Below are 113,687 nucleotides of genomic sequence, written 5' to 3'. Positions count from 1 at the left end.
CAATTTCCCGGGCGACCCGCCCGGACCGCCCGATCCGGATTGAAGTTTATCAGCCCCGACGTCAAAAGGCGCTGGCGTCGCGGCCAGCGCCTCCAATGATAGGCGTCAAGCCTCTGTTCAGGCGTTGGCGGCCTGCTTGTGCTGCACCGGGTGGCTCTTCTTGAGCAGGTCCGACACCAGGAAGGCGAGTTCGATCGCCTGGTCGGCATTGAGGCGCGGATCGCAATGGGTATGGTAGCGGTCCTGTAGGTCCTCCGCCGTGATGGCGCGGGCGCCGCCCGTGCATTCGGTCACGTTCTTGCCGGTCATCTCCACATGGATGCCGCCCGGATGCGTGCCCTCGGCGCGGTGCACCTCGAAAAAGGTCTGCACTTCCTTGAGGATGCGGTCGAACGGCCGCGTCTTGTAGCCTGCCGCCTCGATCGTGTTGCCGTGCATCGGGTCGGACGACCACACGACGTTGCGGCCTTCCTTCTTCACAGCTCGCACCAGCTTCGGCAGGTGCTCGGCGAGCTTGTCGGAGCCGAAGCGCGCGATCAGCGTCAGCCGGCCGGGCTCGTTCTCGGGATTGAGCAGGTCGATGAGTTCCAACAATCCATCCGGCGTCAGCGACGGACCGCATTTCAGGCCGAGCGGATTTTTGATGCCGCGGCAATATTCGATATGCGCATGGTCCGGCTGGCGGGTGCGGTCGCCGATCCAGATCATATGGCCGGAGGTTGCGTACCAGTCGCCGGAGGTCGAATCGACGCGTGTCAGCGCTTCCTCATAGCCAAGCAGCAGCGCCTCATGGCTGGTGTAGAAATCGGTCTCGCGCAACGCGAAGTTGGTTTCGGACGTGATGCCCACCGCGCGCATGAAATCCATCGTCTCGGTGATGCGGTTGGCGAGCGATTCGTATTTTTCTCCCTGCGGGCTGTCGGCGACGAAGCCCAGCATCCAGCGATGCACGTTCTCAAGGCTGGCATAGCCGCCCTGCGCGAAGGCGCGCAGAAGGTTGAGCGTCGCGGCGGACTGGCGATACGCCATCTCCTGGCGTGCCGGATCCGGAATGCGCGAGGAGGCATCGAATTCGATGCCGTTGATGATGTCGCCGCGGTAGCTCGGCAGCGTCACGCCGGCCTTGGTCTCGTTGTCGGACGAGCGCGGCTTGGCGAACTGGCCGGCGACGCGGCCAACCTTCACCACCGGCTGCGCGCCGGCGAAGGTGAGCACCACCGACATCTGCAGGAAGACGCGGAAGAAGTCGCGGATGTTGTCGGCGCCATGCTCGGCAAAGCTCTCGGCGCAGTCACCGCCCTGGAGCAGGAAGGCTTCGCCGGCGGCGACCGCCGCCAGCTGCTTCTTCAGCTTGCGCGCCTCGCCGGCAAAGACCAGCGGCGGATAGGTCGCAAGCCGCGCTTCCGTGGCTTGCAAAGCGCCAAGGTCCGGGTAGGCCGGGACCTGCTTGATCGGCTTTGCTCTCCATGAATTCGGCGACCATTTCGTCATCGCTGCACCCAACGCCCTTTCGGAGCAACCCCAGGAAAAATGTGAAATTTCCGTCCGGAATTGCGTCAAACAAACCGGCGAGCGTGCTTGCCCGCCCTTCCAGCCTCGATACGAGGTCGCGGCTCCTTACACGAAGCCGATTACCTATTCTAGCCGCGTTTTTCAGTGGTGGCGAATGCGTCGAGCTGCTCGGCTTGCCAATGCGGACGTCGTTAAGCGGCGTTGTCGACCAATCTTGCCAATTGGGTCATGACAACAGCCGAACCGGCGAGCCGCTTCTCCGCGTTCGGCCAATCGCGGATGAAGACTACGCTGTGGTCGGCCCTGATCTTGGCCTGCGAGCCCTGCTCGCCGATGAATTTGACCAGCCCGACCGGATTGGGGAACTCGCGCTTGCGGAAATGGATCACGACGCCCTTCGGGCCGGCATCGAGCTTCTCGACATTGGCCTTGCGGCAGAGCGCCTTGATGAAGACGATCTTCAACAGATGCGTCACCTCTTCCGGCAGTGGCCCGAAGCGGTCGATCAGCTCGGCGCCGAAGCCGTCGATCTCCTCGGTGGTTTCGAGGTCGCCGAGGCGACGGTAGAGGGCCATCCTGAGCTGCAGGTCCGGCACGTAGCTTTCCGGGATCATCACGGCGGTGCCGACCGCGATCTGCGGCGACCAGCCGCCGTCCTGCACTTCGCCGGTGTCCTTCACCTCGGCCACCGCCTCCTCGAGCATCTGCTGGTAAAGCTCGAAACCGACCTCCTTGATATGCCCCGACTGCTCTTCACCAAGCAGATTGCCCGCGCCGCGTATGTCGAGGTCGTGGCTGGCGAGCTGGAAACCGGCGCCGAGCGTGTCGAGCGACTGCAGCACCTTCAGCCGGCGCTCGGCCGTGTCGGTCAGCTTGCGGCTCGCCGGCAGCGTGAACAGCGCGTAGGCACGCACCTTGGAACGGCCGACGCGGCCGCGCAGCTGGTAGAGCTGCGCTAGGCCGAACATGTCGGCGCGATGGACGATCAGCGTGTTGGCGGTCGGGATGTCGAGGCCGGATTCGACGATGGTCGTCGACAGGAGCACGTCGTACTGGCCGTCGTAGAAGGCGTTCATGATGTCGTCGAGCTCGCCCGGCGGCATCTGGCCGTGGGCGACCGCAACCTTCAATTCCGGCACGGATTCCTTTAGGAAATCATGGATTTCGGCCAGATCGCTGATACGCGGCACGACATAGAAAGAATGGCCGCCGCGATAGCGCTCGCGCAGCAGCGTCTCGCGGATGACCAGCGGATCGAAGGGCGAGATGAAGGTGCGCACCGCCATGCGGTCGACGGGCGGCGTCGCGATGAGCGACAGCTCGCGCACGCCGGTCAGCGCCAATTGTAGCGTACGCGGGATAGGCGTCGCCGACAGCGTGAGCACATGCACGTCGTTCTTGAGCTCCTTCAGCCGCTCCTTGTGCTTGACGCCGAAATGCTGCTCCTCGTCGATGATCAAAAGCCCGAGATTCTTGAACGAGATCGAGCTGCCGAGCAGCGCATGCGTACCGACGACGATGTCGACCGTGCCCTCGGCGATCCCCTTCTTGGTTTCGGCCAGTTCCTTGGAGCCGACCAGGCGCGAGGCCTGCGCTATGCGGATCGGCAGGCCTGAGAAGCGCTGCGAGAAGGTCTTGAAATGCTGGCGCGACAGCAAGGTCGTCGGCACGACGACCGCCACCTGGAACCCTTCCATGGCCGCGATGAAGGCGGCGCGCAGCGCCACTTCCGTCTTGCCGAAGCCGACATCGCCGCAGACCAGCCGGTCCATCGGCTTGCCGGCGCCGAGATCGTCCATGACCGCGTCGATCGCCGTCTGCTGATCGTCGGTTTCCTCATAGGGGAAGCGCGCAGCGAACTCGCCATAGAGCCCCTCGGCCGGGATCAGGGCAGGTGCGGCGCGCATCTGACGCTCGGCGGCGATGCGGATCAGCTGCCCGGCCATGTCGAGCAGGCGCTTCTTCAGCCTTGCCTTGCGCGCCTGCCAGGCGCCGCCGCCCAGCTTGTCGAGCGGCGCCTCAGCCGAATCCGAGCCATAGCGCGAAAGGAGCTCAATGTTTTCCACCGGCAGGAAGAGCCGGTCATCGCCCGCATAGTGGATCTCCAGGCAGTCATGCGGCGCGCCGACGGCCTCGATGGTGCGCAGCCCGACGAAGCGGCCGATGCCATGGTCGGCATGGACGACGATGTCGCCTGCCGACAGCGACGTCGCTTCGGCAATGAAATCGGAGGCCTTTTTCTTGCGCTTGGAACGCCGAATGAGCCTGTCGCCGAGGATGTCCTGCTCGGCGACGACGACCAGATCGTCGGTCTCGAAGCCGGATTCGAGCGGCAGCACGGCGAGGCCTGCCTGCCCCGGCTCCAGCTTTTCGACCTCGGCAAGCGTCGCGACGGGTTCCAGATTACTTAGATGGTGCTCCGCGAGAATTTGCCCGAGCCGGTCGAGCGAGCCTTCAGTCCAGCCGGCGACGACGACGCGGCGACGCGCCGCGCGCTCGTCGGCAATGTGTTTTACGACGACGTCGAAGACATTGATGTTCGGGTCGGCACGTTCCTCCGCGAAACTGCGGCCCTGCCGCGAGCCGCCATGGAAGACCTTCTTGCCTCCGACATCCGGCGCGTCAAAGACGGTGAAATCGATGTCCTCGCGCGGACCGAGCGACGCCTTGAGATTGTCCGGCGAGAGATACAGAAGATCCGGCGCCACCGGTTTGTAAGGCACGGCATCCTTGAGCGCGCTGTCGGCCTGCTTCCGCCGCGCCTCGTAATGGTCGAGGATCAGCGTGTGCCGCTCGGCCAGCGCCTCATGCGCCAGATGGTCGAATACCACAGGCGCGTCCGGCAGATAGTCGAACACCGTTTCCAGCCGCTCGTAGAAGAAGGGCAGCCAGTGCTCCATACCGGCGAAACGGCGGCCTTCGCTGACCGCCGCATAGAGCGCGTCGTCGCGCGAGGGCGCGCCAAAGGCTTCGATGTAAGAGCGGCGGAAGCGGCTGATCGTCTCCGGCGTCAGCGCCACCTCGCTCATCGCTTGCAGCGACATCGACTTGCGCTGCCCGGTGGTGCGCTGGGTCGCCACGTCGAAGACGCGGATCGATTCCAGCGTGTCGCCGAAGAAGTCGAGCCTGAGCGCCTCGCTCCAGCCGGGGGCAAAGAGGTCGAGGATGCCGCCGCGCACCGCGAATTCGCCGAGGCCGCGCACGGTCGGCACGCGCTCGAAACCGGAGATCTCCAGCCGCGCGATGAGCGCGTTCATATCGATCTGGTTGCCGGGCCTGGCATGGAACGTCTGCGCTTCGATCAATTCGGCCGGCGGAATGCGCTGCAGCAACGCATTGGCGGTGGTGAGGATGACGGCGCGATGTGGCTTCTTGGCCAGCGCGATCATGGCCGAAAGCGCATCGAGCCGCCGCGCCGCGGCATCGGCGCCGGGCGACACGCGATCGTAAGGCAGGCAGTCCCATGCCGGCAGTTCCAGCACCGGCAGGCCGGGCGCGGCAAAGGCGAGCGCCTCGATGATCGCCGGCAGCCGCTGGCCGTCGCGGGCGACGAACAGCACCGGCTTGTCGGGCGCGATCTCCTGCGCCGTCTGCACCAGGGCGAAGGCTTCGTAGCCGTCGGCGACGCCGTCGACGATGAACTGGCCGGCGCGGCCCTTGGGCAGGCCGATTGTAGGGATAAGGCTCATGGATTGGCGTTTTTCAAAATGTCATGGTCCGGCGCGACGCCAGGATCTTTTGCAGCACCGCGCAATCGATATCGGGCGGAACCGGGCGCTCGCCGGTGACCATCGGGAAAAATTCGGTGTCGGGAATTTCGAGAAGTCTCTCATATTGGTCGATTTCATCGGCCGTCAAGACGCCGATCTCGGCATCGGCGAAGGAGCCCAGGATCAGGTCCATCTCGCGCATGCCGCGGTGCCAGGAGCGGAACAGGAGCTTGCGGCGGCGAGCGTCCAGCCCCTCGCTTGATCGCTGTGTTCCGGTCATCTCGCCGCATCCCTGTCCAAAGCGGCGCATATAGCGTGGATAGAGAGCGGTGTCAGCCTTTGCGCTGCCCTCGTCGCGACATAAGCTGACACGATGCGTCCCACCATCCTCGATCCTCTGTTCGTCCCGATCACCTCGCTTGCCGGCGTCGGCCCGAAAGTCGGTTTGCTGATCGAGCGCGTGGTGCCGGCCGATCTCGGCGATCGCGCCGCGCGCGCGGCCGACCTTTTGTTCGTGCTGCCCAACACCGTGATCGACCGCCGCAACCGGCCCGGCATCGCGCTGTCGGCCGAAAGCCAGATCGTCACGCTCGAAGTGCGGGTCGACCGCCACCAGCCGCCGCCCCGCGGCAACAGGTCGGTGCCTTACCGGGTCTACGCCCATGACGATACCGGTGAGGTCGCGCTGACCTTCTTCCATGCTCATGCCGCCTATCTGCAGAAGATGCTTCCCGAAGGCGAGCGTGTGGTGATCTCGGGTCGCATGGAGTGGTTCAACGGCCGCCCGACCATGGTCCATCCCGACCATATCGCGCCGATCGACGAGGCCGAGGGGTTGCCGCTGGTCGAGCCGGTTTATCCGCTGACCGCCGGCCTCTCGGCCAAGGTGCTGCGCCGCGCCATAGGCCAGGCACTTGGCCGCCTGCCGGAACTGCCGGAGTGGCAGGACGACGCCTTTATGCGCCGCCACACCTTCCCGGCCTTCGGCGACGCGCTCGCCCGCATCCATTATCCGAAGGACCCGATCGACGTTGCCGTCGAAGGCTCGGCCTGGCGCCGTCTCGCCTATGACGAATTGCTGGCCGGGCAGGTTTCGCTGGCGCTGGTGCGGGCGAGAATTCGCCGCCTCTCTGGCCGGCCGCTTACCGGCGATGGTCGCATCGTCGAGAAATTGCGCGCCGCCCTGCCCTACAAGCTCACGCCAAGCCAGGAATTCGCGCTTGGCGAGATCAACGCCGATCTCGCCGATCCCGAACGCATGCTGCGCCTGCTGCAAGGCGACGTCGGTTCCGGCAAGACCGTGGTGGCGCTGCTCGCCATGGCTCGCGCGGTCGAGGCCGGCGGCCAGGCAGCGCTGATGGCGCCGACCGAAATCCTGGCGCGCCAGCATCTGGCGACGATCGCGCCGCTGGCGGAAAAGGTCGGCCTGCGCCTTGCCATCCTGACCGGGCGTGAGAAGGGCCGCGAACGCACGGAGACGCTTGCAGGTCTTGCCGGCGGCGCGATCGACATCGTCGTCGGCACCCATGCCCTGTTCCAGGAAAGCGTGACGTTTCACGACCTGGTGCTGGCCGTCGTCGACGAGCAGCACCGCTTCGGCGTCCACCAGCGCCTGGCCATCACCGCCAAGGGCGACGCGCCGGACATGCTGGTGATGACGGCCACGCCTATCCCGCGCACGCTGGTGCTGACCGCCTTTGGCGACATGGACGTCTCGAAGCTCACCGAAAAGCCGGCCGGCCGGCAGCCGATCCGCACCGTCACCTTGCCGATGGAACGGCTGGATGAGTTGGTCGGACGCATGCTCGATGCCGTCGCCGATGGCCAAAAAATCTACTGGATCTGCCCGCTGGTCGAGGAATCGGAAGAGATCAAGCTGATGTCGGCGGAGGACCGTTTCGCTTCGCTGAAACCGCTCTTCGGCGATCGGATCGGGCTCGTGCACGGCCGCATGAAGGGTGCGGAAAAAGACGAGGCGATGCGCGCCTTCAAGCAGAGCGAAACCCGCATCCTCATCGCCACCACCGTCATCGAGGTCGGCGTCGACGTGCCCGATGCCACGATCATGGTCATCGAGCATGCCGAACGCTTCGGCCTTGCCCAGTTGCACCAGTTGCGCGGCCGGGTCGGGCGCGGTGACAAGCCGTCATCCTGCGTCCTGCTCTACAAGGAGCCGCTCGGCGAGACGGCAAAGCGCCGGCTTTCGGTGATGCGCGAGACCGAGGATGGCTTCCGCATCGCCGAGGAGGACCTGAAGCTGCGCGGCGAAGGCGAGTTGCTGGGCACCCGCCAGTCCGGCACGCCAGGCTTTCAGGTGGCGCGCCTCGGGTTCCATGCCGATCTGCTCGAAGCTGCGCGGGACGACGCACGGCTGATCCTGTCGCGCGACCCGGAATTGCAATCCGAACGCGGCGAGGCGCTGCGGCTGCTGCTTTACCTGTTCGGCCGCGACGAGGCAGTGCGGCTGCTGCGCGCCGGCTGAGCGGCGCCGATCGCCGGGTTGGCGAGGCCGCCTTCGACGGTCTCGCCATTCAGCGTCACCAGCTTGGCCTTGACCTCCGGCGCCACCATGCCAGCAGAAACGATCAGCTTGGCGCCGTCCTCGATCGACATGTCGAGCGGCACGATCTCGGATTTATGCACATACATCAGGAAGCCGGTGGTCGGGTTGGGCGTGCAGGGCATGAAGACCGCGATCAGCGGATCGCCTTCCTGGTCGAGCTTCTGGTTGATCTCCGTTTCCTTGTCATTGGCGACGAAGACCAGCGACCAGACGCCTTTGCGCGGATATTCCACCAGGCCGACCTGGCGGAACATGTCACCCTTGTTCGACAGCACCGTCTCGAAAATCTGCTTCAGCGAGCCATAGATGCCGCGCACCAGCGGCATCCGGCCAAGCAGCCGCTCGCCGAAATTGACGATGGCGCGGCCGACGATGTTCGCCGTCAGGAAACCGATCAGCGTGATCAGCACCAGCGCCACGATCAGCCCGAAGCCCGGAACCGGGAATGGCAGATAGCTGTCGGGATTGTAGCGGGCGGGGATGTAAGGCTTCACCCAGGAATCGACCCAGCCGATCAGCGACCAGGCGATATAGACCGTGATCGCCAGCGGCGCGCAGACGACGAAGCCGGTCAGGAAATAGTTCCTTAGGCGGGTCATGCCAGAGGTCTTCAGGGCGTCGGACATGAGTTCACCGCGGCGCAGGTTGCAACGCTAAGATTAGTGAACCGCGAGCCGGTTTGGAACTGCGAAGTTTTTAAGGGTGCCCTCCATCAACCGGCTTTCAGCATTCCAAATGGAAGCTGCTCCGTTCGCGATTGGCCGCAACACCCCTCCCTCGTCATCCACGGGCGGAGCGGGAGCGAAGCGGACGCGCAGACCCGAGGATCCATTCCGTGACGCCGGCCAAAAAATGCCACCCGTCAGAATAGTCCCCTACCATCAATCCGTTATCGTTCACGCATGACGGGCTATATCTATATGACAGCAAGCAAGAAGCGCGGCACCATCTACACTGGTGTCACGAACGATCTTGCCCGTCGGATGCCGGAGCACAGGTCCGGCGAAGGCTCGCGCTTTACGGGGCGCTACGGCGTGCAGCGTCTGGTCTGGTACGAGGAATATTTCGACATCCGCGATGCCATCCAGCGCGAAAAATCGCTGAAACGCTGGCCGCGCCAATGGAAGATCGAACTGATCGAAAAAGCCAATCCCCAGTGGTTCGAGCTGTTCCGCGGTATCGGGTGGTAACGCCACGGAATGGATCCTCGGGTCTGCGCAGGAGCTTCGCTCCTGCTCCGCCCGTGGATGACGAACGAAACGGGGCGGCAGCACACCCGCGCCTACTCCACTGTCACCGACTTCGCCAGATTGCGCGGCTGGTCGACGTCGGTGCCCATGAAAACGGCGGTGAAATAGGCCAGCATCTGGATCGGCAGCGCATAGATGATCGGCGAGATGATCTCCGGCACCTCGGGCAGGATGATCGTCTCCATCGTCTTGATGCCGGCCTGCGCCGCGCCCTTTTTGTCGGTGATCAGGATGATCTTGCCGCCGCGCGCCGCCACTTCCTGCATGTTCGAGACGGTCTTTTCGAAGATGCGGTCATGCGGCGCAATCACGATCACCGGCATGTTCTCGTCGATCAGCGCGATCGGCCCGTGCTTGAGCTCGCCGCCGGCATAGCCTTCGGCGTGGATGTAGGAAATTTCCTTGAGCTTCAGCGCGCCTTCCATGGCCAGAGGAAAATTGGTGTCGCGGCCGAGATAGAGGACGTCCTTGTAGCGCGAGAGCTCGCGCGAGATGCGCTCGATCTGCTCGTCGAGCTTCAGCACCTGGGTGGCGTAGCGCGGCGCTTCGGAAAGCTCGCGCACCAGCTGCTTTTCCTGATCGGGCGAGATCGTGCCGCGCGCCACGCCCGCGCGGACCGCGAGCGCAGCCAAGACGGATAGCTGGCAGGTGAAAGCTTTGGTCGAGGCAACGCCGATCTCCGGCCCTGCAAGCGTCGGCAGCACGACGTCGGATTCGCGCGCCATGGTCGATTCGCGCACATTGACGACAGCACCGATCTTCATGCCGGCCTTGCGGCAATAGCGCAGCGAGGCCAGCGTATCGGCGGTCTCGCCCGACTGCGAGATGAAGAAGGCCGCATCATTGGCCGAAAGCGGCATCTCGCGGTAGCGGAACTCGGAGGCGACATCGATATCGACCGGCAATCGCGCATAGCGCTCGAACCAGTATTTCGAGATCAGCCCGGCGAGATAAGCGGTGCCGCAGGCCGAGAGCGCCAGCCGGCCGATCTTGGCGAAATCGAAGGGCAGGTCGAGCGGCTTCGACTTGCCGGAAACGAAATCCACGTAATTCGCCAGCGTGTGCGAGATCACCTCCGGCTGCTCGTGGATTTCCTTTTCCATGAAATGGCGGCGATTGCCCTTGTCGACCATGAAGCTGGTCGACAGCGACTGCTGCCGCTTGCGGTCGACTTTGTTGCCGTCGATGTCATAGATGGTGACGCCGTTGCGGCGCACTTCCGCCCAGTCGCCGTCTTCCAGATAGGTGACCGCATTGGTGAAAGGCGCCAGCGCGATGGCATCGGAGCCCAAAAACATCTCGCCTTCGCCATGGCCGACTGCCAGAGGCGGGCCGTTTCGGGCGCCGACGATCAGGTCCTCGTCACCCGTGAACATGATCGCCAGCGCGAAGGCGCCCGAGAGGCGCCTCAGCGCCGCATGCGCGGCTTCCACCGGCCTCAGCCCCCTGGCGAGTTCGCGCGCCACCAGATGCGCGACGACCTCCGTGTCGGTTTGCGAAGAGAAGGAGTAGCCGTCGCGGGTGAGCTCGTCGCGCAATTCGGCGAAATTCTCGATGATGCCGTTGTGGACGATGGCGACGCCCTTGGAAAAATGCGGGTGCGCGTTGGTCTCGTTGGGCACGCCATGCGTCGCCCAGCGCGTGTGGCCGATGCCGATCGTGCCGTCGAGCGGCTCGTCCTTCAGCCGGCGCTCGAGATTGATCAGCTTGCCTTCGGCGCGGCGGCGGCCGAGCTCGCCCCTCTCGATGGTGGCGACGCCGGCCGAGTCATAGCCGCGATATTCAAGGCGCTTCAGCGCGTCGACGATGAGCGGCGCGACCTGCTCTCGGCCCACGATTCCAACGATACCGCACATGGCGCTTGACCCCGATTCCCAGCAAAAAACCCAGCGTTATCTATGGACCGCCGGGCCGTGGCGAAAGTCACTTTGCGTTTCGTTCCGTGTCAACCGGAACCCTGTTCGAAGACCACCATGGCAGAGGGCCATTGCGATCCAGTTACCGCAATTGCTCGGTTTTTCGGCCGCTTCAGCGCCGAAGCGTGCACGCGCATTGCCGTTCGTCTCCGCTGTAAGGTGCTGCTGCGGTGGCGAGTATCATTTGCCGCGGCGGTGCGTCATCCTCCAAATGACGATCCATGCTGGATCGCGCAAGGCGGCCTTGAGACGCTATCCGCGCTGCCGCTGTTCTTCCTGATCCTCAGTCCCTGCTCGCTATTCCGCCGCAGCCTTCTTCCGCGCCGCGGCGGCCGAAGCGAGGCGCTCGCGCAACTCCTTGCCCTTGCCGGGAATCGTCTTCTGGCGGGCGCGGCCGAAGGCCAGCGCATCGTCGGGCACGCTTTCGGTGATCACGCTGCCGGAAGCGATGTACCCGCCCTTGCCGATCGAGACCGGCGCCACCAGCGAGGAATTCGAGCCGACAAAGGCGCCCTCGCCGATATCGGTGAAGAATTTCGAGTAGCCGTCATAATTGCAGGTGATGGTGCCGGCGCCGATATTGGCCGCGGCACCCACGCGTGCATCGCCGATGTAGGTCAGATGGTTGACCTTGGCGCCCTCTTCGATCGTGGCCTGCTTGACCTCGCAGAAATTGCCGACCTTTGCCTTGTTTCGAAGATCCGCGCCCGGCCGCAGCCGGGCGAACGGCCCGACATCGCAATTTGAGGCGATCGTTGCGCCCTCGATATGGCTGAAAGCATGGATCTTGGCGCCCGACGCGATCTTGACGCCCGGCCCGAACCAGACATTCGGCTCGACGATCGTGTCAGTGCCGATTTCGGTATCGTGCGAGAAATAGACGGTTTCGGGCGCGATCAGGGTAACTCCGGACAGCATCGCCTCGCGCCGGCGGCGCGCCTGCCAGATCGCTTCCGCCTCGGCGAGCTCGGCCCGGTTGTTGATGCCGAGCGCGCTTTCGAAACTCGCTTCCGTCGCCACTACGTCGAGACCTTCCGCGCCGGCGATCTCGACGACGTCGGTGAGGTAGAATTCGCCCTTGGCGTTCTTGTTGCCGACCTTGTCGAGCAGCCGCAACGCATGCTTGCCCGTCACCGCCATCATGCCGGCATTGCAGAAGCCGATCTTCTTCTCCTCGTCGGAGCAGTCTTTCTCCTCGCGGATGGCGATGAGATGACCGGCCTTTTCGATCAACCGGCCGTAGCCGGCCGGGCTTGGCGGACGGAAGCCGATGACCGCGACGGCGGCACCCTCCGCCAGCTTCTGCCGCGCTGCGGCCAGCGCCTGCGCATCGATCAGCGGCGTGTCGCCGAACATCACGAGAATATCGTCATAACCCTTTGATATCGCCTCACGCGCGGCAAGGACCGCATGCGCGGTGCCGAGCCGCTTCTCCTGCACGAAAGTCTCCGCCTTCGGCGCGAATTTCTGCACCGCCTTGCGCATCTCGTCTGCGCCGTGGCCGATCACCAGCGCCACGCCGGTCGCGCCGGCAGCCTCAGCGGCTTTCACGACGTGAGCCATCATCGGCAGGCCGGCAATGGCATGCAGCACCTTGGGCATCGCGCTTTTCATGCGCGTGCCTTCGCCGGCGGCGAGGATGACAGACAGGCAGGATCTCTGGCTCATGGATGGGCAACCATATGAAAAAGGTTTGAATCAACGCATGTTAACAGCGCAGGCCATGCTGCACCAATGCGGTTAAATTCCGGTGAGATGCTGGAGCAACTGACTTTTAATCAGCACGTCCACAGTTCGATGCTGCGCGCAACGAAGATTATCCCAGCCGCCCAAGCACCGGAAAATTCTCCAGCAGCCAGTAGGACGCGCTCTGCACGCCGCCGGTGAGGAAAAACACGCCGGCGACGACCAGAAGCGCGCCGATCGCCTTCTCGACGCGGCCGAGATGGACGCGGAATTTGCCGAGGAAGCGCATGAAGGCGCCGGAAAACAGCGCCGCGATCAGGAACGGGATGCCGAGGCCGAGCGAATAGGCGGCAAGCAGAAGCGCGCCTTCGCCCACGGTCTCGCGCCCGCCGGCCAAAGTCAGGATCGGCCCAAGCACCGGGCCGATGCAGGGCGTCCAGCCGAAAGCGAAGGCCAGCCCCATCACATAGGCCGCGATCATGCTCGCCGGCTTGCCCTGCGATTGGAAGCGCGCCTCGCGCGACAGAAGCGGAATGCGCAGGATGCCAAGGAAGTTCAGGCCCATGATGATGATCAGCACGCCCGCCGCCATCGCCAGCGGTTCCTGCCAGACGCGCAGCAGCCGCCCGATGGTCGAGGCGCCGGCGCCGAGCGCCACGAACACGGTGGAAAAGCCGAGCACGAAGGCCAAAGACGCATAAAGCAGCGCGCCGCGCGCGCCTTCCTTCGCCGTGACACTCTGATTGCCGCGGAAATCCTCAACCGAAACGCCGGCCATGTAGCAGAGATAGGGCGGCACCAGCGGCAGCACGCAAGGCGACAGGAACGAGATCGCCCCTGCCCCGACCGCGCTGACATAGCCGATGTCCAATACCATCCAATGAGTCCCGATTGTGCTGGCGTCGATATAGCGATGCGGGCACGCCCCTGCCAATCACCATTGTGTGGCACGTCGCGCTTCGCCGCAGGAAGAAACAGGCATCCCGACGCGTTGACCGAACAAGCGCGCGACTGCCGCGCGCTTGTTTTCAGGGAGACTATCGTGAAAGCAATCGCACTCGGGTTTGCCGCGCTACTGCTGGGCACCGCCGCATCCCAGGCCGCGGAAGCCTGGAAGGAAGCCGAAGCGGGCGGCACCAAGATCTATACCGACGCCAAGGGCATGACGCTCTATACCTTCGACAAGGACGAGAAGGGCAAGTCCAATTGCTATGACAAATGCGCCACCAACTGGCCGCCGCTGAAGGCCGAGGCCAGCGCCAAGGCGGACGACGAATGGACGATCGTCGAGCGCAAAGACGGCACCAAGATGTGGGCCTATGACGGCAAGCCGGTATATACCTTCGTCAAGGACAAGAAAGCCGGCGACATGACCGGCGAAGGCGCCGCCGGCGCCTGGCACGTGGTCAAGGCCGACTGAGGCAACGCTGTTGAATGCTCCGGCTGCCGGCTCCCTTGATCCGGCAGCCGGTCGTCTTTACCGGTCGTCCGCCCGGTTCGCGGCGTGCATCCTCCATCCCAAAAAATGTGATCTTTGCCATACACTCTAAGAGTGTATCGTCCGCGGCCGCTTCCCAAATTGGCCGCTTCCCCTTGACCGATTGCAAAAGCACGGCCATGTGAGCGACGAAAAGAGTGGGATTTCGTCGTGCGTCGCGGAGTTCTTCCGCCACCTCACAGCTGATTAAGAGACCTCATGGACGTCGTCGTCGTCGAATCGCCGGCCAAGGCGAAGACAATCAACAAATATCTGGGCAAGAACTATAAGGTTCTGGCCTCGTTCGGCCATGTCCGCGATCTGCCGGCCAAGGACGGCTCGGTGCGGCCCGACGAAGACTTCGCCATGTCCTGGTCGGTCGACACCGCGTCCGGCAAGCGCCTCGCCGACATCGCCAAGGCGGTCAAGGATGCCGATGGGCTGATCCTCGCCACCGACCCGGATCGCGAGGGCGAAGCGATTTCCTGGCATGTGCTGGAAGTCCTGAAGCAGAAGCGCGCGCTGAAGGACAAGCCGGTCAGCCGGGTCGTCTTCAACGCCATCACCAAGGCCTCGGTGCTCGATGCCATGGCCAATCCGCGCCAGATCGACGCGCCGCTGGTCGACGCCTATCTCGCCCGCCGTGCGCTCGACTATCTCGTCGGCTTCACGCTCTCGCCGGTGCTGTGGCGCAAGCTGCCGGGCGCCCGCTCCGCCGGCCGCGTCCAGTCCGTGGCGCTGCGCCTGGTCTGCGACCGCGAATCCGAGATCGAGCGCTTCATCCGCGAGGAATACTGGCAGATCGCAGCCATCCTCGGCACCCCGCGCAACGACAGTTTCGAGGCGCGGCTGACCGCCTTTGCCGGCAAGAAGCTGCAAAAGCTCGACATCGCCAACAAGGCTCAGGCCGACGACATCAAGGCGATGCTCGAAGGCGCGACCTTCAAGGCATTGTCGGTCGAAGCCAAGCCGACAAAACGCAATCCCGGCCCGCCCTTCACCACCTCGACGCTGCAGCAGGCCGCCTCGTCAGGTCTCGGTTTCTCGGCCAACCGCACCATGCAGGTGGCGCAAAAGCTCTATGAAGGCATGGATGTCGGCGGCGAGACTGCCGGCCTCATCACCTATATGCGAACCGACGGCGTGCAGATGGCGCCGGAAGCGATCGAGGCCGCCCGCAACGCCATCGTCAGCGAGTTCGGCGCCAAATACCTGCCGGAGAAGCCGCGTTTCTACACCACCAAGGCCAAGAACGCCCAGGAAGCCCACGAGGCGATCCGGCCGACCGATTTCAAGCGCACGCCGGCTTCCGTTCGGCAATATCTCGATGCCGACCAGGCCCGGCTCTACGAGCTGATCTGGAAGCGCGCCATTGCCAGCCAGATGCAGCCGGCCGAGATCGAACGCACCACGGTCGAGATCGAGGCCGTCAACGGCGCCCGCACCGCGGAGCTGCGCGCGATCGGCTCGGTCGTCCGCTTCGACGGCTTCATTGCCGCCTATACCGACCAGAAGGACGAGGATGCCGAGGACGAGGAGAGCCGCCGCCTGCCCGAGATCCGCTCCGGCGAGCAGCTTGCCCGTCAGGCGATCAACGCGACCCAGCACACCACCGAGCCGCCGCCGCGCTACTCCGAGGCGTCGCTGATCAAGAAGCTGGAAGAGCTGGGCATCGGCCGTCCCTCGACCTACACCGCGATCCTGAAGACGCTCGAGGACCGCGACTACGTCACCATAGACCGCCGCAAGCTGGTGCCGCAGGCCAAGGGCCGGCTGCTCTCGGCCTTTCTCGAAAGCTTCTTCGAGCGCTATGTCGAGTACGACTTCACGGCCTCGCTTGAGGAGAAGCTCGACGAGATTTCCGACGGCAAGCTCGCTTGGAAAGACGTCCTGCGCGACTTCTGGAAGGATTTCTCCGGCGCCGTCGACGACATCAAGGAACTGCGCGTCGCCGACGTGCTCGATGCGCTCAACGAAGAGCTCGCGCCCCTGGTCTTCCCGGAGCGCGAGGACGGTTCCAACCCGCGCATCTGCCCGAAATGCGGCACCGGCAATCTCTCGCTGAAGCTCGGCAAGTTCGGCGCATTTGTCGGCTGCTCGAACTATCCTGAATGCTCCTACACCCGCCAGCTCGGCGACGCCGCCAATCCCAATGGCGAGAACGGCAATGGCGAGGACGGCGTCAAGCTGCTAGGCAAGGACCCTTACACGGCCGAGGAAATCACGCTGAGGAGCGGCCGTTTCGGGCCCTATATTCAGCGCGGCGAAGGCAAGGAGGCCAAGCGGTCGAGCCTACCCAAGGGCTGGACGCCCGAGTCGATCGACCACGAGAAGGCGCTGGCGCTGCTGGCCCTGCCGCGCGATGTGGGAAAACATCCCGAAACCGGCAAGATGATCTCGGCCGGCCTCGGGCGATATGGCCCGTTCGTGCTGCATGACGGCACCTACGCCAATCTGGAGAGCATCGAGGACGTGTTCTCGATCGGCCTGAACCGCGCCGTCTCGGTGATCGCCGAGAAGCAGCAGAAGGGCAAGGGCGGCCGCAACGGCGCCACGCCGGCGGCCCTGAAAGAGCTTGGCGACCATCCCGATGGCGGGGGCAAGATCGTCGTGCGCGACGGCAAATATGGTCCCTATGTCAATTACGGCAAGGTCAATGCGACGCTGCCCAAGGGCAAGGACCCGCAATCGGTGACGATGGAAGAGGCGCTTGGCCTTATCGCCGAAAAGGAAGCCAAGGGCGGAGGCGGCAAAAAGCCCTTCCACAGGGCGGCGAAGAAGGGGTAGCAGGACGTGGCGCGCAGGATCTCCGCAAGAAGCCACGGCGATCCGCGCCACGCCGACACGAGGGCCAAGGTGGTCAAGGACGATTACCGGCCCTCGCGCGACGAGATCCTGCGCTACATCGCCGAAAATCCGGACCGCTCCGGCAAGCGCGAGATCGCCAAGGCCTTCGCCCTGCGCGGCGGGGATCGTGTCTGGCTGAAAGAGATGTTGCGCGACCTGCAAGACGAAGGCCTGCTGACCAAGGAGCGCAAGCGCCTCAGCCGCGCGGGCGCCGTGCCTCACGTCGCCGTGCTCGATATTTTCGGCCGCGACGATGACGGCGTGCTTTTGGCCAATCCGAGCGAATATACCGGCGCCGGTTCTCCGCCCGTCATTGCCATCCGCATTTCGCGCAGCGCCAGCGGCCCCGTGCCGGGCATCGGCGACCGCGTGCTCGCAAAAACCTTCCCGACCGACGATCCGTCAGGCCCAGCCTATACCGGGCGGGTGATGAAGATCTTCGAGAAGCGCAGCGATGCGGTGCTCGGCGTCTTCCGCGTATTGAAGGACGGCACGTTCCGCATCGAGCCGGTCGAGCGGCGCCAGCCGGAGTTGATCGTTGACAAGGAATTCCAGAACGGCGCCAGGAACGGCGACCTCGTCGAGGTCGAGCCGGCGCGCGCATCCCGTTACGGACTGCCCAGGGCAAAAGTGCTGGCGGTGCTGGGATCCTTGAGCAGCGAAAAGGCGGTCTCGATGATCGCCATCCATGCCCACGACATTCCGCATATCTTTCCGGCGGACGTGATTGCCGAGGCCGAAGCGGTGAAACCGGCGACGCTCGATCACCGCGAGGATTGGCGCGACCTGCCGCTGGTGACTATCGATCCGGCCGATGCCAAGGACCATGACGACGCGGTCTTCGCCACGCCCGACACGGACGAGAAGAATCCCGGCGGCGTTGTGATCACCGTGGCGATCGCTGATGTCGCAGCCTATGTCCGCTACGGCACGCCGCTCGACCGCGAAGCCTTGAGGCGCGGCAATTCGGTCTATTTCCCGGACCGGGTCGTGCCGATGCTACCCGAACGCATCTCCAACGACCTCTGCTCGCTGCGCGAGGGCGAGGATCGTCCGGCCATCGCCGTGCGCATGACCTTCTCCTCGGAAGGCCGCAAGCTCAAGCACTCCTTCCACCGCGTCATGATGAAGTCGGCCGCCAAGCTCGCCTATCCGCAGGCGCAGGCCGCGATCGACGGCGTGGCCGACGACAAGACGCGGCCGATCCTCAACGGCGTCCTGAAGCCGCTCTGGGACGCCTATGCTGTGCTGAAGCGCGGCCGCGACTCCCGCCAGCCGCTGGAGCTCGACCTGCCGGAGCGCAAGATCCTGCTGAAGCCCGACGGCACGGTCGACCGCGTCATCGTGCCGGAGCGCCTCGACGCGCATAAGCTCATCGAGGAGTTCATGATCCAGGCCAATGTCGCGGCGGCCGAGACCTTGGAGGGCAAGAAAGAGCCCCTCGTCTACCGCATCCATGACGCGCCTTCGCTCGCCAAGCAGGAATCGCTGCGCGAATTCCTGCAAACGCTCAGCCTGTCGCTGGCACGCGGCGCGCAGATGCGGCCCAGCCAGTTCAACGGCATTCTGGAGCGGGTGCGCGGTGCCGACAATGAGGCGCTGGTCAACGAAGTGGTGCTGCGCTCGCAGAGCCAGGCGGAGTATTCGCCGAAGAACATTGGCCATTTCGGCCTCAACCTCAGGCGTTACGCGCATTTCACCTCGCCGATCCGCCGCTATGCCGATCTGATCGTGCACCGCGGGTTGATCGCGGCACTTGGTCTCGGTCCCGGCGGCCTGACGCAGCAGGAGGCGGACCGGCTGGAGGAGGTCGCCGCGCTGATCTCGGCCACGGAACGGCGCGCCATGGCCGCCGAGCGCGATACGGTCGACCGGCTGATCGCCGCCTATCTCGCCGAGCGCGTCAACGACACCTTCGACGCGCGCATTTCCGGCGTCACCAAGGCGGGACTCTTTGTCCAATTGCCGCAGTATGGCGCCGACGGCTTTATTCCGGTGTCAACTCTGGGCGGCGACTACTATATCTACGACGAAACCGCCCGATCGCTGTACGGGGAACGCACCGGCAAGGGCTATCAGCTTGCCGATCGTGTCGAGGTTCGGCTGGTCGAGGTCGCGCCGATGGCCGGCGCGATGCGTTTCGAGATGCTGACCGACCCGAAGCCCTTGCCCGGCTCTAAGCGGTCGTTCCACAAAGCCAAGGGCCGCGCCCGCGCGTCGCAATCGCGCGTCGGTCCGCGCGGCAGGAGACGGTAATGCCAGGTAACTTCCAAGTGGAAGAACAGGTTTTCGGCGGCGAGCATCATTCAGGCCGCATCGCGCGTCCGCTATGGACGGCGATGAAGCGCGGCTTGTTCGGTCGCTGCCCGCATTGCGGCAAGGGAAAGCTGTTCCGCGCCTTCGTGAAGCCCGCAGACAAATGCGAAGTCTGCGGCGAGGAACTGCACCACCATCGCGCGGACGACCTGCCTGCCTATCTGGTCATCGTCATTGTCGGCCACATCGTGGTCGGCTCCTTCATGGCAGTGGAGGCGACCACCACGCTGTCGACCTGGCAGCACGCGCTGATCTGGGTGCCGCTGACCATTGTTCTTGCCGTCGCGCTGCTGCAGCCGGTCAAGGGCGCCGTCATCGGCCTGCAATGGGCATTTTATATGCACGGCTTCGGCGACGAGAAGGACGAATTCGAGAGCCATTCATAAGCCAGGTCGCACCATCGTCCACCCTGGTTCAAAAGCCGCGACGCGCAACCCACTTTCACATCGAGGTAGTTTCCGCTAGGTCGGGCGCATGGAAGGAATGACCAAGGCGGATGTCGACAAGCTCGATAAAGGCCTGGCCGTGCGGAGCGGCCGGGCGCTGCGTCCGCGTGATGCCGCGACCCTCATTCTGCTCGATCGCCGGGACAAGGACGTCCTGGTGCTGATGGGCCGGCGCCATGCCGGGCATGCCTTCATGCCCGGGAAATTCGTCTTTCCCGGCGGCCGCACCGATCCTGCGGACAGCCGCATTCCTGTCGGCGCGCCTCTGCGCGGCGAAGAAGAGAAAAAGCTGGTCGCCGGCCCCGGCCAAGCCAGCGCGGCGCGGGCCCGCGCAATCGCCCTGTCGGCGATTCGCGAGACCTATGAGGAAGCCGGCCTGCTGATCGGCCGCAAGGGCGCCTTCTCGACCGCGAAGCGCGACTGGCAGGGTTTCGCCGAACATGGCGTTATCCCGTCGCTGGACGTGCTCCGCTTCATCGCCCGCGCCATCACCCCGCCCAATCGCGTGCGCCGTTTCGACACGCGTTTCTTCAGCGCCTGGCGCCACGACGTTGCGGTGGAACTGCCCGGCGGCGGCCCGACCAACGAGCTGGAGGAACTCGTCTGGCTGCCGCTTGCCGACGCCCGCAAGGCCGACATCCCCGACATTACCGGCATGATCCTGGAAGAACTGGAAAGTCGGCTTGCCGGCGATCCCTTGCTGCGGCCGGGGGGTGCCGTGCCGTTCTTCCGGCTCGTCCGCAACCGCTTTGTCCGCGAAGTCCTTTAGAAGCAGAGCATTTTGATCCCATGACGGTCGATACCCAACAACAGGGCGACGAACGCGTACACTGGCTGCCGATGGTCGCGGCGATCTCCTCGATCAGCGTCGTCGGCATCGCCATCGGCCTCGGCATGCCGCTGCTCAGCGTCATTCTGGAAAGCCGCGGCCATTCGGCTTCGATGATCGGCCTCAACACCGCCGTCGCCGGCCTCGCCTCGATCGCCGGCGCGCCTTTGGCCACGCCGCTTGCCATGCGGCTCGGCGTCGCCTGGACGATGCTTTTGATGATCGCCATCGGCGCGCTCGCCTTTGTCGGTTTCCATTTCGCGCCGGATTTCTGGATGTGGTTCCCGCTCCGCGTCGCCCTGCACATCTCCCTGACGGTGCTGTTCATCCTGTCGGAATTCTGGATCAGCACCTCCGCCCCGCCGAACCGGCGGGGCCTTGTGCTTGGTATCTACGCCACCGTTTTGTCACTCGGCTTTGCCGCCGGACCCTGGCTGTTCGCCCATCTCGGCAGTTCGGGCTTCCTGCCATTCGGCGTTACCATAGCGCTGGTGACGCTTGCCGCCATTCCGGTGCTCGCGGCCCGCAACGAGAGCCCGAGCATCGTCGCCGACAGCGAGACCAGCCACTTCCTGCGCTACATTTGGCTGGTGCCGACGGCGACCTTCGCCGTGCTTGTCTTCGGCGCGGTCGAGACCGGCGGTTTCTCGCTGTTCCCCGTCTATGGCAGCCGGATCGGCTATTCCGAGGCCGACGCAGCGCTCCTGCTGACCATGATCGGGCTTGGCAACGTGCTCCTGCAGATCCCGATCGGCATGATCAGCGACCGCGTCTCGGACCGCCGCTACCTGCTTCTGGCCTGCGCCATCGTCGGCCTTGTCGGCACCGTCTTCATGCCGTTCTTCGCGCAGAACTGGCATCTGATGGCGGCCCTTCTGTTCGTCTGGGGCGGCGTCGTCGCCGCCATGTACACGATCGGCCTTGCCCATCTCGGCTCCCAGCTTTCCGGCCATGAGCTGGCATCGGCCAATGCCGCCTTCGTGCTTTGCTATGGTGTCGGCATGGTGCTGGGTCCGCAGGCGATCGGCATCGGCATGGATGCCTTCGGCCCATCCGGCTTCGGCTGGTCGCTGGCTTTCTTCTTCGCCGCCTACATGGCTCTGATCCTGGTCAGGCTGGTGCGCAAGATTCTGTAGGCAAATGCGGCTGAAGCGGCGGGCATCCTGACATCACCGTGTCAGCAGCACCCCTGCTATACCTGTCTCGAACGCGAGGTAGGAGAATTGCGATGGTCGACAGCGGCTTTGAAACCAAATCCCTCAGGATGGAACTGCTTCTGCTCGTCACATTCCAGGCGCCGGCCGCCGATGTCGAGCGCATCATGGAGGCCGTGGTGGCGATCACGCCGCTGCGCATGGGCAAGTATGACGCCAACGCCTATCAGTCGGCGCAAGGCATCGAGCGCTACCGGTCGCTCGAAGGCGCCGCCGCCGGCGCCGAGACCGAACTTCGCCGACGGCCCGGCACCGTCGAAGTGTCGTTCGAGATCGCCGACGACCAGGCGCTCGCCGCCCGTGTCGTCGAGGCGATATTCCAGGCCCATTCCTACCAGGAGCCTGTCATCCGCATCCAACCGCTTCTCGCCAGCCGCTCCAAGGGTCTTGACGATCGCGCCAATCCGAACCGCTGGTGGAACACCACGGGCGACTGGAAAAAGGCGGGGCAGGTGATCGGAGAGCACGCTTGAAGCGGTGACATCGGCCATGCCGAAATGAGGTAAGGAAGGGCCCGGGCTTGACTTTCCGAGCGCGTTCTTTATGTGTCGCGCCAAGTTTCCCGCGTCCGGGTGTTTTCCCCGTGCTTCAGCGGCCAAAACTCCAGGAACATTAACGGACGAAAATCATGGCCAAAGCCGCAAACATCAAGATCAAGCTTCTGTCGACCGCCGACACCGGGTTCTTCTATGTCACCAGCAAGAACAGCCGCACCAAGACGGACAAGCTCTCGTTCCGCAAGTACGATCCGGTCGCCAAGAAGCACGTCGAGTTCAAGGAAACCAAGATCAAGTGATCTGGTTATCCTGAGAAATCAAAACGCCGCCCTCTGGGCGGCGTTTTTGTTTTTGGGTAAATTCCGGGGAAAGTCTGACGCGGCTTTTCGACGAGAGGAAAGACCGGACGATCGAGGAGCCACGCGGCTCTCTGCGTAAGATTCCTGTGGCCGTTTTTGGAAAAGGGGGCCGGTCGGCGTTTGGCAGCGGTACGAGGAGGCCACTATGTGCCAGCGCCGGCCGGCCGACCCCACGGACCCAGGAGATGCGGCGGACCTGAGCATCATGGGGTATTTTGGATCGAGCCGGCTAGTCTACCCTCGTGCCGGCCTCGTCGTCTGTCTATACGTCGCAGATTTGCGCAAGACCTTATAAAAATCAACCATTTCTTAACCACCGTTAGCGAATCGCTTGGGTTAAGGTAAATTTGTAACCATGTTGGGTCGGCCGGGTATCAGCATCTTTCCCGAAGTATCTCTCCCGAAAGCGGGAACCGGTTTCGGGACAAAGACAGGAGCAGAGTTAAAACGCAAAGCGCATGAAGCGAATCCTGAAGATCGCGACGCGCTTCAGGCAGCCTTGGCGACGACCCGGTTGCGGCCGCCGCTTTTGGCTTCATAGAGCGCAAGGTCGGCGCGCTTCATCAGCGCCGCGACGCTGTCGGTTCCTTTCAGCAGCGAGGACACGCCGACGCTGACCGTGACCTCGATCGTCTTGCCGTCATTGCCGACCGCAAACGGCGCCTGCGCGATCTCGGCGCGGATACGCTCGGCCACCTTCTCGGCGACCGCGCCATCGGTATCCGGCATCACCACGACGAACTCCTCGCCGCCGAACCGGCAGGCGAGATCGATGCCGCGCACATTCTTGCGAAGCCGCCTAGCGAATTCGCGCAGCACATCGTCGCCGCCGTCATGGCCATAAGTGTCGTTGATCGACTTGAAGCGATCGAGATCGGTGATCATCACCGACAGCGGCCGCCGCCGCGCCACGGCGCGATCGAACAGCGTCTGCAGATGGCTGTCCAGGTAGCGCCGGTTATGCAGCCCGGTCAGCCCGTCGATTACAGCCATCTCGATGGTTTGGGCGACACTGGCGCGCAATTGGTCGTTATAGCGTTTGCGCCGCACCTGTGTGCGCAGGCGTGCCGTCAGCTCGTGCTGGTCGATCGGCCGGATCAGGTAGTCATTGATGCCGAGCTCCAGGCCGCGCAGGACGCGGCCCTCTTCGCCTTCGTCGGCGAGCAGCATGATCGGCAGGAAGCGGGTGCGGTCGAGCGAGCGCAGCTGCGAGCATAGCCTCAGCGCATCGAAGTCGGAGAAGGTGGTCGAGATCAGCACGCATTCATAAGCCGTCTCGGCTGCCTGGAAGAATCCCGCGTTCGGATCGGTTGCAACGTCGAGATCGGCGCTGTTGCGCAACATCTTCTGTATGCGTTCGACGGAAGTTTTGCGCTCGTCGATGAGGAGCACCTTCGGCTTGGCGTCTTCGGTCGCGAAATCGCGGCTCAGAAGCTCTTCGATGCCGATGTTGCGCGTGGTCGAGGCGCGCAGCCTGAGCTCGTCGGTCAGCGATTTCAGCCTGACGAGGCTCTTCACGCGCGTCATCAGTTGCAGGTCGTTGACCGGCTTGGTCAGAAAATCGTCGGCACCCGCCTCGAGGCCGCGCACCCTGTCCGAAACCTGGTCGAGCGCGGTGATCATGACGACGGGGATATGCGAGGTCGCCGGATCGCTCTTCAGGCGCCTGCAGACCTCGAACCCGTCCATATCCGGCATCATCACGTCAAGCAGCACGACATCGACCTTGCCGTTCTCGCAGGTTTCGATCGCATCCAGGCCGTTATTGGCGGTCAGCACCTCGAAATATTCGGCAAGCAGCCGAACCTCCAGCAGCCGCACATTGGCGGGGATATCGTCGACGACGAGGATCCGCGCGGTCATCTCAAAACTCCGGTTCTGCTGGTCTCGGGCATCAGGCGTCGCCCAGATAGGATTTGATCGTCTCGATGAAGCGCGGGACCGAGATCGGCTTGGAGATATAGGCCTCGCAGCCACCCTGGCGGATGCGCTCCTCATCGCCCTTCATGGCGAAAGCGGTGACGGCGATGACCGGAATCGAATGCAACTCGTCGTCTTCCTTCAGCCATTTCGTCACTTCCAGGCCGGAGACCTCGGGCAGCTGGATGTCCATGAGGATGAGGTCCGGCCGGTGCTGGCGCGCCAGATCCAGCGCTTCCAGCCCGTTGCGTGTGCGAACCGTATCGTAACCGCTGGCTTCGATGAGGTCCCGAAAGAGCTTCATGTTAAGCTCATTGTCCTCGACGATCATAACCTTCTTAGCCATCAGTTTCCCGTCCCGACCGCCCTCGAAGCCGAAAGCCGTCGCAATGCGTCCCCTTCGGACCGCACCCAACCCTTTTCCACTCTAGCCCAATATGATTGACGAAACGGAAACCGCAGGTTGGAAAGCTGCACCAATTCCACCTTCGGACGTTGTACGCGAGAGAGCGGAGGCTTGCCGCAAGCGACGCTTGCCGTTACTGCGGAAGGAGACTCGAAAAAATCCACAATTCCAAAGGTAGTGATGGCGAACGCAGCGTCAATGCGCGAGGAAGCGGAAACCATTGCCGTCAAGGCACTGGGCTTCGTCGCTGCCGATCCGGAGCTTCTACCCCGCTTCCTGGCGATCACCGGCATCGAGGCGAACTCGATCCGCAGGGCTGCCGCGGAGCCCGGCTTCCTGGCCGGCGTCCTGCAATTCATCCTTGCCCATGAGCCGACGCTGCTGCGCTTCGCCGAGGAGACCGGCACGCCGCCGGCCGCCGTTGGCAAGGCTTTGCGCGCCCTTCCGCTCGGCAACGACGATCACGAGCGCTCGACATGAGCGACGATCCCGAGACGGCGCGGCAGATTGAAGAGCTTGCCGCCGACGATCGCCCGCTGCTGGTGCTCGATGTCGATGACGTCGTGCTCGAATTCGTCCGGCCCTTCCCGCATTTCTTGAAAACGCGCGGCTTCGGACTGACGCTGGCATCCTTCCGCCTTACCGGCAACATCGCCGAAACGGCGACCGGGCGCCTGATCGAACAGCCGGAAGTGACGGCGCTGCTTGGCGAATTCTTCGACGCCCAGGCGGATTGGCAAAGCGTCACCGACGGCGCGGCGGATGCGCTGGCGATGCTCGGCCGAAGCGCCGAGATCGTCATGCTGACCGCCATGCCGCACAAGCACCGCGCCGTGCGCCGCGCGCATCTCGATGCGCTGGGACTCAACTACCCGCTGCTGACGACGGAGATGGCCAAGGGACCGGCCATTGCCAAACTGCGCGGCCTTAAAAGTCGGCCGGTCGCCTTCGTCGACGACCAGCCTTCCAATCTGGTCTCGGCGCGCAATTCCGTCACGGACGCGCACCTCTTCCATTTGATGGCCGACAATTCGCTGCGCGCCTTCCTGCCGCCGACGCCGGAAGACATCGTCTCAGTCGAGGACTGGCGCGATGCGGCGCCAAAGATCGCGAGCGCTCTCAGGCTTTAGTGCGAGCGATCAGGGCTGCAGCTTCGCCCCTGCCCCGCCATTGTCGCCGCCGTCCGAACCGTCGCCTCCGGTGGAATCATCCGTTCCGTTCGCGTCGTCATCGCCTGAATTGTCATCCTGGCCGGAGCTGTCGTCCTGGGCGGCATCCGGCCCCTTCAGCATCGCGCCGTTGACCGTGACGGATCCGTCGGCCTTGGTGTTGATCACCCACTCCAGGCGACCGTCCGGCAGCGTCTTGCCGAAGCCTTTGACGGCCAGGGCAAACGGGAAGGCCTGCGCCATTTGCTCATCGCTCTTGGCGCCTTCCTTCAGGGCGTCGACGATCTTGTCATAGCCGGCGATGTCGACGGTGACGCTCGCATCGGGTTTTTCGCCGGGAAACGTCATCTCGCCTTCCATCGCGAGCTCGACGTCGCCATTCTTCACCGTGCTGTGTCCGATGACGACCTTCGGATTCTTGGCCTTGAAATCGGCGACCAGAGCCTTGCCGAATTCATCCGAGAGCGGCGGATTCTTATTGAGATCAAAGGCTTCGATCGCCTTTTTCGCCATCGTATCAAGATCGATATTGGCGCCGCCGAAGTTCAGGTCGATGTCCGTGGGCAACAGCGGCACCGTCCATTCAGGCAGGGTCTGATGCGGGATTGTCAGACCGGAAGCCTTGATCGTGTAATCAACCTTGCCGTTCTGGGAGACGCCGTCCATGCCGAATGCGGTGCTGAACTGCGTGGCCCCGAATTTGCCGACAGGGCTCTCCACCTCGAAATTCTTGAAGCCGTAATTGCCGTCGATCCTTTCCCAGATGGGCAGCGCGGCCAGCATGAGCGATTTGAGCTCGGCCTGATTCGCCTTGAGCTTTGCTTCGTCCTCATTGGCCACGGCAAAGGCAAGCAGGTCGAGCAGCGGCTTCGTCCGCACGCCTTTGCCGTTCGCATCAACTGTCAGTTCCGGCGTTTTCAGCGTGACCGGGAAGTTCAATCCCTTTTCAGGATCATCGACTTTGATCATCTCGACAAAGTCCGAGACTTTTTGCGTGGCGGTGAAGTCGACGCCGCCATTGGCGGACTTGGTCGCGGTAACGGTGGCGGTGCCGGCGCCGGTCGAGACGTCTGCCTGCTGCTTGGCTTCTCGCGACGTCATGGTCATCCCGGCCAATGAGCTGGTCGCGCTGGTGAAGGCCGCAAGGGCCGGATCGTAGACGCTGGTCAACTTGCCGTCCTTGATCGCTAACTCCATGCTCTGACGGCCCTCCGGCCCGTCGAATTCGAAGGACGCGCCCTGCGAGAAATTCGACGAGACATCCCATGATCCGTCGCTGCGCGGCTTCACCATCAGCGCGTATGGCGCCATGTCGAATTTCAGGAGCTTCTGCTCCGGCAGCGCGTTGACGAGCGCTTTGATGTCGAGAGCGATCTTGTAGGCGTCGCCCTCGACCGAAACCTTGAGCACGCCCTTGTCGAAGGCCTGCTTGCCGAAATAGCGCGCCAGATTGTCGGACAGATCTTTGGCGCCTTGGCTGTCCACGGTCTGCGCAAAGGCGGGCGCGCTGAGCGCAAGGGCAAAGGCAAGTGGCAAAATACGCTTCACGTTGGTTCTCCGTGGTCCCGGAAGAATGATTATGCTTCTGGTAGGCAAGAAGCGTTACAGCCGCAAGACGCCGACTGTAGGCCAAAAGCGCATCCGGCTAAAGCACCAAGCGCATCAGCGGCCGGCCGGGCTTGCGCTCCACGAGCCTTTCGAAGCCGGCCTTCTCGAACACCCGCGACGAGCCGACGAAAAGCCCGATCGAACGCGAATCGCGCGACAGGTCGATCGGGCAGGCTTCCAGCAGCTTTGCGCCGTTCTCGCGGGCGAAGGCGATGCCGCCCTCGACGAGGCGATGCGTGATGCCTCGTCCCCTCGCCTTGACGCGGACGAAGAAGCAGGAGATCGCCCAGACAGTCGGCTCGTCGGCATCTGCCGGATCGACCGGGGCCGAGCCCCTGCCCTGATTGTTCCACTCCGGGATGTCGGCGCGCGGGCCGACCTGCATCCAGCCAACGGCCTTGCCGTCCTCGAAGGCGAGAAGTCCCGGCGGCGGACCGGCCTCGATTCGCGCCTTGATGAGATCCTTGTTGCGCTCCTTGTCGCTGGCGCGGCGTTCCGCCGGCGCCAGCCGGAAATGCGTGCACCAGCAGCCGTAACAGGCGCCCTGCTTGCCGAAGAGGTCCTCGAAATCGGCCCAGCGCTCAGGGGTCAACGGTGCTATGGTCGTGCTCATGCGTTCTCCCCAGGCCAAGCTTGTTGCCGGCCCTGCGCTGTCGTACCATTGCGTTTGTTCTCTTTATGTTCGCAGCGATGGCGGCTCCTGTCAACAATCCCGAACACGGTTTTTGCCGTGACTGCCTGGCGCTCCAGCGCTCGCAGACGCGTCGCTGCGATCGCTGCGGCAGTCCGCGCCTCGTCAGCCATGCCGAACTCTACCGGCTCAAGATCGCCCATATCGATTGCGACGCCTTCTACGCGGCGATCGAAAAGCGCGACAATCCGGCGCTGAAAGACAGGCCGGTCATCGTCGGCGGCGGCCGGCGCGGCGTCGTCTCCACCGCCTGCTACATCGCCCGCATCCAAGGCGTTCGCTCGGCCATGCCGATGTTCAAGGCGCTGGAACTCTGCCCGGAAGCGGTGGTGATCCCGCCCAATATGGAAAAATATGTCGGCGTCGGACGCGAGGTCCGCGCGTTGATGCAGGCGCTGACGCCGCAGGTCGAGCCGCTGTCGATCGACGAAGCCTTTCTCGACCTTGCCGGCACAGAGCGGCTGCACGGCATGCCGCCTGCACTGGTGCTGGCGCGCTTCGCGCAGACGGTGGAAAAGGAACTTGGCATCACTGTCTCGGCCGGCCTCTCCTACTGCAAGTTCCTGGCCAAGATCGCCTCGGATTTCCGCAAGCCGCGCGGCTTTTCGGTGATCGGCGAAGCCGAGGCGCCAGGTTTCCTCGCGGCGCAGCCGGTGACGATGATCTGGGGCGTCGGCAAGGCGCTAGCCGCGACGCTGGAGCGCGACGGCATCCGCATGATCGCGCAATTGCAGCGCATGGAGCGCGGCGACCTGATGCGCCGCTACGGCGTGATGGGCGACCGGCTCTATCGGCTGTCGCGCGGCGAGGACGACCGCGCGGTCGATCCCGACGGCGATGCCAAGAGCGTGTCGGCCGAGACCACCTTCGACACCGACATCGCCGCTCTGGCGGAGCTGGTGCCAGTGCTGCGCGGCCTGTCGGAAAAGGTCTCGGCGCGGCTGAAGAAATCAGGCATCGCCGGACGCACGGTGGTGCTGAAGCTGAAGACGCAGGATTTCAAGACCCGCAACCGCAACCGCCAGCTCGGCGACCCGACACGCCTGGCCGACCGCATCTTCCAGACCGGGCTCGACCTTTTGCGCCGCGAGGCCGACGGCACAAAATTCCGCCTGCTCGGCATCGGCGTCAGCGATCTTTCCGACGATGAAAAAGCCGATCCGCCGGATCTGGTCGACCTGCAGTCGCGCAAGCGTGCGCTGGCCGAAGACGCGATGGACACCTTGCGCGACAAGTTCGGCAGAAAAGCCGTCGAAACCGGCTATACATTCGGCAAAGGCCGCGCCGCCAATCCGCCCGAACCGCTTGAAGAGTGACGTTTAGAGCAATTCCAGGAAAAGTGTGAGCGGTCAGGCGCGGCGGCTTCGCCGTCGCCTTCCGTCCGGAATTGCGTCAAAGCAAAGGTCAGCTGCGCTCGAGATCGATCCGGCTCGTCACCACCATCTTGCCTGTCACCGGATCCATGTCGGTCACCGTCATGCGCATATTGTCCGGCCCGATCTTCTCGACCGTCAGCTCCGCGTCGCGGTCGCCATTGACGATTTTCGCCCAGTGGATGTCGAGATTGATCGCGTCGCCCTTGCGGCTTCCGCTCAGCCCCGCGGGCCCGCTGCGCGAGCCGATATAGGTGCCGGTGTAGCTTGCCCCGCTGACTTTCAGGTCGGCGCGTATTTCCCGTGACATGATCAGCAGTGCGCGGCAGGTGCCGCCAAGCGACAGCGAGTTCGCCGTCGCGTCCGAGGTGAAGGTGCAGTTGATATTCATCACCGGGGTGTTGGTTCTGATCCTGACGGTGCCCTTGCCGGAAAACTTTCCCTGCAGCGAGCGCAGAAACGCTGCTTCGTCGGCATGCGCGCCCGTCGAACAGAAAAGGCAAGCGGCGGCCAACAAGACGGCAGTCGATTTCATCAAGGCGTTCCCCTCTCGCGATCGCTAGAACAATTCCAGGAAAAGTATGACGCCGTTTCGGCCGGCATCTTCCGAAGGACGACGGAAGCGTGGACTTAACAGACGCTGCGGCGGCAAGGTTCCGCCGTCGCTATGACGGTTTTTTGACATCCCGATTGGCTGGCCCAGTGGAATGGCGCCACTAACGGTTGCGGCCCAAGTCCAGGCTTGCGACATAGGCGCCTAAATGGCGCCCGCTCCCTCGATCCCAAAAGCCGCATTCTGGATGGCTCTGTCAATCGCCTCGATGCTGGCGATGTCGGTTGCCGGCCGCGAGACGACGGCCGAGCTCAACGTCTTCCAGGTGCTGGAACTGCGCTCGGTGATCGGCTTCTTCATCCTTTTGCCGCTGGTGGTGATGAGCGGCGGTTTCGCCGCAATGCGCACCGGGCGCCCTTTCGCCCACATCGCCCGCAATGTCGTCCACTACACCGGCCAGGCTGCGTGGCTCTACGCGCTGACGCTCATTCCGCTCGCCGTGCTGATCTCCATCGAGTTCACGACTCCGATCTGGACGGCGATTCTCGCGGCCAGTTTTCTGGGGGAAAGACTGTCCCGATCAAAACTGACGGCGATCGTGCTTGGCCTGATCGGCGTGGTGATCATCGTGCGCCCCAGCGCGGGCTCGATGGATCCCGGCCACATCGTCGTGCTCGGCGCCGCGGTCTGCTTCGGTATCTCGATGGTGTTGGTGAAGTCGATGACCAGGACCGAAAGCGTGGTGCGCATCATCTTCTGGATGCTGATCATCCAGTCGGTAGTTGGCTTGATCCCGGCCCTCTATAACTGGCACAACCCTTCGCCCGGGATCTGGCCATGGATCTTCCTCATCGCTTTCACCGGCATGTCGTCGCATTTCTGCCTAGCCCGCGCGCTGGTCCACGCCGATGCCACGATCATCTCGCCGATGGATTTCCTGCGCGTGCCGCTGACGGCGCTGGTCGGCTGGCTGCTCTATCATGAGCAGGTCGACGTCTTCACCGCCGGCGGCGCGGCTCTGATTCTCGCCGGCAATTTGCTCAACCTGCAGAAGAAGACGCCGCGCGCGGCCGAAGCAGAAGCGGCAACGCCCTGAGCTAAACCAACTCGACCTCAACCACACCGGGCACAGCCCGCATCGCCGATGCGACTTGCGGCGAGATACGGTAGCGATTGGGCAATTCGATCTCGACCTCGCCCTGTCCGGCGTCCTTGATCAACACGAAGCTCACCTGCCCCTCGCCTTTCACCGAAAGCTGATTGGCGAGCGTGCCGAGAGGTGCCGCATCGCGCACGAAGATGCGCAGTGCCTTCTGGATGCGGCTGGCTTCGTCCTCCAGCGACTGCACGGTCTGGATACGCAGATTGATGCCTTCCGGCCGGTCTTCGGCCGAAACGGTGATCACCACCGAGCGCCCCGGCTCCAGCATGTCGCGATACTGCGCCAGCGCCTCGGAAAACAGCACCGCCTCGTACTGACCAGTCGTATCTGAAAACTGCACCACACCCATCTTGTTGCCGGTGCGGGTCTTGCGCTCCTGCTTGGTGGTGACGGTGCCGGCGAGCCTCCCGGCCGCAGCGCCCCGTTTCACCGCCGCGGAAAACTCCGCCCAGTTCTGCACCCGCATCTTCTGGAGCGCGGCCTTGTACTCGTCCAGCGGATGCGCCGAGAGGTAGAAGCCCACCACCTGGAACTCGCGATGCAGCCGGTCCGCGGCGAGCCACGGATCGGTCGCGGGCAGGTTGAGCGCCTGCGATTGGCTCCCGAGCGATGCGCCGAAAATGTCGGCCTGGCCGGAAATGGCGTTCTGCTGCGCCAGCGAGGCCAGGCCCATCATGCGCTCGACGCCGGCCATCATCTGGGCCCGGTCGTGGCCGAAGCAATCGAGCGCGCCGGCCATGATCAGGCTTTCGAAGACGCGCTTGCCGACGATCTTCGGATCGACGCGCTCGCAGAAGTCGGCAAGGTTCTTGAACGGCTTCTCGCCGCGCTTCTCGACGATGTGCTCGACCGCCGCGTCGCCGACGCCCTTCAGCGCCGCGAGCGAATAGAAGATCTTGTTCTCGCCGACCTCGAATGGACGGAAGCTGGTCATCACCGACGGCGCCACCACCTCGATGCCGAGGCGCATGGCATCCTGGCGGAAATCGGCCAGCTTGTCGGTATTGCTCATGTCGAGCGTCATCGACGCCGCCAGGAACTCGACCGGGTAATGCGCCTTAAGATAGGCGGTCTGGTAGGAAACGACCGCGTAAGCCGCCGCGTGCGATTTGTTGAAGCCGTAGTCGGCGAACTTGGCCAGGAGATCGAAGATGAAGTCGGCCTGCGGCTTTGAGACGCCGCGCTCGACCGCGCCGGAGACGAAGCGCTCGCGCTGCTTGTCCATCTCGGCGCGGATCTTCTTGCCCATGGCGCGGCGCAGAAGGTCGGCTTCGCCGAGCGAATAGCCGGACAGCTCCTGCGCGATCTGCATCACCTGTTCCTGGTAGACGATGACGCCTTGCGTCTCCTTCACCAGATGGTCGATCTTGGGATGGATCGAGGCCATCTCCTCCTCGCCATGCTTTCTGGCGTTGTAGGTCGGGATGTTCTCCATCGGACCGGGACGGTAGAGCGCCACCAGCGCGATGATGTCCTCGATGCAGTCCGGCCGCATGCCGATCAGCGCCTTGCGCATGCCCGCACTTTCAACCTGGAACACGCCGACCACCTCGCCGCGCGACAGCATGGCGTAGGTGTCGGGATCGTCGAGAGGTATCGTCGCGAGATCGATGTCGACGCCGCGCCGCCGTATCAGCTTCACCGCCGTTTCCAGCACAGTCAGCGTCTTCAGGCCGAGGAAGTCGAATTTCACCAGCCCCGCCTGCTCGACATATTTCATGTTGAACTGGGTGACCGGCATGTCCGAGCGCGGATCGCGGTACATCGGCACCAGCTCGGACAGCGGCCGGTCGCCGATGACGATGCCGGCGGCGTGCGTCGAGGCATGGCGGTAGAGGCCTTCGAGCTTCTGCGCCGTGTCGAGCAGCGTCTGCACGATCGGCTCCTTCTCCGCTTCCTCGGCGAAGCGCGGCTCATTGGCGATGGCGTCCGCCAGCTTGACCGGATTGGCCGGGTTCTGCGGCACCATTTTGCTCAGCTTGTCGACCTGGCCGTAAGGCATCTGCAGCACGCGGCCGACGTCGCGCAGCACCGCGCGTGCCTGCAGCGTACCGAAGGTGATGATCTGGCCGACCTGGTCGCGCCCGTATTTCTGCTGGACGTAGCGGATGACCTCCTCGCGCCGGTCCTGACAGAAGTCGATGTCGAAGTCCGGCATCGAGACGCGGTCGGGGTTGAGGAAGCGCTCGAACAGCAGCGAGAAGCGCAGCGGATCGATGTCGGTGATGGTGGTCGAATAGGCGACCAGCGAGCCGGCGCCCGAACCGCGCCCCGGCCCGACCGGAATGCCTTGCGACTTGGCCCATTTGATGAAGTCGGCGACGATCAAGAAGTATCCCGGAAACTTCATCTTCTCGATGATGCCGAGCTCGAATTCGAGCCGTTCGCGATACTGCTCGACCGTATAGCCGGGCGTAGGCCCGTGTTTGGCGAGTCGCGCCTCCAGACCCTCTCGCGCCTGACGGGCAAGCTCTGCTGCCTCGGCCTTCTCGGCCGCATCCTTGTCGGCGGCGTCGGCGCCGGTGAAACGCGGCAGGATCGGGCTGCGGTTCTTCGGATAATAGGAACAGCGCATGGCGATCTCGACCGTGTTGTCGATCGCTTCCGGCAGGTCGGAGAAGAGCCGCGCCATTTCGGCCTGGCCGCGCAGGAAATTGTCCGGTGAAAGCCGCCGGCGATTGTCCGCGGCGACCACCGAGCCTTCGGCAATCGCAATCAGCGCGTCATGGGCCTCGTAGTCATCGCGCTTGGAGAAGAAAGCCTCGTTGGTGGCGACCAGCGGCAGGTCGTGCGTGTAGGCCAGGTCGACCGTCGACTTTTCGACCATGCGGTCGTAGCCGGCGACCCGCTCCAATTCGACATAAAGCCTGTCGCCGAACAGGCCCTTGAGGAACAGCAGCCTCTGTTCGGCGAGGTCACGCCGGTCCGCTTTGAGCGCGCTGCCGATCGGACCGCGCGGCCCGCCGGTCAGACAGATCAGCCCGTCGCACCGATCTTCCAGCATAGCGCTGGTCAAATGCACCGGCTCGCCGGGCGGCGTCTCGAGATAGACCTTGCTTATCAGCCGAACGAGATTGGCATAGCCAGCCTCGCTGGCGGCGATCAGCACGACCGGCGACATCTCCGGCCCATGCCGGCGGCGGTCGCGCTGGCTGTCGCTCGCCTCACCGGAAAAGGCGAGATCTATCTGGCAGCCGATGATCGGCTGGATGCCGTCCTTGACCGCCTTCTGCGCGAATTCGAGCGCGCCGAACAGGTTGTTGGTATCGGTGACCGCAATCGCCGGCGCCTCATCTTTGACCGCATGGCCGACGATCGCGCCAAGCTGAAGCGCGCCTTCGAGCAGTGAATAGGCCGAATGCACGCGCAGATGGATAAAGGTGCGCGCCGGCGCTTCAGGCCGCGCGGCCTTCACGGCTGCTTCGCGCTGCAACGGGTCGCGTGGAAGTCGTTCATCCGCCATATCTTTTCGCGCTATCCCAAAGACTCAGTCCAAGCAGATGTATTGTCCCGAACGGGGCCATGCCAGTCCAGCACAAATGACCCACAGGGCACAGGCTTGCGACCCGGTACCGCCTCTTCTCAGGCGAATTCCATGATCACGGCATCGACCGCGAGGCTGTCCCCCGGTTTGGCGTTGAGCTTCGCCACGGTGAGATCGCGTTCGGCGCGCAGCACGTTTTCCATTTTCATCGCTTCCACCACGGCCAGCGTCTCGCCGGCCTTGACCTCTTGGCCCTCGGCAACGGCAATCGAGACGACGAGGCCTGGCATCGGGCAGAGCAGCATCTTCGAGGTGTCTGGCGGCAGTTTCTCCGGCATCAGCCTTTCAAGCTCGGCCGTGCGCGGCAGCATGGCTCGGGCCGTCACCGACATGCCTTTCCAGGCAATCCGCAGCCCGTTCAGCGCGGGACGGATCTGGGCTGCGATGCTGTTGCCGCCGACCGTGCCCTGCCAGATCGCGTCGCCTGGCCGCCAGTCGGAGGCGACCGTCAACGGCTTGCCGCCTTCGATCGACAGGTCGACCTCCATCGGGATGGAGACCATGCCGTCGACGATTTCGACGGGCAGATAGTCAGCGCCGATCTTTACCACCCAGTCGCGCTTGAGATGTCCGGAATGCGGCGCCAGCCGCCCGCTGAGGCGGTCGAGCCGGTCGCGACGCAACAGTTCGATCGCCGTTGCGACGGCGGCGAATACCGCCCTCTCCTCGCCATCCGGCGCGACCGGCGAAAAACCGTCCGGATATTCCTCGGCGATGAAGCCTGTCGACAGCCGCCCCTCGCGCCAGCGCGGATGCTGCATCAGCGCCGAAAGGAACGGGATGTTATGCTCGATGCCGTCGACGACGAACCTGTCCAGCGCCTCCGACATGGCGTCGATGGCTTCCAGCCTAGTCAGCGCCCAGGTGCAGAGCTTGGCCACCATCGGGTCATAGAACATCGAGATCTCGGACCCTTCGGTGACGCCGGTGTCGTTGCGGATGACGGTTTCGCCGAACGTACCCTCCTCCGGCGGCCGATACCGCGTCAGCCGGCCGATCGACGGCAGGAAGTTGCGGAAGGGATCTTCGGCGTAAAGGCGGCTTTCCACCGCCCAGCCGTTCAGCTTCACGTCGCTCTGCTTGATGCCGAGCTTCTCGCCGGCGGCGACGCGGATCATCTGCTCGACCAGGTCGATGCCGGTGACCAGTTCGGTCACCGGGTGCTCGACCTGCAATCGCGTATTCATTTCAAGGAAATAGAAGTTCTTGTCCTTGTCGACGATGAACTCGACCGTGCCGGCGCTCTGGTAGTCGACGGCTTTCGCCAGCGCCACCGCCTGCTCGCCCATCGCCTTTCTGGTCTTGGCATCGAGGAATGGCGACGGCGCCTCCTCGACCACTTTCTGGTTGCGGCGCTGGATCGAGCATTCACGCTCGCCAAGGTAAAGGGCGGTGCCATGCGCGTCGGCCAGCACCTGGATCTCGATGTGGCGGGGATCCACGACGAACTTCTCGATGAAGACGCGGTCGTCGCCGAAGGAGCTTTTCGCTTCCGAGCGCGCCCGCTCGAAACCGTCGCGCACCTCCGACTTGTTCCAGGCGATGCGCATGCCCTTGCCGCCGCCGCCGGCCGAGGCCTTGATCATCACCGGATAGCCGATCTCGCCGGCGATCCTTTCGGCGTGGTCGGCGTCTTCGATGACGCCCAGCCAGCCGGGCACGGTCGAGACCTTGGCCTGGCTGGCAAACTTCTTCGATTCGATCTTGTCGCCCATCGCCTTGATGGCCCTGGGCTTCGGCCCGATGAAGACGATGCCTTCCTCCTCCAGCGCCTCGCAGAAAGAGGCGCGTTCCGAGAGGAAACCATAGCCCGGATGCACGGCTTCGGCGCCGGTTTCCTCGCAGGCGGCGATGATCTTCTCAGGGACCAGATAGCTCTGTGCCGCCGGTGAAGGCCCGATATGCACCGCTTCGTCGGCCATTTCGACATGCATGGCATCGCGATCGGCATCCGAATAGACCGCAACGGTGGCAATGCCCATATTGCGCGCCGTCTTGATCACGCGGCAGGCGATCTCGCCGCGATTGGCGATCAGGATCTTCTTGAACATTCGGATGTCGTTCCTCCGGCGAAGCGGTCCAGTTCTATGGACAATTCCGGTGCGCCTCAAGAGCCCACGGCCGGCTCCCACGGCTGGCACCGATTGCAGGAACCGCGCCGAAAAAGGTCGCAAGAGACGTTGGCCGCCGGCGCGGAACTCGCTAATGTTACCCCAAAGGGGCGGCAGGCTGGCATTCGCTACCGACAGCTTGCCGTTAGCTGAAACTTACAGATCGCTTGGGAGGAGTGCCTCATGAAAACGCGTGCCGCCGTTGCCGTTGCCGCCGGAAAGCCGCTGGAAATCATGGAGGTGGACCTCGAAGGACCGCGCGACGGCGAGGTGCTGGTCGAGGTCAAGGCGACCGGCATCTGCCACACCGACGAGTTCACCCTGTCGGGCGCCGATCCGGAAGGGCTGTTCCCGGCGATCCTCGGCCATGAGGGCGCGGGGATCGTGGTGGATGTCGGCAAGGGCGTGACCTCGGTCAGGAAGGGCGACCATGTCATCCCGCTCTACACGCCCGAATGCCGGCAGTGCCCGTCATGCCTGTCGCGCAAGACCAATCTCTGCACCGCCATCCGCGCCACGCAGGGGCAAGGGTTGATGCCGGACGGCACCTCGCGCTTCTCGATGGGCAAGGACAAGCTCTTCCATTACATGGGCTGCTCGACCTTCTCCAACTTCACCGTGCTGCCGGAGATCGCGGTCGCCAAGGTCAATCCCGACGCCCCCTTCGACAAGATCTGCTACATCGGCTGCGGCGTGACGACCGGCATCGGCGCCGTCATCAACACCGCCAAGGTCGAGCAGGGCGCAACCGCCGTGGTCTTCGGCCTCGGCGGCATCGGCCTCAACGTCATCCAGGGTCTTCGCCTTGCCGGTGCCGACATGATCATCGGCGTCGATGTCAATAACGACAAGAAGGCCTGGGGCGAGAAGTTCGGCATGACGCATTTCGTCAATCCGAAGGAGATCGACGGCGACATCGTGCCTTACCTGGTCAACATGACCAAGCGCGGTGCCGACCAGATCGGCGGCGCCGACTATACCTTCGACTGCACCGGCAACACCAAGGTGATGCGCCAGGCGCTGGAAGCCTCGCATCGCGGCTGGGGCAAGTCGGTCATCATCGGCGTTGCCGGCGCCGGCCAGGAGATTTCGACGCGGCCCTTCCAGCTGGTCACCGGCCGCACCTGGATGGGCACCGCCTTCGGCGGCGCGCGCGGCCGCACCGACGTGCCGAGGATCGTCGACTGGTACATGGACAAAAAGATCCAGATCGACCCGATGATCACCCACACGCTGAAACTCGACGACATCAACAAGGGCTTCGACCTCATGCATGAGGGCAAGTCGATCCGCAGCGTCGTGGTTTACTAGTGAAGGAAGTTCGAATTCGCTTCGTCGACCACAAGAAGTCGACGATCGATCGGATACGGAACTTCGGCGAGGACTTGGGCGCAGTTTTCGGGAGAACAAGCACGTCGAAATCGACTGCATGAGATCGATCGCGCGAAGACGAAATCGCCTATCTCGTGCATGGCAGGTTCTTGAGGAGGAGCTTGAGCGAGGTGCATCGACTGCTGAAAGTGCACTTCATGGAAAGTGAGGTGGTCATCGACACTGGGTCGGCATGACCAAAACATGGGAGGAAACAGGAATGGCCGAAAAACTGCATCATTCGATCGACAACGGCTTGCCGAGGGAAAGCGCATCCTTCTCCGGCGGCACGCTGGTCTGCCTGTGCACCAGCAATCCGGTGAAGGTGAAGGTCAAGGGCCAGATCGCCCACAACCATGCCTGCGGCTGCACCAAGTGCTGGAAGCCGGAAGGCGCCATCTTCTCGGTGGTGGCCGTTGCCGGCACAGGCGATGTCACCGTCACCGAGAACGGCGACAAGCTCAAGGTGGTCGACCCCTCGGCGCTGATCCAGCGCCATGCCTGCACAAGCTGCGGCGTCCACATGTACGGCCCGGTCGAGCGCGATCATCCCTTCAAGGGCCTGTCCTTCATCCATCCCGAGCGTTTCGAGGAGGATGGCTGGTCGCCGCCGGGCTTCGCCGCTTTCGTGTCGTCGATTATCGAATCCGGCGTCGATCCGAGCCGCATGGACGGCATCCGCAGCCAGCTGAGGTCGATCGGGCTCGAGCCCTATGACTGCCTCAGCCCCGGCCTGATGGACTATATCGCCACCTGGACGGCCAAGAAGTCCGGAGCCTTGGCGGCCTGACAAATCTCGCGATGTCTGCCATGGGGCTGGCTGACACGCCGGCCCCATATTCGTTTGGAAGCAACGATGCCCGAGCCCATCATCTATGTCGATGCCGATGCCTGTCCGGTGAAAGCCGAGGTCGAGAAGGTGGCGGAGCGCCATGGCGTCATCGTCACCTACGTTTCGAATGGCGGCCTGCGCCCATCGCGCGATCCGATGATCCGCAACGTCGTCGTCTCGAAAGGCGCGGATGCAGCGGACGACTGGATCGTCGAGAATGCAAGATCCAATGACATTGTGGTGACCGCCGACATCCCGCTTGCCGCACGCACGGTGGCTCTCGGCGCGCATGTGCTGGGACCCACCGGCCGCCCCTTCACGGTGGAGACCATCGGCATGGCCGTGGCCATGCGCGACCTCAAGCAGCATCTGCGCGAGACCGGCGAGAGCCGCGGCTTCAACGCCTCCTTCACGCAGAAGGACAGGTCGCAGTTCCTCGGCGAGCTCGACCGCATCTTGCGGCGCGCGCTCAAATCCGTCACACCGGACTGATCCAAAATCTTCAAGGGCCTCGGGCCATGGGTGACGATCTCAAGACGCCGATGCATCGGCACATGCAGTTCGCCCTCGCCGCGGCCATCGGCATCGTCGCGCTGCTGCTTGCCTTGTTGCTGCGCTGGCCTCTGCCCTATTCCATCGGCGCCAACGTGTTCTTCGTGAGCTACATCGCCCTGGTGCTGGCCCTGATGCCGAGCCTTACCGGACGCTATCTCAGCAAGAACGCGCGCTCGACAGATCTGCCCGTCTTGCTGATCTTCGCCGTCACGCTCTTTGTCGTTGGCGCAGCCATCGTCTCGCTCTTCCTGCTCATCAACCGGAAGGATGCCGCTCATCCGCTGCAGCTCGCCTTCGCGATGCTCTCGATCCCGCTCGGCTGGTTCACCATCCACTCCATGGCTTCGCTCCACTATGCGCATGTCTATTGGAAGGATGGCGACGAGATCGATGCGAAAACCCAGAAGAAAATGCCGGTTGGCGGCCTCGATTTCCCGGGCGGCAAAAGGCCGGATGGCTGGGACTTTCTCTATTTCGCAACGGTGGTCGGCATGACGGCGCAGACGGCGGACACGGCCATCACCACCTCGCAAATGCGCCTGGTGGTGCTTGTCCACTCGATCCTGACCTTTTTCTTCAACACGGTGATCGTCGCGGCGGCAGTCAATCTCGCGGTCAGCCTGGGCTCTCCATAATAAATCCGTGATCGCACGAAACATTGCCTTGTGCGGCGACGTATTGAGGGGGAGACAATGACCTGAGAAGCCGCCTCCCGATGGCGGCCGGAGGCAAGATGGATAATGTTGCCAACAACCAGTCCGCGACCGAGGCGGACGGCAAGGACACGGCCCTCATCTATCGGCAATCGCGCTGGACGCGGTTGACCCATTGGATCTGGGCTTTCTCGCTGTTCTTCATGCTGCTTTCCGGCCTGCAGATCTTCAATGCGCGGCCGCAGCTTTATATCGGCAAGCAATCCGGCTTCGAATTCAACAACACCATCCTCCAGATCGGCGCCGAAAACACCGCCAACGGTCCGCGCGGCTTCACTGAAATCTTCGGTCATCGCTTCGACACCACCGGCGTGCTCGGCTGGTCGGGTCCGCCGGGACAAGAGACGCCCCGCGCCTTCCCTTCCTGGGCGACGATCCCGTCCTATTACGACCTCGGCACCGCCCGCGTCGTGCACTTCTTCTTCGCCTGGATCCTGACCACGACGCTGCTCGTCTGGCTGATCGCCAGCCTGATCAACGGCCATATCCGCCGCGATCTCGCTCCGCGCGTGTCAGACCTGCGCAAGCTACCGCGCGACATCGTCGATCATGCGAAGCTGAAGTTCCATCACACGAGGGAATACAACACGCTGCAGAAAATGGCCTATGGCGGCGTGCTCTTCGTGCTCTTGCCGCTGATGATCATCACCGGCCTCGCAATGTCGCCGAGCATGAATTCGGTATTGCCCTGGCTCAACGAAATCCTCGGCGGCCGGCAGACGGCTCGCACCATCCACTTCACCGTCATGCTGCTGCTTGTCCTTTTCTTCGTCGTCCACATCCTGATGATCCTCGCCGCCGGCCCGATCAACGAGCTGCGCTCGATCATCACCGGCTGGTACCGCACCGACCCGCCTGCGAAGCACGCCGAGCCGACCGAGAGGAGCGCCTGACATGGCAAAATTTGAGATCAGTCGCCGCAAGTTCCTGACCGCCGGCAGCCTCGGCCTGTCGGGCATCGCGCTGTCGGGTTGTGATGTATTCGACAGCGGCCTCAGCATCGGTGGCGGCCTGCGCAGCTTCCTCGAAAACGCCAACGGCCTGACCTGGCGCGCCCAGCGCCTGCTCGCCGGCCGCGACACGCTGGCGCCGGAATTCACCGAAGCCGACATCCGTCAGCCGCAGCGGCCGAACGGCGTCACGGCGCCCGATGACGACACCTACAAAGGTCTGCTCGCCAACAATTTCGCCGACTGGCGCCTCGAGGTGACCGGTCTGGTCGAGAAGCCGCTGTCGCTGAGCCGCGAGCAGCTCCAGAACATGCCGAGCCGCACGCAGATCACCCGCCATGACTGCGTCGAAGGCTGGAGCTGCATCGCCAAATGGACCGGCACACCGCTGTCGCTGGTGCTCGACCAGGCGGTGGTCAAGCCGCAGGCCCGCTACGTCATGTTCCACTGCCTCGACACGATCGAGCAAAGCCTGTCCGGCGACATCAAATATTACGGTACTATTGACCTGATCGACGCCCGCCATCCGCAGACGATTCTGGCCTATGGCCTGAACGGCAAGCCGTTGCCGGTCGAGAACGGCGCGCCGCTGCGTGTGCGGGTCGAGCGCCAGCTCGGCTACAAGATGCCGAAATACCTTTCCAAGATCGAGCTGGTCGACAGTTTCGCCAATGTCGGGGGCGGCCGCGGCGGTTATTGGGAAGACAATGGCTACGACTGGTATGGCGGGATTTGATGGCCCCTCGCCTGCAGGCCGAGCACGATCTTGCGCCGGCCGAGCTTATTGCCATCGAGGAACGTCTCAACGACGGCAACCGGCGGCTGACCGGTCGTGGTGATGACCGTGCCCTCGTCTTTGCGTTGCGGGATGAAAAAGGCCGCGCCGTCGGGGCCGCCGCGGGCTATTCCTGGGCCGGCATTGCCGAGCTCACGCTGATGTGGGTTGACGAGACCCACCGAGGCCTTGGCCACGGCAGGAAGCTACTCGATGCCTTCGTCGCGGAGGCTGCCGCGCGCGGCTCGCTGCGGATATGGGTTTCGACCCACGACTTCCAGGCGCCTGGCCTGTACGAAAAGGCCGGCTTCGAGCGCATGGCCGAACTGACCGGCTGGCCCGAAGGCCATTCCAACGTCATCCTTTGCAAGACACTTGCAGGAAACGCCTAGGCCACTCTCTCAAACAGCGGTTTAAGCGCCGGATGGATTTTCCGGCGAAGCCTGCCTGATCAGCGTCAGCGACGCGCGCCCGCTGTCGCGTAGCGGCCGCTGGCCACCGCCGACCCGCTCGGCCAGCCATTCGGCATTGCCGGCATCGATCGTCTCGGCGCTCTTTATCGGCGCGCTTTAAATGTCGCTGGGAGGTGACAAGGTGTCGCCGACGGGCTATGGATGGCGCGTCGAGGACTCAGGCGACTGAGTCCTTCCTGTTTGCGGGAGAGAGCAGCGCAAGCTGTCGCCGAAGGGGAAATCGCCCGAAATCTCTCAGGCAAAAGAACCGTGCACGGGAAAGACAACTCTGGAAAGTCGGGAATCTTCCCGCGCCGAAGGTGTAAGCGCTGCCGACAGAGTTACGGGGCGCGAGTCTCTCAGGCTTCAGACAGAGGGGCACGACTAGGCCGCCAATGGCGGTCGTTTGCCGTGCGACTCTGGAGAAGACATGACAGGCGAAGACACCAGACACCTACCCCTTGAGGATTTGCATCAGGCCGCGGGCGCGCGTTTCGGCGCCTTCGCCGGCTGGTCGATGCCGCTCACCTACCCGCCCGGCGTGATGAAGGAGCATCTTCACACGCGCGAGCATGCCGGCCTGTTCGACATCTCGCATATGAAGCTGTTCGAGGTCTCCGGTCCGGGGGCCACCGCATTGTTGAACCGTGCCTGCCCGCTCGATGCCGGCGCGCTGGAAATTTCCCAGTCCAAATACACCTTCTTCCTCAACGAGGCGGCCGGCATCATCGACGATCTGATCGTCACCCGCCTGGGCGATGACCGTTTCATGGTGGTGGCCAATGCCGGCAACGCGGTGGAGGACGAGAAGCATCTGCGCGCCCTGGCCGCCGATTTCGATGCCAAGATCGAGCCGCTCGACCGCGTCTTCCTGGCGATCCAGGGTCCGGAAGCGTGGGCCGCCCTGTCCCGAGCCGGCATCGAAACCGGCTCGCTGCTCTTCATGCACGGCATCGAGCCGCGTCAAAACTGGTTCATGAGCCGCTCCGGCTACACCGGCGAGGACGGTTTCGAGATCGGCCTGCCGGAGAAGGACGCACGGGATCTGGTCGCGACACTGCTGGGGGACGAGCGCGTGCAGTGGATCGGCCTTGCTGCGCGCGACAGCCTGCGGCTCGAAGCCGGTCTTTGTCTGCATGGCCAGGACCTGACGCCGGAAATCGACCCGGCAAGCGCGGGATTGATGTGGGCGATTCCCAAGGAAGTTCGCGCTTCCGGCCATTTCATAGGCGCCGACGCGCTGCGCTCGATCATCGAGCGCGGGCCGTCGCAGAAGCGCGTCGGCCTGAAGCCCGACGGTCGCCAGCCAGTTCGCGCCGGCGCGGCGCTCGTCGATGCCGGCGGCAATCCGGCCGGCCACGTCACCTCAGGCGGCTTCGGCCCTTCGACGGGACACCCGGTCGCCATGGGCTACGTCAACACCGCGCTGGCCAAAGCCGGTACGAAACTCTTCGCCGATGTCCGCGGGGCGCAAATCCCGGTCGACGTCGCGTCCCTGCCCTTCACCCAACACCGCTACCGCAAAGGATGATTTCCGGATGGCAAAGACCTATTTCACTGAAGACCATGAATGGCTCCGCGTCGAAGGCGGCGTCGCCACTGTCGGCATCACCGACTATGCGCAGGAACAGCTTGGCGATCTTGTTTTCGTCGAGCTGCCGGAGATCGGCCGCAAGCTCGCCAAGGGCGATACGGCCGTGGTCGTCGAATCCGTCAAGGCGGCATCGGACGTCTACGCGCCGGTCGACGGAGAGATCACCGAGGCAAACGCTTCGCTGTCGGCCGACCCCTCGCTGGTCAATTCGGCCGCGACCGGCGACGGCTGGCTCTGGAAGATGAAGCTGGCCGACGAAGGCCAGCTCGACAGCCTCATGGATGAGGCCGCCTACAAAGCCCATATCGGCTGATACCAGGACATAGAGACATGACCGCAGCGCTTACTCCCTTCTCGGCCCGCCATATCGGCCCCGACGTCAACGATGTCAGAGCCATGCTTGCCGTGCTCGGCGTTCCGTCCGTCGAAACGCTGATCAGCCAGGCCGTGCCGAGATCGATCCGCCTCGACCGACCGCTCAACCTGCCCGCTCCAGCGAGCGAAGCGGAAGCACTGGCCGAACTGTCTGCGATCATGGCGAACAACACGGTGCTGAAAAGCTTCATCGGCGCCGGCTATCATGGTGTCTTCGTGCCGCCGGTCATCCAGCGCAATCTGTTCGAGAACCCGGCCTGGTACACGGCCTACACACCCTACCAGGCCGAGATCAGCCAGGGCCGGCTGGAAATGCTGTTCAACTTCCAGACCCTGGTCACCGAGCTCACCGGCCTGCCGGTGGCGTCCGCCTCGCTGCTCGATGAAGCCACCGCCGTCGCCGAAGCCGTCGGCATCGCGTTGCGCCACCACCGCGACAAGCGCACCAAGGTAACGCTTGCCGGCACACCGCATCCGCAGACGCTGGACGTCGTGCGCACCCGCGCCGAGCCGCTCGGCATCGAGGTCGATGGCGAGACGATCGATGACAACACCGCCGCCCTGCTCGTCTCCTGGCCGGACACGCTCGGCGTCTATGGCGACCACAAGGCGGCGATCGAGAAGGCCCGCGCTGCCGGCGCGCTGGTCGTCTTCATCGCCGATCCGCTGGCGCTGACGCTGACGGATGCGCCGGCGAAGCTTGGCGCCGACATCGCCGTCGGCCCGATGCAGCGCTTCGGCGTGCCGATGGGTTTCGGCGGTCCTCACGCCGCCTATTGCGCCGTCTCCGACAGGCTGACCCGCCTGATGCCCGGCCGTCTCGTCGGCCAGTCGACCGACACCAAGGGCCGCCCCGGCTACCGGCTGGCGCTGCAGACGCGAGAGCAGCATATCCGCCGCGACAAGGCCACCTCCAACATCTGCACCGCGCAGGCGCTGCTGGCCAACATGGCGACGGCCTATGCGATTTGGCACGGCCCTGCCGGCCTGCAGGCGATTGCCGGGCAGGTCCATAGCCTTGCCGACCGTCTTGCCGCAGGTCTCAGGGCAGCAGGCGTTTCCGTGCTCGGCACAAGCCGCTTCGACACCGTGACCGCGGAGGTGAAGGGCAAGGCCGCTGCAATAGCCGCTGCCGCCGAGAAGACCGGCAGGCTGCTGCGCCTTATCGATACCGATCGCATCAGCGTCGCTTTCGACGAGACCTCGACGGAAGCCGATCTCGAGGCGATCGCCGCCCTGTTCGGGGCCAAGCCCGGCGCAGCCGAAGGCAATTCCATGCCCGGCAAGCCGCGCGGCAAGGAATTCCTGACCCAGCCGGTCTTCCATGACAACCATTCCGAAACCGAGATGATGCGCTTCCTGCGCCGGCTGGCCGACAAGGACCTGGCGCTTGACCGCGCCATGATCCCGCTCGGCTCCTGCACCATGAAGCTCAACGCCGCCGCCGAGATGATGCCGGTGAGCTGGCCGAGTGTCGCCAACCTGCATCCCTTCGCGCCGGCCCGCCATTCGGCAGGCTATCGCAAGATGGCCGGCGACCTGGAGGCCTGGCTGTCGGAGATCACCGGGTTCGACGCCGTCAGCCTGCAGCCCAATGCCGGCAGCCAAGGCGAATATGCGGGCCTGCTCGCCATCCGCGCCTACCATCGCGCGCGCGGCGAAGGCCACCGCACCGTTTGCCTGATCCCGTCCTCCGCGCATGGCACCAATCCGGCGAGTGCTGCGATGGTCGGGATGAATGTCGTCGTCGTGCGTTGCCTCGATGACGGCAATATCGACATGGACGATTTGCGCGCCAAGGCCAACGAGCATTCCAAGAACCTCGCGGCGCTGATGTTCACCTATCCTTCGACGCATGGCGTCTACGAGGAAGGCGCGCGCCATCTGTGCGCGCTGATCCACGAGCATGGCGGCCAGGTCTATTTCGACGGCGCCAACCTCAACGCCCTGGTCGGCCTCGCCCGCCCCGGCGACATCGGTGCCGACGTCTGCCACATGAACCTGCACAAGACCTTCTGTATCCCGCATGGCGGCGGCGGCCCGGGCGTCGGCCCGATCGGCGTCAGGGCGCATCTGAAACCCTATCTGCCTGGCCACGTCACCGAGGGTTCGGCGCATGCCGTGGCGGCGGCTCCTTTCGGCAGCGCGTCGATCCTGCCGATCACCTGGATGTATATCCGCATGATGGGCGGCTCCGGCCTGAAGCAGGCGACGGAAACGGCGATTGTTTCGGCCAACTATGTGGCGACGCGGCTCGCGCCGCACTACCCGCTGCTCTACAAGGGTCGGAGCGATCGCATCGCGCATGAGTGCATCCTCGACACCCGCGTGCTCAAGGAGAGCGCCGGCATCAGCGTCGACGATATCGCCAAGCGCCTGATCGACTACGGCTTCCATGCGCCGACCATGTCGTTTCCGGTTGCCGGCACGCTGATGGTCGAGCCGACCGAGTCCGAGCCCAAGCGTGAGCTTGACCGTTTTTGCGAGGCGATGATCGCCATCGCCGGGGAGGCGGCGAAAGTGGCGAAGGGCGAGTGGCCGTCCAACGACAACCCGCTGGTCAATGCCCCGCACACCGCGGCGGAGGCGCTTGCCGGCGAGTGGAAGCATCCCTATTCTCGGCTGGAGGCGGTCTATCCGGCGGGCGACGCCGATCTGGCGGCGAAATACTGGCCACGGGTCTCGCGCATCGACAACGTCGCCGGCGACCGCAACCTGGTCTGCTCCTGCCCGCCGCTGTCGGAATATCTCGGCGCCGCGGAGTAGCGTTGCTCAGGCAGTCTTCAGGGCTGGCCCGGCGTCGGGCCGGTCCGCTGCGACCTGAGCAATGACGCGGTTGCGCCCGGCACGTTTGGCTGCATAAAGCGCGGCGTCTGCTTGCGCCAGCACCTCGTGGAGCGGCCGGCCCGCGGCCGAACCGAATCCCATGCCGCCGCTGACGCTGCTACGCAGCGGGCCGCGATGGGTTGGAACGATCTCCGTGCCGAATGCGACGCCGATCCGGCTTGCCATGTCATGCGCCTTTTCCGGCGTCACGCGCGACATGACGAGCGCGAATTCCTCGCCGCCCAAGCGGAAGGCGTCGACGCCCGCCTTGCCATACTTCTTGATCACCGCCGCGAAACGGCAAAGCACCTGATCGCCGACCGGATGGCCGAAGACGTCGTTGGTCCTCTTGAAATGGTCGAGATCGAACATGGCGATCGCCATGAACGGACCGAAGCTGCGGTCGCCGTAAAGCTCGTTGAGCGCTCGGCGGTTCATCAGGCCGGTCAGCGGATCGGTCATCGTCTCGGCCTTGAGCTCGATCTGCGCCTGCAGATGGTGCAGCGAAAGCGTCAGCGCGCCGAGGCCCGTCATGCAGGCGACCGCGACGACGGAGTTCAACCGCTCCGCCCAATTGTCGGGCGCCGCACCCAGCACCCACTGCCCTTGCGCCAGCAGCGTCAGGCCGCACAGGGCGAAGGACAGGCCGCAGGCGCCGCTGAGGAACGAGACGACGAGCAGGATCCGGCGGTCGTGATCCCCCTTTATCCAGAACATCGTCCCGATCGCCGCGAGCAGCGTCGTCACGGCCGCATAGGTGATCTGGAAGCCGATGCCGTCGAAACCGAGAAAGGTGACGATCGCGCAGGCAGCCATCGCGGCCAGCGTCGGCACGACGATGCCGCGGTAATCGCGAAAGCCGAGATACTGCATGGCCGACAGGCAGATGACCAGGAAACCCAGAGTCAGCAGCGCGAGCACGACTTGGCACAGCCAGGGATCGGCCTCCTTGGTATAGCGCCAGAAGCCGACGACATGGGCGACGAGCACGAAGATGCCGCAGGCGACCGTGAGCACGAAACGCGCCCTCGGCGTGGCGAGCCAGATCGCAAACATGGTGATGCTGAGGCATATGCCCGATAGCGCCGCCGCGAGCAGAAGCGAACTGAAATCCAACATCAGTGAAGAACTGCCTCTAGCGTAGCCGGTGCCCGGATCCCCTCAATGTAGGCTGGCGGCGGCTGGCGCAAACCGCTTTCGGCCGATGCCCAGCGCTACCTCGACACAGGGTTTACAAAGCGTCGACAGGTGAGGCGAAATCCCGTGACGGTACACGGAATACGCGAACCCGCTGACAGATCAGCCCTTGTCGAGCAGCGCCAGATTGGCATTGACCACCGTCTGGTCGGCCATGCCGGCCTTGGCCTCGAGCAACAGCGCACGCGCCCTTTTCTTGTTGCCGCGCAGAAGCTGCGAATAACCCATATTGTTGACGATCTGCGGCTTGCGCCCGGCGACCTTCAGAAGCTGCGCGTAGGCGCGGTCGGCGAAGTCGAAGCGGCCAAGCTCGTCATAGGATGCGGCAAGCCCCATCCACGCCTCGGCATTGTCGGATTTGAGTTCGACCGCCTTGCGAAAATGCTGTTCGGCAAGGCCGAAATTCGCCTCGCGGAACTGCGCCTTGCCTTCGACGAGGTCGTTGGCGCTGACATCCTTGGCCACCGGCTGGATCGCCGTGGTCTTGGTCGTGTCGACGTTGTTGTTCGTCGTGCAGCCGGTAATCATCAAGACGGCCGCCAACGCCGCCGCTGCCCTGGGAAGTCTCTGACGCATGCCCCTGCCCCATCGCCCGATTTGCCGGGTCGTTCTTCAGGAAAAAAACTACAGGAAAGCGATTAAGCTTCGGTGCCGAAATGCAGCTAAAATTAGGTTGCGCGCCAAGGATGCGTTAACCAGCGCTTGCGTCGGCTTTGAGGCATGTTGATATTTAGATCAGGCCGGCCTCACCTTGAATATCAACGCACCTCAGTGTGCGCTCAGCTTCACGATGATCGGTATGATGGCGACCATCAGCACCACCGGCAGGATGCAGACCGTCACCGGGACCGACATCTTGGCCGGCAGTGCATGCGCCTTCTCCTCGGCCAGCGACATGCGCTTGTGCCGCATTTCGTCGGAAAAGACGCGCAGCGAGCCCGACAGGCTGGTGCCGAGTTCCTTGGATTGCTGCAGCAGCGTCGCGAAGGAGCGGACCTCATCAAGACTGAGGCGGTCGGCAAGCGCCTTCAGCGCATCGTCGAGGCTGCGCCCGGCCCGCAGTTCCAGCGACACCAGCATCAGGTTCTGGCTGAGCGACGGATAGGTCCTGGCAAGCTCCTTGGAGACCCGCTCGATACCGGCCTCCATGCTCATGCCGGCATCGGAACAGACGATCATCAGATCCATGAAATCGGGAAAGCCGTTGCGATATTCGCGCATCTTGTCCCGAATTTTCTGCGTCAGCACCAGGCCCGGCAGGAAATAGCCGCCGGCGCCGGACAGGATGATGAAGGTCCAGCGGCTGGTCATGGTCGACTCGGCGCTGGCCGCCCAGTGGTTGATCAGGAATGAGCCGAGCGCCGCGCCGACCAGGATGGCGAAACGGATGAGGAAGAACATGCCGACGGCGCGCGGCTCCATGTAGCCGGCCTGGATGAGTTTCATGCGCAGCCGGGCGACATTTTCCGGATCGCTCTTGGCATAGAACTCCTGCGCCCGTTTCACCGCCTTCTCGCGCACGACATTGGTGCTCTTCTTGGGCGCGGGCTCCGCCTGCTCGGCCGGCTGCAATGTCTCCACCCTCAGCCGTCGCTTGACCTCGCCGCGATCGCCCTTGGCGAGCACCAGCGGCCATGCGACGGCACCGGCGCCCAACACAAGGAGCAGCACGGCGACCGGCACCAGCGAGGTCGGCGCGAGTGAGGCGAGGAAGCGGATGACGTCTTCCATCTCAGAACCTGAAATTCGACATCTTGAACATGATGGCGTTGCCGAGCAGCAGCCAGGCAATGGAGCCGCCCATCATGTACCAGGTCTTCGGCACGTCCCAGACATCCTGGTAGAATTGCGGCATCAGCACCATGATGGCGGTGAACAGAAGCACCGGCACCGCGGTCAGGATGTAAGCCGACATGCGCCCTTCCGTCGAAATGGCGCGCACCTTGCGGCGCAGCTTGCCGCGCTCGCGGATCGTCGCCGACAGGCCGTCGAGGATCTCGCGCAGATTGCCGCCCGAACTGCTCTGGATCGACACCGCCGTGACGAACAGCGGCAGGTCTTCATGGCCCACCCGGTCGAAGAGATTGCTCAGCGCCGAGACCAGGTCGGAGCCGTAGGTCACCTCGTCGGCGACGACGCCGAACTCGGTGCCGATCGGATCGGCCATCTCGCGCGCCACCATGGCGATCGCCACGGGCACCGGATGGCCGGCCTTCAGGCCGCGCGTGATGAGCTCCAGCGCCTCGGGCAATTGGATCCCGAACCGCTTGTGCCGGCGCTTGCGCATGAAGCGCATGACCATCACCGGCAGTACCGGCGACAGCACGACAAACAGGATGAGGCCGAACAGGAGCGGCAGGCCCTTCCAGATGCCTAAAAGCGCCAGCGCCGCGGCCACACCCGCGGTGATCGTCAGGAATTTCGGCAGCGGCATGGTCATGCCCGACTGCGTGCGCAGGGCGTGGAAGCGGTCGAGGGAAAAGATCGAGCTGCCACCGTCTATCCCGCGCTCCTTGCGCAGTTGGATCAGCACCTGTTCCTGGCTGATCTTATTCTCCGCGAGCCTCATGCGGCGGTTGATGGCCGTGCGCTTGTCGCTGCGCCCGGCATAGAGCAGGTAGCAACCCTCGGCGATCATAATGCCGGTGAGCGCCGCCGCGGCGTAAACGACATAGACCGGGCTGAATCCCTCGAACACCGGCCTAGTCCTGCGGCCGGCCGGGTTCGAAATACTTGCCCGGGAATTCGATGCCCATGTTGCGCAGGTCCTCGAGGAAGCGCGGGCGGATGCCGGTCGCTTCGAAGTGGCCGAGTATCGTTCCGTCCGCTTCCATGCCGGTGCGCACGAAGCGGAAGATCTCCTGCATCTGGATCACGTCGCCTTCCATGCCGGTCACCTCGGCGACGCTGGTCACCTTGCGCTTGCCGTCGGAAAGGCGCGTCAGTTGGACGATGATTTCGATGGCGCTTGATATCTGGCTGCGGATCGACTGCACGGTCATCGGCATGCCGGTCATGCCGAGCATCTGTTCCAGGCGCGAGATGGCGTCGCGCGGCGTGTTGGCATGGATGGTGGCCATCGAGCCTTCGTGACCGGTGTTCATAGCCTGCAGCATGTCGAAGGCTTCCTCGCCGCGGCACTCGCCGAGGATGACGCGGTCGGGACGCATGCGCAGCGCGTTCTTGACCAGGTCGCGCTGCTTCAGTTCGCCGTGGCCCTCGATATTGGCGGGCCGCGTTTCCATGCGCGCGACATGCGGCTGCTGCAGTTGCAGTTCGGCGGCGTCCTCGATGGTGATCAGGCGCTCGTCTTCCGGGATGAAAGCCGACAGCGCATTGAGCATCGTCGTCTTGCCGGTGCCGGTGCCGCCGGAGATGATCGTGGTCTTGCGGGCATGCACCGCCGCCGCCAGCACCTCGGCCATGTTCTGCGTGATGGCGCCGAATTCGACGAGCTTGTGCAGGCCGAGCTTGTTTTTGGAGAATTTGCGGATCGACACCAGCGGCCCGTCGACGCCGACCGGCCGGATCGCAGCGTTGAAGCGGGAGCCGTCGAGCATGCGGGCGTCAACCATCGGCTGCGATTCATCGACGCGCCGGCCGACGGCGGCGACGATTTTATTTATGATTCGAAGCAGATGCGCCTCATCCTTGAACGGGATGTGAACCTGCTGCAGCTTGCCGCGCTTTTCGACGAAGCAGTTCTGGTGGCCGTTGATCAGGATGTCGTTGATCTCGGGGTCCTTGAGCAGCGGCTCCAGCGGGCCGAGGCCGACCATCTCGTCGACAATGTCGTCGACCAGCGCGTCGAGCTCTGCGTTGTTGATTGCCATGCGCTCATGGCGCGTTTTTTCAGAAACGAATTCATGCACCTGACGGCGCATTTCATCCCGGGGAAGCCGCTCCAGCGCGACCAGGTTGATCTCTTCGAGCAGCATACGATGGATACGCACGCGTGCGTCCAGCACCTTGTTGGCGCTCTTGGCGGGCGCCGCTTCAGGCTTCGGCGGCGCCGGCTTGCGAGTCGTCGGAATGATCACCGCATTGTGCGTGGTGGGCGCGGGCTCCGGCGCGCGCTGCGGACGAACATCGCGGTTCTGCAGGTTGGAGAAGCGGCTGCTCATCCTGCCTTCCTCTTCAGCAGGCCCTTGCCCAGGCCGAACAGCGATTTCGACTTGACCGTGGTCTGGATGGCCTCCTCCGGCAGGATGATCTTCTTCAGGTCGTTGACGACATTGGCATTGGGGTCGATGGCGTGCAGCGGCACGCCGCGATCGACCGCCTCGCGGACCAGCCGGTAGTTGTTGGAGATGCCGCCGACGAAATGCTCGCCGAGTATCTCCTGAACGTCCGCCTGCTTGATGCCGCTGTCGAACATCTTCTGCTCGAAGCGGTTGACGATGACGTTGGGCTTTACTTCCTTGCCGGCGGTCTCATAGACGGCCTGGATCAGGCGCTGCGTATGGCGCAGGCAGGGCACCGTCATCTCGGCGACGATATAGAGCTTGTTGGAACCCAGCAGCACCGTCTCGGTCCAGGGGAACCAGGTGCGCGGCATGTCGATGACGACATTGTCGAAATAAGCCGCCACGAGGTCGAGCATGCGCACCACGACATCGGTTTTGAACGAGCGCATTTCGGACGGGCGCGTGGGAGCGGCAAGCACGCAGAGCCCGCTCGCATGCTTGGACAGCATCACATCAAGCAATTGCCGGTCGAGGCGCTCCGGCTGGTTCTCGATTTCCGTGATGTCGAAGCGCGGCTCGAGGTCGAGATATTCGGCGCAGGCGCCCTGCTGGAAATTGAGGTCGACGACGCATGTCGAGGCGCCGCGCGTCACGGAATGATGCAGCTGGAAGGCCGTTTGCAAGGCAAGCGTTGTCGTGCCGACGCCGCCGGCTGCGGGCATGAACGTATAAATATGCGATTCGGTGTTCTCTTCCCGCCCCGGCCCTTGCAGCGCACGGATGACGGAACGCACGAGGTCGGCCGTGGTGATCGGCTTGACCAGGAAATCGGCGACCTTGAGCTGCACCAGGATGCGCACCGCAGCCGCGTTGAATTCCTGCGTGACGACGACCACCGGGACGCTGCCTTCCAGCCGCCGCATGACGCGCTGCAGCGACTCGATTTGCTCGAGCTTGGCCGCATCCATGTCGATGATGACCGTGCCGAAGGCCGCTTCGAGGATCTCGCCGCGCAGCTCGTTGACGCTCTTTTCCAGCGTCAAAAGCTCGATGACCTCGGAGGCCGCGAAAGCGGTCCGCGTGTCCTGCAGAAACGTCCTGTCCGTCGAAACGAGCAGGATCTTCTTCGTCTTGGTGCCAGATGCCATCGGCGTCAGCCCATCAGTTCGATGTGGTTGATGATGTCGTCGGCGCGGAGCCGGCTTTCGCGCCAACAGCAGCGCTCCCGGGACCCGGACGCTGGGCCGGCACCAGAAGCCTTGTGTTCTGCACGCCGTACTTCCATGGATCGACCATCTGCATGACAGTGTTGGATGCCTGCGCGTTGCCGGCCGCCAAGGTCACCCCTTCGGCGCGTACATAGTCATCGCTGGTGCAACCGCCGGCGAAACCGGCCAGGAGCAGAGCGATGCAGGCGGGGATGCGCATGGCTTAGTCCTTTGGCAGATCGAGGAAGTGGCCGGACGTGGCGGCAGCCACCGGGCGGGCGGCGCTGCCGTCTGCCAGCGCCACCGGACGCTTCGACGCCGAGGCGTCCACTTCCTCGGTGTTGTTCAGGAAGTAATCGGCGGGGCTTGCCGGCTGAGTGCCGTCGGTCGGCTCGACCATCTTCTTCGAGGGATCCACCGGCTTGACTAGGTAAGGCGTGACGATGATGACCAGATCGGTCTCGCGCCGCTGATAGGATTTCGAGGAAAACAGCGGACCGAGCACCGGCAGCTTGCCGATCCCCGGCACCCGCGACGTCGTGATGTCGTTCTGCGATTGCAGGAGGCCGGCGATCATGAAGCTCTGGCCGTTCTTGAGGTCGACCGATGTCCTGGCGCGACGCACGATGAAGGCCGGAATGGAAATGCCGCTGCTGACCTGGATGGAAGCGGACGGGTCGATCGAGGACACTTCCGGTGCGATGTCGAGGCTTACCAGCCCGTCCTTCAGCACCGTCGGCGTGAAATCCAGGCCGACGCCGTACTTCTTATAGGTGACGCTGATCTTGCCATTGTCCTCGGAAACCGGGATCGGGAACTCGCCGCCGGCAAGGAAGCTCGCGGTCTGCCCCGAACGCGCAATCAGGTTCGGCTCCGCCAGCCGCCGCGCAAGGCCGCGTTCCTCCAAAGCCTTGATCGCGATGTCGATCGAAACGCCGTTCGACAGCAGGCTGCCGATGATCTCGCCTGTTCCGGCAGCCGGCAGGTCTCCCCCACCCGGGTTCAGCACGACTTTGCGGTTGCCGATGCCATAGGCGAAATTGGCGGCATATTTGGCGCCGAGGTCCTGGCCGGCCTGACGGTTGATCTCGACGAAGCGGACGTTGAGCTGCACCTGCTGCGAGGACGAGATGTTGACCGAGTTGATGACTTCCTCGTTGCCGGAAAAGCGCGACGCAATCTTGCTGGCCTTGTCGGCGGCGACCGCATCATCGGCCTCGCCCGACAGCACGACGCGCCCGTTTGCCGAGCCGACCTTGATCTTGGCGTCGGGCACGCTGGCGCGGATGGTGCTGGCCAGTTGGTCGGTATCCAGCGTCACCTCGATGTCGATGGTGCCGACAAGCTGCTTGTTCTGGTCGAACAGGGCAATGCCGGTGGTGCCCAGATTGTTGCCCAGCACATAGAAGGACTTGTCGGTCAGCGGGTTGACGTTCGCGATCTCCGGATCGCCGATGACGATCTGGTAGAAGGCGGCGCTCGTCATGATCGTCTTCGGCTTGCCCTTGGCGACCTTGATCGAGGCGTTCTTGTTCGCCGAGACATAGACGACGTCATTGCCCGCCCTTGCCGGCGCGGCGACGCCAAGCATTGCCGCCGCCAGCGCGATCGCGCCGAGAAGACGCCATCCGCCGGTCGTCCGAAATGCATCAAACCCGAACATCTTGCCCCGTCCCCGCCGGTCCCCACCGGCTATTGCTGCAGTTCCTGCGGCGGTTGCCGCGAAGGAACCTTGTATTCCTCGACCTTGTCGCCGCGCGTTACGATCACCGTCTTGAATTTCGGCTCGTCCTGGTCCTTCGTCACCGCATTGACGAGCGAGGCCGCGCTTGCCTGCGCGCTTGCCGCAACCGAACCGCCGAACGACGAGATGGTCGTCAGCCCGCTTTTGCCGTCACTGGCGTCGGCCGCGGACCGTAAGGACAGCGACAAGGTGCCGACGGTGCGGGCGAGCGCCACTTTCTGCGCCCCTTCGTTGGTCACCTCGATGGTCACCGAATTGGCGACTTGCGGCTCGGTCTTGCGTTCGTCGGCGCCCTGCCCGACCGAAAGCACCTTGACGTCGGCAACGACGACCTCGGACGTCACCGTCGAGCCGGCAGCCCCTTGAGCATTCTTGGATACTTCCTGGATGTCTCCCGCATCACGCGTCAGCACGACGTCGACGCGGTCTCCCGGCGTGATGAAACCGCCGACGCCGGCGATCTCGTCGGTGCGGATGGTGACGGCCCGCATTCCCGGCGACAGCATGTTGGAAAGGGTGGCGCGCCCGTTCGGTCCCGACAGCTTGGTGAGCAAGACCGGCTCGTTGACCTCTATCGGTGACAGCACGACCCGGCTGCCGTCGGCGAGCAGCTTGTCGATGGTCGGGAAGGCACCTTGCGGCACGGAATCCTGCGGCCACGGAATCTCGGCGAGCTGCGGTCGACCGAGCTCCATGCCGTAGCGCAGCGGCGCTTGCGCCACCACGATGGTCTTGAACTCGACCTTGGGCTGCTGCGGCGCGGCAACGACCTTGACCTCAGGCTGAGCCTTCGCCTGGCTTTTGACCCAGAAATCCGCGGCAAAGATCGAGATCGCGCCGAAAACGGCGGCGATGCCGATCATGGTTATGGCCCTGCCCCTCACAATGGAACCCCTGACGCCCGTGGTCTTTTGTTGGTTGGGCCTCACGCTAGGCGTTAATGTTAAAGAATCAGGAATCCCGCGACCCGCCAATTGCCCTATTTCGGCCGGCTTGGTTATCGAATGGTTTTGGAACAAGAGACAGTTTGAATCCCTGAACGGAACAGGAACCTCGTTCGCCCGCCAAAAGCGTGGCAGTATCGAGGAGTGATTCGCAGTACCGGATTTAATGGCTAGCATGGACGACACCAGCGATCTTTTTGGCACCCCGGAAAAGCAGCCGCAGCAAGTGCGCGCGCCCTCGCGGCCCGCCGATCCGCTGGTGCAGGCCGCGAAGCGTTCCACCGCCACCCGCGACGGCAGCGAAAGCTACAGCGCCGCCGACATCGAGGTGCTGGAAGGGCTCGAGCCGGTGCGCCGCCGTCCGGGCATGTATATCGGCGGCACCGACGACAAGGCGATGCATCACCTGTTCGCCGAGGTCATCGACAATTCGATGGATGAGGCGGTGGCCGGCCACGCCACCTTCATCGACGTCGAGCTTTCCGCCGACGGCTTCCTGACCGTGACCGACAATGGTCGCGGCATCCCGGTCGATCCGCATCCGAAATTCAAGAAGCCGGCGCTCGAAGTCATCATGACGACGCTGCATTCGGGCGGAAAGTTCGACTCCAAGGTCTATGAGACTTCCGGCGGCCTGCACGGCGTCGGCGTTTCGGTCGTCAATGCGCTGTCGGACCACCTTGAGGTCGAGGTCGCGCGGGGTCGCCAACTTTACCGCCAAAGATTCTCCCGCGGCGTCCCGGTCAGCGGGCTCGAACACCTCGGCGAGGTTCACAACCGCCGCGGCACGCGGACCCGCTTCCATCCCGACGAGCAGATTTTCGGCAAGGGCGCTGCCTTCGAGCCGGCGCGGCTTTACCGCATGACGCGCTCGAAGGCCTATCTGTTCGGCGGTGTCGAGATCCGCTGGACCTGCGATCCGTCGCTGATCAAGGACAAGGACCAGACGCCGGCCAAGGCCGAGTTCCATTTCCCCGGGGGCCTTAAAGATTATCTCAAGGCGACGCTGGGCGACGAATTCCAGGTCACGCGCGAGGTTTTCGCAGGGAAGAGCGACAAGCAGGGCGGCCACGGTTCGCTTGAATGGGCCGTCACCTGGTTCGGCGGCGATGGTTTCCTCAACTCCTATTGCAACACCATTCCGACCCCCGAGGGCGGCACGCATGAGGCAGGCTTCCGCAACGTGCTGACGCGCGGACTGCGCGCCTATGCCGACCTCATCGGCAACAAGCGCGCCTCGATCGTCACCACCGACGACGTGATGATCTCTGCCGCAGGCATGCTGTCGGTATTCATCCGCGAGCCGGAATTCGTCGGTCAGACCAAGGACAGGCTGGCGACGATCGAGGCGATGCGCATCGTCGAGAACGCCATCCGCGACCCGTTCGACCATTGGCTGGCCGACAATCCGCAGGAAGCCTCGAAGCTTCTCGACTGGGTTATCGCGCGCGCCGACGAGCGCGTTCGGCGCCGCCAGGAGAAGGAAGTCTCGCGTAAGAGCGCCGTGCGCAAGCTGCGCCTTCCGGGCAAGCTCGCCGATTGCACCCAGAACGCCGCCGCCGGCGCCGAGATCTTCATCGTCGAGGGTGACTCGGCCGGCGGCTCGGCCAAGCAGGCGCGCGACCGCGCCAGCCAGGCAGTGCTCCCGCTGCGCGGCAAGATCCTCAACGTCGCTTCCGCCGGCAACGACAAGCTTGCCGCCAACCAGCAGATTTCCGACCTGATCCAGGCGCTCGGCTGCGGCACGCGCTCGAAATACCGCGATGAGGATCTGCGCTACGACCGCGTGATCATCATGACCGACGCCGACGTCGACGGCGCGCACATCGCTTCGCTGTTGATCACCTTCTTCTATCAGGAGATGCCGAACCTGATCCGCGGCGGCCATCTCTACATGGCCGTGCCGCCGCTCTATTCGATCCGGCAAGGCGGCAAGGTCGGCTATGCCCGCGACGACGCGCATAAGGACGAGTTGCTACGCACCGAGTTCGCCGGACGCGGCAAGGTCGAGATCGGCCGCTTCAAGGGCCTGGGCGAGATGATGGCCTCACAGCTCAAGGAGACCACGATGGATCCGAAGAAGCGCACGCTTCTGAGGGTTGATGTGATCGATGCCGAGCAGGCCACCAAGGATGCCGTCGACGCGCTTATGGGCACCAAGCCCGAGGCGCGTTTCCGCTTCATCCAGGAGCGCGCCGAATTCGCCGAGACGGACGTGCTGGATATCTGAACGCCGTCCGGTCCATAACAGGCTCCGGCATGGAGACGGGCATGTGACCTGGGCGCGGCTGAAAGAGCTTGCCGAGATACCATTAAGGGGCCTGACACAGCCGACCCGTTCGGATTGGATCTTCGCCTTACGCACGGTTTCGGCGGGGCTGATCGCGCTTCTTGCCGCCTACGCGCTGAAGCTCGACCATCCGCAATGGGCGATGATGACGGTGTTCATCGTCGCGCAGCCGGTGGCCGGCATGGTGCTGGCGAAGGGCTTCTACAGGCTGCTCGGCACGCTGGCGGGCGGTCTTGCCGCTATCGGCATCACATCGCTGTTCGGCGCCAATCCGTGGCTGCTGGTCACCGTGCTGGCGCTCTGGATCGGCGTCTGCACGCTCGTCTCGTCGCTGTTGCGCAACCCGGAAGCCTATGGCGCCGCCCTTGCCGGCTATACGGCGATGATCATCAGCCTGCCGGCCCTTGGACAGCCGCATATCGTCGTCGAGCTGGCGATCGCGCGGTGCGCCGAGATCGTTCTCGGCATCGTCTGCGCCGGCGTCACCAGCCGGCTGATCCTGCCGAAGCTCGCCGCCGACGCCATCATCTCCCGGCTGAAGCGCAGCATTCTCGACCTCGCCGAATATGCCGGTGGCGCCTTTTCCGATGGCGATCCGGCAAGCCTTGCCGCGCTCCAGCGCAAGCTGATCGCCGATGCCCAGACCCTCGCGGAGATGCGCACCTATGCGCGGCTGGAGGCGCCGAGCTTCGCCACCAGCGCCCACCCGGTGCGGCGCACGATCGGCCAGCTTCTGTGGGCGCTTTCCGCGGCGCGCGCCCTGCACAGCCACCGCAGGCCGAAGAACGCAGCGCTCATTCCCATGCGCAGCGAATTGAAAGCCTTCGTCGGTGAACTGGCGGCGACGCCCGGCGCGCTCGATGACACAGGGCCATGGGTGGCACGGCTCGACGCGATCGCGAGCAAGGCCAGGGAGATGCCCGACCTGCCCAACGATACCGGTCCCTACGATAACGGCGAAGACAAAGTCGGCACCATCACCCGACTGACCATCGCCGGCGATTTCGCCGAGGCGCTGAAGCAGGTGATGCGCGGCCTTGACGCACTCCGGTCGCCCGTCTCCCGCAAATCGAGCGAGCGAGGCCAGCCGGCCTTGGTCGTCCACCGCGACTACCAGGCCGCATGGCGCAATGCCGTGCGCGCCGCGCTGGCGACGTTGCTCGTGGCGATCTTCTGGCTGACGACCAAATGGTCGGAAGCGGCCGGCACCGTCATCCTCGTCGCCGTCGTCTCCAGCCTGTTCGCATCGCGCCCCGATCCCGTGCAGTCCGCCTGGGGCTTCTTCACCGGAACGCTGATCGCGCTGCCTTTTGCCTTTCTGGTCGGCCAGGTCGCGCTGCCGGCGCTGCCGGGCTTCGGCTGGTTCACGCTCTTCGTCGTGCCGATCCTGGTGCCTGCGGCGCTCGGCATGGCCAATCCGCGTCATGTTGGCGTCGCCACCGCCTTCGCGATCAACTTCCTCGCCTTCCTCAGCCCGCATCAGCAGATGATCTATGATCCCGGGCCGTTCTTCGCCGGCTCGGCCTCGATTCTGGTCGGCATCCTGATTGCCATCGGCGTCTTCATCGTCGTGCTGCCGGCCGATCCCTGGGTCACCGTTGAGCGAATCTCGCAGCGATGCGTGAGGATTTGGCGCGGCTTTGCCTGCATGAACGCATCCCCCGGCGTTCGGCGTTCGAAAGCCTCGCCTACGACCGGATCAACCAGTTGATGCCGCAGGTGCAGCAGACGGGCCGCAAGGGCGACCCCATGCTTGGCGGAAGCATCGCCGCCGTCACCGTCGGGCTGGAGGTGCTGCGGCTGCGCCAGGCGCAGTTGAACTCCGCCGTCCCGCACGAAACGGTCGAATCCATCGGCAATTTCCTGCGCGGCCTGGCGCGCGAATTGCTGTTTCGGCGCCCGGGCGAGCCGCAGACCGCGACCGTCGCGGTGGCGAGGCAATATGCGGCCAGCATCGCCCAACGCAGCGATCGGCTCGAAATGCTGCAGATCGCCGCCTCGCTGCGTATCATTGCCGCGGCGATGGAGGACTATCCGGATTTCTTCACGAAGGGTCGCGTATAGCCAGCTCGGGACGAGCCCGGTTTCCGACCCCTTCCGGGAATAGGTCCTTGTTAGACTGGTAGACACCTTTTAGGTTGGACACATGGCGCTCAAACGGATGGATAATGTCGGAATTGTCGTCAATGACCTCGACAGGACGGTCGATTTCTTTCGCGAGCTCGGCCTTGAACTCGAAGGGCGTGCCGCGATCGAAGGAGAATGGGCCGGGCGTATCACCGGGCTCGGCGATCAGCATGTCGAGATTGCCATGATGCGCACGCCTGACGGCCACAGCCGGCTCGAACTGTCCCGCTTCATCACGCCGCCTGTTGTCGCGGATCACCGCAACGCCCCGGTGAACGCATTGGGCTATCTCCGCGTCATGTTCGCCGTGGACGACATCGATGACACGCTGGAGAGGCTCCGCAAGCGCGGCGCCGAGCTCGTCGGCGAAGTCGTCCGGTACAAGGACGCGTATCGCCTCTGCTACATCCGTGGGCCTGAAGGGCTTCTCATCGGCCTCGCCCAGGAACTCAGTTGAGACCTGATGTGTGTCCTTAGGCGGCGGCGATGGCCAGTGCATGTCCGCGGGCGTTTTCGCGCAGCGCGTCGAGATGGATCGACTTCACCAGCCCGGCAAGATCGCCCTCCGCCGATTGGCCGCCGAGCTCCTTCAGCATCAGCCAGCTCACTTCCTGCACGCCAGCCACACGCCGGCCGTTGGCGACCTCGCGCCAGACTTTCAGCGCGCGCAGGATGATGCCATGCGTGGCCGGCGCTAGCCCGGCGCTACGGAACAGCGCCTGCAGCGCCACGTCGTGCCCGCCGGCGAGAAGCGCGGTCACCCGCTGCTCGGATTGCCGGGCTAAAGCCACCAGCGCCGAGCCGAAGAAGTCCACCTTGCCATGCGCGATGGTGCGAATGATGAAACCAGCGGTGAGGTCACCGCGCAGCCGCAGATGCTCGATCAGCGCGGCATGCTCTTCCATGCGCGTTCCCTCGATCAGCGTGACCGAGGCCTTCACGCAGGCATCGCGCATGACGCGATCGGCACGCGCCGCCCCCATCATCGCCAGCACCAGGGGCGATCCTTTCAGGGTCTCGCCGAGCTTGACCAGCAGCATGTGCCGGCAGTCGGCAGGCAGGCGCCGATCGGCGATCAGCGCCTCGCGCACCAGCGGCAGGTGGCCATGCCGCTCGGCCATGCGGCGGAAGCTGAGCGAAGCAATCTCGGCACCGCTGTTGCTAATCAGCACGGCGCAGGCTTCCGGTTCGCCGATCTCGGCGATTGCCGCCGCAAGCGACATCGACACCACCGGTCGGTTGGCAATCAGCTTCTGCGTCGCCTTCTGGCCGCAGGCGACGCGCTCGACCAGGTCGGCATCGGTAAGCAGCGGCGAACGCGCGAGCACCAGCGCCGCCACTTCCGGCTGGTCGGCGGCCAGAGCGCTGATCACCTGCGGCGGCGCGTGATGGCTCATCGACAGCGCCTCGGCAAGCGCCAGGCGCACCTTGGAGGAAGCGTCGTCCAGAAGCAGCGTCAGCGCCGCCTCTGCAGCGCAGCGATCCTCGAACGGCAGATCGGCATTGATATAGGCGCGCGCCAACGCGCTCGCGGCGGCGGCGCGCTCGGAAACCCTTGCCGTATCAACCCATTTTAGAAAGTGCGAAACAATCATACTGACCAGCTACGCCCTCGCCGGAAAGATCCGGCCCCGTCGTCAACGGTAGGCTGGAAATGGTTTACGAACGGTTCACCATGTTTCTTAACCGGCTTGATGGGGGCGCAGCCAACGCCTATCAAGCTACGACATTGGAGGAGATCAAACGATGGCCGGGCTTTATCTGGAAGAGTTTGTCGTCGGCCATGTCTTCCACCACACGCTGCGCAAGACCGTGACCGAGAGCGACAACATGCTGTTTTCGGTGATGACGCTGAACCCGCAGCCTTTGCACATCGATTTCGACTTTGCCGCGAAAACCGAATGGGGCAAGCCGCTGGTGAATTCGCTGTTCACGCTCGGCCTGATGATCGGCATCTCGGTGAACGACATCACCGTCGGCACCACGGTCGCCAATCTCGGCATGAAGGAAACGGTGTTCCCGCACCCCGTCTTCCACGGCGACACCATCCGGGTCGAGACGACGGTCGTCTCCGTGCGCGACTCCAAGTCGAAACCCGATCGCGGCATCGTCGAGTTCGAGCACCGCGCCTATAATCAGAATGACGTTCTTGTCGCCAAATGCACCAGGCAGGCGATGATGCTGAGGAAGACGGCCTGATGCGCTCGCTGCTGTTCGTGCCCGGCGATTCCGAACGCAAGCTGGAAAAGGGCTTCGAGGCCGGCGCCGACGTGGTCATCGTCGATCTCGAGGATTCGGTCGCCGCCGCCGGCAAAATGGCGGCGCGCGCGACCGCGGCCGGCTTCATCTCCAGCCAAAGGCACCGGACGGGCTCGGCCATCTATGTGCGGGTCAACGATCTTTCCACCGGCCTGACAGACGACGACCTTGCGGCTCTTGTCCCGGCCAAGCCCGACGGCATCATGCTGCCGAAGTCAAACAGCGGGCAGGACGTCCAGCAACTGGCGGCAAAGCTGCGCGTGCATGAGGCCGAGAACGGGCTGCCGGACGGCGCCATAAGCATCCTGCCGATCATCACCGAGACCGCGGCGGGCGTGCTGGCGGCGGCGAGCTATGCCGGAACGAGCGCGCGGCTTGCCGGCCTGACCTGGGGCGCGGAGGACTTGTCCGCGGCGATCGGCGCGCGTTCTACCCGCGACGAGAGCGGCCGCTACACCGACGTGTTTCGCCTGGCGCGCACCATGACCATTCTGGCGGCCGGCGCGGCCGAAGTCGCCGCCATCGACACGGTCTTTCCCGATTTCCGCGACATGGCCGCCTTCGAAGCCGAATGCCGCGAGGCCGAGCGCGACGGCTTCACCGGCAAGATGGCGATCCATCCGGCGCAAGTGCCGGTCATCAATGCCGCCTTCACCCCGTCCGCCGAAGCGGTCGCGCGATCGCAGGCGATCGTCGATGCTTTCGTGGCGTCGGGAAATCCGGGCGTCGTCGGCATCGACGGCAAGATGTACGACAGGCCGCATTTGCGTCTGGCCGAGCGTTTATTGGCTCGCGCCAAGGCGGGCAGCCTTACCTGAGGTTACCAGACCATCGGGATAAGCTTGTAGCGCACACGTGCGGCGTAATCGTCATAGCCCTGCAGGCCGGTTCGCAACGTCTTTTCCTCGATGAAGGTGCGGATGGCGAGCAGGACCATGAAGGCGAGGACCGATGCCAGCCCCCACCAGGAGCCGAGCAGCAGCGCCGTGCCGGCGAAATAGTGTATGGCGCCGGCATACATCGGATGGCGGACGTAACTGTAGGGGCCCGTCGTGATCACCTTCTGTCCGCGCTCGTCCTGGATCTTCACGACAGGCGCAGCGAAGCTGTTTTCCAGCATCGTGAGATAGCAGATCCAGATACCGACGAGCAGGACCAGCATGCCGACCACCCGCACCCAGACGGGAGCTGCCGACCAGCCGAAACGGGGTCGAAACCCATCAGGGCCAGCCAGGCGAAGATGCCGAGCAGCAATATGCTCAGCAATATCTTGTCGGCCGCTGTCTGGGTCTTCTGGATCGGCGGGCTGAGACGCTCGTTCATCAGGCCCGGATCGCGCCGGGCCAGTGCCACACCCATGGTAACGCTCAGTCCGACCATCACGACTATGTATACCCAGGCTCCGGTCCAGTGCAGCGTGCCGGCCGACAGAAACAGCAGCACGCCCATGATGCCGAACCATACGAATGTCTGGAAAACCAATCTCGAGATCATGACCAGCCTTCCGCGATGTCCCCCTGCCGCTATTGGCCGCCCGCCGCGCCGTTCCTCCGAAAATCCGCAAAAGGTCCTAACCGACCCAGGGACCGGCGTAATCGGCATAGAGCTTCGCTGGATCGGGCCGGGGCCGCTCCGGCGCGGGCCCTTGGTACGAACCTATATGGACAAAGCCGATGACGCGCTCCTGCGGCGAGAGCCCGAGGATCGCCCTGCCCTCCGGCACGTCGGAATACCAGTTGCTGATCATGTTGGTGCCGTAGCCCAGCGCGTTGGCCGCGATCATCAGGTTCATAGCCGCCATGCCGCCCGACAGGAACATCTCCCATTGGGGGATTTTCGGGCTCTCCTTCGGCACCGACACCACGCCGATCACCAGCGGCGCGCGCGAGAAGCGCGCCAGTTCCTGATTGCGCTTGCCTTCCGGCAGCGGCCCCTCGCGCTGCTCGGCAAGTGCTGCCAGCTTCTTGCCGATCTCGACGCGCGCCTCGCCGCGATAGAGGATGAATCGCCAAGGCTCGAGCCGGCCGTGGTCGGGGACGCGCGACGCCGCCGCGATCATCGTCGCGATCTCGGTATCGCTCGGCGCCGGCTCCTTGAGGTCGGGGATCGGCGCGGAATTGCGGGTGAGCAGGAAGTCGATGATCGGCGACGCCATGGGCGCAAGTCTCCTGAAGACATTCGATTTTGAGCTGAAGCACGCCATCGGGAGGTCGGGCGGCTCGGGCGGTGGCGTTTTGCGCCGATAAGAAGCCGCCGCGCCGGGCGGCACGCTTCTAGGCCTTGAAATTGCCACCGCCTTGGGCTTCAACGCAAGGCATGTTTGAGGGGTACCTGCGCCTTTTCGTGATCGCACTCGCCGCTGCGTTGTTCGCGGTGCCGGTTTCCTTCGCGCTCGCCCAGAACGCCAACGACGTCAGCGACATCAAGCTTCCAGGCATTTCGAGCTACGCGACGCCGAAGACAGGGGGACCGCTGGCGCTCGGCAATGGCGGCGCCATCACGCTGTCGGCGCAGTTGACCGACAAAGGCGCCGACATCACCCGCGGCATCGTCTGGCGGGTCTTCAGGCCGCAGCCCGCCAGCGACGGCAAGCTGCCGATGGTGGCATCTGCCCATGGCGGCACGGCCGTGTTCCAGCTCGACCCCGGCAGCTATCTTGTCCATGCCTCCTACGGGCGCGCCGGCGCCACCAAACGCATCACGGTCGGCAAAGAGGCAAAGCGCGAAAGCCTCGTGCTCGACGCCGGCGGCCTGAAGCTCGACGCGGTGACGTCGGGCGGCGCGCCCATCCCGCCGAAGAAATTGCGCTTCTCGATCTATGAAGGCCAGGCCGCGGCCAATGGCGACCGGGCGCTGATCGCCCCCGACGTCGCGCCGAACACGGTGGTGCGGCTGAACGCCGGCACCTACCATGTCGTCTCCACCTACGGCGCGGTCAACGCTGTGATCCGCTCCGACATCCGCGTCGAGGCCGGCAAGCTGACGGAAGCGACCGTGGAGCACCGGGCCGCCGAGATGACGATGAAGCTGGTGCGCGAGCCCGGCGGCGAGGCGATCGCCGACACGTCCTGGTCGCTGCTCAACGAGAGCGGCGATCCGATCAAGGAAGCGGTCGGCGCCTTCGCCTCGATGGTGCTGGCCGAGGGGCAGTACACCATCATCGCCAAGAACCGCGACCGTATCTACCAGAAGGATTTCACGGTCGTTGCCGGCCAGAACCAGGAAATCGAGGTCGTGGCCAACGAACAGTCCGCCATCGACCCCGAGGAAGGCGCGGACTAGTCACTTTATTCAGGCCGCCTTGCGCATCCGCTTCGGCAGGAACGGCACGCGGGCACGCTGCGCCGCCGGGACGGCCAGATCGAACACCGCACGATAGAGGCGATCGAGCAGCACCTTGCGGTCGCGCAGCGGCTCGAGGTCGCTCCAGCTCAGCACGTCGCCGATGCGCACCTCGATCGCCTTGCCCGACAGGCGGGCGAATTCGCGGATGAGCAAGGAGGTGCGCAATGTCAGCGATGCCTTGCCGATGAACTTCGCCACGCGGCTGTCGCGCTCGGCCATGTTCATCGGACCACTGACGAGATGGAACAGGCGGCCGTTCTGGCCGGAAAAATGCATCGGGATGACCGAGGCCTTGGCATCCTGGATGAGCTTGGCCGGGAACATCTTCCATGGCAGGTCGATGGCGCGGCCGAAACCCTTGGGCGCCGTGGCGACGCCGCCGGCCGGGAAGACGACGATAGTGACACCTTCCTTCAACAGCCGCACCGCTTCGTGGCGCACCGCCATGTTGTTCTTCAGCGCTTCCTTCGTCTCGGAAAAATCGATCGGCAGCGAATAGGGCTCCATCTCGCGGATCCTCAGCAGATCCTTGTGGATCATGACCCGGAACGGCCGGCCCAGTTGCTCGACAAGCGACAGCACCGCGATGCCGTCGCCGATGCCGAAGGGATGGTTTGCGACGATCACCAGCGGCGTGTCCGGCAGCGCCGCCGGCGGCCATTGCACGGCGTTGCGGACCTTGACGTCGATCAACTCCAGCATGCGGCTGAACACCCGGTCGCCGGTCGGTACCACCTGGCGGCGCCAGAAATCGTAGAGCACGGCGAAGCGGTCGCGACCCGACAGGCCCTCGACCGAATGGATGAACCAGCGCGTCAGCACCGGCTGATGCGGGTTCGCATAGGAGAGCTCGGGAAACCGTCTTTCCCGCAGTTTCAACTTGAGCATGGCGGCTCGTTACAGGGCTGGCGTGACAGGCATATGAAAATGGCGGTGGACACGCCACCGCCATTTCAAGACGTGCGGGTATGTCAGGCGGCGCGACGCTTGCGGTCGGGCGAGACCGCCTCGTTGGCGAGAGACTTCACGGCATCCTCGAGCTTCAGCGATTCCTGGTCGCGCGAACCCAGCCGGCGGACATTGACGGTTTCCTCCTCGGCCTCGCGCTTGCCGCAGACGAGGATGACCGGCACCTTGGCCAGGGAGTGCTCGCGCACCTTGTAGTTGATTTTCTCATTGCGCAGGTCGGCTTCAGCCAGCAGCCCCGCGGCCTTCAGCCGCTCGACGACCTTCATTGCGTATTCGTCGGCATCGGACGTGATCGTCGCCACCACTACCTGCAACGGCGCGAACCACAGCGGGAAATGGCCGGAATAGTTCTCGATCAGGATGCCGAGGAACCGCTCCATCGAGCCGCACACCGCGCGATGCACCATCACCGGCTGCTTCTTCTCCGAATCCGAGCCGATATAGAAGGCGCCGAAGCGCTCGGGCAGGTTGAAGTCGACCTGCGTGGTGCCGCACTGCCATTCGCGGCCGATGGCGTCCTTCAGCACATATTCGAATTTGGGGCCGTAGAAGGCGCCCTCGCCCGGATTGATCGAGGTCTTGATGCGGTTGCCGGAGCGCGTGCGGATCGTCTCCAGCACATTGCTCATGATCGCCTCGGCATGGTCCCAGGCCTCGTCGGTGCCGACGCGCTTGTCCGGCCGCGTCGACAGCTTCACGCTGATCTCGTCGAAGCCGAAATCGGCATAGGTGGACAGGATCAAATCGTTGACGCGCAGGCATTCGGCCGCGAGCTGCTCCTCGGTGCAGAAGATATGCGCATCGTCCTGCGTGAAGCCGCGCACGCGCATCAGCCCGTGCAGCGCGCCCGACGGCTCGTAGCGATGCACATTCCCGAACTCCGCAATCTTGACGGGCAGTTCGCGGTAAGACTTCAACCCATGCTTGAAGATCTGCACATGGCCAGGACAGTTCATCGGCTTCAGCGCGAAAACGCGGTCGTCGTCGGTGTCGTCGCCGGCGACGGTGACCTTGAACATCGCGTCGCGATACCAGCCCCAGTGTCCCGACGTCTCCCACAGGCTCTTGTCTAGCACCTGCGGCGCGTTGACTTCCTGATAGCCGTGCTCGTCGAGGCGCCGGCGCATATAGTTGATCAGGTTCTGCACCATCTTCCAGCCCTTGGCGTGCCAGAAGACGACGCCCGGTCCCTCTTCCTGGAAATGGAACAGGTCCATCTCGCGGCCGAGCTTGCGGTGATCGCGCTTCTCGGCCTCTTCCAGCAGGGTCTGGTAGGCATCGAGCTGCGCCTGGTCGGCAAAGGCAGTGCCGTAGATGCGCGTCAGCATCGGATTGTTCGAATCGCCGCGCCAATAGGCGCCGGCGACCTTCATAAGCTTGAAGGCATTGCCGATTTGCCCGGTCGAGGCCATGTGCGGACCGCGGCAGAGGTCGAACCAGTCGCCTTGTGCGTAGATCTTGAGGTCCTGGTCTTCCGGAATGGCGTCGATCAGCTCGAGCTTGTAGCGCTCGCCCTTCTCGGCGAAGACCTTCTTGGCCTTCTCGCGCGACCACACTTCCTTGGTGAACGGCTTGTTGCGCGCAATGATCTCGCGCATCTTCTTTTCGATCACCGGAAAATCGTCCGGCGTGAACGGCTCGTTCCTGGCAAAGTCGTAGTAGAACCCGTTCTCGATAACCGGCCCGATCGTCACCTGCGTTCCCGGCCACAATTCCTGCACGGCCTCGGCCAGCACATGCGCTGCATCGTGGCGGATGAGCTCCAGCGCGCGCGGATCCTCGCGGGTGATGATCTCGACCTTGCCGGACGTGCCGAGTGGATCGGAAAGATCGCGAACGGTGCCGTCGAGGCTATAGGCGACAGCCTTCTTGGCCAGCGACTTGGAGATCGACTCGGCAAGACCGGCGCCGGTCAGCGCCGCGTCGTAGTCGCGGACCGAACCATCGGGAAATGTCAGGGAAACGGAATTCGGCATCAGAGTTCTCCTATCCAGTCCCGCAAACGAGCGCGGGTGGTGAAATGCATGTCGCAGGATGCGTTGCGGCTTGCAGGGGGTTAGCCGGAGGCGTCCGGCGCGGCAGTCTTTTATGAGGAGTTTCCGCCGCCGTAAAGCCGCCAGCCATCTATTTGATAGGCCGTTCTATTTGATAAGGCCGGGCAAATCCTTCAGGAACGCCGCCCGTGTCGCGAGACCCTTCGGCTCTCCGGTGCGCTTGGGATCGACGACCAGTCTTGCAAAGACGATGCGACGGCCGTCCTTCTCGGCCCAGCCGACGAACCAGCCGAGCGAGCGCTTGCCGTCCTGACCGAGCCTCGTGCTGCCCGTCTTGCCCTGCACCGTCCAGTCCCCTGCCGCGAAGGTCGGCAGGATCGCCCTGGTCATCTCATGCGCCTTGGCCGACACCGGCATCTTGCCGGTAAGCAGCTGGCGCAGGAAAGCCGTCTGTTCGACCGGCGATATTTCGAGCGAGGAATTGATCCAGGATTGCGTCAGCCCGTTGTCCTTGCCGGCATCGCCCGAGACATTCTTGTTGCCATAGCCGAATTTCGACACGTAGCCGGCGAACTTCTCGGCACCGAGCCTCCGCGTGATTTCGCGCGAGTACCAGACGATGGAATCGCGCTCCCAGATCGTTGGATCGACGGTCTTCTGGTCGCGCTTCGCCGCCTTGAACTCCGGCTTGTACTCCCAGTTCGGCGTGTGCTGGTCGCTCAGGATGCCGGCATCGTAGCCGATCAGCGCCAGGGGCACCTTGAACGTCGAAGCCGGGCTGACGCGCTGGTCGCAGACGCCGTCTTGGTAAAGTGTTGCGCCGCTTTGCTGGTCCTGGATCAGTGTGCAGTGGATGTCGCTGAGCGGCGCCGATTGCGCCCGCACCGGCAAGCCCAGCATCCAGGCCAGAAGGAAAAGGACGATGGCGAAAATGAAGGGATAGCGATCCATCTGGCGCATGGCGAAGTCACTCCGGTATGAGATTACGGGAGCGGCTTAGCGAGGCGACTTGTCTCGATTTTTGTCTCAAATTCGCAGTGTTTGTGCAGCTTCGCGTTAACCCTACCGGACGGTTAAATCCGCCTCGCACGGGACGGCGAAGCAATCAGATTTCGGGTTCGCTGTGCCTTCTGCCAATATGCCAGTAGCGCCAGGGCATGAACCAGACATAGCGCGCCGCAAGCGTCTCCGGCACGCGGTCGATGCCATGCGTTCCGAATGGCCCGCAGCGCAGCACCCGGAACAGTCCCATCCAGCCGCCCGCCCATAGGCCATGGCGGGCAATCGCCTCGCGGGCATATTCGGAGCAGGTCGGCAGGTGCCGGCAGCTGTTGCCGACGAAGCCTGAGAGCGTCAGCTGATAGAGGCGCACGAGCGACGTGCCCAGGACGCGCCCGGGTGTCTTGCGCCAAGGTCCAGGCCAATTGCGTCCATGTTGGATCGGCCGGGTGCCGTGCGTATGTCCGGAATGGTCGCCCATCGCTCCGCAGCCTGTTTCACTGCCATAGATGTGGGCTTCGGCGCTGAAACGCAATGCTTTTGCCCTCAAGGTCTGGAGTGCCGGACGGGATGACTGCCGTCCCATGGGCGATGGTGATGGGGAAGATCGCGACAGTTATGGTGATATCCGCTGTGCACGCGCTCGCCATGCCATTGGAAGGTCGCTATCCGTATCGCGTCGCTGAAAATAGCCAGGAACTCGTTCATGGCAGGTCCTCCTTTGAACGGATTAGACTGCCGCTGGCCTTCCCTCTCAAACGAGTATAATTTCCGCGTCGGATAACTTGAGGTTATGCGACATGAAGCGTGGCCGGCTGCCGCTGACGGCGCTCAGGAGCTTCGAGACGGCCGGCCGGCATTTGAGCTTCAGCCGGGCGGCCGAGGAGCTTTACGTCTCGCAGGCCGCGATCAGCCGGCAGATACGCGAGCTCGAGACCTTTTTGGGCAGACCGCTGTTTCTGCGCCTCCATCGCCGCGTCGAGCTGACGGATGCGGGACATCTGCTGCTCGACCGATTGGTCAGAAGCTTCGACGACATCGATCGCGTGCTTTCGGAGCTCACGACCTCGCCGGCGCAGGCGATCGTCCGCGTCAGCGTCGAACCATCCCTTGCCGCCATATGGCTGCTGCCTCGGCTCAATCGTTTTCGCCAGTTGCGGCCCGACATCGATGTGTCCCTCGAAGTCGATCCACGGCCGATCGAGTTCCGCAGCGATCAGCCCGAGCTTGCCCTGCGCTTCAGCGCGCACGCCACCTCATGGCCGCGCAGCGAGGCCGAGCGCTTGGCCTCGACCGTCGATTCACCGGTTCTGTTGCCGGCGCTGCTCGCCTCCGGCCCTCCCCTGGAAAAGCCGATCGACCTTCGCCATTACACGCTGCTGCATGAGGAAAACCGCCAGGGCTGGGCGCGGTGGTTTGAGGCCGCTGGCGTGCCCGCCGATGCGGTGCCTGCACGCGGCCCGATGCTGGCCGATGTCTCGCTGTCGAAACAAGCCGCGCTGCTCGGACATGGCGTGGCGCTCGGCGATCTTTTGCAGGTCGGCGAGGAACTCGCGTCGGGCACCTTGATCAAGCCGTTCGACATCGACGTCGCTTCCGGCGCCTACTGGCTGGTGGCCAGGAGCATGGCGGACCTGCCGGAACCCGCCAGGGCGTTCGCAGACTGGATCCGAAGCGAGTTTGCTGTCACCAGGGGAGCGGCATAAGCGCTATCTTCAAGCCGCCTTTCCGGCGCGCTTCTTCTCGATCTGGCCGATCGCGTCGACCACCGCATCGAAGGTCAGCATGGTCGAGGCGTGCCGCGCCTTGTAGTCGCGCACCGGTTCCAGATATTTGAGGTCGGCGAAGCGGCCTTCCGGCGGCGCGCCGTTCTCCTTCAGCATCTTCAGCATGGTTTCGCGCACGGCGCGCAATTCGTCAGCGCTGGCGCCGACCACATGCTGGGCCATGATCGAGGACGAGGCCTGGCCGAGCGCGCAGGCCTTCACGTCATGGGCGAAATCGGTCACCACATCGCCGTCCATCTTGAGGTCGACGGTGACGGTGGAGCCGCACAATTTGGAATGCGCCCTGGCGGTCGCATCGGCATCGTCCAGCCGGCCGATCCGCCCTATATTCCCGGCGAATCCGAGAATTTTCGCATTGTAGACGTCGTCGATCATATTTTTCCAATCCGTCGCCGCCCAGCGAACAGGCTTTGCCGCTCTCGCGTCTTCCTTTCGCTCTGCTGTGCCCATATATAATGTTGGCAGTCGGGCATCGACAAGGCGACTGGAAGCCATTGTCCTTGCTCATCTGTTCACGCCGCTTGCGGGATGGAAATGGGCGATTTTCACCCAAAAGGTCGTGGTCCGTTCAACTCGTCCCACCTTTGAGTGGGACTACGGGAGACGCCTTTATGGATGCCGTCATCAAGAAAATCATGCCCCCGTCCGAATATTTGGAAAAGCCCGTCACCGACCGGCCGAGCGAAGCCGAGGTCGAGGCCGCCGTGCGCACGCTTTTGCGCTGGACCGGCGACAATCCGGACCGCGAAGGTCTGGTCGACACGCCCAAGCGCGTCACCAAAGCCTTCCGCGAAATGTTCAACGGCTATGACATGTGCCCGGCCGACGAGCTTGGCCGCACCTTCGAGGAAGTCGCGGGCTATGACGATCTCGTCATCGTCAGGAACATAAAATTCCATTCGCATTGCGAGCATCACATGGTGCCGATCATCGGCAAGGCGCATGTCGGCTATCTGCCGGACGGCAAGGTGGTCGGCCTGTCGAAGATCGCGCGCGTTGTCGACATCTTCGCGCACCGCCTGCAGACGCAGGAGGCGATGACCGCGCAGATCGCCGGCGTCATCCAGGACGTGCTCAACCCGCGCGGCGTCGCCGTCATGCTCGAGGCCGAGCATATGTGCATGGCCATGCGCGGCATCCGCAAGCAGGATTCGACCACGCTGACCTCGACCTTCACGGGCGTCTTCAAGGATACGCCCGAGGAGCAGGTCCGTTTCGTCACCATGGTGCGCGCAGGCGGCTGATCGCCGGCCATCGCCGGCCACTAGAAAGAAAGATCGACCGGCGATGTCGGCACTGCAATTCCCCAAAGCCCCGTCCGACAAGAAAGCGTTGGAGGAAGGCTCCGTCCTATCTCCGCGCTTCGATGCGGCCGGCCTCGTCACCGTCGTCGTCACCGATGCCGGCGACGGCATGCTCCTGATGGTCGCGCATATGAACGCCGAGGCGCTGGCGCTTACGCTCGAGACCGGCATTGCCCATTACTGGTCGCGCTCGCGCAACGCGCTGTGGAAGAAGGGCGAGACCTCGGGCAATTTCCAGCAGGTCGTCGAGATGCGCACGGATTGTGACCAAGACGCGATATGGTTGCGCGTCAAAGTGTTGGGCCACGACGCAACCTGCCACACCGGACGGCGTTCTTGTTTTTATCGGACGGTGGGGCTCAGCGACGGCAAAGCGGTGCTTGCCGGCGATGGCAGCAAGCTGCTGTTCGATGCGAACCAGACGTATCTGAAGCCGGTGTGAACCATTCGATATTCACAAACCACTCAGATTCACTATTCTCAAATATCCTTTTGGTAGAAGGGATATGGGACAAGGGAGATCATGATGCTCGAATGGGCGTCATTGCGCAGCAGACCTGACGTTCGGGAGGCCAATGGCCCGGCATCGTCCGGCGGCGCATCTGACCCGAAGTCTCAGAAGAAAATCGGCATTTCGCTGGCGCTCGGCGGCGGTTGCGCCAGGGGCTGGGCTCATATCGGCGTGCTGCGCGCGCTCGACGAGGCCGGCATCGAAGTATCGATGATTGCCGGCACCTCGATCGGCGCGCTGGTCGGCGGCTGCTATCTTGCCGGTAAGCTCGACGAGCTGGAGGAGTTTGCCCGAAGCCTGACCAAGCGGCGCATCTTCGGCCTTCTTGATCTCAATCTGCGCGGCAGCGGTCTGTTCGGCGGCATGAAGCTCGACGCGCGGCTGCGCGAGCATCTGGCCGGCGTCCGCTTCGAGAACTTGTCGAAGCCCTTTGTCGCCGTCACCTCGGAAATTCGCACCGGCCATGAGATCTGGCTGTCGAATGGCTCGCTAATCACCGCTATGCGCGCTTCCTACGCGCTGCCGGGCGTCTTCGAGCCGGTGAACTGCAACGGCCGCATCCTGGTCGACGGCGCGCTGGTCAATCCGGTGCCTGTGTCGGTCTGCCGCGCCTATGAGCAGCCGCTCGTCGTCGCCGTCAACCTGCACTACGACCTGTTCGGCCGCGCGGCCGTGATAAAGCACAGCGCCGGTGAGCTGGTCGTAGAGAATGACGCGCCGAGATCCGGCCAGCCGGAGCATCAGGCCCATCATACCCGCCTTGGCATCACCGGCGTGATGGTCGAGGCGTTCAACATCATCCAGGACCGGATTTCGCGCGCCAGACTGGCCGGCGATCCGCCGGACATGTCACTGCAGCCGAAACTCAGCCATATCGGCCTGACTGAATTCCACCGCGCCGACGAGGCGATCAGCATCGGCTACCAGGCGACGAAGGCGCAGATCAGCGAACTGACCCGGCTGCAGTCCGTTCTGGTGTGATTGCAATCCACCGCCTTTCTCAAGGTGGCCGGCATCACCTGAATATCAGCCCACCTTACGCCAGCGCGGCATCGCTGATGCGAAACTGCACCGTGCGGTTGCCGTTCCAGTAATTGCCCGACAACGAACCGGCGATATGCACGGTCCTGCCCCTGTTTTTAAACAGGAATTCGCCGAGCGCCGTGTCGACGGCACGGAACGCAATGGCTTGGATGTTGCCGCCGCTTTGCGACTGCAGGTCCACCCGAATGTGATTGGTGCCGATCGCGCGCGCATCGGTCAGCCGGTGGCGCGGCAACACGAACACCGGCGCGATGTGCCCGGCCCCGAACGGCCCGGCTTTCTCTAGCGCGTCGAGCAGCGCGATCGTGGCGCCCTCGGCGGCCAGGGCGCCGTCGATCGCCAGGCTTTCCTCATTCTGCAGCCGGAACACGTCGGCCGCGGCGCGCTCCTCGAAGAAGGCGCGCAACTCGCCGAGCTTCGCGCGCTCGACGGTGATGCCGGCGGCCATCGCATGACCGCCGCCCTTGACGATCAGTCCGGCCGTCGCCGCCTCGCGCACCAGCCGGCCGAGGTCGAAGCCGGTCACCGAACGGCCGGAGCCCGTGCCGATGCCGGTCGAATTGAAGGCGATGGCAAAGGCCGGCCGGCGCGCATAATCCTTGAGCCGCGAGGCGATCAGCCCGACGATGCCGGGGTGCCAGCTGTTGCTGGCCGTCACGATGACGGCGGGGCCGTTGCCGCCGGCAAGCTCCGCATCGGCCTCGGCCCGCGCCTGCGCCAGCATCTCCTGCTCCATCTGCTGCCGTTCCTGGTTCAACCGGTCCAGCGTCTCGGCGATGCTTGCCGCCTCGACGGGATCGTCGGTAGCCAAAAGCCGGCTGCCAAGCGCGGCATCGCCGATGCGGCCGCCGGCATTGATGCGAGGGCCGATCAGGAAGGACAGATGGAAGGTGTTGATCGGCTCGCCGATGCGCGAGACCCGCGCCAACGCCGCCAGCCCCTCATTCTTTTGTTGGCGCAACACCTGCAGCCCCTTGACCACGAAGGCGCGGTTGACGCCGGTGAGCGGCACCACATCGCAGACCGTCGCCAGGGCCACCAGATCGAGCATTGAAAGCAGGTCGACCGGCGCGGCGTCGGGTAGCCTCTCGCGCAGCACCTTGGCCGTCTGCACCAGGCACAGGAAGACGACGCCGGCGGCGCACAGATGCCCCTGCCCCGACAAGTCGTCCTCGCGATTGGGATTGACCACGGCCGTCGCCGCCGGCAGCGGGCCGCCGACCTGGTGATGGTCGAGCACCACGACGTCGGCGCCGGCTGCTCTGGCCGCCTCGATCGAGGTCGCGCTGTTGGTGCCGCAGTCGACGGTGACGATCAGCTTCGCGCCGCGCGAGATCAAGTCCCGCATCGCTTCCGGATTGGGCCCGTAGCCTTCGAAGATGCGGTCCGGGATATAGATTTCGGACGGTACGGAAAAATGCGTGAGAAAGCGTTTTAAGAGCGCCGACGAGGCCGCGCCGTCGACATCGTAATCGCCGAAGATCGCCACTTTTTCGTGGGCGACGATCGCGTCGGCCAGCCTTGCCGCCGCTTTCTCCATATCGGTCAGCGACGCTGGGTTGGGCAAAAGTTCGCGAATGGTCGGGTCGAGGAAGCGCGCGGTCTGTTCCACGCTGACGCCGCGCCCGGCAAGCACCCGCGCCACTATGTCGGGCACGCCATGGCCCTGCGCCATCGCCAAAGCGGCCATATCCTGGCGCTCAGTCAGCCGGTGTTCCCAGGAAACACCGGTCGCCGACTGCCTGACATCGAGGAAGAACCGTTTCTCGCCCGTCATGCGACGCGCCGTCTGCACATCATCCTTGCGCAGATATCAATATGCGACGGCCGGAGCAATTGCGGGGCGGCGAGCAATCCGGGGAAAGGTGTGGAAGGTTTCCTCGGATTGCGGCAAAAGCGCCTGGGCAAGGCGAAATCAAAACTTGTCCAGATCCTGGTGACGCGCCTTGATCTCGCGCACCGTGCGCGAGGACGAGCGCAGCACGATGGTGTGGGTGGTGACGAAGGTGCGGCCGAACTTCACCCCGTCGAGCAAATTGCCGTCAGTGACGCCGGTCGCAGCGAACAGCACGTCGCCTCGCGCCATGTCCTGGGCGCGATAGATGCGCTTAGGGTCGGAAATGCCCATCTTCTGCGCCCGCGCCACCTTTTCCGGCGTGTCGAGGATCAGCCGGCCCAGCATCTGCCCGCCGGTGCAGCGAAGCGCCGCCGCGGCCAGCACGCCCTCCGGAGCGCCGCCGGTGCCGAGATAGATGTCGATGCCTGTCTCGTCGGGATCGGTGGTGTGGATGACACCCGCGACATCGCCGTCGCCGATCAGCCGGATCGCGGCGCCCGTGGCGCGCACGGCCTCGATCAGCCTGGCGTGACGCGGCCGGTCGAGGATGCAGGCCGTGACGTCGGAGACGGCAACGCCCTTGGCCTTGGCCAGATTGGCGAGGTTTTCCGCCGGCGAGGCGTCGATGTCGATGAGGTCTTCCGGATAGCCGGGGCCGATGGCGATCTTGTCCATATAGACGTCGGGCGCGAACAGCAGGCTGCCCTTTTCCGCGATCGCGATGACGGCAAGCGCGTTGGGCAGGTTCTTGGCGCAGATCGTCGTGCCCTCGAGCGGATCGAGCGCGATGTCGACGGCGGGGCCTTTGCCGGTGCCGACCTCTTCGCCGATATAGAGCATCGGCGCCTCGTCGCGCTCGCCCTCGCCAATCACAACCGTGCCCTTGATCGCCAGCCGGTTGAGCTCCTGGCGCATCGCGTCCACCGCCACCTGATCGGCGGCCTTCTCATCGCCGCGCCCGCGCAGCCTGGCGGCCGCTACAGCAGCCCGTTCGGTCACACGCACGACTTCCATCGTAAGGATCCGGTCGAGACCGGCGGCGGCGATGTTCTGGGCGATATTCATGGATGGCATTCCTCGTGTCTGTTTGCTTCGAGCAATTCCACAACCTTTGAGCGCCGGAATTGCTCCGCCTCCCGCCAGAGGCGCACTTTTTCTGGCAAAGCTCCATGACAACGGCAAGACTTGCCGGGTCATTTTTCGAAATGACAGCAAAATCAATCGATTGAAGGCAGAACCGGACTTGGCTTATTCCGCCCGCTCGATGCGGATCACTTGCGGCTTGTCGGTCAGATGACCGTCCTTGGTGATGCCTTCGACGGCCCTGCGCACCGCCGCTTCCGTCGTCTCGTGCGTGACGAGGATCACCGTCTTCTGCGCCTGCGTTTCCGCGCCGGCCGCCTGTTGAACGATCGATTCCAGCGAGATGTCGTTGTCGGCCATGCGCTTGGCGATGGCCGCGAAGACGCCTGTGCGGTCATGCACGGTCAGCCGGATGAAATAGCCGCCGGCATGGCTGCGCATCTGCGCCTTCTTGTAAGGCTTCAGTTCCTTCGCCGGCCAGCCGAACACCGGGGCATGCTGGAAGCCGGGCCGGCTCTTGGCGATATCGGCAATGTCGCCGATCACCGCCGACGCGGTGGCGTTGCCGCCGGCGCCAGGACCGGAAAGCAGGAGCTCGCCCAGAATGTCGGTCTCGATCGCCACCGCGTTGATCACGCCATGCACCTGCGCAATCACCGACGCCGTCGGCACCATGGTCGGGTGCACGCGCTGCTCGATGCCGCTGTCGGTGCGCTGGGCGACGCCGAGCAGCTTGATGCGGTAACCGAGATCGCCGGCCGCGCGGATGTCGGCCTGGGTGATGTTGGAGATGCCTTCCATATAGATGTCGTTGGCGGCGATCCTGGTGCCGAAGGCAAGGCTGGTCAGGATGGACAATTTGTGCGCCGTGTCATGGCCTTCGATGTCGAAGGTCGGATCGGCCTCGGCGTAGCCCAGCCGCTGCGCATCCTTCAGGCAGGCGTCGAAGGAGATGCCTTCGGCTTCCATGCGGGTCAGGATGTAGTTGCAGGTGCCGTTGAGGATGCCGAAGACACGCGTAACCGCATTGCCGGCCATTGCCTCGCGCATCGTCTTGATGACCGGGATGCCACCGGCCACCGCCGCCTCGTAATTGAGCAGCACGCCCTTCTTCTCGGCGATCTCGGCAAGCGCCACGCCATGCTTGGCGAGCAGCGCCTTGTTGGCGCTGACGACATGGCGGCCCGCTTCGAGCGCCGCCTTCACCGAGAGCCGCGCCGGCCCCTCGTCGCCGCCGATCAGCTCGACGAAGACGTCAATATCGGCCTTTTCGGCCAGCTTGACGGGGTCCTCGAACCATTTCGCGGCGCTCAGATCGATGCCGCGGTCGCGCTTCGGGTCACGGGCTGAAATGGCCGTCACGACGATGTCGCGGCCGCACTGGCGGGTGAGCTCGGCCGCCTTGTCGCGCAGAACGCGCGCCACCGAGGCACCGACCGTGCCGAGGCCGGCAATTCCAACACGCAACGCTTCAGCCATGTCCGGCGACGCCCCTCAAAATTCAATAAATGTCCGGCAAACTCAGCGATGAGCGGCGAGCGGCACCACGTTATTGGGCTGCTTGGCGGTGGTCGCGAGGAATTTCTTGATGTTGCGCGCCGCCTGGCGGATGCGGTGCTCGTTCTCGACCAGGGCCACGCGCACATAGTCGTCGCCATGCTCTCCGAAGCCGATGCCCGGCGCCACCGCGACATCCGCATGTTCGATGAGCAGCTTGGAGAATTCGAGCGAGCCGAGATGGCGGAACTGTTCCGGGATGGGCGCCCAGGCGAACATCGAGGCGGCTGGCGCGGGAATGGTCCAGCCGGCGCGGCTGAAGGAATCGACCATCACGTCGCGGCGCTTGTGGTAGACCTCGCGCACCTCTTCGATGTCGGCGCCGTCGCCGTTCAGCGCATGCGCCGCCGCCACCTGGATTGGCGTGAAGGCGCCATAGTCGAGGTAGGACTTCACCCGCGTCAGCGCCGAAATCAGCCGCTCGTTGCCGACCGCGAAGCCCATGCGCCATCCAGGCATGGAGAAGGTTTTCGACATCGAGGTGAACTCGACGCAGACATCCATCGCGCCCGGCACCTGCAGCACCGAAGGCGGCGGGTTGCCGTCGAAATAGATCTCCGAATAGGCGAGATCCGATAGGATGATGATGTCGTTCTTCTTCGCGAAGGCGACCACGTCCTTGTAGAAATCGAGCGAGGCGACCAGCGCCGTCGGGTTCGATGGATAATTGAGGATCAGCGCCAGCGGCTTCGGAATCGAGTGGCGGATGCCCCGCTCCACCGCCGGGATGAAGCCGTCATCGGGCTCGACCTGCAGCGAGCGGATGACACCGCCCGACATGATGAAGCCGAAGGCATGGATCGGATAGGTCGGATTGGGGCACAGGATCACGTCGCCGGGCGCGGTGATCGCTTGCGCCATGTTGGCGAAGCCTTCCTTCGAGCCAAGGGTAGCCACGACTTGCGTGTCGGGGTTGAGCTTCACGCCGAAGCGGCGCTGATAATAGGCAGCCTGGGCGCGGCGTAGGCCCGGAATGCCGCGCGAGGACGAATAACGGTGCGTGCGCGGATCGCGCACCACTTCGCATAATTTGTCGACGATGGCCTTCGGCGTCGGCAGGTCCGGATTACCCATGCCAAGGTCGATGATGTCGGCGCCTTGCGAACGGGCGCTGGCCTTCAGCCGATTGACCTGCTCGAACACGTAAGGCGGAAGCCGGCGGACCTTGTGAAATTCTTCCATTTCAGTTCCAGACGATCGAAGGGTGGCGCTTATGGCGCGCGATATAGACCTAATTGCAGTTAGGGTCGAGGGTCGGGTCGCATTTGCCCTCGATCTGCTTCAGCGTGTCATCGCCATGCGTCTTGGCAAGCGTCTTGAGCGCCGCCGAATTCGTCGGCGCCTTGACGCTGCCGCCCTTGGCAAGCTGCGCCTGCTGCTCGGCCTTGAGCCGGGCGAGGTTCGCCGCGGTCTCCTCCTTGGTGAGCTGCTTGGCGGCCACCTTCGGCGGGATGTTGAGGTTGGGGTAGGACCCGGTGTCCTTCGGGCCTTCAGTCAGCGCCGTAGGCGCCGTATTGTTCGGGCTGGTACTGGTGCAGCCGCCGGCGGGCAACAGCGCGCTTACCAACCCCGCCACCATCGCCAAGCGGCAAATCGAACCCGGCCTGAGAAAAAAGGTCCCGCCAACATTAATCGTCATATTGTTTTCCTGGCAGCCGGGTTACAGCGAATTGGACCCGGTCAGATGTCCCATGGTAATATGTCAAGAAAACGCTCCGGGAGGAACCCCGCGCACCATGTCCAAAGCTCCCGATTCGGACAAAGTGGAAAATGGCGGACCTTCGGCCATCGAGCAATATCTGGTGAAGGACCCCGAGCGTTTCGCCTTGAACATGGCGCGCATGATCGAGCAGGCCGGCAAGGCGGCCTCCGCCTGGACCGAACCGCGCGAGAAGGGCGAGGTGCGCGACCATGTCGCCGAACCGGTTGTCGACATGGTCAAGACCTTCTCCAAGCTGTCGGAGTACTGGCTGGGCGACCCGCAGCGCGCGCTCGAAGCGCAGACGCGGCTCTTTGCCGGCTACATGACGGTCTGGGCGAACGCCATCCAGAAGGTCAATCCCAACGCCGAGGCGCCCCAAGATGCGGTTCAGCCGGAGCGTGGCGACAAGCGCTTCCAGGATCCGGAATGGGGCCGCAACGCCTTTTTCGACTTCTTGAAGCAGGCCTATCTCGTCACCTCGCGCTGGGCGAACGAGCTCGTCGAGCATGCCGAGGGCCTGGACGAGCACACCCGCCATAAGGCGAGCTTCTATGTCAAGCAGGTGTCGAACGCGATCGCGCCCTCGAACTTCATCCTGACCAATCCGGAGCTGTTTCGCGAAACGGTCGCCTCAAACGGCGAAAATCTGGTGCGCGGCATGAAGATGCTGGCCGAGGACATCGCCGCCGGTCGCGGCGACCTGAAGCTGCGCCAGGCCGACTACACGCCTTTCGAAATCGGCAAGAACATAGCCACCACGCCCGGCAAGGTCATCGGCCGCAGCGATGTCGCCGAGATCATCCAATATGATCCGGTGACGGAGACGGTGCTGAAGCGGCCGCTGCTGATCTGTCCGCCATGGATCAACAAGTTCTACATCCTCGACCTCAACCCGCAGAAGTCCTTCATCCGCTGGGCGATCGAGCAAGGCCACACGGTCTTCGTCATTTCCTGGATCAATCCCGACGAGCGCCACGGCGCCAAGGGCTGGGAGGCCTATATCCGCGAAGGCCTGCAATTCGGCCTGGATATGGTGGAGAAGGCCACTGGGGAAAAAGAGGTCAACGCCATCGGCTACTGCGTCGGCGGCACGCTCCTGGCTGCCGCGCTGGCGCTGTTGGCGCAGGAAGGCGACGACCGCATCAAATCGGCTACCTTCTTCACCACTCAGGTCGACTTCACCTATGCGGGCGACCTCAAGGTCTTCGTCGACGAGGATCAGGTTGCCGCCGTCGAGCGCGCGATGAGTGAGAAGGGCTATCTTGAAGGCACCAAGATGGCGACCGCCTTCAACATGCTGCGCTCGGGCGACCTGATCTGGCCCTATGTCATCAACAACTACATGCGCGGCAAGGAGCCCCTGCCCTTCGACCTGCTTTACTGGAATGCCGATTCCACGCGCATGGCGGCGGCCAACCATTCCTTCTACCTGCGCAACTGCTATCTGGAGAACAATCTTTCGCGCGGCACGATGGAACTTGCCGGCCGCACCGTCTCGCTGGCCGACATCACCATCCCGGTTTACAACCTGGCGACGAAAGAAGACCACATCGCGCCGGCGCTTTCGGTGTTCCGGGGATCGCAGTTTTTCGGCGGCGACGTCGAATATGTGATGGCGGGTTCCGGCCACATCGCCGGCGTGGTCAACCCGCCGGCGGCCAAGAAATACCAGTACTGGACCGGCGGCAAGCCGGTGGGCGATTTCAACGCGTGGCTTGCCGCCGCGCACGAGCATCAAGGCTCCTGGTGGACGCACTGGCAGCACTGGATCGAGAACCAGGACAACATCCGCGTACCCGCCCGTAAACCCGGCAAGCGTATGAAAACCTTGGGAGATGCGCCGGGCACCTATGTCAAGGTGCGCGTGTAACGGACTGTAATGTCTGGTGAGTTGACGGGCCGCCAAAACAGGGCGAAATGGTGGCGTCAATCGTTCGGCGGCCTCAAATCACCTTCCGATTCAGATTAATTCCGAGGCTTGCAGATTCGACACATATCCCGTTCCGGTTGGGAACAGGAGGGTTATCGCGGCGCGGTGCTGGAGTGGCGCGGCGATGACGAACCGACCGGATACCAAGGGGGAATTTATTTTGAAATCAGCAGGTTGGCGTCTCGCACGAGGGGAAAGCCGCAGCATCGCGGCAGCGCTTTTCTCCGTGCTTCTGGCCTCCTGCACCTCGACCGGCGACCCGACGATGTCGGTGGTTTCGCCCGCTTACAATTCAACCGCCACTGAAATGAGCGCGACATCCGGCGCCAAGACTGCGACCGCGGCCGATTCGTCGCTGCAGGCGTCCGCGCCGGCCGAAGCGGCATCGACCGTGATGAGCGAGGGCGATACGCCTTTGCCCGAGAAGGTCGCCTATGTGCCGGAGACGCGGCCGCAAGCCGCCTTCCCGGCCGTCGCCGTGCCGGCGGACTCCGCTGCGATTGCCGGCAGCACGCCGCAACCGCTGGTTCAGCAGGCGCAAACGGCGGAACAGACGCAAACCGTCGCCCAGCAGGTCGCCGCCGGCGATGCCGCCGCCATTGCCTCGAAGGCGCAGGCGACCACTCAAGCCATGAGCAACGGCGTCTATGTAACCGCGGGCGAGCCCGCGCAGCCGCAGATCGCCGCGCCGAAGAAGAGCCTGTTCGCCTCGTTGTTCAGCACCACGCCGGCTTCGGCAGCGCCCGCTCCCCTGATCAACAATGCGCGTTCGGGCGAGCAGTCCGCCGCGCAGGCCAAGACCACGCCGCCGCCAGCCAAGCCGATCGTGACGCTGGCCTCCGCGACATCGGGCGACAAGCCGGTGCAGCTCGCGTCGATCGACAATCCGGCCAATCACATCACCGGCGCCGATGCCCTGCCCGGCGTGCGTCAGACCGCGCTGTTCGAGATCAAGCGCAAGTCCGGCATCGACGACGAGAGCGACGTCGACCTCAACGAGGATGAGGGCGGCTCGTACCAAGTGGCGTCGGCCGCCGGCATGGCCAGGCTCGCGCCCAACGGCCTTCTGAAACAGAACGAAAGCGTCGACGTCGCCTGCCTGAAACCGTCGCTGGTGCGGGTGCTGAAGACGATCGAGGGGCATTTCGGCCGCAAGATGGTCGTCACCTCCGGCTACCGCGATCCCTCGCGCAACCGCCGCGCCAACGGCGCCAAGAACTCGTTGCACATGTACTGCGCCGCCGCCGACATCCAGGTGCCTGGCGTGTCGAAGTGGGAGTTGGCGAACTATGTCCGCTCGATGCCCGGTCGCGGCGGCGTCGGCACCTATTGTCACACCGAATCCGTCCATATCGACGTCGGCCCCGAGCGAGACTGGAACTGGCGCTGCCGTCGCCGCAGCGGCGGTGGCGAGGACGGCTGAGCCCGCCTGCCCTTTCGTCCGCCCAAGCGTTTTTTCGTCAAACCCAAGTGTTTAACAGCGTTGTGAAAAAAGTTGTCGCATGTGGCTGCGAATGGGTTGCCGGTTGCCAACAACGCAATTATAAGCCGCTTCGTCTGAGCGCGCCCATCGTCTAGCGGTTAGGACACCGCCCTTTCACGGCGGTAACAGGGGTTCGATTCCCCTTGGGCGTACCAGTCTTTCAAGCACTTAGCTCGCTTCTTGCCAAACCTGTCCATTTCTGGCCAATAGATTTCCGAACCGACGCCAAGGAACTGATCGCGGGGGCGACAGTGACAAAGACCGGTCCGTCAAAATTCGATCGCCGAGTTGATCCGGTAGGCATGCTCCCCCCATATTTTAGCAAAATCTGAAACAAAGCGATTTCGCCCGCGTTGAAAGCTCCACAAAGGAACTTTGGCGATGGACCAGGCAACTGCGGCAGTGATGGTTTTGCTTTCGTGCAGCCCAGGCGATGCGTCCATCTGCAAACCGTTGAAGACGGCGCCTCGGGTGTTCGCCTCCCTCAACGAATGCCGTACCTCGTTGGCAGCTGAACTCGCGGGCGCTCCCAACGGAAGAATGATCGGGCGGTGCCAGGTCGTCGATTCGGTTGTTACAGGCTCCCTGCCTGCCGGCTATACGACAGTTACGGTTACGCACGGCGGCAGCTCCGTCAGGTATATTGTTCCGCACAAAGAATAGCCCGCCGCCAGCGCCAGCGAGCCCTCGACTGTCCAAAGACAACTTATCAGCAGTTCAGCTGCCTCCTCCGCGAAAGTTGCCCACCCGCACCGGGACGAAACCCGTAACGTGATCGATATCACCGCAGTAGAGGTCGCCGTGAGGGCTCCTTTGCTTGGCCAAGACATTGGCACCTTCAAATCGGTGCTCAACGACTTTGCCATTTCGGTGTAGAGTTCTGCCTCCTCATGGAGGCGCGGATGAACCTGCTTCGGACAGCTCTCTTATGCGCGGTCGCGACCGCCCTGGCCGCTCTGCAGCCCGCCCTCGCCGAGGATCAGCCCGCCCAGTCAAACGGCGGCGCAGCGCAACAGCAGCCGCCCGTTCACTGTGAGGGACAGAATTGCCTGCCGCCGAAGGACGATCCCGCCCTGGAGTGCAAGGGGCAGGATTGCACGCCGGCTCCAGCGACCGACCAGCCGGCGGGCCCGGAGATCAAGAAGGTCAAGTGACAGGCAGCGGATGCGTTGCGGCGCGGCAAGCGCCGATCAATCCGGAACCATTGGCGCCGGCTCCTCGCACCGATAAACCATGCACCGGCCATCGCTGGCCGGGACATAGTCGACCATCGGCACGTAAGGAGCATCGCACTCGTTGCCGAATTGGCGGACATAACGATCATAGGTGCTCGGTCCGGTGCTCAGCACCGTCGCATGTTGGCTCTCGATCAGCGCCTGGGTCTGCGCGCACGTCATCTTGCGCGTGTCGGGCCGAGCGTCGGCGAAATGTGTGGCAGCAACGGCCATCGCCGCCGCGCAGAACGCAATCTTGCCTATGCGCATGGTGTCATCCTGGCAAACATCGGATCGGCAAATTCGCATCCGGCGACGCCGTTCCGCAACGCTCGCGCTATCACGATGCAGCGAGCGAGGCCATCATCGGTACACTAAGACATCCATGACGAGTCGAGGGCAATCGCCGCCCAGTGCCGCGCCGGACATCGAAGGGCAGTGAGACGAACACCCATTGGACTGGGCGCACTATGTCTATCCGCCTGTTGACGACCGGTACAAATCTCCGTGAGCGATGGCCGCAAGCAATATCCCACTATATAACAGCGTCGTTGAGGTAATGAGATGCCAGGCGCCTACGATCTCGGAACCAATCTGGTCCGCCGTATCTATGAAAAGCGCATAGATGCACCGGCCATTCTTGACGCCGGCACACATTTTCCCAACGCCGCGAAGTTCACCGCCGCCTGGCAAGATATCCGCGACGAGGCGCTGGCGGCGAAGCTGAACAAGGCGCCGCGCTTCCACGACATCATGCCGGAGCAGGTCGATATCTCGGCCAATGACGGTCTCGACTGGCGCATGTTCGTGCTCAAGGCCTATGACATGACCATCCCGGAGAACCTCGCGCGCATGCCGGTGCTGAGCCGGCTGCTTTCGGAGTGCCCCGAGGTCAAATCGGCGGCCGTCTCGTTCCTCGCCCCGCGCAAGCACATCCCGCCGCACCGCGGACCCTTTCGCGGCATCATGCGGTTCCATCTCGGCCTGGTCATCCCCAAACAGCCGGACGGCCGTCCGGCAACGATCATGATGATCAATCACGAGGAAAGGCGCATCGCCGACGGCGAATGCATGCTTTGGGACGACACATTCGAGCACGAGGTCATGAACAACTCGGATCAACCCCGCGTCGCTCTCCTGCTCGACGTGTGGCGTCCGCAAATGCCGCTGGATATGGAAATCCTGTCGCGCGTGATCGTGCGCGGCGTGCAGGTGGGAATGCGCTATCGGGGCGTGTCGTTCGGCGGCTGAAAACTGCGATCGCGCTTTAAGCGCGCGTCTCGCGATACGTTCCTGCCCCGCTGCCACGCTTGCCAGGGAACATCGCGTCCTTCGCCAGCAATCCGCTGACGCGGCAGAAGGCTGCGAACGCGCGGCAGGCTTCCTCGGTGCTGGCCACGTCAACCGTTGCCCCGAAACAGGCATTGAACGCGGCTTCGTAGATCTTGCCCTGCCGGCGCTTCGGCCAATCCTGCAGGAAATCGAGCGCCTGCTCGACGCTGTAGATTTCCTCGACCGGCAGGCCAGGCGCGGGCGTGATGCGCACCGGCACCTCGAATTGCAGTCTGTCCATTCCCTGTCTCCCCAAACTGGCGTAGCCGGAGCAACGCCGTTCGTTCTGAAAAGTTGCTTTTGGTGGCTTCTGACTCGCAAATGTGACCTCAGTTCGATGAAGAATCGGCTCGCCGGTGCGGCAGATCGGCCCCTTGCCGCTGCTGGTTGGCGGGTCCGTCCCCGCGTCATAGGCCAAGCGGATACCAACATCAGCAGATAGGCGGACGGCAGCGCGAAGATGGCGGCGAGCACGACCGCCGCTGTTCCTTCTCCGAACATCAGGACCGACCGAACGCATGGAATGGCCGGAGGATAGCCGCCACGGAGGCCGCAATCGCACTTCGTCCTTGAACCTTGCGGCTTCCGGTGCCAAATCTGAGGCAAATTTTCGCATTCGGCTCCTGGGAGCCCACCCGGCAAACGGACAAGAATGGTTACCTATCTCGACGCCTCCACCGCGCCCCTTCGAAACACCGGCCAGATCCGCCTTTACGGCGAGGAAGGCTTTGCCGGCATGCGTAAGGCTTGCGATCTCACCGCGCGCTGCCTCGACGAGCTTGTCCCGATGGTGAAGCCCGGCGTAACGACGGAAGCGATCGACCGCTTCGTCTTCGAATTCGGCATGGACCACGGCGCGCTGCCGGCGACGCTCAATTATCGCGGCTACACCAAATCGTCCTGCACCTCGATCAACCACGTCGTCTGCCATGGCATTCCCGACAACAAGCCGCTGAAGGAAGGCGACATCGTCAACATTGACGTCACCTATATCCTCGACGGCTGGCATGGCGATTCCTCGCGCATGTATCCGGTGGGCACGATCAAGCGCGCCGCCGAGCGCCTGCTTGAGGTGACTTACGAGTGCCTGATGCGCGGCATCGCCGCGATCAAGCCCGGGGCCCGCACCGGCGCCATCGGCGCCGCGATCCAGACCTATGCCGAGGCCGAGCGCTGCTCGGTGGTGCGCGACTTCTGCGGCCACGGCGTCGGCCAGCTTTTCCACGACGCGCCGAACATCCTGCATTACGGCACCGTCAATGAAGGCGTCGAGATGCGGCCTGGCATGATCTTCACCGTCGAGCCGATGATCAATCTCGGCAGGCCGCATGTGAAAGTGCTGTCGGACGGCTGGACGGCGGTCACGCGCGACCGCTCGCTGTCGGCGCAGTACGAGCACACGGTCGGCGTCACCGACACCGGCTGCGAGATCTTCACGCTGTCGCCGAAAAAGCTCGACCGCCCTGGCCTGCCGGGGTAGAGCGGCCCATCGTTTCCTGGAAACGATGGTCGCTCCACGCTCTTGTTTAACGCAATTCCGAACGGAAACCGCTTCACACTTTTCCTGGAATTGCTTTAGGTTCAACCAAAGCCTGAGGGGGAGCGGGCGAGTATGGGCAAAGTCGAGGACGAGCGGGCGTTCTTTTCCGAAGGCTGGGTCGAGCCGCCAAAGGCGGCACTGAAAAAGACCGCGGCAGCAGAAAAGCCCCATTATCACGGCCATCGCGACCGCCTGCGCGAACGCTTTGCCGCCGGCGGCCCGGACGCCCTGCCCGACTATGAACTGCTCGAGTTGCTTCTGTTCCGGCTGATCCCGCGCGTCGACACCAAGCCCATCGCCAAGGCGCTCATCGCCCGCTTCGGCTCGCTGGCGGAAGTGCTCGGCGCGCCGGCATCGCTGCTTGAAGAAGTCAAAGGCATCGGGCCGAATGTCGCGACCGACCTGAAGGTCGTCGCCGCGACGGCGCAGCGGATGGCGCGCGGCGAGGTGCGCGGCCGCGAAGTCCTATCCAACTGGACACAACTGCTCGACTATTGCCGTTCGGCCATGGCCTTCGAGGCCCGCGAGCAGTTCCGCATCCTGTTCCTCGACAAGAAGAACGGGCTGATCGCCGACGAGGTGCAGCAGACCGGCACCGTCGACCACACGCCAGTCTATCCGCGCGAGGTGGTGAAGCGCGCGCTCGAACTCTCAGCCAGCGCCGTCATTCTGGTGCATAACCACCCTTCCGGGGACCCGACGCCGTCCCGCGCGGACATCGAGATGACCAAGCAGATCATCGATACCGCCAAGCCACTCGGCATTGCCGTGCACGACCACATCATCATCGGCCGCAAGGGCAATGCCTCGATGAAGGGCCTGCTGCTGATTTGAGGCGTTTGCCCGGCATTTCGAGCTGGCCGGGACATCGTCTCCTCATCAGATAGTCGGCTCTGGAATTTCAGCAGGAAATCAAGCATGATGGGACTTGGTATTTTCCTAGGATGCTTCGCGCACCGGTGAAATACCGGGAGGACGGGACATGGCCATTGTGCTTGTACTCGTTTTGATCGTTGTGGGCTCGGTGCTGTTCCACCTCCTGAGCCCATGGTGGTGGACGCCGATCGCCTCGAACTGGGACTATATCGACAACACCATCATCATCAGCTTTTGGATCACCGGCATCGTCTTTGCCGCTGTCGTGCTCTTTATGGCTTATTGCGTCTTCCGCTTCCGGCATCGGGAAGGCAATCGCGCGGCATATGAACCGGAGAACAAGCGACTCGAATCGTGGCTGATGATCGCAACGGCGGCCGGTGTCACCGCCTTGCTGGTTCCCGGCCTCTTCGTCTGGAGCCGCTTCGTCAACGTTCCCAGCGATGCCGCCGATATCGAGGTTATCGGCCAGCAATGGCAATGGAGCTTCCGCCTGCCCGGCAAGGACGGCAAGCTCGGCACCTCCGACACCCGCATCGTCTCGGCTGAAAACCCGCTCGGCATCATACCCGGCGACCCGAACGGCCAGGATGATATCGTGGTCGAGGCGGCGGACCTGCACCTGCCGGTCGGCAAGCCGGTCAAGGTGCTGTTGCGCTCGATCGACGTGCTGCACGATTTCTACATCCCGGAATTCCGCGCCAAGATGGATATGATCCCGGGATCGGTCACGTATTTCTGGTTCACGCCAACGCGGACCGGAACCTTCCAGGTTCTGTGCGCCGAGCTGTGCGGCCAGGGACATCCGCTGATGCATGGCGTGGTGATGGTCGACACCGAGCAGGACTACCTGGCGTGGCTTGGCCAGCAACAGACCTTTGCGCAATTGTCCGCGCCCAAGCAAACGGGCTCGGCGAACCAACCGTCGGAAAAGACGATGGCGTCCAGCTTGGACGTCGCGGCAAAACTCGAAAAACTCGAGGCCCGCTGAACAGGGCACGGAGGTGCTCCCATGGTCGACGTCACACCCGCAGATGCCGTTCCACCCGCCGAAGTCGCGGAGATGGAGCTCTACCATCCGCACAGCTGGTGGACGAAATACGTCTTCTCACAGGACGCCAAGGTCATAGCAGTCCAGTATTCGGCGACGGCGACGGCTATCGGCCTCGTCGCGCTGATGCTGTCCTGGCTGATGCGCCTGCAGCTCGGCTTCCCCGGCACGTTCGATTTCATCACGCCGGAGGCCTACTATCAGTTCATCACCATGCACGGCATGATCATGGTGATCTATTTGCTCACCGCGCTCTTCCTTGGCGGCTTCGGCAATTACCTCATTCCGCTGATGGTCGGCGCCCGCGACATGGTCTTTCCCTATGTCAACATGCTGAGCTATTGGGTCTATCTGCTCGCCGTGCTGGTCCTGGTGTCGAGCTTCTTTGCGCCGGGCGGGCCGACGGGCGCGGGCTGGACGCTTTACCCGCCGCAGGCGATCACGAGCGGCACGCCGGGTGGCCAGGACTGGGGCATCATCCTGATGCTCTCTTCGCTCATCCTGTTCATCATCGGCTTTACCATGGGTGGCCTGAACTATGTGGTGACGGTGCTGCAAGGCCGCACGCGCGGCATGACCTTGATGCGCCTGCCGCTCACCGTCTGGGGCATCTTCACCGCCACGGTCATGGCGCTTCTGGCCTTCCCGGCACTGTTCGTTGCTTGTGTGATGATGCTGCTCGACCGTCTGCTGGGCACTTCCTTCTTCATGCCGGCAATCGTCGAGATGGGCGAGCAACTGCAGCACAATGGCGGCAGCCCGATCCTGTTCCAGCATCTGTTCTGGTTCTTCGGCCACCCGGAAGTCTACATCGTGGCGCTGCCGGCCTTCGGCATCGTGTCCGATCTGATCAGCACACATGCGCGCAAGAACATCTTCGGCTATCGCATGATGGTCTGGGCCATCATCGCCATCGGCGCGCTGAGCTTCGTGGTCTGGGCGCACCACATGTATGTCAGCGGCATGAATCCGTATTTCGGCTTCTTCTTTGCCACCACGACGTTGATCATTGCGGTGCCGACCGCGATCAAGGTCTATAATTGGGTTCTGACGTTGTGGCGCGGCGACATCCACCTCACCATACCGATGCTGTTCGCGCTCGCTTTCATCGTCACCTTCGTCAATGGCGGCCTGACGGGCTTGTTCCTCGGCAACGTCGTCGTCGACGTGCCGCTGTCGGACACGATGTTCGTCGTCGCACATTTCCACATGGTCATGGGCGTCGCGCCGATCCTGGTGATCTTCGGCGCGATCTACCACTGGTATCCGAAGGTCACCGGACGGATGCTCAACGAGACACTCGGCCGCTTCCATTTCTGGGTAACCTTCCTCGGCGCTTATCTGATCTTCTTCCCCATGCACTATCTCGGCCTGATGGGCGTTCCGCGGCGTTACGCCGAACTGACCGACATGAATATCATGACGGAATCGGCCCACCATCTGAACTCGTTCATCAGCATCATGGCCTTCATCGTCGGCTTCGCCCAGATGGTGTTCCTGTTCAACCTGATCTGGAGCATCCGCCATGGCCGCGAGGCCGGCGGCAATCCGTGGCGGGCAACGACGCTCGAATGGCAAACGCCTGAGACGCCGCCGGCACACGGCAATTTCGGCAAGGACCTGCCGATCGTCTATCGGTGGGCTTACGACTACAGCGTGCCGGGCGCCAAGGAAGACTTCATCCCGCAGAACGTGCCGGGCACCTTCGGCCCCTCCAGGGAGCCGGCATGAGCGTCATCCTGGTCTTCCTGTTGGTGATCGCCGGCTTTGCCGGTTGGTGGCTTTCGCACCAGCGATTGACAGCGAAGCCGTGGCTGGAGCAAGGCGTGGCCGGGGACTTCGTCGGCTTCGACCGGTCGTCCCTGCCCACCGCCAAGATCGGCCTCGGCGTCTTCCTCGCCGTCGTCGGCTGCCTGTTCTCGCTGTTCACCAGCGCCTATTTCATGCGCATGGGCCTGTCGGACTGGCAACCTCTGCCATTGCCGCGCCTGCTTTGGCTCAACACGGGGGTGCTGGCGCTGAGCAGTGTCGCGCTGCAATGTGCCGTGGTCGCCGCGCGCAGAGGCCAGGTGGACACGGTAAGGCTCGGTCTTGCAACGGCGGGATTGACCGCCCTCGCCTTCCTCGCCGGCCAGTTGATTGCTTGGCGGCAGCTGACGGAGGACGGCTACCTGCTGGCCTCCAACCCGGCCAACAGCTTTTTCTATCTGATCACGGCGATGCATGGCCTGCACATACTGGGCGGGCTGGTCGGCCTTGGCAGGACGAGCGCCGGCGCCTGGAACGGAACGCAGCGGGAGCGGCTGCGCCTCAGCGTCGAGCTCTGCGCCATGTATTGGCATTTCCTGCTTTTTGTCTGGCTGTGCATCTTCGCCGTCCTGGCCGGTTGGGCGGCGACGTTCGTGAGCATTTGCCAAAGGCTGCTGACCTAGGAGACTGGCGATGGCCGAGACCACATTGACGCATACCAGCCAGTTGGATCGTCCCCCCGGCTGGCGCGGGATCGCTGCCGACTGGGCCTCGGATCAGCGCGCGTTCAAGAACGTGTCCTGGGGCAAGGCCATGATGTGGATCTTCCTGCTTAGCGACACCTTCATTTTCGGTTGCTTCCTGCTTTCCTATATGACGGCGCGGATCTCCACGCGCGTGCCGTGGCCGAATCCAAGCGAGGTCTTCGCCTTGCGCATCGGCGGCTCGGAGATCCCGCTGATCCTGATCGCCATCATGACATTCGTTCTCATCTCGAGCAGCGGAACCATGGCCATGGCGGTCAATTTCGGCTATCGCCGCGATCGTCGCAAAACCGCGATCCTGATGCTTTTGACCGCCGCGCTCGGCGCGACCTTCGTCGGCATGCAGGCCTTCGAATGGACCAAGCTGATCACCGAAGGGGTCCGGCCCTGGGGCAACCCCTGGGGAGCCGCGCAATTCGGCTCATGCTTCTTCATGATCACCGGCTTCCACGGCACACACGTCACGATTGGGGTCATCTTCCTGATCATCGTGGCGCGAAAAGTCTGGCGCGGCGATTTCGACGTCGGACGGCCCGGTTTTTTCACCAGCCGCCGCGGCCGCTACGAGAATGTCGAGATCATGGGACTCTACTGGCACTTCGTCGACCTGGTCTGGGTGTTCATTTTCGCCTTCTTCTATCTTTGGTGAGAAGGCAGGCTTTGTTGAGAGGCAGACATGGCTGAAGCAACCGCAAACAGTCTCGGACAACACGCGCTGCATCCCCATGACGCAGCGATCGTCGCCAAGGCGGAGACGCATCAGGAGCACCCGATCAAGCTTTATCTGGTGGTCTGGGCGTGGCTGTTCATTCTCAGCACCTGCTCCTATCTGGTCGACTATTTCGGCCTGCACGGCTACCTCAGGTGGTCGCTGATCCTGATCTTCATGATGCTCAAGGCAGGACTGATCGTCGCCGTCTTCATGCACATGGCCTGGGAGCGGCTGGCGATGATGTATGCAATCATCCTGCCGCCGATATTGGTGCTCGTTTTCGTGGCGATGATGGTCCTCGAGGCCGACTATACGCTGCTGACCCGTATCGCGTTTTTCGGGCCTGGCCCCTGACACCCGATAAGGGTCCAGCCGCAGCATGAGCAGCCGGGGAAGGCCGGCTCCGATGCCTTGAACAACAGGCCGCCGGCCCATTTTTGGTTTGGCGTACACGCCGTGAACTCAAGCAAAGGACGCGGACAATGACGATAGCAAACAGACTGAGAGACTTTATTGACGGCAAGGGCACCCGCTACGATACCGTCGGGCATCATCGAACTGCCACGAGCAGGCAGGCCGCCATTGCCGCGCATGTGCCCGGCAGCATCATGGCGAAATCCGTGGTCGTGCATCACGAACTCGGTTATGCACTGGCCGTGGTCCCAAGCACCCACAGGATCGAACTCGGCAAGCTGCAGGACGTCATGGACAAACGCCTCGGCCTCGCTTCCGAAGACGAAGTGGTGTCGCTCTTTGACGATTGCGATATCGGCGCCATACCGCCGATCGGCGCGGCTTATGATGTGCCGGTCATTCTGGACGAAAGCCTGCGCGATGCCGCCGATATCTATTTCGAGGGCGGCGACCACAAGACGCTTGTGCATGTCAGCGGCAACGATTTCCGCAGCCTGACAACGGACGCGCGCCAGGCGCGGTTCAGCTATCCGGCCTTCTGACGCACCGACACTCCCGCCGCTGCGTCACGACAGGGCCTGATTACTTCGACGGTCTGGGGCGCCCGCCGGCTCTACGACCTTGCGGTAAACATGCCAGGTGGAGTGGCCGAGGATCGGCAGCACGACCGCCAGTCCTGCAAAAATAAGCAAAGATCCGATAATCAGCCCAATGGCGACGATAAGTCCCCAGACGGCCATCACAATGGGGTTGGCCAGGACCACGCGCACCGAAGTGTGGATGGCTTCATAGGCGCCGACATCGCGATCAAGCAGCAGCGGGAACGCGACCACGGTGGTGCACAACACGACCACGGCGAATAGGAATCCGATGGCGTGACCCAGCACGATCAAAGTCCAGCCGCGTCCGGTGGCGAATATTTCTGCTATGAAGCTGGACAGCGATGCCGGCGGCTCGGGACCGAACAGGTACTCATAGAAGAGCTTGGCGGTCAAAAGCCACGCGATGAAGATCGCAAACAGCATGATCCCGACCGCAGCGATAGCCGGCAGTGCCGGGGAGTTCCTGACCTCGAAGGCATGGCTCCAGGATGCATCGAGCCCAGCTTCCCGTCTGCGGCTAATCTCATAGAGGCCGATCGCCGCGAATGGACCGATCAGCGCAAATCCGGACACGAGCGGAAACAGCAGCGGCAGCGCGTTCGCCCCCGACGTCCAGGTGGCAAGCACCACGCCGACGAGCGGATAGATCATGCACAAAAAGACGATGTGCGAGGGTTTGACCATGAAGTCGTCGATACCGCGCCTGAGCGCATCGAAAAGGTCGGAAATGCCGATCTTTCTGACTCTGGTATGCTCCAGCGTCTCGCTGGCCCCCGCAATCACGTGAAAGCTTGCCATGACCAATCCTCCAGACAAGGCCCGGCAGGGTCGCGGATTTCACGGTGCTACCGCTTTGCATGGCTGGCCACGCAAACCGCGACCTGCACCGGCAGCCAACATACTCCTTCGCGCCCGGTTTGTCGTCTTTTCGTTTGAACGGGTGCGGTGGCCGGCCAAGGCTGTACGCTGGTTCCAGAGGCTTTTTTGCGGTATTCTTGTACAGCGCGGCGCGCCTTTTTCGGGGCGCACAAGGGCGCTGGATCACCGTGATTGGCGCTTGATCCCGATTTTCGGGGTCATGCGCCCGGTCGAAGGCGAACGTCATGGACACGCGGACGCTTCTCATACTCGGCCTTGGCATAATTATTCTGCTGGCGTTGGGATTCTTTGCGCTGCCGGCTTGACGGCGCGGGCGCAACATTTCAGCAGCGCAATTGCCGGCCGCCTTGGGTCGGGCGAATCCGGCGACCACCGACCAGGCCGGAAGGGGCTGCTTACTTGGAAAACTGCTTCAGGTAGGCGATGACGTTGGCTATGTCCTGGTCGCTCTTGAGGCCTGGAAACGCCATCTTCGTCCCTTTGACCATCGCCTTGGGGTCGTGAAGATATTTTGTCAGCGTAGGCTCGTCCCATTTGATGCCGGATTTTCCGGCCTCGATCATGGCCGTGGAATAGGTGAAACCGGGATGCGTGCCCGCGGTGCGCCCGATGACGCCGTGCAGAGACGGGCCGACCTTATTCTGGTCCTGGTCGGCAACGTGGCAAACCTTGCACTTGGTGAAGACCTTCTCGCCTGCGGCGGCGTCCTGCGCCTGCGACGGGCTTGCAAAGAAGGTCGTAGCGGACAAGACAATGAAAAGCGCGGTTGCGCGCATGGCACTTCCTCCCGATCGTCGTTTGTGTCGGACGACCCGCACCACGCCGGTCCGCTGGCGTACCCTGCACGGTAGGCGTCCGCGTCTCTTCAGTGGAATTGCGGCATCTACATACCACAGATCGAACCAATGGGCAAAAAAAGCCAGCTCTTGAGAAGGTTTAGGCCACTCGCCGAGTAGTAGCTGCCAAAAAGGGCAAACCCGGTGGGAGCCTGTTCTGAATGACAGCGATCAGGGCGGATCGGTTCTGCAACTCACCGCAATCTGGCCGATCGCCTCGGAGAGACCGGCGAGCTCGAAATCGGCCTCGCCGCGCCCCGACAGCAGGCCGAAGCGCCATGACAGCGTCAGCCGGTTCGCCGAAGCCAGGCGCCTGATGCCGTCGTCTCCATCCCTGACCAGCGTTCTGCCGCGCGGGCCGACCGACCAGCTTTCATCGGATTTGCCGCCGCCATCGACAACGACGGAGACGGTGATCTCGCGGCTGGCGGAGACGGCATCATTGAGTTGGAGCCATTCGCTCCACCGCGGTTCCCCGTCGGGCCGGCAAGCCAAGGTCAGCACCGGGCTGTAGCCCAGCGCCCCGCCCCCGGTGATCAGCTTGTTGCTGGCGTGCAGCGATGCCGTGATCTGGCCATTGTCGCCGGCGCCGACGCTCCAATTGCCAAGATCCGGCTCGGCCCGCGCGACGCCGTTTGCCGCGGCAAACAAGAGCGCCGCGGCGGCGACCACGTCTCTCATCATAAACCCCAGCCTCACCAATGCCTCCAAACGCCCGCGAATGCGATGAAACGCAGATAATGTTCAACGGTTGGTATCGCCAGCGGCGGATCATCAAGACATGTTGTCGGTGTTGCAGCGCCGCCACTATGAAGTAGCCTAATGAAAAAGGCCGCCCGGAGGCGGCCTTTCCAAATCGCGCTGTTGAAACCTGTTACTCGGCTTCCTTGGCGGCCTTCTTCTTCGGCGCCGCCTTCTTCTTCGGCTCCTCGGCCTCGGAGGCGGCCTCGTCGGCCTTTGCCTCACTTGCCTTGGCTTCGGCCTTCTTCGAGGAGGCCTTCTTGGCCGGCTTCGGCTTGGTCGCGGTCTCGGCCTCCTCGTCGTCGGCCATCAGCTCGTCCTTGCCGACCTTGACGTCATTGACCGTAATCTGGCCGAGCAGATAGTCGACGACCTTCTCCTCGAAAATCGGCGCCCGTAGCGCGTTGATGGCTTCCGGGTTGCTGCGGTAGTACTCGAAGGCTTCCTGCTGCTGGTTGGCCGGGAAGCGGCGCACCTGCTCGAACAAGCCGCGCTGCAGTTCCTCGTCCGACACGGTGACGCCGGCCTTCTCACCGATCTCGGCAAGCACCAGGCCAAGGCGCACGCGGCGCTCGGCAAGGCGCATATATTCGGCGCGCGCCTCTTCTTCCGTCGTCTCTTCGTCCGCGAAGGTACGGCCGGCGGCTTCGAGGTCGCGGTTGACCTGAGCCCAGATGTTGTTGAACTCGGCCTCGACGAGCTTGGAGGGCGCCTCGAAGGAGTAAGATGCGTCGAGCTGGTCGAGCAGCTGGCGCTTCACCTTCTGGCGGGTCATCGAGCCGAACTGGTTCTCGAGCTGGCCGCGCACGATCTCGCGCAGGCGCTCGAGCGATTCCAGGCCGAGATTCTTGGCCGTCTCGTCATTGACTTCGAGCTCGCCGGGTGCCGACACCTCCTTGACGGTGACGTCGAAGGTGGCTTCCTTGCCGGCCAGATGCGCCGCCTGGTAGTTTTCGGGGAAGGTGACGGTGATCTGCTTCTCGTCGCCGGCCTTCGTGCCGATCAACTGGTCCTCGAAGCCCGGGATGAACTCCTTGGAGCCGAGCACCAGCAGCTGGTCGGTGCCGGCGCCGCCGGCGAACGCCTCGCCGTCGATCTTGCCGACATAGTCGATGCTCACGCGGTCGCCCTCGGCGGCCTTGCCGGTCTTCGGCTCGTAGCTGCGCGCCGATTCGGCGACGCGCTTGACCTGGTCCTCGACTTCCGATTCCGGCACATCGTAGACCTGACGCGTCACCTTGATATCGGAGAAGTCCTTGATCTCGATCGCCGGGATGACCTCGTAGTTGAGGCTGAATTCGAAATCGGCGCCGCCGGCCAGGATCTTCTCGGCCTCTTTCTCGTCCTCAGTCATGATCACTTCGGGCTGCATGGCGGCCTTTTCACCGCGCCCCGAGATGATCGAGCGGGTCGAGTCGTTGAGGATCTCGTTGACGACCTCGGCCATGAACGACTTACCGTACATCTTGCGCAGATGCTGCACCGGCACCTTGCCCGGGCGGAAGCCGTTGATGCGCACCTTGTCGCGGGCATCGGTCAGCCGCGCCATCAGCTTGGCTTCCATATCACCGGCCGGCACGGTGATCTTGATCTCGCGCTTGAGACCGGAGTTGAGCGTTTCGGTGACCTGCATCCTAGAACCTTTGTTTTCACCAATGAGGCTGCCAAACGGTTTTAGCCGTTTACAGCCTGCCGGTATGATCTTGCCGGAAATGGCTTGTGGTACGGAACCCGGCGATTTGACCGCCGATGCGGTTCAAGCTCTCCTGAACTGCGCCTTGCCGGATGCGAATAAGTTTTTGTTTTTCCTGTAACTCTTCACATCTTGCAGAAGCGGAAATTCACGTTCCGTCACATTCGACACGCCTTTTGTCACAGGCTAGGCTAATTTTCAACTATCTTCGCTCCAATGCATGCCGCCCAAAAAGTGCGCAGCGTTTCTGGGAAAACGGCATGCATCAAGACAAGGCCTGAAGCGCGTCACCCGAACCGTTTTCGACATGACGCGCTTTAGCCGGATAAACATGACTTGAGCCCCGACATTGACAGAATGATGGCTACATGGGATTGCCGGGGAAAGCGGATGTGGCGGAATTGGTAGACGCCCTGGATTTAGGTTCCAGTGCCGAAAGGCGTGGGGGTTCGAGTCCCTTCATCCGCACCATCCTTCGCTCTTCGGATGGCAGACCACTCTGAAGATGAGTGGACATAGGGGTCTCTCCCAAGCCTTGGCAAAGAAGGATCGCAGCCATCGCCTGGCGGCGCAAGCAAGGCTCTCACGCTCTCGGAGACCATCCCGCTTTGCGCATCCGATGCACTTGAAATAGCCCTTTAACAGGTTCTTACTCGCAATAGGCGGGTCGGGGCTCTGTCAGATTGTGCGTGTAATTTCTCTCGTTCTGGCGGTGGGGTCAGCTCTCGCGGCGGCGTCTCAGGTTGAGGCTTTGGAGTACACTCCAGCTTCTCTTCCGGGTCAGCGGCCAATGCTCATCGTCTCCGGTGAGTTTAGCGCCACTGAGTCCTTGAACGGCTTTAGCCGCGCGGTTGCGGGCAGCGGGGCCAAGGTGATTGTATTCAACTCCCCTGGTGGCAACGTCGGCGGTGCTATTCGGTTGGGACGTATGATCCGCGCAGCAGGGTTGGATACGCTCCAGGTTGGCCAATTGCAGTGCGCTTCAGCCTGCTCACTGGCCTTCCTGGGTGGCATCCACCGTGTTGCCGAACCAAGCTCCATCGGCATTCACCGGGCGTTTCTCAAACCGGCTGACGGGATGTCCACCGAAGAAGCGAAGGCCCGCGTCCAGCTCGGAACGGCTGCAATCACATCCTATGTCGTCGAGATGGGAGTGGACCCCAAGCTGATAGAATTGGCTTCGAGCTATGGCAAGCATGACATAAGATATCTATCGGCAGATATCTATCGGCCAGCGAAATGGCTGACTTGCATGTGACCAATGCCGCAGCGAACCAATCGCCGGCAGATATTTCACAGGTGTTAACGAGGCCAAATCCTGCGCCCGTGTCCGCTCCTGCACTCGACGCCAGGCAACTGCCGGAAAGCATTGCGGTCGCCTTCGTCAGGGATCTCATCGAGCATCATGGCGACAACGACGATTTCGCTCTTGCCCAAGTTCAGGCGTCCTACGCTCCCAAGGTCGATTATTATGGCAAGCTGACGAACTTGAGGTCGATCATTGACAACAAGAGGAACTATTATCGGCGATGGCCTGAACGCGGATATAGCGTCCGCGATGACAGCATCGTGGTCACCTGCACTAAGGATCGCTGCATGGTCTCGGGCGTCTACGACTGGGTTGTGCGCAGCCCCTCGAAAAATAAGCAGGAAAAAGGCGTAGCAAACTTTAGCTATACGATTTCGATCGGTCCCTATCCCAAAGTTATCGCAGAGACAGTGTCCAGCGATAACCGGGACCACCGTTAGCGCGGACACTCGCGGACACTGACGTCAAGCCCCTATACACGCTAATAAAGCGGCTCCTCGAACAGCGTCTTGTCGCCGTCCATCAGCGCCTTGATCTGTGCCGTCCCGTCGGGCGCGAGCGCAAGCTTGATGCCGAACGGCCGCACGCGCATGTCGTCCTGGATCGCCATTCCTTCGCCTTCCGGCAGATAGAAGCGGTCGATCCCGTAGTCGGGCGCGATCGTCGCTTCCGGATAACGAAGGTCCCAGCCCTCCGCGACGCGTCCGCCAATGTCGGCTTCGTCCGGGCCAGCAGGCGCCGGCGCCTGGCCGAACCACGCCGCGGCTGGCTGCCAATAACCGTCGGCGCCCTTTTTCAGCCGCACCGTGATCGAGCCGTCGTCGGTGGAAAACTTGCCTTGCGGAAGGTCGGCGATCAGCTTCACCGGGATGCGTGAAATGTTGTTGTTGAGCGAGATATAGTCGCCGCGCAGGAGATCGCGCGGATCGACCGGTTGGACTTTCAGGAGCACTTCCTTGCCGTTGCGCAGGATCGCGGCCCGGCCGGCGATGATCCAGCTGAGGAAGCCGATCTGGACGAGCGCCAGCACCAGCGCCGAGATGATGAGCTTCTTGCCGGTCATGCCGCTGCTCCTGTCTCGGCGGGCGCTCTCATGCGCTTCTCGATGCGGATGATGATCAGCGCCAGTATGCCGAGCAGCACGGCAGCCGCAAGGAAGAAGCCGGCCGTATCCAGCATCGACCGCAAGGTGACGCTATAGATAATGGCGAGTTCGAAGGCGAAGCCAGCATAGGCCAGCCAGCGCAGCCCCCTGCTCTCGCGGCCCGCCAGCATGATCGCCCCGACGATACCGGCAAGCGCTACGATCGAGGCGACGGCGAAACCGCTGTTGTAGGTGCTTTCATCCGCCAGTTCGAACTGGATCATCGCCATGCCAATAAGGAAGCCGAGCAAGGCGTGCACGGGCAGCCGGCCGCCCAGTTGAAGGATCCTGTCGATCCGATCGCCGGCAAAGATCGCAGCGGCAAAGAGCAGCGCTGACGCGATGGCCAGCGGCACGGCAACCGGCAGCATGTCGTGATCCGTCGCCAGCAGAACCAGATAGAGAATGACCGACAGAATGATGAGGTGGCGCGCTGCCTGGCTGCGTGTCCAGAACGAAATGGCGAACAGGACGACCGCCATGACGATGAAGAGATGCGGAATTTCCGCGCGCCAATAGAAGCCGAACCCCTTGAGGACCAGCCAGGCATCGGCAATGCCGACCGCAGCCACGGTCAGCGGGTTCGAGCGCAGCGCTACTGCCGCCAACGCCGTGCCGGCGCACCATGTCACAAGCGCCGAGGCCTCGTCTCCCGAAAGATGGTACATCTGGCCGATCAGCGCGATCGATCCGCCGAAGGCGGCGGCTGCAACGATCCAGAGCGCCTCGCCGATCGCGGCATGGTCGCGCGTCTTCAGCACCGCGCCGCCGACATAGCCGGCGAGAATGACGGCAAACAGGGCCGCCACGCGAACGAGGCGCGGGATGGCCTCCCAGTTGGCGGCGACGAAGATCAGGATCGCTGCGCCGAACAAAAGTGCCGCCATCATCGCCAGGATTGAGCCGAAACTCAGCGACGCGCGCTCATTGGCGGCGACGTCGCGCGTCAATGCCTCCGCCGTGGCGGGATCGATCAGCCCCCTCTCCCGCCAGCGGGCGATATCCACCCTTACCCGTGCCGAATAGCTCGCCATGCTTTCCCCCGAAGCCTGGTCATTTCCGTAGCCGGAACAGCCAAACCGTTGACGCGGCGGCATTTTCCGATTCGGCCTTCTTTGTGACGCAGGCGTGAATGGCCGTTAATGTTGCATTGCACAATTTGCATTGCTGCCATGCGCCAACGGCACTTTTAAACCGATATGATCCCACCTATTTTCTGTTCGTACACAAACGGAATGATCCGAACCAAAGACGAAACGAGAACTACCATGAACCTGATCCGCAACTACCGCAACTGGCGCCGCTACCGGGACACCGTCTCCGAGCTGAGCCGCCTGTCGAACCGTGAACTGACCGACCTCGGCATCAGCCGCAGCGACATCCACTACGTCGCCCGCAAGGCGGTCTAATCCGCTTCGGACCGCAAATGGTCCGAACCAGTTTTGAAGAGAGTAAGACAATGAACCTGATCCGCAGCTATCGCAACTGGCGCGTCTATCGCGACACTGTTGCTGAGCTGGGTCGGCTTTCGAACCGCCAGCTCCACGATCTCGGCATCGTTCGCGACGAGATCAAGATGATCGCCCGCAAGGCGATCTAACCAGGATTTCGCCAGGGTCGACCTCCTCCCCGACCCTGACGGATACGGCCAACCCTTACCTCCTCCCAAGGGTTGACCACCGAAACGGCGCCCGCCGGACCTCCTCCCCCGGCGGGCGTTGTTCAGAAGCGAACGAAGTTCGTCTTCAGGGATTTCGCCCCCTCTAAAAAGCGAAAGAGATTTCGTCAAAGCCGACCTCCTCCCCGGCGATGACGAATACGGTCGATCTTCACCTCCTCCCGAGGATCGACCCCCAAAACGACACCCGCCGGACCTCCTCCCCCGGCGGGTGTTGTTGTTTTTAGGGCTCGTCGCCCGGCCGGTCATTTGGCCGGCAATTGCAATCGCGCCGACAAGCGATTATTCCGGCGCTCATGAGCAAAAATCCCATACACGTCATCGGCGGCGGCCTCGCCGGCTCCGAAGCCGCATGGCAGATCGCGCAAGCCGGCGTCCCGGTCGTGCTGCATGAAATGCGCCCTGTGCGCGGCACCGACGCGCATAAGACCGACGGCTTGGCCGAGTTGGTCTGCTCAAACTCCTTCCGCTCCGACGACGCAGAAAACAACGCCGTCGGCCTGCTGCATGCCGAAATGCGGCTGGCCGGCTCGCTGATCATGAGCGCGGGCGACGCCAACCAGGTGCCGGCCGGCGGCGCGCTGGCCGTCGACCGCGACGGCTTTTCCGACGCGGTCACCGCAAAGATCGAAGCGCATCCGCTGATCACCATCCAGCGCGAGGAAGTGCCGGGGCTGCCGCCCAAGGATTGGGACCAGGCGATCATCGCCACGGGCCCGCTGACGGCGCCCTCGCTGGCGCAGTCGATAGCCGAGGCCACCGGCGCCGATGCGCTCGCGTTCTTCGACGCCATCGCGCCGATCGTGCATTTCGACACGATCGACATGAACACGGCCTGGTTCCAGTCGCGCTACGACAAGGTCGGGCCCGGCGGCACCGGCAAGGACTATATCAACTGCCCGATGGACAAGGACCAGTATCTCGCCTTCGTGGCAGCGCTGCTGGAGGGACAGAAAACCGAGTTCAAAGAGTGGGAAGGCACGCCGTATTTCGACGGCTGCCTGCCGATCGAGGTGATGGCCGAGCGCGGCGTCGAGACCTTGCGCTACGGGCCGATGAAGCCAATGGGGCTGACCAACGTCCACCATCCGGCGGTCAAGGCCTATGCGGTGGTGCAGCTTCGCCAGGACAATGCGCTGGGCACGCTTTACAACATGGTCGGTTTCCAGACCAAGCTGAAGCATGCCGAGCAGGTGCGCATCTTCCGCACCATTCCGGGACTGGAAAACGCGGAATTTGCGCGTCTCGGCGGCCTGCACCGCAACACCTATATCAACTCGCCGACGCTCCTCGATCCTTCGCTACAGTTGAAGTCGCGCCCCGGCCTGCGCTTTGCCGGCCAGATCACCGGCTGCGAAGGCTACGTCGAAAGCGCTGCCATCGGCCTGCTCGCCGGCCGCTTCGCCGCTGCTGAGCGCCTCGGCCAGGCGCTATCGCTGCCGCCTGCGACCACCGCCTTCGGCGCGCTGCTCAACCACATCACCGGCGGTCATATCGTCTCGGACGACGAGCCCGGCAAGCGCTCCTTCCAGCCGATGAACGTCAATTTCGGCCTGTTCCCGCCGGTGGAAGCGCCGAAGGCCGAAGGCAAGCGCCTGCGCGGCAAGGACAAGACCGTCGCGAAAAGACACGCGATCACATCGCGCGCGCTGGTCGATTGCCGGCAATGGCTGGGGCTGCCGACGCAGGCGGAAGCGGCAGAGTAGACCGTGGCGAAGCGCTCCAGGATGCCTCAGCTTCTGCCGCCGGATTTGCCGACAAGTGACCAACCTTTCGCAGGTGACTATGAGATAGTCTGGAGCATCTATATCAGATGCGGCAATCTGCAAAAGCTGCGCGCGGTTCATCTACCGGCGCTTGAAGCGTTGATCGGCCAGCCTCATGGCGGCAAAGGCTGGTTGTACGAGAACGAAAATTACAACGAGAACCGCGATCGAAGCCTGAAGCGAATAATCGCCGTGCAGAGTGTCAAAGGGCCCTACACTGACGAGTTGCTGCTCGATTTCATGAAGACGCTGTATTCGCTTTCATCGTTCTGGGCCATCCAGGCCCGTCTCAATCCGTCACATCCTCAAGGCGTGTACGTCAGCGCCCGGTTCCAGCGAGAAAACCCCGGCTCAGAAGCGCCTGCGGTCGTTGACGCGCTGGTCGAGTTGGAAGCAAATTTCACGGATGCGCAGGGCCATGCGTTCGGGCGGAGTTTCGGTACGACACGGCGTATCAGCGCTGCCGTGCCTGGTGACAGCCCAGCCGCAGGGTAGATTCGAATCCGGGCACCTTTGGCTGATCTCGAGGATGGAATAGAATTCTCCTAACGGAGCCGTTTCATGGAAGCCCCCGAAAAATTGTCCGTCACCGTCACGACAGCCATGGCGCGCATGATCCGCGAAAAGGTCGAGGACGGCTCATTTCATTCGGCTCTGCGAGCGAGGTTATCCGTGCCGCCCAGCGAGCGTTCCAGTGCGAGGAAGAACAGCATGCTGAGCGCTTGGCATCAATTCGAGCGCGCGTGAAGGCGTCGATTGACGCGCGTCCACGCAACGGAATCCCTAGCATGAATGACGTTTACGTCAAAGGGGCGTCCAGCCCCGCATCGCATGACGCAAGAGCAGCCAGTGCCGGCGCAAGGTGGAGAGCGTCGCTGTCCCACCAAGCGGCGACCTGCCCGCCTTCTCCATCTTGTCGAGATAGGCGCGAGTCAGCGCCAGCGGCAGGAAGGCCGGGCGCAACGAAACGGGAAGCGTTGGCGCACCCTTCTCGAAGGCGTTGAGATGTTCCCGCGCCAGCGCGATCATTGCTGCCACCGCGCGCTCCGCGGCAGCCCCTCCCTCGCTTTTCACGAACTCTTCCGGCGTCGTGCCGGCTGCCCCCAGTATGTCGGCGGGCACAAAGCACTGGCCGCGCCGACGATGCAATGGTAGCAGAAGGAGCAGGCCGGCGATGGCCTGCGCGCAGCCGGCCCTCCCCGCCAGATCGGCGAAGCCCGGCGCCGCCGCCGGATCGAGCACCATCGCCGCAAGCTGGATCAGCGCCGCGGCGGTTTCGCCGCAATAGCCTTCGAGGTCGGTCCGCGACGGCATCGGGTCGTCATAGAGATCGAATATCCGCGCCTCGAGCATGTTCTCGAAGGCAGCCTTCGGCAGATGATCGGCGGCGATCGTCGCGCGTAGGGCATCGGCGGTCGGGTGGCCTGCCTCGGCATCCCCTTCGGCCGAGATGACGTCGCGCCACCACTGCAGCCTGACCTCGCCCGGCAGCGGCTCGTGAATGCGATCGCGCACGCCGGCGATTTCGGCGTTGAAAGCGTAGAGCGCAAGCAGCGCGTCGCGCTTGTCGGCCGGCGCGTAGAGCGCCGACAGGTATCTGTCATGGTCGGCGGCGCGCACCGCGTCCATGACGATGTCGCCCGTCACGATGTTGGAAACGCCGGCCATTCAATCGACGGCGATCAGGGCCGCTGCCACGGCGCGATCTTCGGCCAAGAGCACATTGTACGTCCGCACCGCCGCTCCGGTCGACATCGGGTCGGCCGCAATACCGGCCTCCTTGAGCGCAGCGCGCAAAGGCGCCGGCAGCGGTCGCAAATCCTTGCCCATGCCGACCAGCAGGATCTCGACCTTGCCGGCTTCGGCGAACAGCTTGTCGAAATCCGCGGCCTTCAGCGCCAGCGGATCGGCGGGTTCCCAGCCATGGATGCCCGACGGCAGGACGAGTAGCGATCCGCGATGCGACATGTCGGCAAAGCGGAAGCCGCCATTGCCATAGGCCTCGATCGGCGCCTTGCCCGGGAAATGCGCCTCGCGGATGATGATGCCTTTGGCCATGGGTCTAGAGCATGATGCCGAAAAATGTGGAGCGGCTTTCGGACGACATCATGCTTTATCTCTTTGATTTAGACGGGCGTCAGGTCGCCACGGGCTTGCCGTTCACCGGCTTCTTCTCCTCTTCGGCCGCGGCCTGCGGCCGCAACCGGAACAGGATCAGCAGCGGGGCGGCGATGAAGATCGACGAATAGGTGCCGAACACCACGCCGAACAGCATTGCCATCGTGAAGGAGCGGATCACCTCCCCGCCGAACAGCACCAGCGCGAGCAGCGCCAGGATGGTGGTGACCGAGGTCAGCGTGGTTCGAGACAGCGTCTCGTTGATCGCGTTGTTCAACAGCTGCGGCAGCGGCATCTTCTTGTATCTTCGAAGATCCTCGCGGACGCGGTCATAGACCACGATGGTATCGTTCAGCGAGTAGCCGATGATGGTCAGGATCGCCGCCAGCGACGATTGGTTGAACTCCAGCCCGGTCAGGACGAAGAAGCCGATCGTCATCACCACATCGTGCACCGTGGCGATGATGGCGCCGACCGCGAACTGCCATTCGAAGCGGAACCAGACATAGAGCAGGATGCCGACCAGCGCGATCAGCATGGCGATCGTGCCCTGCTTGGCAAGTTCGCCGGACACTGTCGGGCCAACCACTTCGACGCGGCGGAAATCATATTGATCCTGCAGCTCGCCCCGCACCTTGTCGATGACGGTCTGCTCGGCATTCTCGCCGGCGTCCTGCGCGCCGACGCGGATCAGCACGTCGTTCGGCGCGCCGAACTGCTGCACTTGGATCTCGCCGATGTTGAGCTCGGACAGCCTGTTGCGGATGTCGCCGAGATCGGCGTCGCCCTTCTTGGACTGCACCTCGATTATCGAGCCGCCCTTGAAGTCGATGCCGTAGTTGATGTCGATGGTCAGGAAACCGATCACCGACAGGACCGACAACAGGCTGGACAACGCGAATGTCCAGCGGCGGATACCCATGAACGGAATCCTGGTGCCCGGAGGAATGAAGGTGACCGGAGCGCGCGGCAGTTCCTTCGGCCGGGCGCGGCGCAGCCAGATCGACACCAGCATGCGCGTGAAGGTGAAAGCGGTGAAGACCGTGGTCAGGATGCCGATCGCATAGGTGATGGCGAAACCCTTGACCGGGCCGGTGCCCAGCCAGAACAGCACCACGGTGGCGATCAGCGAGGTGACGTTGGAGTCGACGATCGTCGCCAGCGCCTTGGAGAAGCCCGTATCGATCGCCTGTATCACCGAGCGGCCGGCCCGCCGCTCCTCGCGAATGCGCTCGTAGATCAGAACGTTGGAGTCCACCGCCATGCCGATGGTGAGCACGATACCGGCGATGCCGGGCAAGGTCAGCGTGGCGCCCAGCAGCGACAGCACGGCCACGATCATGGCCACGTGGACAGCGAGCGCGACGTTGGCGAGGAAGCCGAGGAAGCCATAGGCGACAAACATGAAGGCGACGACGAGGATCGAGCCTATGATGCCGGCGATTTTACCCGCATGAATCGAGTCCTGGCCAAGGCCCGGGCCGACCGTGCGCTCTTCGATGATCGTCAATTTAGCCGGCAGGGCGCCGGCGCGCAGCAAGACGGCGAGGTCGTTGGCGCTCTCGGCCGTGAAATTGCCGGAGATCTGACCGCTACCGCCGAGGATCGGCTCGCGGATCACCGGCGCCGAAATCACCTGGTTGTCGAGCACGATGGCGAACGGCTTGCCGACATTCTGTTGGGTCGCCTGGCCGAACCTAGTCGCTCCCCGGGAATTGAAGGTGAACGAAACCACCGGCTCATTGGTCTGTGAATTATAAGTCGGCGTCGCATTCGACAGGTCTTCGCCCGAGACGATGACGCGGTTTTCAACCAGATAAGGAACGGGAGGATCGTCCTGCGAATAGAGGACTGAGTCGCCAGGCGGCGGACGGTTCTTGATCGCGTCCTGGACCGGCACCGACGTATCGACCATCTGGAAGGTCAGCTTGGCGGTCTGGCCGATGATGTCCTTGAGCCTTTGCGGATTTTGCAGTCCGGGCACCTGGACCAGAATGCGATCGTCACCCTGCCGCTGCACGATAGGTTCCGTCGTGCCGAGCGCGTTGACACGCCGCTCCACCACCTCGATCGCCTGCGACAGCGCCGTCGAGGTGCGGTACTTGATGCCCGCATCCGTGACGGTGAACTTCAACAATCCGGGCTCGGAATCGTCCAGCGTCATCGACTGGACGGAACCGCCGGCAAAGAGGCCGGCCGCGACCGGATTGGTTATCGGCTTCAGCGCCGTCTTTGCGGCTTCGACCTGGCTCGGGTCGTTGATGCGCACCTGCACGGTGCGGCCCGTTCCGCCAAGTCCCGTATATTGGATCTTGGCATCGCGCAGCAGCGTCCTGATCTCGTCGCGTGTCGTCTCCAGTTGGTCCTTGATCAGGTCGTTCTGATCCATCTGGAGCAGGATGTGCGAGCCGCCCTGAAGGTCGAGGCCGAGCGTCATCTGCCGCTTCGGCACCCAATTCGGCAATTGCGCCAGCATGCTCGCCGGGAAGAGATTGGGCGCGGCGAGGATCACTGTGATGGCCACGGCGAGCCAGATCAGGATCATCTTCAGGCGCGAGAAATAGAGCATTCGTTTTATCCGTTCAGGCGTACAAGCGGCTGCGTTCCGCCATCGAGGTTAGGATTTACTTCTTGGCGTTCTGGTTCGCCACCGGCTCGCCCTTGACGCGCACGTCCGAGATCGTCGAGCGCAGCGCCGTTACCTTGGTGCCGCCGCCAAGGTCGATCTCCAGCTCGTTGTCGTCGATCACCTTGGTCACCTTGCCGACGAAGCCGCCGCCGGTCACCACCGTATCGCCGCGGCGCACGGCCGACAGCATCTCCTGGCGCTTCTTGAGCTGCGCGCGCTGCGGCCGGATGATCAGAAAATACATGATCACGAAAATCAGGACAAACGGCAAAATCGAGATGAACATGTCTGGCGAAGCGCCGACGCCCTGGGCGTATGCCGGTGTAACGAACATCAAGAAACTCCTGGATGGTGAAATTCCGCCGCGGCCGCCCCGCGAAAATTTGGCCGGAATATAGTCGGTACAGTTGCCAATGCAACTGCGCTGCGGGCCCAATCCGTTGCTTTTCCAGCCATTTGCGGCGTGCTAGAGCGTCGCAGCGGAAGCCGCTTCGAGGCCGCCGAAAAGATGATGCTCCAACAAAAGCTTGGAGCTGGTTCTTGCAGCGATGTCATGGAAGCTGCTCCCACACGCTGAAATACCTTTAAAAAAAGGTCCAAAATGATCGACGGCCTGGACGCCTTGAACAAGAAACTGGACCGCCTGATCGAAGCGGTTTCCCGCCTCGCCCCGCCCCCGGTTCCGCAGGCCGACCTGGGCCTCGCCGACTGCTTCGTCTGGCAGGCTGATCCCGGCTATCTGGAGCCGGTGCACAAGGTCAACCGCGTCGACATCGGCCTGATCCGCGGCGTCGACCGCGTGCGCGACATCCTGCTCGACAACACCGAGCGCTTCGCATCCGGCTATGCGGCCAACAACGTGCTGTTGTGGGGTGCGCGCGGCATGGGCAAGTCGTCGCTGGTCAAGGCCGTGCATGCCGCCGTCAACGCCGCCGACAAGCTCGACCGGCCGCTGAAGCTGATCGAGATCCACCGCGAGGACATCGATACGCTGCCCAAGCTGATGGCTCTCCTGAAGGCAGCTCCCTATCGCTTCATCCTGTTTTGCGACGACCTTTCCTTCGACCATGATGACACATCGTACAAGTCGCTGAAGGCGGCGCTGGAAGGCGGCGTCGAGGGCCGGCCCGCCAACGTCATTTTCTACGCCACGTCCAATCGGCGGCATCTTTTGCCGCGTGACATGATTGACAATGAGCGCTCGACCGCGATCAACCCGTCGGAAGCGGTGGAAGAAAAAGTCTCGCTATCCGACCGTTTCGGTCTCTGGCTCGGCTTCCACAAATGCTCGCAGGACGAATATCTCGACATGATCGACGGCTATGTCCGCTATCACGGCCTGACGATCGATCCCGAGCAACTGCGCGCCGAAGCGCTGGAGTGGGCAACGACGCGCGGCAGCCGTTCGGGCCGCGTCGCCTGGCAGTTCACGCAGGATCTGGCGGGAAAGCTCGGCAAACCGCTGAAGGATTGAGATCGGCCAGGTCCGGACCTGAAAAAGCCCGCTCCTTGCGGAGCGGGCTGAAGACGGCGGGGAGGACTGGAGGTCAGGCGGCCCGCAATTGTTCTTGTTCTATTCGAGATAGCCCGACGGATCGACCGGGGCCGAGTTCTTGCGGACTTCGAAGTGCAGCTTGGGCGAGTCGGTGGTGCCGCTCATGCCGGAGAGCGCGATCTCCTGGCCGCGCTTGACCTTCTGGCCGCGCTGCACCTCGATCGAGCTTGCATGGCCATAGACGGTGACCAGGCCGTTCTCGTGCCGCACCAGCACGGTGTTGCCGAATTCCTTGAGGCCGTCGCCGGCATAGATGACGACGCCGTTCTCGGCCGCCTTGATCGGTGTCCCTTCCGGCACCGCGATGTCGACGCCGTCCTTGCCGGAACCGAAGCCGGAGATCACGCGGCCGCGAACCGGCCAGCGCATCTTGCCGATGCCGGTCGCGTCGGGCGCTACCGCACCGTCGTCCTCGGCCTGCTGGATGACCTTGGCATCCTTCTTCGGCGGCGTATAGGAGGCGAGCGTCTGCGACGGCGTGGTCTTCGCCGGCGGCGGCGTCGTCGCGGTTGTCACAGGATCGACGGCAGGCTTGGCAGCGGCAGGCTTGGCGGATGCCACGACCGCGCCGCCGGCCGGGACCTTGAGCGTCTGGCCGATCTTGAGCAGGCCGTCCTGCATGCCGTTGGCCTGCTTCAGCGCCACGACGCTGACGCCGGTCTTCCTGGCGATCGACGACAGCGAGTCGCCCTGCTGCACGGTGTAGGAGCCACCGGCGCCTGCCGGCTTGGCCTCAGCCATCTGCTGCGCCGGCTTTGGATTCTTGGAACCCGCCGCTGCTGCCGACGCATCGACCTGAGCGGCGGATTTGCCGTCCTTGACCTTGGGCTGCTGCGGCAGAACAGCGACCTTCTCCGGAGCGGGCTGCTTCGGCGTGTTCGCCGGCTTGCCTTCGGCGACCTTCGGCTCCGCCTTGCTCGAATAGGCATAGGCGGGGATGACGATCTTCTGGCCCGTCCTGATGCCCTTCTTCGGGTCGATCCCGTTGACCTTGGCGATGGCATCGGCCGGCACATGGTAGTGCGCCGCCAGGCCCGAAAGCGTCTCGCCGTCGCGCACCACAATTTCGGTCGCGTGCGGCGCAGCGCTCGCATTGCGAACGGCGTCGGGCTCCGCGGTCTTGAACGGCTTGGCCTGGGCGACCGTGCCGGTGGCCGTGCTGTCGCGATGCGGTGCAGGAGCAAGCGCCGGAGCGGGTGCAAGGGCAGGAGCGGAAGCGGTACGCATAGGCTTGGCAGGAGCCGGCGCCGACGGAGGCGGCAGCTGCTGCGCCGTGACCGGCTCGAGGCTCGATCGGCTCACCGACTGGGTGTGGGTGCCGTCGACCGGCGCCGGCGCGACCGTATCGCCCGGGTAGGGCTGGTCGACATTCTGCTTGTTGATGATGGCGCGCTGATTGTTGGTGGATGATGTGAAGACATCATCGACACCGTTGAAGCGCATCGACTGGGAACTGCACCCGGCCGCCGCGCCAGCAATGATCAGGACAGCGCAACCGCGCGCCAGATTGCGTCTGTTTGCCTTCAAGTGATTGAATTGCATCGCACTAACCCGCACAGACCCGGTACAAACTGGTCACGATTAAAGCGCGTTAATGTTACTGGCCGGTTAACCCATTAGAATCCGGCGAAAATTTTCTTAAAACATTGGCGGAAATTTTGGCGAGGGCCGCAAGGCCCGCTAGATCACCGCGGCAACGCTGCGCAGGATCGGCTGCAGCCTGACCATGCCGATGTCCTCGCGCTCGAAGCGGCTGCCCACCTTGGTGAGCTTGGCCAGCACCTGCTCGCCCTCGTCCGGGCCGATCGGCGCGATGACGATGCCGCCGCTCGACAGCTGGTCGAGCAGGAAACGCGGCAGGCTGTCGAAGGCCGCCCAGGCGACGATACGGTCGAACGGCCCTTCATTGGGCAGGCCATTCGAGCCGTCGGCCTGGCGGGCGATGACGTTGCTGATGGCGAGCGCCTCGAACCGCTGCTTGG

104 protein-coding genes, 2 tRNA genes, 2 pseudogenes and 1 riboswitch (2 of these 109 running past the window's edge) are annotated in these 113,687 nt (G+C 63.5%); of the genes and pseudogenes, 57 read left to right on the top strand and 51 right to left on the bottom strand.

Annotated elements, in window-relative coordinates; translation table 11 throughout:
* Positions 1–43: the final stretch of an ArnT family glycosyltransferase gene (locus LB528_RS00815; protein ID WP_224512252.1), read on the top strand. Its footprint begins 1,538 nt before the window's first position; 43 of the gene's 1,581 nt are visible here — the last part of the coding sequence; its start codon lies off the left edge, out of view; its stop codon occupies positions 41–43.
* 74 nt (positions 44–117) lie between these two features.
* Here the strand turns inward: LB528_RS00815 and LB528_RS00810 are convergent, their stop codons facing one another.
* The 3 genes from LB528_RS00810 to LB528_RS00800 form a co-directional block, all read right to left on the bottom strand.
* A complete protein-coding gene (locus tag LB528_RS00810; protein WP_224713505.1) occupies positions 118–1,491 on the bottom strand; it encodes a class II 3-deoxy-7-phosphoheptulonate synthase in 1,374 nt (457 codons plus the stop codon).
* Positions 1,492–1,703: 212 nt separating this feature from the next.
* Positions 1,704–5,201 carry a transcription-repair coupling factor gene (mfd, locus tag LB528_RS00805; protein WP_224713504.1) on the bottom strand — a complete coding sequence of 1,166 codons (3,498 nt, stop codon included), beginning with the start codon at positions 5,199–5,201 and terminating at the stop codon, positions 1,704–1,706.
* 13 nt (positions 5,202–5,214) lie between these two features.
* The gene (locus tag LB528_RS00800) at positions 5,215–5,502 is read right to left on the bottom strand and encodes a succinate dehydrogenase assembly factor 2 (RefSeq protein WP_224512258.1); all 288 of its coding nucleotides are present in this window, start codon (positions 5,500–5,502) and stop codon (positions 5,215–5,217) included.
* A gap of 93 nt (positions 5,503–5,595) precedes the next feature.
* Between LB528_RS00800 and recG the strand changes: the two genes are divergently transcribed.
* Positions 5,596–7,704: an ATP-dependent DNA helicase RecG gene (recG, locus tag LB528_RS00795; protein ID WP_224713503.1), complete on the top strand. Its 2,109-nt coding sequence runs from the start codon at positions 5,596–5,598 to the stop codon at positions 7,702–7,704.
* Here recG and LB528_RS00790 read toward each other — a convergent pair.
* The gene (locus tag LB528_RS00790; RefSeq protein WP_224713502.1) at positions 7,656–8,411 is read right to left on the bottom strand and encodes a DUF502 domain-containing protein; all 756 of its coding nucleotides are present in this window, start codon (positions 8,409–8,411) and stop codon (positions 7,656–7,658) included. The two genes, recG and LB528_RS00790, sit on opposite strands and share 49 nt — an antisense overlap.
* 276 nt (positions 8,412–8,687) lie before the next feature.
* Between LB528_RS00790 and LB528_RS00785 the strand changes: the two genes are divergently transcribed.
* Entirely contained in the window at positions 8,688–8,975 is a 288-nt protein-coding gene (locus LB528_RS00785) for a GIY-YIG nuclease family protein (RefSeq protein WP_224713501.1), read from the top strand.
* Between the two features lie 92 nt (positions 8,976–9,067).
* On the opposite strand, the gene glmS is transcribed toward LB528_RS00785, so the two are convergent.
* The 3 genes from glmS to LB528_RS00770 all read right to left on the bottom strand — a co-directional run bounded on the left by glmS (position 9,068) and on the right by LB528_RS00770 (position 13,514).
* The gene (glmS, locus tag LB528_RS00780; RefSeq protein WP_224512263.1) at positions 9,068–10,891 is read right to left on the bottom strand and encodes a glutamine--fructose-6-phosphate transaminase (isomerizing); all 1,824 of its coding nucleotides are present in this window, start codon (positions 10,889–10,891) and stop codon (positions 9,068–9,070) included.
* Between the two features lie 357 nt (positions 10,892–11,248).
* On the bottom strand, positions 11,249–12,619 hold the full coding sequence (gene glmU, locus LB528_RS00775) for a bifunctional UDP-N-acetylglucosamine diphosphorylase/glucosamine-1-phosphate N-acetyltransferase GlmU (protein ID WP_224713500.1): 1,371 nt from the start codon (positions 12,617–12,619) through the stop codon (positions 11,249–11,251).
* A gap of 148 nt (positions 12,620–12,767) precedes the next feature.
* Positions 12,768–13,514 (bottom strand): cytochrome c biogenesis CcdA family protein, encoded by a 747-nt coding sequence (locus LB528_RS00770; protein WP_224713499.1) that lies wholly within the window; start codon positions 13,512–13,514, stop codon positions 12,768–12,770.
* 165 nt (positions 13,515–13,679) lie between these two features.
* Here LB528_RS00770 and LB528_RS00765 point away from each other — a divergent pair, with 165 nt between their 5' ends.
* From LB528_RS00765 to rpmG, 8 genes are all read left to right on the top strand, one after another.
* Positions 13,680–14,057, top strand: coding sequence for a hypothetical protein (locus LB528_RS00765; protein WP_224512268.1), 378 nt, complete (start codon positions 13,680–13,682; stop codon positions 14,055–14,057).
* 276 nt (positions 14,058–14,333) lie between these two features.
* Positions 14,334–16,901, top strand: a complete 2,568-nt coding sequence (gene topA / locus LB528_RS00760) for a type I DNA topoisomerase (RefSeq protein ID WP_224713498.1) — start codon at positions 14,334–14,336, stop codon at positions 16,899–16,901.
* A 6-nt stretch (positions 16,902–16,907) separates the two neighbouring features.
* Complete coding sequence (gene rnr / locus LB528_RS00755; RefSeq protein ID WP_224713497.1) at positions 16,908–19,217, top strand: ribonuclease R; 2,310 nt, start codon at positions 16,908–16,910, stop codon at positions 19,215–19,217.
* Positions 19,217–19,663 carry a DUF983 domain-containing protein gene (locus LB528_RS00750; protein WP_224713496.1) on the top strand — a complete coding sequence of 149 codons (447 nt, stop codon included), beginning with the start codon at positions 19,217–19,219 and terminating at the stop codon, positions 19,661–19,663. The genes rnr and LB528_RS00750 overlap by 1 nt, the downstream gene beginning before the upstream one ends.
* Positions 19,664–19,751: 88 nt before the next feature.
* On the top strand, positions 19,752–20,492 hold the full coding sequence (locus LB528_RS00745; RefSeq protein ID WP_224713495.1) for an NUDIX hydrolase: 741 nt from the start codon (positions 19,752–19,754) through the stop codon (positions 20,490–20,492).
* A gap of 20 nt (positions 20,493–20,512) precedes the next feature.
* Entirely contained in the window at positions 20,513–21,688 is a 1,176-nt protein-coding gene (locus LB528_RS00740; RefSeq protein ID WP_224713494.1) for an MFS transporter, read from the top strand.
* Positions 21,689–21,780: 92 nt separating this feature from the next.
* Complete coding sequence (locus LB528_RS00735) at positions 21,781–22,239, top strand: hypothetical protein (protein ID WP_224713493.1); 459 nt, start codon at positions 21,781–21,783, stop codon at positions 22,237–22,239.
* A gap of 155 nt (positions 22,240–22,394) precedes the next feature.
* Entirely contained in the window at positions 22,395–22,562 is a 168-nt protein-coding gene (rpmG, locus tag LB528_RS00730; protein ID WP_006201775.1) for a 50S ribosomal protein L33, read from the top strand.
* A 549-nt stretch (positions 22,563–23,111) separates the two neighbouring features.
* On the opposite strand, the gene LB528_RS00725 is transcribed toward rpmG, so the two are convergent.
* Both LB528_RS00725 and LB528_RS00720 read right to left on the bottom strand, forming a co-directional pair.
* Entirely contained in the window at positions 23,112–24,485 is a 1,374-nt protein-coding gene (locus LB528_RS00725; protein WP_224713492.1) for a PleD family two-component system response regulator, read from the bottom strand.
* A gap of 31 nt (positions 24,486–24,516) precedes the next feature.
* Complete coding sequence (locus LB528_RS00720) at positions 24,517–24,888, bottom strand: response regulator (protein ID WP_040995610.1); 372 nt, start codon at positions 24,886–24,888, stop codon at positions 24,517–24,519.
* A gap of 240 nt (positions 24,889–25,128) precedes the next feature.
* On the opposite strand from LB528_RS00720, the gene LB528_RS00715 reads away from it, so the two are divergent.
* Positions 25,129–25,428: a DUF3572 domain-containing protein gene (locus LB528_RS00715; protein ID WP_040982364.1), complete on the top strand. Its 300-nt coding sequence runs from the start codon at positions 25,129–25,131 to the stop codon at positions 25,426–25,428.
* Positions 25,425–26,078 carry a hypothetical protein gene (locus LB528_RS00710; protein ID WP_224713491.1) on the top strand — a complete coding sequence of 218 codons (654 nt, stop codon included), beginning with the start codon at positions 25,425–25,427 and terminating at the stop codon, positions 26,076–26,078. Before LB528_RS00715 ends, LB528_RS00710 begins: the two co-directional genes overlap by 4 nt.
* 9 nt (positions 26,079–26,087) lie before the next feature.
* Here the strand turns inward: LB528_RS00710 and LB528_RS00705 are convergent, their stop codons facing one another.
* Both LB528_RS00705 and LB528_RS00700 read right to left on the bottom strand, forming a co-directional pair.
* On the bottom strand, positions 26,088–27,665 hold the full coding sequence (locus LB528_RS00705) for a hypothetical protein (RefSeq protein ID WP_224713490.1): 1,578 nt from the start codon (positions 27,663–27,665) through the stop codon (positions 26,088–26,090).
* 97 nt (positions 27,666–27,762) lie between these two features.
* On the bottom strand, positions 27,763–28,338 hold the full coding sequence (locus tag LB528_RS00700; RefSeq protein ID WP_224713489.1) for a GNAT family N-acetyltransferase: 576 nt from the start codon (positions 28,336–28,338) through the stop codon (positions 27,763–27,765).
* 65 nt (positions 28,339–28,403) lie between these two features.
* On the opposite strand from LB528_RS00700, the gene LB528_RS00695 reads away from it, so the two are divergent.
* Entirely contained in the window at positions 28,404–29,732 is a 1,329-nt protein-coding gene (locus LB528_RS00695) for a DNA polymerase IV (RefSeq protein WP_224713488.1), read from the top strand.
* 88 nt (positions 29,733–29,820) lie between these two features.
* Here LB528_RS00695 and LB528_RS00690 read toward each other — a convergent pair whose 3' ends face one another.
* Positions 29,821–30,324 carry a hypothetical protein gene (locus tag LB528_RS00690; RefSeq protein ID WP_224713487.1) on the bottom strand — a complete coding sequence of 168 codons (504 nt, stop codon included), beginning with the start codon at positions 30,322–30,324 and terminating at the stop codon, positions 29,821–29,823.
* 226 nt (positions 30,325–30,550) lie between these two features.
* Here LB528_RS00690 and LB528_RS00685 point away from each other — a divergent pair, with 226 nt between their 5' ends.
* Positions 30,551–31,438, top strand: coding sequence for a DMT family transporter (locus LB528_RS00685; protein ID WP_224713486.1), 888 nt, complete (start codon positions 30,551–30,553; stop codon positions 31,436–31,438).
* 1 nt (position 31,439) lies between these two features.
* Here the strand turns inward: LB528_RS00685 and dnaE are convergent, their stop codons facing one another.
* Together dnaE and LB528_RS00675 are read right to left on the bottom strand one after the other, a co-directional pair.
* On the bottom strand, positions 31,440–34,967 hold the full coding sequence (gene dnaE, locus LB528_RS00680) for a DNA polymerase III subunit alpha (RefSeq protein WP_224713485.1): 3,528 nt from the start codon (positions 34,965–34,967) through the stop codon (positions 31,440–31,442).
* Between the two features lie 119 nt (positions 34,968–35,086).
* A complete protein-coding gene (locus LB528_RS00675; protein ID WP_224713484.1) occupies positions 35,087–37,099 on the bottom strand; it encodes an acetyl/propionyl/methylcrotonyl-CoA carboxylase subunit alpha in 2,013 nt (670 codons plus the stop codon).
* A gap of 243 nt (positions 37,100–37,342) precedes the next feature.
* Here LB528_RS00675 and LB528_RS00670 point away from each other — a divergent pair, with 243 nt between their 5' ends.
* The 10 genes from LB528_RS00670 (at position 37,343) to gcvP (ending at position 47,542) form a co-directional block, all read left to right on the top strand.
* Entirely contained in the window at positions 37,343–38,470 is a 1,128-nt protein-coding gene (locus LB528_RS00670) for an S-(hydroxymethyl)glutathione dehydrogenase/class III alcohol dehydrogenase (RefSeq protein WP_224713483.1), read from the top strand.
* A 280-nt stretch (positions 38,471–38,750) separates the two neighbouring features.
* On the top strand, positions 38,751–39,320 hold the full coding sequence (gfa, locus tag LB528_RS00665; protein WP_224713482.1) for an S-(hydroxymethyl)glutathione synthase: 570 nt from the start codon (positions 38,751–38,753) through the stop codon (positions 39,318–39,320).
* Positions 39,321–39,386: 66 nt separating this feature from the next.
* Positions 39,387–39,854 carry a YaiI/YqxD family protein gene (locus LB528_RS00660; RefSeq protein ID WP_224713481.1) on the top strand — a complete coding sequence of 156 codons (468 nt, stop codon included), beginning with the start codon at positions 39,387–39,389 and terminating at the stop codon, positions 39,852–39,854.
* A gap of 26 nt (positions 39,855–39,880) precedes the next feature.
* Entirely contained in the window at positions 39,881–40,552 is a 672-nt protein-coding gene (locus LB528_RS00655) for a DUF1345 domain-containing protein (protein ID WP_224713480.1), read from the top strand.
* Between the two features lie 98 nt (positions 40,553–40,650).
* Complete coding sequence (locus tag LB528_RS00650) at positions 40,651–41,523, top strand: cytochrome b/b6 domain-containing protein (protein WP_224713479.1); 873 nt, start codon at positions 40,651–40,653, stop codon at positions 41,521–41,523.
* A 1-nt stretch (position 41,524) separates the two neighbouring features.
* On the top strand, positions 41,525–42,316 hold the full coding sequence (locus tag LB528_RS00645; RefSeq protein WP_224713478.1) for a molybdopterin-binding protein: 792 nt from the start codon (positions 41,525–41,527) through the stop codon (positions 42,314–42,316).
* Entirely contained in the window at positions 42,316–42,747 is a 432-nt protein-coding gene (locus tag LB528_RS00640; RefSeq protein WP_224713477.1) for a GNAT family N-acetyltransferase, read from the top strand. Before LB528_RS00645 ends, LB528_RS00640 begins: the two co-directional genes overlap by 1 nt.
* 254 nt (positions 42,748–43,001) lie before the next feature.
* Positions 43,002–43,088, top strand: a riboswitch (glycine riboswitch).
* A 149-nt stretch (positions 43,089–43,237) separates the two neighbouring features.
* Positions 43,238–44,338, top strand: coding sequence for a glycine cleavage system aminomethyltransferase GcvT (gene gcvT, locus LB528_RS00635; protein WP_224713476.1), 1,101 nt, complete (start codon positions 43,238–43,240; stop codon positions 44,336–44,338).
* A 7-nt stretch (positions 44,339–44,345) separates the two neighbouring features.
* Entirely contained in the window at positions 44,346–44,714 is a 369-nt protein-coding gene (gcvH, locus tag LB528_RS00630) for a glycine cleavage system protein GcvH (RefSeq protein ID WP_224586633.1), read from the top strand.
* A 17-nt stretch (positions 44,715–44,731) separates the two neighbouring features.
* Positions 44,732–47,542: an aminomethyl-transferring glycine dehydrogenase gene (gene gcvP / locus LB528_RS00625; RefSeq protein WP_224713475.1), complete on the top strand. Its 2,811-nt coding sequence runs from the start codon at positions 44,732–44,734 to the stop codon at positions 47,540–47,542.
* A gap of 6 nt (positions 47,543–47,548) precedes the next feature.
* Here the strand turns inward: gcvP and LB528_RS00620 are convergent, their stop codons facing one another.
* The 9 genes from LB528_RS00620 to cpaB form a co-directional block, all read right to left on the bottom strand.
* Positions 47,549–48,721, bottom strand: a complete 1,173-nt coding sequence (locus tag LB528_RS00620; protein WP_224713474.1) for a GGDEF domain-containing protein — start codon at positions 48,719–48,721, stop codon at positions 47,549–47,551.
* Between the two features lie 180 nt (positions 48,722–48,901).
* Positions 48,902–49,375 carry a tetratricopeptide repeat protein gene (locus LB528_RS00615; RefSeq protein ID WP_224713473.1) on the bottom strand — a complete coding sequence of 158 codons (474 nt, stop codon included), beginning with the start codon at positions 49,373–49,375 and terminating at the stop codon, positions 48,902–48,904.
* Positions 49,376–49,567: 192 nt separating this feature from the next.
* Positions 49,568–50,530, bottom strand: coding sequence for a type II secretion system F family protein (locus LB528_RS00610; RefSeq protein WP_224511437.1), 963 nt, complete (start codon positions 50,528–50,530; stop codon positions 49,568–49,570).
* A gap of 1 nt (position 50,531) precedes the next feature.
* A complete protein-coding gene (locus LB528_RS30360) occupies positions 50,532–51,497 on the bottom strand; it encodes a type II secretion system F family protein (RefSeq protein ID WP_224713472.1) in 966 nt (321 codons plus the stop codon).
* A 4-nt stretch (positions 51,498–51,501) separates the two neighbouring features.
* Positions 51,502–52,923, bottom strand: a complete 1,422-nt coding sequence (locus LB528_RS00600) for a CpaF family protein (RefSeq protein WP_224713471.1) — start codon at positions 52,921–52,923, stop codon at positions 51,502–51,504.
* On the bottom strand, positions 52,920–54,134 hold the full coding sequence (locus LB528_RS00595) for a CpaE family protein (RefSeq protein WP_224511432.1): 1,215 nt from the start codon (positions 54,132–54,134) through the stop codon (positions 52,920–52,922). The genes LB528_RS00600 and LB528_RS00595 overlap by 4 nt, the downstream gene beginning before the upstream one ends.
* Positions 54,135–54,147: 13 nt before the next feature.
* The gene (locus LB528_RS00590; RefSeq protein WP_224713470.1) at positions 54,148–54,414 is read right to left on the bottom strand and encodes a hypothetical protein; all 267 of its coding nucleotides are present in this window, start codon (positions 54,412–54,414) and stop codon (positions 54,148–54,150) included.
* A 3-nt stretch (positions 54,415–54,417) separates the two neighbouring features.
* Positions 54,418–55,857, bottom strand: a complete 1,440-nt coding sequence (locus LB528_RS00585; protein WP_224511428.1) for a type II and III secretion system protein family protein — start codon at positions 55,855–55,857, stop codon at positions 54,418–54,420.
* A gap of 29 nt (positions 55,858–55,886) precedes the next feature.
* Positions 55,887–56,801 (bottom strand): Flp pilus assembly protein CpaB, encoded by a 915-nt coding sequence (gene cpaB, locus LB528_RS00580; protein WP_224511426.1) that lies wholly within the window; start codon positions 56,799–56,801, stop codon positions 55,887–55,889.
* Positions 56,802–57,057: 256 nt separating this feature from the next.
* Here cpaB and parE point away from each other — a divergent pair, with 256 nt between their 5' ends.
* From parE to LB528_RS00565, 3 genes and pseudogenes are all read left to right on the top strand, one after another.
* The gene (gene parE / locus LB528_RS00575) at positions 57,058–59,112 is read left to right on the top strand and encodes a DNA topoisomerase IV subunit B (protein ID WP_224511423.1); all 2,055 of its coding nucleotides are present in this window, start codon (positions 57,058–57,060) and stop codon (positions 59,110–59,112) included.
* Positions 58,994–61,236 (top strand): annotated as a pseudogene (locus LB528_RS00570) (FUSC family protein). Before parE ends, LB528_RS00570 begins: the two are co-directional and overlap by 119 nt.
* A gap of 82 nt (positions 61,237–61,318) precedes the next feature.
* Positions 61,319–61,756, top strand: coding sequence for a VOC family protein (locus tag LB528_RS00565; protein WP_224511420.1), 438 nt, complete (start codon positions 61,319–61,321; stop codon positions 61,754–61,756).
* A 16-nt stretch (positions 61,757–61,772) separates the two neighbouring features.
* Here the strand turns inward: LB528_RS00565 and LB528_RS00560 are convergent, their stop codons facing one another.
* The gene (locus tag LB528_RS00560; protein WP_224713469.1) at positions 61,773–62,894 is read right to left on the bottom strand and encodes a DUF2336 domain-containing protein; all 1,122 of its coding nucleotides are present in this window, start codon (positions 62,892–62,894) and stop codon (positions 61,773–61,775) included.
* 151 nt (positions 62,895–63,045) lie between these two features.
* Between LB528_RS00560 and LB528_RS00555 the strand changes: the two genes are divergently transcribed.
* On the top strand, positions 63,046–63,498 hold the full coding sequence (locus LB528_RS00555; protein WP_224511417.1) for a MaoC family dehydratase: 453 nt from the start codon (positions 63,046–63,048) through the stop codon (positions 63,496–63,498).
* Positions 63,498–64,376 (top strand): HpcH/HpaI aldolase/citrate lyase family protein, encoded by an 879-nt coding sequence (locus LB528_RS00550; protein WP_224713468.1) that lies wholly within the window; start codon positions 63,498–63,500, stop codon positions 64,374–64,376. Before LB528_RS00555 ends, LB528_RS00550 begins: the two co-directional genes overlap by 1 nt.
* A 2-nt stretch (positions 64,377–64,378) precedes the next feature.
* On the opposite strand, the pseudogene LB528_RS00545 reads toward LB528_RS00550, so the two are convergent.
* Together LB528_RS00545 and LB528_RS00540 are read right to left on the bottom strand one after the other, a co-directional pair.
* Positions 64,379–65,052: pseudogene (locus LB528_RS00545) on the bottom strand (methyltransferase family protein).
* A 76-nt stretch (positions 65,053–65,128) separates the two neighbouring features.
* The gene (locus tag LB528_RS00540) at positions 65,129–65,713 is read right to left on the bottom strand and encodes a nitroreductase (protein ID WP_224713467.1); all 585 of its coding nucleotides are present in this window, start codon (positions 65,711–65,713) and stop codon (positions 65,129–65,131) included.
* Positions 65,714–65,874: 161 nt separating this feature from the next.
* Here LB528_RS00540 and LB528_RS00535 point away from each other — a divergent pair, with 161 nt between their 5' ends.
* Positions 65,875–66,840 carry a hypothetical protein gene (locus LB528_RS00535; RefSeq protein ID WP_224713466.1) on the top strand — a complete coding sequence of 322 codons (966 nt, stop codon included), beginning with the start codon at positions 65,875–65,877 and terminating at the stop codon, positions 66,838–66,840.
* A gap of 9 nt (positions 66,841–66,849) precedes the next feature.
* On the opposite strand, the gene LB528_RS00530 is transcribed toward LB528_RS00535, so the two are convergent.
* From LB528_RS00530 to yidD, 4 genes are all read right to left on the bottom strand, one after another.
* Entirely contained in the window at positions 66,850–67,791 is a 942-nt protein-coding gene (locus LB528_RS00530) for a lysophospholipid acyltransferase family protein (RefSeq protein WP_224713465.1), read from the bottom strand.
* A gap of 83 nt (positions 67,792–67,874) precedes the next feature.
* Positions 67,875–69,848 (bottom strand): threonine--tRNA ligase, encoded by a 1,974-nt coding sequence (thrS, locus tag LB528_RS00525; RefSeq protein WP_224713464.1) that lies wholly within the window; start codon positions 69,846–69,848, stop codon positions 67,875–67,877.
* Positions 69,849–70,013: 165 nt separating this feature from the next.
* Positions 70,014–70,826 (bottom strand): class D beta-lactamase, encoded by an 813-nt coding sequence (blaOXA, locus tag LB528_RS00520; protein ID WP_224713463.1) that lies wholly within the window; start codon positions 70,824–70,826, stop codon positions 70,014–70,016.
* A gap of 145 nt (positions 70,827–70,971) precedes the next feature.
* Positions 70,972–71,346, bottom strand: coding sequence for a membrane protein insertion efficiency factor YidD (yidD, locus tag LB528_RS00515; protein ID WP_224713462.1), 375 nt, complete (start codon positions 71,344–71,346; stop codon positions 70,972–70,974).
* Positions 71,347–71,665: 319 nt separating this feature from the next.
* Here yidD and LB528_RS00510 point away from each other — a divergent pair, with 319 nt between their 5' ends.
* A complete protein-coding gene (locus LB528_RS00510) occupies positions 71,666–72,571 on the top strand; it encodes a LysR substrate-binding domain-containing protein (RefSeq protein WP_224713461.1) in 906 nt (301 codons plus the stop codon).
* Positions 72,572–72,580: 9 nt separating this feature from the next.
* Here the strand turns inward: LB528_RS00510 and LB528_RS00505 are convergent, their stop codons facing one another.
* Positions 72,581–73,027 carry an iron-sulfur cluster assembly scaffold protein gene (locus LB528_RS00505; protein ID WP_224511397.1) on the bottom strand — a complete coding sequence of 149 codons (447 nt, stop codon included), beginning with the start codon at positions 73,025–73,027 and terminating at the stop codon, positions 72,581–72,583.
* Positions 73,028–73,263: 236 nt separating this feature from the next.
* Between LB528_RS00505 and folE the strand changes: the two genes are divergently transcribed.
* The 3 genes from folE (at position 73,264) to LB528_RS00490 (ending at position 75,448) form a co-directional block, all read left to right on the top strand.
* Positions 73,264–73,896 (top strand): GTP cyclohydrolase I FolE, encoded by a 633-nt coding sequence (folE, locus tag LB528_RS00500; RefSeq protein WP_224511395.1) that lies wholly within the window; start codon positions 73,264–73,266, stop codon positions 73,894–73,896.
* A gap of 43 nt (positions 73,897–73,939) precedes the next feature.
* Positions 73,940–74,398 (top strand): phosphoribosyl-AMP cyclohydrolase, encoded by a 459-nt coding sequence (gene hisI / locus LB528_RS00495; RefSeq protein ID WP_224511393.1) that lies wholly within the window; start codon positions 73,940–73,942, stop codon positions 74,396–74,398.
* 84 nt (positions 74,399–74,482) lie between these two features.
* The gene (locus LB528_RS00490) at positions 74,483–75,448 is read left to right on the top strand and encodes a patatin family protein (protein ID WP_224511391.1); all 966 of its coding nucleotides are present in this window, start codon (positions 74,483–74,485) and stop codon (positions 75,446–75,448) included.
* Between the two features lie 55 nt (positions 75,449–75,503).
* On the opposite strand, the gene recJ is transcribed toward LB528_RS00490, so the two are convergent.
* From recJ to LB528_RS00465, 5 genes are all read right to left on the bottom strand, one after another.
* The gene (gene recJ / locus LB528_RS00485; protein WP_224713460.1) at positions 75,504–77,288 is read right to left on the bottom strand and encodes a single-stranded-DNA-specific exonuclease RecJ; all 1,785 of its coding nucleotides are present in this window, start codon (positions 77,286–77,288) and stop codon (positions 75,504–75,506) included.
* 138 nt (positions 77,289–77,426) lie between these two features.
* On the bottom strand, positions 77,427–78,413 hold the full coding sequence (gene glpX / locus LB528_RS00480) for a class II fructose-bisphosphatase (RefSeq protein ID WP_224713459.1): 987 nt from the start codon (positions 78,411–78,413) through the stop codon (positions 77,427–77,429).
* A 183-nt stretch (positions 78,414–78,596) separates the two neighbouring features.
* Complete coding sequence (locus LB528_RS00475; RefSeq protein WP_224713458.1) at positions 78,597–79,910, bottom strand: homoserine dehydrogenase; 1,314 nt, start codon at positions 79,908–79,910, stop codon at positions 78,597–78,599.
* Positions 79,911–79,952: 42 nt separating this feature from the next.
* Positions 79,953–81,170 (bottom strand): LL-diaminopimelate aminotransferase, encoded by a 1,218-nt coding sequence (locus tag LB528_RS00470; protein WP_224713457.1) that lies wholly within the window; start codon positions 81,168–81,170, stop codon positions 79,953–79,955.
* A gap of 49 nt (positions 81,171–81,219) precedes the next feature.
* On the bottom strand, positions 81,220–81,627 hold the full coding sequence (locus tag LB528_RS00465; protein WP_224511381.1) for a hypothetical protein: 408 nt from the start codon (positions 81,625–81,627) through the stop codon (positions 81,220–81,222).
* A 97-nt stretch (positions 81,628–81,724) separates the two neighbouring features.
* Between LB528_RS00465 and LB528_RS00460 the strand changes: the two genes are divergently transcribed.
* From LB528_RS00460 to LB528_RS00450, 3 genes are all read left to right on the top strand, one after another.
* A complete protein-coding gene (locus tag LB528_RS00460) occupies positions 81,725–83,560 on the top strand; it encodes a PHA/PHB synthase family protein (RefSeq protein WP_224713456.1) in 1,836 nt (611 codons plus the stop codon).
* A gap of 325 nt (positions 83,561–83,885) precedes the next feature.
* Complete coding sequence (locus LB528_RS00455; RefSeq protein WP_224511481.1) at positions 83,886–85,043, top strand: YcbK family protein; 1,158 nt, start codon at positions 83,886–83,888, stop codon at positions 85,041–85,043.
* A 140-nt stretch (positions 85,044–85,183) separates the two neighbouring features.
* A tRNA-Glu gene (locus tag LB528_RS00450) sits at positions 85,184–85,258 on the top strand.
* A 114-nt stretch (positions 85,259–85,372) separates the two neighbouring features.
* Here LB528_RS00450 and LB528_RS00445 read toward each other — a convergent pair.
* Positions 85,373–85,546, bottom strand: a complete 174-nt coding sequence (locus tag LB528_RS00445) for a hypothetical protein (protein ID WP_224713455.1) — start codon at positions 85,544–85,546, stop codon at positions 85,373–85,375.
* 459 nt (positions 85,547–86,005) lie between these two features.
* On the opposite strand from LB528_RS00445, the gene LB528_RS00440 reads away from it, so the two are divergent.
* Entirely contained in the window at positions 86,006–86,257 is a 252-nt protein-coding gene (locus LB528_RS00440) for a hypothetical protein (protein ID WP_224713454.1), read from the top strand.
* A 36-nt stretch (positions 86,258–86,293) separates the two neighbouring features.
* Here the strand turns inward: LB528_RS00440 and LB528_RS00435 are convergent, their stop codons facing one another.
* The gene (locus LB528_RS00435) at positions 86,294–86,587 is read right to left on the bottom strand and encodes a hypothetical protein (RefSeq protein ID WP_224511326.1); all 294 of its coding nucleotides are present in this window, start codon (positions 86,585–86,587) and stop codon (positions 86,294–86,296) included.
* Between the two features lie 294 nt (positions 86,588–86,881).
* On the opposite strand from LB528_RS00435, the gene LB528_RS00430 reads away from it, so the two are divergent.
* Complete coding sequence (locus LB528_RS00430) at positions 86,882–87,568, top strand: aspartyl/asparaginyl beta-hydroxylase domain-containing protein (protein WP_224713453.1); 687 nt, start codon at positions 86,882–86,884, stop codon at positions 87,566–87,568.
* 16 nt (positions 87,569–87,584) lie between these two features.
* Here LB528_RS00430 and LB528_RS00425 read toward each other — a convergent pair whose 3' ends face one another.
* Positions 87,585–87,890 (bottom strand): DUF982 domain-containing protein, encoded by a 306-nt coding sequence (locus LB528_RS00425; RefSeq protein WP_224511322.1) that lies wholly within the window; start codon positions 87,888–87,890, stop codon positions 87,585–87,587.
* Between the two features lie 411 nt (positions 87,891–88,301).
* Here LB528_RS00425 and map point away from each other — a divergent pair, with 411 nt between their 5' ends.
* The 8 genes from map (at position 88,302) to LB528_RS00385 (ending at position 95,297) form a co-directional block, all read left to right on the top strand.
* Positions 88,302–89,129: a type I methionyl aminopeptidase gene (gene map, locus LB528_RS00420; RefSeq protein ID WP_224511320.1), complete on the top strand. Its 828-nt coding sequence runs from the start codon at positions 88,302–88,304 to the stop codon at positions 89,127–89,129.
* A 132-nt stretch (positions 89,130–89,261) separates the two neighbouring features.
* Positions 89,262–90,023, top strand: a complete 762-nt coding sequence (gene radC / locus LB528_RS00415; protein ID WP_224511318.1) for a RadC family protein — start codon at positions 89,262–89,264, stop codon at positions 90,021–90,023.
* 148 nt (positions 90,024–90,171) lie between these two features.
* A complete protein-coding gene (locus LB528_RS00410) occupies positions 90,172–91,056 on the top strand; it encodes a cytochrome c oxidase subunit II (RefSeq protein ID WP_224713452.1) in 885 nt (294 codons plus the stop codon).
* A gap of 21 nt (positions 91,057–91,077) precedes the next feature.
* Positions 91,078–92,847: a cytochrome c oxidase subunit I gene (ctaD, locus tag LB528_RS00405; RefSeq protein ID WP_224511314.1), complete on the top strand. Its 1,770-nt coding sequence runs from the start codon at positions 91,078–91,080 to the stop codon at positions 92,845–92,847.
* The gene (locus LB528_RS00400; protein ID WP_224511312.1) at positions 92,844–93,548 is read left to right on the top strand and encodes a cytochrome c oxidase subunit 3; all 705 of its coding nucleotides are present in this window, start codon (positions 92,844–92,846) and stop codon (positions 93,546–93,548) included. Before ctaD ends, LB528_RS00400 begins: the two co-directional genes overlap by 4 nt.
* Before the next feature lie 10 nt (positions 93,549–93,558).
* Positions 93,559–94,278 (top strand): heme-copper oxidase subunit III family protein, encoded by a 720-nt coding sequence (locus LB528_RS00395; RefSeq protein WP_224511310.1) that lies wholly within the window; start codon positions 93,559–93,561, stop codon positions 94,276–94,278.
* A 27-nt stretch (positions 94,279–94,305) separates the two neighbouring features.
* Positions 94,306–94,695 (top strand): cytochrome C oxidase subunit IV family protein, encoded by a 390-nt coding sequence (locus LB528_RS00390; protein WP_224713451.1) that lies wholly within the window; start codon positions 94,306–94,308, stop codon positions 94,693–94,695.
* A gap of 128 nt (positions 94,696–94,823) precedes the next feature.
* Complete coding sequence (locus LB528_RS00385; RefSeq protein WP_224713450.1) at positions 94,824–95,297, top strand: aminoacyl-tRNA deacylase; 474 nt, start codon at positions 94,824–94,826, stop codon at positions 95,295–95,297.
* A 24-nt stretch (positions 95,298–95,321) separates the two neighbouring features.
* Here the strand turns inward: LB528_RS00385 and LB528_RS00380 are convergent, their stop codons facing one another.
* From LB528_RS00380 to tig, 4 genes are all read right to left on the bottom strand, one after another.
* The gene (locus LB528_RS00380; RefSeq protein WP_224511480.1) at positions 95,322–96,155 is read right to left on the bottom strand and encodes a DUF2189 domain-containing protein; all 834 of its coding nucleotides are present in this window, start codon (positions 96,153–96,155) and stop codon (positions 95,322–95,324) included.
* A gap of 476 nt (positions 96,156–96,631) precedes the next feature.
* Positions 96,632–97,012, bottom strand: a complete 381-nt coding sequence (locus LB528_RS00375) for a c-type cytochrome (protein ID WP_224511304.1) — start codon at positions 97,010–97,012, stop codon at positions 96,632–96,634.
* A gap of 231 nt (positions 97,013–97,243) precedes the next feature.
* Positions 97,244–97,771, bottom strand: coding sequence for a hypothetical protein (locus tag LB528_RS00370; RefSeq protein ID WP_318012251.1), 528 nt, complete (start codon positions 97,769–97,771; stop codon positions 97,244–97,246).
* A gap of 175 nt (positions 97,772–97,946) precedes the next feature.
* Positions 97,947–99,446, bottom strand: a complete 1,500-nt coding sequence (tig, locus tag LB528_RS00365; RefSeq protein ID WP_224713449.1) for a trigger factor — start codon at positions 99,444–99,446, stop codon at positions 97,947–97,949.
* Between the two features lie 446 nt (positions 99,447–99,892).
* On the opposite strand from tig, the gene LB528_RS00360 reads away from it, so the two are divergent.
* From LB528_RS00360 to LB528_RS00350, 3 genes are all read left to right on the top strand, one after another.
* Positions 99,893–99,977, top strand: a tRNA-Leu gene (locus LB528_RS00360).
* Between the two features lie 319 nt (positions 99,978–100,296).
* On the top strand, positions 100,297–100,764 hold the full coding sequence (locus tag LB528_RS00355; RefSeq protein WP_224511296.1) for a hypothetical protein: 468 nt from the start codon (positions 100,297–100,299) through the stop codon (positions 100,762–100,764).
* Positions 100,746–101,255, top strand: coding sequence for a hypothetical protein (locus LB528_RS00350; RefSeq protein ID WP_224713448.1), 510 nt, complete (start codon positions 100,746–100,748; stop codon positions 101,253–101,255). The genes LB528_RS00355 and LB528_RS00350 overlap by 19 nt, the downstream gene beginning before the upstream one ends.
* Positions 101,256–101,296: 41 nt before the next feature.
* On the opposite strand, the gene LB528_RS00345 is transcribed toward LB528_RS00350, so the two are convergent.
* Entirely contained in the window at positions 101,297–101,878 is a 582-nt protein-coding gene (locus LB528_RS00345) for a GDYXXLXY domain-containing protein (RefSeq protein WP_224511292.1), read from the bottom strand.
* Positions 101,875–102,993: a DUF2157 domain-containing protein gene (locus LB528_RS00340; protein WP_224511291.1), complete on the bottom strand. Its 1,119-nt coding sequence runs from the start codon at positions 102,991–102,993 to the stop codon at positions 101,875–101,877. The genes LB528_RS00345 and LB528_RS00340 overlap by 4 nt, the downstream gene beginning before the upstream one ends.
* 234 nt (positions 102,994–103,227) lie before the next feature.
* Between LB528_RS00340 and LB528_RS00335 the strand changes: the two genes are divergently transcribed.
* The 5 genes from LB528_RS00335 (at position 103,228) to LB528_RS00315 (ending at position 106,150) form a co-directional block, all read left to right on the top strand.
* Complete coding sequence (locus LB528_RS00335; protein WP_006335194.1) at positions 103,228–103,368, top strand: DUF1127 domain-containing protein; 141 nt, start codon at positions 103,228–103,230, stop codon at positions 103,366–103,368.
* 50 nt (positions 103,369–103,418) lie between these two features.
* Entirely contained in the window at positions 103,419–103,559 is a 141-nt protein-coding gene (locus LB528_RS00330; protein WP_224511288.1) for a DUF1127 domain-containing protein, read from the top strand.
* 374 nt (positions 103,560–103,933) lie between these two features.
* Entirely contained in the window at positions 103,934–105,343 is a 1,410-nt protein-coding gene (gene trmFO / locus LB528_RS00325) for a methylenetetrahydrofolate--tRNA-(uracil(54)-C(5))-methyltransferase (FADH(2)-oxidizing) TrmFO (protein ID WP_224713447.1), read from the top strand.
* Positions 105,344–105,364: 21 nt separating this feature from the next.
* Complete coding sequence (locus LB528_RS00320; protein WP_224713446.1) at positions 105,365–105,898, top strand: hypothetical protein; 534 nt, start codon at positions 105,365–105,367, stop codon at positions 105,896–105,898.
* Between the two features lie 66 nt (positions 105,899–105,964).
* Positions 105,965–106,150, top strand: a complete 186-nt coding sequence (locus LB528_RS00315; RefSeq protein WP_224713445.1) for a hypothetical protein — start codon at positions 105,965–105,967, stop codon at positions 106,148–106,150.
* A 57-nt stretch (positions 106,151–106,207) separates the two neighbouring features.
* Here the strand turns inward: LB528_RS00315 and LB528_RS00310 are convergent, their stop codons facing one another.
* The 4 genes from LB528_RS00310 to yajC form a co-directional block, all read right to left on the bottom strand.
* A complete protein-coding gene (locus LB528_RS00310) occupies positions 106,208–107,071 on the bottom strand; it encodes a phytoene/squalene synthase family protein (protein ID WP_224713444.1) in 864 nt (287 codons plus the stop codon).
* On the bottom strand, positions 107,072–107,461 hold the full coding sequence (locus LB528_RS00305; protein WP_224581185.1) for an Mth938-like domain-containing protein: 390 nt from the start codon (positions 107,459–107,461) through the stop codon (positions 107,072–107,074).
* 79 nt (positions 107,462–107,540) lie between these two features.
* Positions 107,541–110,090: a protein translocase subunit SecDF gene (gene secDF / locus LB528_RS00300; RefSeq protein WP_224713443.1), complete on the bottom strand. Its 2,550-nt coding sequence runs from the start codon at positions 110,088–110,090 to the stop codon at positions 107,541–107,543.
* Positions 110,091–110,145: 55 nt separating this feature from the next.
* Positions 110,146–110,484, bottom strand: coding sequence for a preprotein translocase subunit YajC (yajC, locus tag LB528_RS00295; RefSeq protein ID WP_041004168.1), 339 nt, complete (start codon positions 110,482–110,484; stop codon positions 110,146–110,148).
* A 267-nt stretch (positions 110,485–110,751) separates the two neighbouring features.
* Here yajC and LB528_RS00290 point away from each other — a divergent pair, with 267 nt between their 5' ends.
* Entirely contained in the window at positions 110,752–111,624 is an 873-nt protein-coding gene (locus LB528_RS00290) for an ATP-binding protein (RefSeq protein ID WP_224713442.1), read from the top strand.
* 99 nt (positions 111,625–111,723) lie between these two features.
* Here the strand turns inward: LB528_RS00290 and LB528_RS00285 are convergent, their stop codons facing one another.
* Both LB528_RS00285 and LB528_RS00280 read right to left on the bottom strand, forming a co-directional pair.
* Positions 111,724–113,247 (bottom strand): peptidoglycan DD-metalloendopeptidase family protein, encoded by a 1,524-nt coding sequence (locus tag LB528_RS00285; RefSeq protein WP_224713441.1) that lies wholly within the window; start codon positions 113,245–113,247, stop codon positions 111,724–111,726.
* 138 nt (positions 113,248–113,385) lie between these two features.
* Positions 113,386–113,687, bottom strand: partial view of a protein-L-isoaspartate(D-aspartate) O-methyltransferase gene (locus LB528_RS00280; RefSeq protein ID WP_224713440.1) — the end only. Its footprint extends 352 nt past the window's final position; 302 of the gene's 654 nt are visible here — the last part of the coding sequence; its start codon lies off the right edge, out of view; its stop codon occupies positions 113,386–113,388.

This window comes from Mesorhizobium sp. CA4 (assembly GCF_020165075.1).
In the GTDB taxonomy this organism is placed as follows: domain Bacteria; phylum Pseudomonadota; class Alphaproteobacteria; order Rhizobiales; family Rhizobiaceae; genus Mesorhizobium.
Note: the sequence above shows the minus strand (reverse complement) of the source record. Positions and strands in the feature narration are given on the sequence as shown.

Bases quoted from the DNA above. Each gene is read 5' to 3' on its own strand.
- glmU (WP_224713500.1), bottom strand. From the start codon at position 12,619: ATGAGCCAGAGATCCTGCCTGTCTGTCATCCTCGCCGCCGGCGAAGGC.
- topA (WP_224713498.1), top strand. From the start codon at position 14,334: ATGGACGTCGTCGTCGTCGAATCGCCGGCCAAGGCGAAGACAATCAAC.
- LB528_RS00640 (WP_224713477.1), top strand. From the start codon at position 42,316: ATGGCCCCTCGCCTGCAGGCCGAGCACGATCTTGCGCCGGCCGAGCTT.
- LB528_RS00400 (WP_224511312.1), top strand. From the start codon at position 92,844: ATGAGCGTCATCCTGGTCTTCCTGTTGGTGATCGCCGGCTTTGCCGGT.
- LB528_RS00425 (WP_224511322.1), bottom strand. From the start codon at position 87,890: ATGGACAGACTGCAATTCGAGGTGCCGGTGCGCATCACGCCCGCGCCT.
- yajC (WP_041004168.1), bottom strand. From the start codon at position 110,484: ATGTTCGTTACACCGGCATACGCCCAGGGCGTCGGCGCTTCGCCAGAC.
- LB528_RS00790 (WP_224713502.1), bottom strand. From the start codon at position 8,411: ATGTCCGACGCCCTGAAGACCTCTGGCATGACCCGCCTAAGGAACTAT.
- LB528_RS00745 (WP_224713495.1), top strand. From the start codon at position 19,752: ATGGAAGGAATGACCAAGGCGGATGTCGACAAGCTCGATAAAGGCCTG.
- recG (WP_224713503.1), top strand. From the start codon at position 5,596: ATGCGTCCCACCATCCTCGATCCTCTGTTCGTCCCGATCACCTCGCTT.
- LB528_RS00690 (WP_224713487.1), bottom strand. From the start codon at position 30,324: ATGAAATCGACTGCCGTCTTGTTGGCCGCCGCTTGCCTTTTCTGTTCG.
- LB528_RS00440 (WP_224713454.1), top strand. From the start codon at position 86,006: ATGAACCTGCTTCGGACAGCTCTCTTATGCGCGGTCGCGACCGCCCTG.
- LB528_RS00430 (WP_224713453.1), top strand. From the start codon at position 86,882: ATGCCAGGCGCCTACGATCTCGGAACCAATCTGGTCCGCCGTATCTAT.
- glpX (WP_224713459.1), bottom strand. From the start codon at position 78,413: ATGAATATCGCCCAGAACATCGCCGCCGCCGGTCTCGACCGGATCCTT.
- recJ (WP_224713460.1), bottom strand. From the start codon at position 77,288: ATGACGGGCGAGAAACGGTTCTTCCTCGATGTCAGGCAGTCGGCGACC.
- LB528_RS00285 (WP_224713441.1), bottom strand. From the start codon at position 113,247: ATGCAATTCAATCACTTGAAGGCAAACAGACGCAATCTGGCGCGCGGT.
- LB528_RS00560 (WP_224713469.1), bottom strand. From the start codon at position 62,894: ATGATTGTTTCGCACTTTCTAAAATGGGTTGATACGGCAAGGGTTTCC.
- LB528_RS00675 (WP_224713484.1), bottom strand. From the start codon at position 37,099: ATGTTCAAGAAGATCCTGATCGCCAATCGCGGCGAGATCGCCTGCCGC.
- LB528_RS00535 (WP_224713466.1), top strand. From the start codon at position 65,875: ATGTTTGAGGGGTACCTGCGCCTTTTCGTGATCGCACTCGCCGCTGCG.
- mfd (WP_224713504.1), bottom strand. From the start codon at position 5,201: ATGAGCCTTATCCCTACAATCGGCCTGCCCAAGGGCCGCGCCGGCCAG.
- LB528_RS00725 (WP_224713492.1), bottom strand. From the start codon at position 24,485: ATGACCGCGCGGATCCTCGTCGTCGACGATATCCCCGCCAATGTGCGG.
- gcvP (WP_224713475.1), top strand. From the start codon at position 44,732: ATGACCGCAGCGCTTACTCCCTTCTCGGCCCGCCATATCGGCCCCGAC.
- LB528_RS00810 (WP_224713505.1), bottom strand. From the start codon at position 1,491: ATGACGAAATGGTCGCCGAATTCATGGAGAGCAAAGCCGATCAAGCAG.
- blaOXA (WP_224713463.1), bottom strand. From the start codon at position 70,826: ATGCGCCAGATGGATCGCTATCCCTTCATTTTCGCCATCGTCCTTTTC.
- radC (WP_224511318.1), top strand. From the start codon at position 89,262: ATGGGCAAAGTCGAGGACGAGCGGGCGTTCTTTTCCGAAGGCTGGGTC.
- LB528_RS00320 (WP_224713446.1), top strand. From the start codon at position 105,365: ATGCCTCAGCTTCTGCCGCCGGATTTGCCGACAAGTGACCAACCTTTC.
- LB528_RS00735 (WP_224713493.1), top strand. From the start codon at position 21,781: ATGGTCGACAGCGGCTTTGAAACCAAATCCCTCAGGATGGAACTGCTT.
- LB528_RS00695 (WP_224713488.1), top strand. From the start codon at position 28,404: ATGTTCGCAGCGATGGCGGCTCCTGTCAACAATCCCGAACACGGTTTT.
- rpmG (WP_006201775.1), top strand. From the start codon at position 22,395: ATGGCCAAAGCCGCAAACATCAAGATCAAGCTTCTGTCGACCGCCGAC.
- LB528_RS00290 (WP_224713442.1), top strand. From the start codon at position 110,752: ATGATCGACGGCCTGGACGCCTTGAACAAGAAACTGGACCGCCTGATC.
- LB528_RS00565 (WP_224511420.1), top strand. From the start codon at position 61,319: ATGGCGCTCAAACGGATGGATAATGTCGGAATTGTCGTCAATGACCTC.
- yidD (WP_224713462.1), bottom strand. From the start codon at position 71,346: ATGGGCGACCATTCCGGACATACGCACGGCACCCGGCCGATCCAACAT.
- gfa (WP_224713482.1), top strand. From the start codon at position 38,751: ATGGCCGAAAAACTGCATCATTCGATCGACAACGGCTTGCCGAGGGAA.
- hisI (WP_224511393.1), top strand. From the start codon at position 73,940: ATGTCGGCACTGCAATTCCCCAAAGCCCCGTCCGACAAGAAAGCGTTG.
- LB528_RS00800 (WP_224512258.1), bottom strand. From the start codon at position 5,502: ATGACCGGAACACAGCGATCAAGCGAGGGGCTGGACGCTCGCCGCCGC.
- secDF (WP_224713443.1), bottom strand. From the start codon at position 110,090: ATGCTCTATTTCTCGCGCCTGAAGATGATCCTGATCTGGCTCGCCGTG.
- LB528_RS00615 (WP_224713473.1), bottom strand. From the start codon at position 49,375: ATGCGTCAGAGACTTCCCAGGGCAGCGGCGGCGTTGGCGGCCGTCTTG.
- gcvH (WP_224586633.1), top strand. From the start codon at position 44,346: ATGGCAAAGACCTATTTCACTGAAGACCATGAATGGCTCCGCGTCGAA.
- LB528_RS00600 (WP_224713471.1), bottom strand. From the start codon at position 52,923: ATGAGCAGCCGCTTCTCCAACCTGCAGAACCGCGATGTTCGTCCGCAG.
- LB528_RS00455 (WP_224511481.1), top strand. From the start codon at position 83,886: ATGTCGGTGGTTTCGCCCGCTTACAATTCAACCGCCACTGAAATGAGC.
- LB528_RS00550 (WP_224713468.1), top strand. From the start codon at position 63,498: ATGCGCTCGCTGCTGTTCGTGCCCGGCGATTCCGAACGCAAGCTGGAA.
- folE (WP_224511395.1), top strand. From the start codon at position 73,264: ATGGATGCCGTCATCAAGAAAATCATGCCCCCGTCCGAATATTTGGAA.
- gcvT (WP_224713476.1), top strand. From the start codon at position 43,238: ATGACAGGCGAAGACACCAGACACCTACCCCTTGAGGATTTGCATCAG.
- LB528_RS00595 (WP_224511432.1), bottom strand. From the start codon at position 54,134: ATGGCATCTGGCACCAAGACGAAGAAGATCCTGCTCGTTTCGACGGAC.
- LB528_RS00385 (WP_224713450.1), top strand. From the start codon at position 94,824: ATGACGATAGCAAACAGACTGAGAGACTTTATTGACGGCAAGGGCACC.
- LB528_RS00355 (WP_224511296.1), top strand. From the start codon at position 100,297: ATGCTCATCGTCTCCGGTGAGTTTAGCGCCACTGAGTCCTTGAACGGC.
- LB528_RS00410 (WP_224713452.1), top strand. From the start codon at position 90,172: ATGGCCATTGTGCTTGTACTCGTTTTGATCGTTGTGGGCTCGGTGCTG.
- LB528_RS00505 (WP_224511397.1), bottom strand. From the start codon at position 73,027: ATGATCGACGACGTCTACAATGCGAAAATTCTCGGATTCGCCGGGAAT.
- trmFO (WP_224713447.1), top strand. From the start codon at position 103,934: ATGAGCAAAAATCCCATACACGTCATCGGCGGCGGCCTCGCCGGCTCC.
- LB528_RS00590 (WP_224713470.1), bottom strand. From the start codon at position 54,414: ATGCGCATCCCCGCCTGCATCGCTCTGCTCCTGGCCGGTTTCGCCGGC.
- LB528_RS00310 (WP_224713444.1), bottom strand. From the start codon at position 107,071: ATGGCCGGCGTTTCCAACATCGTGACGGGCGACATCGTCATGGACGCG.
- thrS (WP_224713464.1), bottom strand. From the start codon at position 69,848: ATGCCGAATTCCGTTTCCCTGACATTTCCCGATGGTTCGGTCCGCGAC.
- LB528_RS00555 (WP_224511417.1), top strand. From the start codon at position 63,046: ATGGCCGGGCTTTATCTGGAAGAGTTTGTCGTCGGCCATGTCTTCCAC.
- LB528_RS00715 (WP_040982364.1), top strand. From the start codon at position 25,129: ATGGCGAACGCAGCGTCAATGCGCGAGGAAGCGGAAACCATTGCCGTC.
- LB528_RS00345 (WP_224511292.1), bottom strand. From the start codon at position 101,878: ATGACCGGCAAGAAGCTCATCATCTCGGCGCTGGTGCTGGCGCTCGTC.
- LB528_RS00610 (WP_224511437.1), bottom strand. From the start codon at position 50,530: ATGGAAGACGTCATCCGCTTCCTCGCCTCACTCGCGCCGACCTCGCTG.
- LB528_RS00445 (WP_224713455.1), bottom strand. From the start codon at position 85,546: ATGGACGCATCGCCTGGGCTGCACGAAAGCAAAACCATCACTGCCGCA.
- LB528_RS00685 (WP_224713486.1), top strand. From the start codon at position 30,551: ATGGCGCCCGCTCCCTCGATCCCAAAAGCCGCATTCTGGATGGCTCTG.
- LB528_RS00750 (WP_224713496.1), top strand. From the start codon at position 19,217: ATGCCAGGTAACTTCCAAGTGGAAGAACAGGTTTTCGGCGGCGAGCAT.
- LB528_RS00335 (WP_006335194.1), top strand. From the start codon at position 103,228: ATGAACCTGATCCGCAACTACCGCAACTGGCGCCGCTACCGGGACACC.
- parE (WP_224511423.1), top strand. From the start codon at position 57,058: ATGGACGACACCAGCGATCTTTTTGGCACCCCGGAAAAGCAGCCGCAG.
- dnaE (WP_224713485.1), bottom strand. From the start codon at position 34,967: ATGGCGGATGAACGACTTCCACGCGACCCGTTGCAGCGCGAAGCAGCC.
- LB528_RS00530 (WP_224713465.1), bottom strand. From the start codon at position 67,791: ATGCTCAAGTTGAAACTGCGGGAAAGACGGTTTCCCGAGCTCTCCTAT.
- LB528_RS00670 (WP_224713483.1), top strand. From the start codon at position 37,343: ATGAAAACGCGTGCCGCCGTTGCCGTTGCCGCCGGAAAGCCGCTGGAA.
- LB528_RS00315 (WP_224713445.1), top strand. From the start codon at position 105,965: ATGGAAGCCCCCGAAAAATTGTCCGTCACCGTCACGACAGCCATGGCG.
- cpaB (WP_224511426.1), bottom strand. From the start codon at position 56,801: ATGATCGGCATCGCCGCCGTTTTCGGCGCGATCTCGATCTTTGCCGCG.
- LB528_RS00620 (WP_224713474.1), bottom strand. From the start codon at position 48,721: ATGTTGGATTTCAGTTCGCTTCTGCTCGCGGCGGCGCTATCGGGCATA.
- LB528_RS00650 (WP_224713479.1), top strand. From the start codon at position 40,651: ATGGATAATGTTGCCAACAACCAGTCCGCGACCGAGGCGGACGGCAAG.
- LB528_RS00660 (WP_224713481.1), top strand. From the start codon at position 39,387: ATGCCCGAGCCCATCATCTATGTCGATGCCGATGCCTGTCCGGTGAAA.
- ctaD (WP_224511314.1), top strand. From the start codon at position 91,078: ATGGTCGACGTCACACCCGCAGATGCCGTTCCACCCGCCGAAGTCGCG.
- LB528_RS00655 (WP_224713480.1), top strand. From the start codon at position 39,881: ATGGGTGACGATCTCAAGACGCCGATGCATCGGCACATGCAGTTCGCC.
- LB528_RS00435 (WP_224511326.1), bottom strand. From the start codon at position 86,587: ATGCGCATAGGCAAGATTGCGTTCTGCGCGGCGGCGATGGCCGTTGCT.
- LB528_RS00710 (WP_224713491.1), top strand. From the start codon at position 25,425: ATGAGCGACGATCCCGAGACGGCGCGGCAGATTGAAGAGCTTGCCGCC.
- LB528_RS00720 (WP_040995610.1), bottom strand. From the start codon at position 24,888: ATGGCTAAGAAGGTTATGATCGTCGAGGACAATGAGCTTAACATGAAG.
- LB528_RS00585 (WP_224511428.1), bottom strand. From the start codon at position 55,857: ATGTTCGGGTTTGATGCATTTCGGACGACCGGCGGATGGCGTCTTCTC.
- glmS (WP_224512263.1), bottom strand. From the start codon at position 10,891: ATGTGCGGTATCGTTGGAATCGTGGGCCGAGAGCAGGTCGCGCCGCTC.
- LB528_RS00510 (WP_224713461.1), top strand. From the start codon at position 71,666: ATGAAGCGTGGCCGGCTGCCGCTGACGGCGCTCAGGAGCTTCGAGACG.
- LB528_RS00770 (WP_224713499.1), bottom strand. From the start codon at position 13,514: ATGGTATTGGACATCGGCTATGTCAGCGCGGTCGGGGCAGGGGCGATC.
- LB528_RS00460 (WP_224713456.1), top strand. From the start codon at position 81,725: ATGTCCAAAGCTCCCGATTCGGACAAAGTGGAAAATGGCGGACCTTCG.
- LB528_RS00305 (WP_224581185.1), bottom strand. From the start codon at position 107,461: ATGGCCAAAGGCATCATCATCCGCGAGGCGCATTTCCCGGGCAAGGCG.
- LB528_RS00330 (WP_224511288.1), top strand. From the start codon at position 103,419: ATGAACCTGATCCGCAGCTATCGCAACTGGCGCGTCTATCGCGACACT.
- LB528_RS00350 (WP_224713448.1), top strand. From the start codon at position 100,746: ATGGCTGACTTGCATGTGACCAATGCCGCAGCGAACCAATCGCCGGCA.
- map (WP_224511320.1), top strand. From the start codon at position 88,302: ATGGTTACCTATCTCGACGCCTCCACCGCGCCCCTTCGAAACACCGGC.
- tig (WP_224713449.1), bottom strand. From the start codon at position 99,446: ATGCAGGTCACCGAAACGCTCAACTCCGGTCTCAAGCGCGAGATCAAG.
- LB528_RS00740 (WP_224713494.1), top strand. From the start codon at position 20,513: ATGACGGTCGATACCCAACAACAGGGCGACGAACGCGTACACTGGCTG.
- LB528_RS00375 (WP_224511304.1), bottom strand. From the start codon at position 97,012: ATGCGCGCAACCGCGCTTTTCATTGTCTTGTCCGCTACGACCTTCTTT.
- LB528_RS00380 (WP_224511480.1), bottom strand. From the start codon at position 96,155: ATGGCAAGCTTTCACGTGATTGCGGGGGCCAGCGAGACGCTGGAGCAT.
- LB528_RS00465 (WP_224511381.1), bottom strand. From the start codon at position 81,627: ATGACGATTAATGTTGGCGGGACCTTTTTTCTCAGGCCGGGTTCGATT.
- LB528_RS00785 (WP_224713501.1), top strand. From the start codon at position 8,688: ATGACGGGCTATATCTATATGACAGCAAGCAAGAAGCGCGGCACCATC.
- LB528_RS00540 (WP_224713467.1), bottom strand. From the start codon at position 65,713: ATGGCGTCGCCGATCATCGACTTCCTGCTCACCCGCAATTCCGCGCCG.
- LB528_RS00340 (WP_224511291.1), bottom strand. From the start codon at position 102,993: ATGGCGAGCTATTCGGCACGGGTAAGGGTGGATATCGCCCGCTGGCGG.
- LB528_RS00395 (WP_224511310.1), top strand. From the start codon at position 93,559: ATGGCCGAGACCACATTGACGCATACCAGCCAGTTGGATCGTCCCCCC.
- LB528_RS00645 (WP_224713478.1), top strand. From the start codon at position 41,525: ATGGCAAAATTTGAGATCAGTCGCCGCAAGTTCCTGACCGCCGGCAGC.
- LB528_RS00390 (WP_224713451.1), top strand. From the start codon at position 94,306: ATGGCTGAAGCAACCGCAAACAGTCTCGGACAACACGCGCTGCATCCC.
- LB528_RS00470 (WP_224713457.1), bottom strand. From the start codon at position 81,170: ATGGAAGAATTTCACAAGGTCCGCCGGCTTCCGCCTTACGTGTTCGAG.
- LB528_RS00475 (WP_224713458.1), bottom strand. From the start codon at position 79,910: ATGGCTGAAGCGTTGCGTGTTGGAATTGCCGGCCTCGGCACGGTCGGT.
- LB528_RS00700 (WP_224713489.1), bottom strand. From the start codon at position 28,338: ATGAGCACGACCATAGCACCGTTGACCCCTGAGCGCTGGGCCGATTTC.
- LB528_RS00490 (WP_224511391.1), top strand. From the start codon at position 74,483: ATGCTCGAATGGGCGTCATTGCGCAGCAGACCTGACGTTCGGGAGGCC.